The following is a 115,343-nucleotide window of genomic DNA, read 5'->3' on the forward strand; positions in this document are numbered from 1 at the left end:
GCCCGGGATGGCGTCCAGGACGGACCGGCGGAAGACGTAGCACCCGGCGTTGATCTGGTCGGTGACGCACTCCTCCTGGGTCTTGGGCTTCTCCAGGAAGGAGAGCACCCGGCCCGCCGCGTCGGTGGGGACCAGGCCGAAGGCGCGCGGGTCGGCGACCCGGGTGAGGTGCAGTGTCACGTCCGCGTCCCAGGCCTCGTGCCGCGCCGGCAGGGCGCCGAGGTCGACACCGGAGAGGATGTCGCCGTTGAGGACGAGCACCGGGGCGTCCGGCGCGGCGCCGCGCAGCAGGCGGCCGGCGTTGCGGATCGCCCCGCCCGTACCGAGGGGGGCCTCCTCCACCGCGTACGAGATCGCCAGGTCCTGGGAGAAGTCCTTGAACTCCTCCTCGAAGAGGCTCGCGAGGTACGAGGTCGCGAAGACGACGTGCTCGACGCCGGCGGCCGTCAGCTTGGCGATCTGGTGCCGGATGAAGGAGGCACCCGCGACCTGGAGCAGCGGCTTGGGGGTGTGGTTGGTCAGCGGTCGCAGGCGGGTTCCCTTGCCGCCCACGAGGATGATGGCTTCCTGCATGATTCCTCGCTCGGTCAGCTCGTGGTGCCGGTGCCGGGGCCCGCGTAGTCGGAGCCGAAACAGCTCTTGATGGCCTTCTCGCTGAGGGGACGGCCGGCGAAGTCGAGCCGGGAGGCCGTCTTGTCGTCGGGCGGCGTGTTCGGGTCGTCCTCGAAGTGGATCGACCACCAGTAGATGCCCTGCATGTGCCGCTCCTGGACGACCTGGCAGACGGCCGTGTACCAGTTGGCCTGCACCTTCGTGTTGACCTTGCGGTGGCTGTAGAAGTCGCCCGGGGCGTGGTAGGCCCCGTTCATGGCACCGATGCCGGACTCGGAGACGAGGATGTTCGGCAGCGCGCCGGTCGCCTTCCTGTCCAGCCACTTGTCCCAGCCGTCGACCAGGTCCTTGACGGGTGCGGTGTCCGGCACCTTGACGGGGAAGTAGGCGTCGACGCCGAGGTGGTTGACCGGCATGTCGATACGGCCCGTGACGTAGTTGTCCCAGTTGGAGTCGTAGGCGATCTCACCGGAGAAGGTCTTCTCGGCGGAGTCGACGAGGGCGTTCCAGCCCGGGTCGCCCTCCAGGGAGTTGAGCTCGGTGCCGATCACGAAGGTGTTCGTCCTCACCTTGCCGGCGGCTTCGAGGTACGGGCTGAGGAGCTTCTGGTACGAGGCGAACCAGGCGGACCGCGAGGCGGGCTCCACGTCGCCGCGCCAGCCGTCCTCGGGCTTCAGGGACGACTCGTCCATGATCGGGCGCAGCCGGGTGCGGAAACCGGCGTCCTTGAACACCTTCAGCACCCGTTCCAGCCGCTTCGGGGTGGGGGTCTTGGCGCCCGCCCACACCTCGTCGGACGTGCCGTTCTTGGTGTAGAAGGGGAAGGAGACCGACACCGAGTTGGCGCCCAGCCCGACGAGGTACTCGGCGTGCTTGCGGGCCTGCTTCTCGATGAAGTCGTCGGACAGGTTCGTCCTGTCGTCCTCCCAGTAGATCTGCACGCCCCACTGGGGCATGCCCGCCTTCCAGGGCTTGGCGACCTGGAGGGCGTCGGCGGACGCGGCGGGCGAGGCGGATGTCGTACCGGGGCGGGTGCCGTCGTCCGGGGTGGTGGACTCGGCGGGGTCGCCGAGGACGAGCCGGGGCAGGGCCGAGCCCGATTCCCAGCGCACCGGGTGGTCGCCGAGGACGAACGGGGTGCCCAGCACGACGGCGAGGACGGTCACCGGGAAGATGGTGAGCAGGGGCAGTCGCGAACGCATGTCAGTGGTGTCTTCCGAGAGGTCAGGCGGGCTTGGCGATCACGACGAACTTGTTCTCCTCGCGCCGGACGAACTTCACGAAGCCCTTGAAGCCGCCGAGCCCTTCCAGCACGGAGAAGACGGGGATGCAGGCGACCACGACGACCGGCTCCCACCACTTGCGCCGGCCGCTGAGCGACGCGAGCGCGTTGAGCCTCAGACCCTCCCAGTACGTCCAGATGACGTAGGCGAAGTTGAGGGCCCAGAGGAGGACGATGGACTGGGTCACCGGTGAGGTGTTCATGTCGTTGATCAGCCAGCCCGCGAGCAGTACGGCGCCGATGTGCTGGAGCGGGCCGAGGATCCAGGTCGCCACGCAGATCGACAGGAACCAGCGGTAGCGCAGCGGCACGGCCCGGTTGAAGCAGAGCGCCACCAGGCCCCAGGCCCAGCGTTCGCGCTGCTTGACGAAGTCGGCCGCGCTGGCCGGGGAGGCCCCGTAGCAGCGGCCGTTGAACCAGTCGCTGCGGCCCGGGTACTTGCGGCAGAAGGTCAGGGCGAGGCGGGCGTCCTCGACGATCTCCTTGGGACCGAAGTCCCAGCCGATCTCGGCCTCGATCGACGCGCGTAGTACAAGCAGCTCGCCGTGTACACCGGCCGCGGGGGTGCCGAGGCCGGTCAGGGCCCGGAAACGGGCGATGTCGTCGGCGGGGCGCACCGCGTCGGCGAGCCAGGTGAAGAGGTTGACCGCGTTCTCGCGGGGGTAGGTCAGGATGCCCTGGGCCATGTGCTTGGCCTGGTCGGGGTGGGCGCGGCGCTGCCGGTTGATGAACTGGGCGAGCGAGGCCGCGGTGTCCGGGCCTACGCCAGTGTCGTCGTCCATGTGCAGCACCCAGACGTATTCGAGGGCCTCGCCCTCCGCGATGCGCAACTCGTGGGCGTAGTGGTTGGCGCGGGCCTTGAAGCGGGTGCCGTTGGCCGGGACGTAGTCCCTGGGGACGGTGATCACCCGGATCAGCGGGTGGGAGGCGGCGAGCCGGTCGATGTCGGCCGCCGCCTCGCAGCCCTCCTCGGTGAGGATGTCGACCCGCATGTAGGGGAACCACTCCGGCAGGTGCTCGACGTAGGACAGGATCGAGCGCTCCAGGGCCGGGTAGGTGTCGTGACGGCCGATGGTCGGGCAGAGCGCGATCAGGAAGTCCTGCTCGGCCGGGGCAGGCGGGGTCATCCGGTCGCTCTTGCGGACCCGGCGGCGGATCAGCAGGGCGCCCTGGAGCCCGATCAGCACTCCGGCGGCCGGCAGGGACCAGACGACGGACAGGATCCAGCTCATCAGTGAGGAACTGGGCCGGTAGGACCACAGTCCGAGGACGACCAGCAGGACGAACGGCAGCAGGAACGGCAGGATGCCGGGTTTCCATGAAGCGGTGCGCTTTGCCAGCTTCGCGCTGTGTCGCGAATGCGGGTTTCCCCCGTCGACCACTGTCGATGCCATACGGCTACATGCTCTTCCGTGAGATCGGCGGCCGCCGGACGGCATGGCTCGGTGACGGGGTGTGGTTGACACGAGAAACCTCGTCTCATCCGCCCCGCTCCGGGCTGTGATGGTGACCCCCGGCGCCTTCTTCGGCGTTCTGCGGCCGGCTCAGATGCCCCCCCGGGCGTCCTGCGCCCCGGCCGTCACAAGAAAACAAATCTTGCCAGGTAAGAATCAGCTATGAAACTTCTGTGAGCAAGATGTAGCTGGAAAGTAATAAATCTATGGCTTGTGCAACGACCGCCAGTCGAAACCTGTGCGGCTCGCGCCCGGACCGGCGATGACCTGCGGGGACAAATATGTGGCTTTCACATCTTCTGGAGTGTTCTTGCCGGTCGGACTGGAGGCGTTGGCGTATGTCAGGGCCTGTCCCCACACTGTCCAGAGCACCCAAGGGGTGTCCGAAAGTGTTCTGGGTTGGGCGGAGCCGAGCGGAACGTAGAAGGACTCGGCCATGACGCGGGGCCGGTCGTAGCGCTCCAGGCCCCGGTACCAGACCTCGGTCCAGCGTCGGCCCCGGTACGGGCGCCGCGGGGTGTCGCTGTAGTCGTCCACGCCCACGACGTCGACGTACCGCCCGCCCGGGTAGTAGTCGCCCGGCTCCCGCGCGAAGGTGCCCTCCCAGGCGCCGGGCGCCCACACGAAGAGGAGGTTGTGCAGACCGCGGGTGCCCACCAGGTAGTCGTATGTGACATGCCACAGCTTCCGGTAGGCGGCCGGATCCTGCCCCGCCCACCAGAATCCGTGCCCCGGCCGGGCGTTCATCTCGTGGTACGGCCGCAGCAGGACCGGCACCCCGTGCTCGGCGAGGTACTGCAGATGGTCGGCGAGGTAGCCGAGGTCCAGGAGCAGCGACTGGTGCTCGGCGGTGCCCTGGCTGACCACCCGGCCGAACCAGCTGCTGTCCCGGGCCGCGGGGGAGTTCTGGTACCGGGCCTGCTCGAAGCCCTTGACGGTGCTGCCCGGGTAGGGCTGGTGGAAGGAGAACCCGACGATGCCCGCCGGTCCGCCGCCGTTCTGCGGCAGGCTCACCCGGGTCCCGGAGGCACAGTCGACGTGCGTGCCCGAGGGGTGGTACGTCCCGTCCACGGGCCGTGGCAGCCCCGCCCAGACCCCGAGCGCCAGGTCCACCGCGTCCTCGGTGTACCCCCAGTACGTGCGGCAGGCCGGCCACGAGGAGCGGGAGTACGAGCGCGGCTCGCCCACCGCCCAGCCCGGCTGCCCGTACCCCGGCCCCAGGTCCACCTCCACGAACCCCGGGAACCTGCCGGTGATGTCGTGGGCTTTCTTGTAGTAGTAGCCGGGCTGCTTGGTGCCCCGGTAGTCGCCGTACGACGCGTTGTAACGCTCGTTGTGCAGCTCGACGTGCTGGCCGATCACGGTCAGGGACGGCTCGCCGCGCCGCGCAAGGTTCTCCAGGCCGGCGAGCAGGGCGTAGACCCGGCAGGCCGCGGGCGTCGCCCGCGGGTCCCGGGCGCGCAGGTCCGCTGGGACCGGACGCGAGCCGCCGCCGGCGCTGTCGGGGCGGGCGGCCCACCAGGCGAGGGGGGCGAGCAGCCCCGCCGTCACCCCGGCCCCGACGAGCCGGACCCGCCCGCGCATCCGCATATGTCCCCGCCCCTCCCCGCCACCCTGTGCGTCCGATTCTGCCTCGGAGCGGAAGGAGCCTGCCGCCATGGGCCCACGGCGGCGGCCTGGATGCCGTAGGCGCCACGGCCTGCCGACGTGGGCCCGGGACGGAGGGGCGCGGTGGCGCGTGGTGCCTGTCCGGCGGAACCTGCCGACGGCGCGGGCGCGGGGTGTCGGGTGCGGTGTGTTGCGTGCGGGGCGCGTCGTCGGACAAGTGCGCCCCCGCTGCGCGCGCCGACGCCGGTACGCGGCCGCCGGTTTCCTGCGGGCCGATCCGCCGGGCGGCCCTAGTTCTGGGCCGCCGCCGACGCCTGGGCCTCGCCGCGGCGGTGGATCTGGCGGAAGGTGAACTCCGCCAGGTCGTCACCCGTCTGGAAGACCTTGGTGTCCTTGGTGCTGACGTCCTTGCCGTTGAGGAAGCCCGCGGTGGTGAAGTAGGCGTAGCGGCCGTACGAGTTGGTCGTCGTACGGCAGACGCCGGAGTCGCAGAACGTCTTCACGCCGGAGCCGCCCAGGGCGGTGACGAAGCCCTTCTTGTCGGCCTCGGTCTTGGCCTTGCCCGCCTGCGCCTCGGTGTCGAAGACGGCCACGCCGACCGTGACCGCGACGCCGTCCTTGACGTAGGTGACCCGCAGCAGGCGGGTGCAGTCGTTCTTGGTGAGGACGGCCGGGAGGGTGCCCTTGGCGGCCGTGGCGCAGTTCTTGGTGTCGGCGGTGGCGCCCTTCTTGTAGACCGTCTCGCCCATGGTCAGCTGGGTGCCCGGGAAGAGGGTCTCGGCGCTCAGCGGTGCCGTGTCCTTCTTCACGCTGCCTATGAAGTCCTCCGGGTCCAGCGGCGGCGGCGCGCTGGTCGGCGCGAAGGACGGCGCCGAGTCGGCCGAGTCACTGGGCAGTGAGGCGCTCGCGGGCAGGTTGGTGGGCGTGCCGGAGGCGTTGTCGTCGCCGCCCGCGGACACCACGGCCATGGCGACGGCCGTGCCGATCGCCAGTGTGGCGACCACCCCGCCGCCGATGAACAGCACCCGGCGACGCTTGTTCCGCGTTTCCGAGGCCTCGGCGAGCGATGCCCAGTCCGGCGTCTGCCCGGTGCTGGTGCTCCAGGGCTGCTGAGACTGCGGTTTCCACGGATCCCACTGGGACTGAGGTCCCCCCTGCCCATAACTCATGGGGCGCATCTTAGACGGGGGCAGGGGGTGCCGATGCGACTGTACGAACGGCGGCAGGGACCTTTGGGGGCAGGACGGCGCATCCTGGCACGGCGGCGCGCCGAGGGTTTTCGCCAATGTCGGGTCGGACTCGCCGGGAGGCCGGCGGGACCTCGTTTTGACCCGTACGGGGCCACCCTTGTAAGCTTCGTCTTCGTTGTGTATTGGCCTGCTCATTCTCACGGGAGTGGCCTCTACCTAGGTTCCCTGGAGCAGTTACCAGTGGGCGGCATACGGGCAGTGTCCCGGCATTGTCGTCCCCAGCTGCACGATCGCTTCAGTGATGCCATGTGTCAGCACCCATCCACTGAAGAAGAAGGCTGCGAAGTGCGTACGTACAGCCCCAAGCCCGGCGATGTGACTCGCCAGTGGCACGTCATTGACGCTCAGGACGTCGTCCTGGGCCGTCTCGCCACCACCGCCGCGTCCCTTCTCCGCGGCAAGCACAAGCCGATCTACGCGCCCCACGTCGACACCGGTGACTTCGTCATCATCATCAACGCCGACAAGGTGCACCTCTCCGGCAACAAGCGGACCCAGAAGATGGCGTACCGCCACTCCGGCTACCCGGGTGGTCTGCGCTCCGTCCGCTACGACGAGCTGCTGGACAAGAACCCCGAGAAGGCCATCGAGAAGGCCGTCAAGGGCATGCTCCCCAAGAACACCCTGGGCCGTCAGATGCTCTCCAAGCTGAAGGTCTACCGAGGCGAGAACCACCCGCACGCTGCGCAGCAGCCGGTTCCGTTCGAGATCACCCAGGTCGCGCAGTAAGTCCGGCCACCCCCTAAGACTGAAGAGAATCTGAGGAGCATCGTGGCCGAGACCACTGCCGAGCAGCCGCTCGAAGAGCTTGACATCGACAGCTACACCACGGAGTCGGACGTCCCCGTCGAGGGCGAGTACACCTCCGAGTCCCTCGCGTCCCGTTTCGGTGAGCCGCAGCCGGCCGCCGGCCTGGGCCGCCGCAAGAACGCCATCGCCCGCGTCCGGATCGTCCCGGGCACCGGCAAGTGGAAGATCAACGGTCGTACCCTTGAGGACTACTTCCCCAACAAGGTGCACCAGCAGGAAGTCAACGAGCCCTTCAAGGTGCTGGAGCTCGAAGGCCGTTACGACGTCGTCGCCCGCATCGCGGGTGGCGGTGTCTCCGGTCAGGCCGGTGCGCTCCGTCTGGGTGTCGCCCGCGCGCTGAACGAGGCCGACGTCGACAACAACCGCGGCCCGCTCAAGAAGGCCGGCTTCCTCCGCCGCGACGACCGCGCGGTCGAGCGCAAGAAGGCCGGTCTGAAGAAGGCCCGCAAGGCCCCGCAGTACAGCAAGCGCTAATCACCAGCTGCCTGCACGTACTCCGAACGCCCCGGCGGCACGCCACCTGTGCCGTCGGGGCGTTCGTTTATCCCGGCCAAGGGCGTATAACGACACAAGACGCTCAAAGGCTGGTGTGATCGCATGACTAAGCGCCTGCCATCATGTCCGGGCAGCAAGGACGCTTCTTCAGGAGGACAAGTGGGACGACTCTTCGGCACGGACGGCGTGCGCGGTGTCGCCAACGCGGGCCTGACCGCCGAGATGGCGCTCGGGCTGTCCGTGGCGGCAGCGCACGTGCTGGCCGAGGCGGGCACGTTCGAGGGTCACCGGCCGACGGCGGTCGTCGGACGCGATCCACGTGCGTCCGGGGAGTTCCTGGAGGCGGCCGTGGTCGCCGGCCTGGCCAGCGCCGGTGTCGACGTCCTGACCGTGGGGGTCCTCCCGACGCCGGCCGTCGCGTTCCTGACCGGCGCGCTCGGCGCCGACCTCGGCGTCATGCTCTCCGCCAGCCACAACGCCATGCCCGACAACGGCATCAAGTTCCTCGCCCGCGGCGGTCACAAGCTCGACGACGAGCTGGAGGACCGGATCGAGGCGGTGTACGACTCCCACCGGCACGGCGAGCCCTGGGAGCGGCCCACCGGCGCGGGCGTCGGCCGGGTCCGGCCGTATGACGAGGGCTTCGAGCAGTACGTCACCCATCTCCTCGGCGTGCTCCCGAACCGGCTCGACGGACTGAGGATCGTCCTGGACGAGGCGCACGGTGCGGCCGCGGGGGTCTCGCCGGAGGCGTTCCGCCGGGCCGGGGCCGAGATCGTCACCATCGGCGCGGAGCCGGACGGGCTCAACATCAACGAGGGCTGCGGGTCGACCCACCTCGGCAAGCTGAAGGCCGCGGTCGTCGAGCACGGGGCCGACTTCGGCATCGCGCACGACGGGGACGCGGACCGGTGCCTGGCCGTCGACCACACCGGTGAGGAGATCGACGGCGACCAGATCATGGCCGTACTCGCCCTCGCCATGCGGGAGCGGGGCACGCTGCGCGCCGACACCGTCGTCGCCACCGTCATGTCCAACCTCGGCTTCAAGCTGGCGCTGGAGCGGGAGGGGCTGCGCCTCGTGCAGACCGCGGTCGGCGACCGGTACGTGCTGGAGGAGATGAAGGAGCACGGGTACGCCCTCGGCGGCGAGCAGTCCGGCCACGTCATCATCCTCGACCACGCGACGACCGGCGACGGCACCCTGACCGGGCTGCTGCTGGCGGCGCGGGTCGCCGAGACCGGGCGGTCGCTGCGGGAGCTGGCGGGCGTGATGGAGCGGCTGCCGCAGGTGCTGATCAACGTCCCCGACGTGGACCGGACCCGGGTGCAGACGTCGGGCGACCTGGCGGCGGCGGTCGCGGAGGCGGAGCGGGAGCTGGGGGAGACGGGGCGGGTGCTGCTCCGTCCCTCGGGTACCGAGCCGTTGGTACGGGTGATGGTCGAGGCCGCCGACATCGAGCAGGCGCGGTCGGTGGCGGGGCGGCTGGCGGACGCGGTGAAGTCGGCGCTGGGCTGACGCGTACCACGAGAACACAGCACCGAGGCTCTGCCGGACGACGTCCGGCAGAGCCTCGGGCGTGGGAGCCGTACGCACACCCACCCCTTGCCGGAGTCCACCGTCGAGATCGCTCGGTGATCGTCTCGAACGTCGCGGGGGCAATTACGCGCACCGCATTCGGCGATCAGTTGCCGCCCGTCACCCGATGTCCCTCCCGGAGACCGGCACCCCGGTCGCGTACGCCGTCGTCCGTGACGGCGCCCTGCCGCGGCCGGCGGGCCCGGCCTACGCGGCGGGTGCCGGGCGCCGGTTCGCCTTCCGCCACACCCATTTCTGAACCAGCAGGGTGCAGATGCCGGCCAGGACGATGCCGAAGAGGTTCAGCAGGAGCTGTTCCGACGAGCGCCCGGCCTGGTTGGTGTCGCTGTAGACCAGGGCCACGGCCGCGTTGGCGGCGGCGGGCACCGTGGTGACCGAGATCGCCACGCCGACCAGGGCACCGGACTTGGCGGAGGTCAGGGAGAGCGTGCCGGCGGCGCCGGCCAGGAGGGCCACGACGAACGAGAACCAGTCCGGCGCGTAGATGAAGCCGGTGTTGGGGCGGTCGGCCTCCAGCTGGGCCCTGGTGAACAGACCGACCGCGTCCATGAACAGACTGAACCCCGCCGTCACCGCCATCGCCGCCGCGAACCCCACCAGCAGCGCCGTCAGGGAGCGCAGGGCCAGCCGCGGGGCGCGCTGCACGACGGCCGTACAGATGCCCGCGAGCGGCCCGAACTCCGGCCCCACCGCCATCGCGCCCACGATCAGGATCGCGTTGTCCAGCACCACACCGCAGGCCGCGATCATCGTGGCCAGCGTTATGAAGGTGATGTAGGTGAACGAGAGCGTCGACTCCTCGTGCGTCGCGTCGGTGAGGTGCTCCCACAGAACGGCGTCAGCGCCCTCGCCGGGCGCCTCCGCCTCGGCCTTGTCGGCGCGTTCGGACAGGCTCAGGTCGATGTTCTCGACGGCGATGGAGCCGGTGCGGTCGAGGCCCAGCTCCTGCAGCCCGGTGAGCAGTTCGTCACCCGCCTCACGGGCCACGTCGCACATCACCACGTCCCCCACGGGGTTGCGGGCGGCGCCCGGCACCACGACCAGATGCGTGGTGCCGATCGTCTTCTCGATCAGACGGACCACGTCGTCGGTCGTGTCGGACGGCGTGATCAGGCGCAGGTGCAGCATGGGGGCAGGGTAGCGGTCAGAGTTTGCGCAGCCGCAGCCGCTGCACCTTGTGGTCCGGGCCCTTGCGGACGACCAGGGTGGCCCGGCCGCGGGTCGGGGCGATGTTCTCCACCAGGTTGGGCTTGTTGATGGTGCGCCACTGCGTACGGGCGTAGTCCAGGGCCTCTTCCTCGGAGACCTGGGTGTACGTGCGGAAGTACGAGTTCGGGTCCTGGAAGGCGGTCTGGCGCAGCTTCTTGAAGCGGTTGAGGTACCAGCTCTCCACGTCGTCGGCGTTCGCGTCGACGTACACGCTGAAGTCGAAGTAGTCGGCGAGGCCGACCCGGGTGCGGCCGTCCTTGCCGGGCAGGGCCGGCTGCAGGACGTTCAGGCCCTCGACGATCAGGATGTCGGGCCGCCGGACCACGAGCTTCTCGTCGGGGACGATGTCGTAGATCAGGTGGGAGTAGACGGGCGCCGTGACCTCCTCCTTGCCCGCCTTGACGTCGGCGACGAACCGGGTCAGCGCCCGGCGGTCGTACGACTCGGGGAAGCCCTTCCGTGACATCAGCCCGCGGGCCCGCAGCTCCCTCGTCGGCAACAGGAAGCCGTCGGTGGTCACCCGTTCCACGCGCGGATGTTCGGGCCAGCGCGAGAGGAGGGCCTGCAGCAGTCGCGCCACGGTCGACTTGCCGCAGGCCACCGAGCCGGCGATGCCTATCACGAACGGGGTGCCGGACTGGGAGCCCTGTTCGCCGAGGAAGGTGTTCAGGGCGCCCCTGAGGCCGTCGGTCGCGCCGACGTACAGGTTGAGGAGCCGCGACAGCGGGAGGTAGATGTCCCGCACCTCGTCGAGGTCGATCACGTCGCCGAGACCACGCAGCTTCTCGACCTCCCGCGCGGTCAGCGGCAGTGGTGTCTTGTCGCGCAGCGCGCTCCACTCGGAGCGGGTGAGATCGACGTAGGGAGTCGCCTCCGGCCTGTGCCGGTGGGCGCTCCGGGGCATCGGGGAGACCGGAGAGATCACATTCCATTGTTAACGGAGTTTGAACGGCGCGGGGGGTGGGGTCGGTCACGTGGCCGCGGAGCCCGCGAGCGACTCGGGGCGCGCCACCCGTATCGGCCCCCTGGCGGACGGTGAAGCCCGGTTTGATTTCCGATCTCGGGCACGCTGAGCCGTGTTCGGGTGGGGTTCGGGTCTTAGGCTGCCGCTCATGTGTGGAATCGTGGGATACGTGGGGGCGCAGTCGGCGCTCGATGTGGTGGTCGCCGGCCTCAAGCGGCTGGAGTACCGGGGGTACGACTCGGCGGGCGTCGCGGTGCTCGCGGACGGTGGGCTGGCCTCGGCCAAGAAGGCCGGGAAGCTGGTCAACCTGGAGAAGGAACTGACGGAACGGCCGCTGCCGACCGGTGCCACCGGTATCGGGCACACCCGCTGGGCCACGCACGGCGGGCCGACGGACGCCAACGCGCATCCGCATCTCGACAACGCCGGCCGGGTCGCCGTCGTCCACAACGGGATCATCGAGAACTTCGCCGCGCTGCGGGGGGAGTTGGCCGAGCGCGGGCACGACCTCGCCTCCGAGACGGACACCGAGGTGGTCGCGCACCTGCTCGCCGAGGAGTTCTCCGGCACCGCCGATCTCGCCGAGGCGATGCGGCTGGTGTGCCGGCGTCTGCAGGGCGCGTTCACGCTGGTCGCGGTGCACGCCGACGATCCGGACGTGGTCGTGGGCGCGCGCCGGAACTCCCCGCTGGTGGTGGGCGTTGGACAGGGCGAGGCCTTTCTCGCCTCGGACGTCGCCGCGTTCATCGCCCACACGCGGTCGGCGATCGAGCTGGGCCAGGACCAGGTGGTGGAGCTGCGCCGGGACGGCGTGACGGTGACGGGCTTCGACGGCGCCCCGGCGGACGTCCGCTCGTACCACGTCGACTGGGACGCGTCGGCGGCGGAAAAGGGGGGTTATGACTACTTCATGCTCAAGGAGATCGCCGAGCAGCCCAAGGCGGTCGCCGATACGCTCCTGGGCCGCATCGACGCGGGCGGCTCGCTGACGCTGGACGAGGTCCGGATCGGCGCGGCCGAGCTCCGGGAGATCGACAAGGTCGTCATCGTCGCGTGCGGTACGGCCTTCCATGCCGGCCTGATCGCCAAGTACGCCATCGAGCACTGGACGCGCATCCCGTGCGAGGTGGAGCTGGCGAGCGAGTTCCGGTACCGGGACCCGATCCTGGACTCGCGCTCGCTGGTCATCGCCATCTCCCAGTCCGGCGAGACCATGGACACGCTGATGGCCCTCAGACACGCCCGTGAGCAGGGCTCGAAGGTCCTGGCGATCTGCAACACGAACGGCTCCACGATCCCGCGCGAGTCGGACGCCGTGCTGTACACCCACGCCGGGCCGGAGGTCGCGGTCGCCTCGACGAAGGCGTTCCTGACCCAGCTGGTGGCGTGCTACCTGGTGGCGCTGTACCTCGGCCAGGTGCGGGGCACCAAGTGGGGCGACGAGATCAGCGCGGTGATCCGGGACCTGTCCCACATCTCCGGCGAGGTCGAGCGGGTCCTGGAGACCATGGAACCGGTACGGGCGCTGGCCCGGTCGCTGGCGGACAAGAACACCGTGCTCTTCCTCGGCCGGCACGTCGGCTACCCGGTCGCCCTCGAAGGCGCCCTGAAGCTCAAGGAGCTGGCGTACATGCACGCCGAGGGCTTCGCTGCGGGCGAGCTGAAGCACGGGCCGATCGCGCTGATCGAGGAGGACCTGCCGGTCGTGGTGGTGGTCCCGTCCCCGCGCGGGCGCTCCGTCCTGCACGACAAGATCGTCTCCAACATCCAGGAGATCCGGGCCCGGGGTGCCCGCACGATCGTGATCGCGGAGGAGGGTGACGAGGCGGTCGTACCGTACGCCGACCACCTGATCCGGATCCCGGCCACCCCGACCCTGCTCCAGCCGCTGGTCGCCACGGTCCCGCTCCAGGTCTTCGCCTGCGAACTGGCCACCGCCCGGGGCAACGAGGTGGACCAGCCGCGCAACCTCGCCAAGTCGGTCACCGTGGAGTGACCTTAGGGTGCTGACCATGAGCATCATCGGGGTTGGCATCGACGTCGCCGAGATCGACCGGTTCCGGGAGTCGCTGGAGCGGACTCCCGGGCTGGCCGGGCGGCTGTTCGTCGAGCGCGAGTTGTACCTGGCGAGCGGCGAGCGGCGCGGTGTCGCCTCGCTGGCGGTGCGGTTCGCGGCCAAGGAGGCGTTGGCCAAGGCGCTCGGCGCCCCGCCGGGGCTGCTCTGGACGGACGCGGAGGTGTACGTCGAGGACAACGGGCGGCCGCGGCTGCGGGTGCAGGGCAGCGTGGCCGCCTGCGCGGCGGAACTCGGCGTGCGGTCGTGGCATGTGTCGCTCAGTCACGACGCCGGCGTGGCGTCGGCGGTGGTGATCGCGGAGGGGTGAGCCGGGCGGTACGGCCGGCACGGCCGGGGCGGGGCGGATGCGCGCCTCGCCGGTTCCGGGGGAGACTCGGGGCATGCGGACTGCTTACAGCGTGGAGACGGTACGTGCGGCCGAGCGGGAGTTGATGGCTCGGCTGCCGGAAGGGGCGCTGATGCAGCGGGCCGCCGCCGGGCTGGCCGCCGCCTGCGCCGACCTGCTCGGCCGGGTGTACGGCAGCCGGGTGGTGCTGCTGGTCGGCAGCGGGGACAACGGCGGGGACGCGCTGTACGCCGGGGCGCGGCTCGCGCGCAGAGGGGCGGGGGTCGCGGCGGTGCTGCTCTCGCCGGAGCGCGTGCACGGGGGTGGACTGGCGGCGCTGCGCCGAGCGGGCGGGACCGTCGTACGGGACGGTGGCGCCGAGGAGCCGCTGCTGCGGGCCGACCTCGTCGTCGACGGGATCGTGGGGATCGGCGGGAAGGGCGGGCTGCGGCCCGAGGCGGCTGAGCTGGTGGCGGTCGTGGAGCGGTCGCGGGCCGCCGTCGTCGCGGTGGACCTGCCGAGCGGGGTGGAGGCGGACACCGGTGAGGTGCGGGGGGCGGCCGTACGGGCGGACCTGACCGTGACCTTCGGGACGCACAAGCCGGGGCTGCTGATCGATCCGGCGCGGGAGTACGCCGGTTCGGTACGGCTGGTCGACATCGGGCTCGAGCTGCCCGAGGAGGCCGAGCTGGAGGCGTTGCAGGACGTGGACGTGGCGCGGCTGCTGCCGGTGCCGTCGGCGGAGAGCGACAAGTACCGGCGGGGGGTGGTGGGCATTGCGGCCGGGTCGGCGCGCTATCCGGGGGCCGCGGTGCTCGCCGTCGCCGGGGCGTTGCGGGGCGGGGCCGGGGCCGTACGGTACGTCGGGCCGGCCAAGGACGAGGTGCTGGCCCGCTTTCCCGAGACGCTGGTGTCGGACGGGGGCCCGCGGAAGGCCGGGCGGGTCCAGGCGTGGGTGGCCGGGCCGGGAGTCGGGGACGACGCCGATGCCGTCGCCGAGGTGCTGGCGGAGGACGTGCCGGTGCTGGTCGACGCCGACGGGCTGCGGCTGGCCGACCGGGAAGCGGTACGCGGCCGTACGGCGCCGACCCTGATGACGCCGCATGCCGGGGAGGCGGCGGCCCTGTTGGGGGTACGCCGGGAGGAGGTCGAGGGCGGCCGGCTCGCGGCGGTGCGGGAGCTGGCGGCGGCCTATCGGGCGACGGTGCTGCTGAAGGGGTCGACGACGCTGGTGGCTCAGGCCGGGGGAGGGTCCGCCGTCCGGGTGAACGCGACGGGGACGCCCTGGCTTGCCACCGCTGGGAGCGGGGATGTCCTGTCGGGCCTGGCGGGGTCGTTGCTGGCGGCGGGGCTGGACGGGCGGGACGCGGGGAGCGTGGCGGCGTATCTGCACGGGCTCGCGGGGCGGTTCGCGGCGGAGGGGGCGCCGACGGTCGCCCACGCGGTGGCTGCGCGGTTGCCGTCGGCCTGGCGGGGCGTCTACCCACCCGCCCACCCGCCTCGGTAGGCCAGGACCACACCGTCACGGGGCTCCGCCCCGGACCCCGTCGGTCTCTCGTCCGTCTGGCTCGGTAGGCCGTTACCGCACTGTCACGGGGCTCCGCCCCGGACCCCGTCGACCTGAACGGACTCGTCCTCGGACACGGGACGGGGCGGCGGGGCGGGGGGGCGGGCGGCTCGGGCGTAGGGCGGGTGCGGGTGCGTAGGGGTGGGCGCGCAGTTCCCCGCGCCCCTCGGGGCGTGGCCCCGGGCGTTGCCGGAGGTCCGTGCATCCTTCGGGGCGTGGCCCCCGGGCGCTGCGGGAGGTCCGTGCATCCTTCGGGGCGTGGCCCCCGGGCGCTGCGGGAGGCCCGTGCATCCCCCGGGTGACCTCGCCGCGCGGCTTCCCGGAATTCCGGAACCTGCGGGGTTGTCTGATCGCATGATTAGTGGACGAATCATGCGTCATCGGCGTGGTCGGGTGCGGGGGATCGCGGAGGGCCTCGTCATTGCCATGACTGTGCTCTGCCTCGGAGCGGGGGCCGGGGCCGGGGTCGCGGACTCCGCCGTCCCCAGGCCGCCCGCCGCCGTTCCGGAGTCGGAACTGGTGCCGGGGGTCGCGCCGGGCCCCTCGCGGCCTTGGCAGGTCGACACCCCCGACCAGATGCTGGCGCCCCAGGTGTACACGCCCAGCGCCAGGGAGGACGCCGTCGAGCCGAAGGCGGCGGCGCCGGGGACGTACGACCTCGTCGAATATGTGCCGCTCAGTGACGCCGTCGCCAAGGTGAGCTGCTCCAAACTGACGGGGCCTTACCAGAAGCAGATCGAGCAGTGGCTGAGGCTGAGGGCGGACGGGAAGCAGTCCGTCGCCGACTGCGAGGCCATCCAGAAGTTCCAGAAGAAGCACCGGATCAAGCCGGCGATCGGGTTCGCGGGGCCCGTGACCTGGTACCAGATGATGCTGCTCTCGGCGAAGAAGAACCCGAACGCCAAGAAGAACTGCCCCGTGAAGTCGTACCGGGTCGCCTGTGTCGACCTCAACCGGCAGGTCACCTGGGTGCAGAAGGGCAACAAGGTGGTCTACGGGCCGGTGCAGATGCGCAGCGGGCGGAAGGGGCACGCGACCAGGGCCGGGTGGCACACCGTCTACTGGCGGCACAAGAACCACTGGTCGACCCTGTACAACTCGCCCATGCCGTACGCCCAGTTCTTCGACGGCGGTCAGGCCTTCCACGCCGTCTACGGCTCCATCTACACCACCGTCGGCTCCTGGGGCTGCGTGAACCTCAAGCTGGGTGATGCGAAGAAGCTGTGGAGCGTGCTGAAGAAGGGCGACAAGGTGTACGTGTGGGGGCACCGGACCGGTAGCTGACCCGGTGTGCCGCCCGGCGTGTCACCCCGCGCGCGGCCAGGTACGTGAGTCCGCGACCGGCGGGTACCCGAGCGCGGCCGGCAGCCGTACCGGGGGCTGCGCCGGAGAGCTGTCGGAGCCCTCTGAGACACTGGGGGCGCGATGAGAGAGACAGCGACTGCACCGACCGCGCCCCTGCGCGCCCGCGCCGAGATCGACCTGGCGGCCCTGCGGGCCAACGCGCGGACCCTGCGTGCCCTGGCGCCGGGCGCGGCCCTGATGGCCGTGGTGAAGTCCGACGCGTACGGGCACGGGGCCCTCCGGTGTGCCCGCGCGGCCGTCGAGGCGGGTGCGAGCTGGCTCGGTACGGCCACTCCGGAGGAGGCGCTGGCGCTGCGCGCGGATGCCGGGCTGCCGGCCGACGTGCGGATCATGTGCTGGCTGTGGACCCCGGGCGGGCCCTGGCGCGAGGCGGTCGAGGCGGACCTCGACGTGTCGGTGAGCGGGATGTGGGCCCTGCGGGAGGTGTCCGAGGCGGCCGGGGAAGCCGGCCGCCCCGCTCGCGTGCAGCTCAAGGCAGACACCGGGCTGGGACGCAACGGCTGTCAGCCCGCCGACTGGCCCGAGCTGGTCCGCGAGGCGCTGCGCGCCGAGGCGGCGGGGCTGGTCCGGATCACCGGCCTGTGGTCGCACTTCGCCTGTGCCGACGAGCCCGGCCATCCTTCCATCGCCGCCCAGCTCACCCGCTTCCACGAGATGCTCGGGTACGCCGAGGAGCAGGGCGTGCGCCCCGAGGTGCGGCACATCGCCAACTCGCCGGCCACCCTCACCCTCCCCGAGGCCCACTTCGACCTCGTCCGTACGGGCATCGCGCTCTACGGCCTCTCGCCCAGCCCCGAACTGGGCAGCGCGACCGACTTCGGCCTGCGCCCCGTGATGACGCTGTCCGCCTCCCTCGCCCTGGTGAAGCGCGTACCCGGCGGGCACGGTGTCAGTTACGGGCACCACTACGTCACCCCCGGCGAGACCACCCTCGGACTCGTCCCCGTCGGCTACGCGGACGGCATCCCGCGCCACGCCTCCGGCACCGGGCCCGTACTGGTCGGCGGCAAGTGGCGGACGGCCGCCGGGCGCATCGCCATGGACCAGTTCGTCGTGGACCTCGGCGGCGACGAACCCGAAGTCGGCAGCGAGGCCGTGCTGTTCGGTCCGGGCGACCGGGGCGAGCCCACCGCCGAGGACTGGGCCCAGGCCGCGGGCACGATCGCATACGAAATCGTCACCCGCATCGGAACCAGGGTGCCCCGCGTCCATGTGAACGAGGGGCCGAGTGGGCAGGAACCAGGGGACGGGCCGGGAACCGGCGACTGACCTCCGGGGTTCGGCGGCGGCACGACCCGGTTACATCTGTATCAACGAAAGACAGCAATCTCGTCGGCATCACCCGTGTCACGTAACCGGCGAACTGCAGTACGGCGAAGAGGAGCGGTACGTGAGCGAGAGCAGTGCGGAGGCCGTAGCGGAAGCCGCCGCGGCGGCCGTCGTCGCCTCGGCCACGGAGGCGGCCTCCGGCAGCTGGCGCAAGGTGACCGGCGTCGCCGGAGCCGCCATAGGGGTGCTCGCCGCCGGGGCGGCCGCCGGAGTCGCCCTGGAACGGATGACCGTCGGCCGCGGGATGCGTCGCAAGGCCCGGCTGGCGCTGGACTCGGCGGGCCCCTACGGCACTCTGCGCGGCGCGCCCGGCAAGGCGTACGCCGACGACGGCACCGAGCTGTACTACGAGGTCGACGAGGTGGACCCCGACCTCGGCGCGGCCGTCTCGCCGCGCCGCCGCCGGCTCTTCGGCCGCAAGGCGCCCGCGCCCGTCACCGTCGTCTTCAGCCACGGCTACTGCCTCAACCAGGACTCCTGGCACTTCCAGCGGGCGGCCCTGCGCGGGGTCGTCCGCACCGTGCACTGGGACCAGCGCAGCCACGGCCGTTCCGGGCGGGGCGTCGCCCAGCACGAGAACGGGGTGGAGCTCACCATCGACCAGCTGGGCCGGGACCTGAAGGCCGTCCTGGACGCGGCCGCGCCGGAGGGGCCGCTGGTGCTGGTCGGGCACTCCATGGGCGGGATGACGGTGATGGCGCTGGCCGCGCAGTATCCCGACCTGATCCGGCAGCGGGTGGTCGCCACCGCCTTCGTGGGTACCTCGTCCGGGCGGCTCGGCGAGGTCAACTTCGGGCTGCCGGTCGCCGGTGTCGCGGCCGTGCGCCGGGTGCTGCCGGGCGTGCTGAAGGCGCTGGGCACGCAGGCCGCGCTGGTGGAGAAGGGACGGCGGGTCACCGCGGATCTCTTCGCCGGGATCATCAAGCGGTACTCGTTCGCGTCCAAGGACGTCGACCCGGCGGTGGAGCGGTTCGCGGAGCGGATGATCGAGTCGACGCCGATCGACGTGGTCGCCGAGTTCTACCCGGCCTTCACCGACCACGACAAGACCGCCGCGCTCGCCTACTTCCAGGATCTGCCGGTGCTGGTGCTGGCCGGGGTGCAGGACCTCGTCACGCCCAGCGAGCACAGCGAGGTCATCGCCGACCTGCTGCCCGACGCCGAACTGGTGCTCGTCGCGGACGCCGGGCACCTGGTCATGCTGGAGCACCCGGAAGTGGTCACCGACCGCCTCGCCGACCTGCTCACCCGCGCGGGTGCGGTGCCGGCAGGGGCTACGGTAAGTGGCTATGGAAGCACCAGCAGCACGGCACAGCCAGGCTGAGATCGAGTTGACCGTCACCTCTCCCGGGCAGATGGGCGAGCTCGGCCGCCGACTGGCGAAGTTGCTGCGCGCCGGTGACCTCGTGATGCTCAGCGGGGAGCTCGGTGCCGGCAAGACGACGCTGACGCGCGGGCTGGGGGAGGGGCTCGGCGTGCGCGGCGCCGTCACCTCGCCGACCTTCGTGATCGCACGCGTCCATCCGTCCCTGGGGGGCGGGCCGCCGCTCGTCCACGTCGACGCGTATCGCCTGGGCGGCGGGCTCGACGAGATGGAGGACCTGGACCTCGACGTCTCGCTGCCCGAGTCCGTGATCGTCGTCGAGTGGGGCGAGGGCAAGGTCGAGGAGCTGACCGACGACCGGCTCATGGTCCGGATCCACCGGGCGGTCGGGGACACCACCGACGAGGTGCGGCACGTGACACTGGCGGGGCTGGGGGAGCGGTGGGACAGCGTTGATCTCGGGGTGCTGTCGGCCTGAGGAGCGGGTGAACGTTTCCGACAAGGCGTCGGCAAGATGTTGCGCCGGACGTATCGGGCGTGGTCACATGGTATCCAGTCCGTGGTTAGGTCTGCCTAACCGCGCCCGCCCCCGCACCTCAGGAGGCGCCAGTGTCCGTGTCCCAGTCCGAGGAGCGGCGACCGCCGGTCGCCACCGCCGGGGTGCCCGGGGTCTCCATGCGGGAGCTACTGGCGTGCTGTGCGGCTGCTGACGCGGTGTCTCGGCCGCCGAGAGCGCCGGAGCCGGGTCTGAGGCCGGCCCAGCAGGACCGTAGGGCCGCCTAGGCGGTTCGGCCAGTGGGTCTGTGCGGGTGGCGTTGTGGCTGGTCGTGCCCGCGCGGCGGCAGCCGCGCATCGAACACGGCCCCGCGCCCCTGACGGGGTGCTTCCCCAGGGGCGCTTTCAGGATCCGCGTCAGCGGATCACGACCACCTTCACACCGATCGTCGCGAAGTTCCACATCGCGTCGCCGTCCCGGCGGGTCTCCCGGATGCCGCCCGTCCGCACCGTCGGGTCGGGGGGTTCGGTGGCGCGTCGGGCGGTGACGGCGCTGAAGCCGATGGCTGAGCCGTCCTTCGTGGTGGTGAAGCGGACCACGTGTTCGATGGGGAGGCCGTCGGTGCCCGTGACGGCCTTCGAGCGGGACGTCACCCAGTAGGTGCCCACGGGCGGGTCGACGGTGCCGGGGTTCACCTTGAAGGTGCGCTCGACCCGGCCCCGCTCGCTGACGAGCCAGACCCGGTCGTCGTCCACCGAGTACACCACCCGTTCACCCGTCCCGGAACTGTTCGGCAGGGCGGTGGGGTGGCGGCGGTCCCGCGGTGCCTTGGCGGCCGGCGCGCCGGGTGCGGCGCTCGCCGACGCCCGGCCGCCGAGGCCGGGCGGTACGGTGGCCGAGGCCTGGTAGGCGAGGACTCCGACCACCCCGACGGCCGCCGCGGTGAGGGCGGCCACCACTCCCGAGCTGGTCCCTGCCACGTGCGCCACCTCTGCCTCGCCGTATATGTCGTACTTCGTACCGACCGTAGCAGTCAGTGACCGCTTGACCCGGCCGGGCGTGCTCGCGGCGCCGGAGCCGTAGGCTGTTCGCGTGCTCTTGCTCGCTCTGGATACCGCCACCCCCGCCGTCACCGTCGCCCTGCACGACGGTACGGCCGTCATCGCCTCGTCGAGCCAGGTGGACGCGCGCCGGCACGGCGAGCTGCTGCTGCCGGCCGTCGACCGCGTCCTCACCGAGGCGGGGCTCAAGCTGGACGCCGTCACCGGGATCGTCACAGGCATCGGTCCCGGCCCCTACACCGGCCTGCGGGTCGGTCTGATGACCGCGGACACCTTCGGGCTCGCGCTCGGCGTGCCCGTCCACGGCCTGTGCACGCTCGACGGGCTCGCCTACGCGGCCGACATCGAGAAGGGCCCGTTCGTCGTCGCGACCGACGCCCGCCGCAAAGAGGTCTACTGGGCGGTGTACGACGACTCGCGCACTCGGCTCACGGAGCCCGCGGTAGACCGGCCCGCCGACATCGCCGAGAAGGTGGCCGGGCTGCCCGCCGTGGGCGCCGGGGCGCTGCTCTACCCCGCCACCTTCCCCGTCGTGCACGAGCCGGAGAACGTCTCCGCCGCGGCCCTGGCGTCGCTGGCCGCCGAGAAGCTGGCCGCGGGGGAGGAACTGCCCGCGCCCCGGCCGATGTACCTGCGCCGGCCGGACGCCCAGGTGCCCAAGAACTACAAGGTGGTCACCCCGAAGTGACCGCACAGTTGCGCGAGATGCGCTGGTGGGACATCGACCCGGTCCTGGAGCTCGAGAAGGACCTGTTCCCCGAGGACGCCTGGTCACGGGGGATGTTCTGGTCCGAACTGGCGCACGCGAGGGGGCCCGCGGCGACCCGGCGGTACGTGGTGGCCATGGAGGGCGACCGGATCGTCGGCTACGGGGGGCTCGCCGCCCAGGGCGGCGAGCCCGACAGCGGCGCCACCGCCATAGGCGACGTCCAGACCATCGCCGTGCGCCGTGACCAGTGGGGCACCGGGCTCGGCGGAGAGCTGCTCACCGAGCTGCTGCGGGCCGCGACCGCCTTCGAGTGCGCCGAGGTCATGCTCGAATGCCGGGTCGACAACATCCGCGCCCAGAAGCTCTACGAGCGGTTCGGCTTCGAGCCCATCGGGTTCAGACGCGGCTACTACCAGCCGGGGAACGTGGACGCCCTGGTGATGCGCCTGACGACCGGGCAGCCCGGCAGTGGCTCCGCCACCGGGCCCACCTCCGAACAAGGAACCGAGATCAATGGCTGACGAACCCCTCGTTCTGGGGATCGAGACCTCCTGCGACGAGACCGGTGTCGGCATCGTCCGGGGCACCACCCTGCTGGCCGACGCCGTCGCCTCCTCCGTCGACGAGCACGCCCGCTTCGGCGGGGTCGTGCCCGAGGTGGCGTCGAGGGCGCACCTGGAGGCGATGGTCCCGACCATCGACCGCGCGCTGAAGGAAGCGGGCGTGAGCGCGAGGGACCTCGACGGTGTCGCGGTCACGGCCGGGCCCGGCCTGGCCGGCGCGCTGCTGGTCGGCGTCTCGGCGGCGAAGGCGTACGCGTACGCGCTCGGCAAGCCGCTCTACGGCGTCAACCACCTCGCCTCCCACATCTGCGTGGACCAGCTGGAACACGGCCCGCTCCCGGAGCCGACGATGGCCCTGCTGGTCTCCGGCGGCCACTCCTCCCTCCTGCTCTCCTCGGACATCACCTCCGACGTGCGGCCGCTCGGCGCGACCATCGACGACGCGGCCGGCGAGGCCTTCGACAAGATCGCCCGGGTGCTGAACCTGGGCTTCCCGGGCGGGCCGGTCATCGACCGGTACGCGAAGGAGGGCGACCCGGAGGCGATCGCCTTCCCGCGCGGCCTCACCGGCCCCCGCGACCCCGCCTACGACTTCTCCTTCTCCGGTCTCAAGACGGCGGTGGCCCGCTGGATCGAGGCCAAGCGGGCGGCCGGCGAGGAGGTCCCGGTCCGTGACGTGTCCGCCTCCTTCCAGGAAGCGGTCGTGGACGTCCTGACCCGCAAGGCCGTCCGCGCCTGCCGGGACGAGGGCGTCGACCACCTGATGATCGGCGGCGGCGTGGCCGCCAACTCCCGCCTGCGCGCCCTGGCCCAGGAGCGCTGCGAGGCGGCCGGCATCCAACTCCGGGTGCCGCGTATGAAGTTGTGCACGGACAACGGCGCGATGGTGGCCGCCCTCGGCGCGGAGATGGTCGCGCGCAACCGGACCCCCTCCGGCTGGGACCTCTCGGCGGACAGCTCCCTGCCGGTGACGGACCCGCACGTCCCCGGCAACCACGACCACGTGCACGAGGTCAGCAAGGAGAACCTCTACTCGTGACGGTCGCGTTGATGTGGGAGGCGCGGGCGGTACCGGGCCGGGGCGCCGAGTTGCTGGCCTGGGCGCGGCGACAGGCCCTCTCCGGGGCCCCGTCGCGCCGGGAGACCCTCCGGGCACCGCAGGACCGGGTCCTGGTGATCACGTGGTGGGAGGCGTCGTACGACGACCCGGACCTGCCCGAACTCCCGGACCCGCCCGGTGACCTGGTGGGCCGCCCGGTGCACCGCTGGCGCTTCGAGTCGGTCGACGAGGGTTAGTGGGACGCGCCGGGGACCTCAGCTGTAAACCCGTACCCTGCCGCGCCGCGGCCGGGACGAACACTCAGGGCGCCGCCGGTGTCGGGATCGCACCGTCCTCGATCCCGCCCGGCCAGGTCGAGGACGTGGTCCTCGCGACCCTGGACCCCGTAACCGCGTTCCCGGGCGGCGCATGCGCGAGCGTCGCACCGGGCGTGCTCCGGGGCGGCGGCCCGAGCGGCGGTCTCGCGGCCGTACCGCGTCACATCGCGTCGCTCGTGGCCGTTGCCTGCCATGCGCCCGGACGCATGCCCGTCGCTTTCCGGAAGAAGACCGAGAAGTTGGACGCGTCGGGGAAGCCGAGTGCGTCGGCGCAGCGGGCCGCGGTGAGACGGTCGTGCGCGAGGAGCCGTTTGGCTTCCAGGACGAGCCGCTCGACGATGTACGCCTTCGCGGTGCGGCCGGTGGCCTGCTGCACCGCTCGCGAGAGGGTGCGGGGCGCGTATCCCAGGGTCCGGGCGTAGTAGCCGGCGTCGTGATGGTCGCGGAAGTGCGCTTCGACGCTGGAGCGGAACAGGTGGAACACCGGATGCGTCGACTGTGCGGCGGCGTGCGGTGGCCGGAGCCGGGTGACGAGCGCGGAGAGCAGGATCTCGGGCAGTTCCGTCGGGATGTCCTCGGGCGGGGCGGACGCTTCGAGGAGCAGATGGTTGCGCGCGGTGTCGACGAACGGCCAGTCGGCGTCGGGAATGCGCCAGTGCGCGACCAGGTCCGGGGCGGCGACGAGTTCTCGGGTGGCGTGGGTGACCGGCGCGTTCGGGACGAACAGCACGAGGTGTCCCGCCACGCCGGCGATGTCGCCCCACCGGTGCACCGCGCCGGGGGCGATCCACACCGCGGACCGCTCCTGGAGCGGGTGGTCGAGGAAGTCCACGGTGACCGATCCGCGTCCGGCGTCGACGACGGCGAGGACGTGGAAGTCGGCACGCTGTGTCCCGCCGTCGTTCAGTGCGCGCAGGCGGTCGAACGTCATCGTCTCGACGGCGGCCGCACGGCGCCCCACGGGCTGGTAGGTCATCTGCCGGATCGCCGTCATGTGTCCATTTTCCACCATCGGGTGACCAGTCACGCCGATGTCCCGGCACGGCTGGGGAGATTCAATGAACACAAGGAAAAACCGCCCCTGGAACACTGACCGGGAGAGTCACGATGAACATGACGCGGCAGCCGATACTGCCCACTTACGACCACCAGCCGGGGACCGGACCGACCCTGGTGTTCCTGCACTACTGGGGTGGTTCCGCCCGCACCTGGGACCTCGTCGTCGGCCGTCTCGCCGGTCGCGACGTGCTCACCGCCGACTTCCGTGGGTGGAGCCGTTCGCGCGGCCTGCCCGGCCCCTACACGCTGCGCCGGCTCGCGGACGACACGCTCGCCGTGATCGCCGACGCGGGCGTCACCGACTACGTCCTGGTCGGGCATTCGATGGGCGGCAAGGTCGCGCAGCTGGTCGCGGCGGCCCGGCCCGCCGGTCTGCGCGGGCTCGTCCTCGTGGGGTCCGGTCCGGCCAGGCCCGCCGCCCGGATCACCCCCGAGTACCAGGAGGTCCTTTCGCACGCCTACGACTCCGACGAGTCCGTAGCCGGGGCACGGGACCACATCCTCACCGCGACCGAGCTGCCCGCGTCGGTCAAGGCGCGGATCGCGGCCGACTCCCGGGCCGGCGCCGACGCCGCCCGCACCGAGTGGCCGCTGCGCGGCATCGCGGAGGACATCACCGAGCACACCCGCATGATCAGCGTTCCCGCCCTGGTCGTCGCCGGAGAGAACGACCACGTCGAGCCCGTCGACGTGCTCCGCGACAACCTGGTGCCCTACCTCTCCCAAGCCGACTTCGTGGTGATCCCGAACACCGGTCACCTGATCCCGCTGGAAGCCCCGGCCGACCTCGCCGCCGCCATCACGGCCTTCGCGCCGGCAGCCTGACCGCCCGCGCGGTGCCACCGGACCTGCTTGAACGCCGGCCACCCGACGGCTGGGCCCGCGTCGTGGACGCCCCGTTCCTCAGCCGCCGCCGGGGCCCCGGGCAGAAGCGGGCCGGCCGAAGCCCCCTCTCACCGCCCGACGGCCCCGGCCTGCGTCGCGCACGCGGCGGACGTGGCCCGACGGTCAGTCCACCTCCGTCTCGCAGCTCAGCACCCGGTCCGGGCCCAATCGCCGTACCGGACCCGTCAGTTGGAGGCGGGTCACGGCTCGTACCTCCGCGCTCGACGCCGCCACCCGCAGCTCCAGGGCGCCCGGCTCCACCACCCGCGCACCCTCCCGGTCCGTGAACGCCGACAGGTCCGCGTGGAAGTGGAAGGTCAGGCTTCGGGACTCGCCGGGAGCGAGGTCCACGCGCCGGTAGCCGATGAGGCGGACGTCCGGGCGGGTCACCGAGGCCACCGGGTCGTGCAGGTAGAGCTGGACGACCTCGGTGCCGGGGCGGTCGCCGGTGTTGCGGACGGTGAGGGTCACGTCGTGGGAGCCGTCGGTGGGGAGCTCGGCCGACGGAGGTGACGTCGGCTCCCAGGCGAAGCTCGTGTATGAGCGTCCGTGGCCGAAGGCGTACAGCGGGGTCGGGTCCAGGTTGCTGACCTCGCCCGCGAGGCCCAGCGGGGGCTGGAGGTAGGTCCAGGGCTGGCCCCCCGGCACCCGGGGCACGCTCACCGGCAGGCGGCCCGACGGGTTCACGCGGCCCGACAGCACTCCCGCCACCGCCGGGCCGCCCTCCTCCCCGGGGAAGAACGCCTGCACCACCGCGCCGAGCCGGCCGTGCCAGCGGCCCAGCGCGTACGGGCGCCCGGTGAGGAGGACGAGGACCACCGGGACGCCCGTGGAGACCAGGGCGTCCAGCAGGCCGGCCTGCACGCCGGGCAGGTCCAGGTCCGTCACGTCGCAGCCCTCGCCCGAGGTGCCCCGGCCGAACAGGCCCGCCCGGTCGCCGAGGACCGCCACGCACACGTCCGCCTCCGCGGCGCGCGCCACGGCCTCCTCGAAGCCGGCGGTGCCGGGGTCCGAGACGTCACAGCCCTCGGCGAACGTCACCTTCGCGTCCGGGAGTTCGGCGCGCAGGGAGTCGAGGACGGTGGGGATGTCGATGCCCAGGTCGACCTCGGGGTGGTGGGTCAGGACGTGGGAGGGGAAGGAGTAGCAGCCGAGCATGGCGAGGGCGTCGGCGGCGCGGGGGCCCACCACGGCTATGCGGGTGCCGGGGGCGAGGGGGAGGGTGCCGTCGGGGTTGTCCAGCAGGACCACGGATTCCTCGGCCAGGCGGCGGGCCAGGGCGCGGTTCGCCGTCGAGTCGAGGTCGATCGGTCCTTCCTGGGCGGGCTCCGGGGTCCAGTCCTCGTCCAGCAGCCCCAGCTCGCACTTCTGGAGCAGGACCCGGCGGGCCGCCCGGTCCACCAGGGCCTCGGGGATCACGCCGTCCCGCACCGCCGCCAGCAGCGGACGCCCGTAGCACCTCAGCGTCGGGAGTTCCACGTCGATGCCCGCCGCGAGCGCCAGGTGGGCCGCCTCCGCCTCCGTACCCGCCACCCTGTGCAGGGTCTGCAGGAAGCCGATGCCGAAGTAGTCGGCGACCACGGTGCCCTCGAAGTCCCACTCCTCGCGCAGGAGCCCGGTCAGGAGACGGGGGTCGGCGGAGGCGGGGACGCCGTCCGTGTCGTTGTACGCCGCCATCACCGAACGCGCCCCGCCCTCGCGCAGCGCCATCTCGAACGGGGGGAGGGTGACGTCCGCGAACTCCCGTACCCCGGCGCGGACCGGGGCGAGGTTGCGGGCACCGGTGGAGGATGCGTAGCCGGCGAAGTGCTTGAGGGTGGCGATCACCCCGGCCGACTCCAGGCCCCGGACGTAGGCGGAGCCGACCGTGCCGACCAGGTACGGGTCCTCGCCGATCGTCTCCTCGACCCGTCCCCAGCGCGGGTCGCGGACCACGTCCAGGACGGGGGCCAGGCCCTGGTGGACGCCGACCGAGCGGAGGTCGTCCCCGATGCGCCGGCCCAGTTCCTCGGCCAGCGGCGGGTCGAAGGCGGCGCCCCAGGCGAGCGGGACCGGATAGGCCGTGGCCTGCCAGGCCGTGAAGCCGGCCAGGCACTCCTCGTGAGCGATCGCCGGGATGCCGAAGCGGCCGGCCGAGACGATCCGGCGCTGGGCGCGGGCCAGTGCACGCGCGCCCAGCGCCGGGTCCACGGGGGCGGTGCCGAAGGAGCGGGTCAGCTGGCCGAGGCCGAGGGTGATCAGCTCGGACCATTCATAGTCGAATGAGCCCGCGGTCATCTCGCGCTGCAGCGGGGCGACCCCGTCGCCGTCCGTGGCGGCGCCCACCCACACGCCGTACAGCTGGGCGGTCTTCTCCTCCAGCGTCATCCGGGCGAGCAGGTCGTCGACGCGGGTGGCGGCGGGCAGTGCGGCGTCGCGCCAAGGAGCGGTGGTCATGAAACTCCCGTCTCTGCTCTCTGCTGCGCGGCTCCGCTGTGAAGCCCGCTGCGAGGTGCTCTGCTACGAACGCTGCTACGAATGTTTCGTACTACGCACCGAATGTTCCGGGAACCTATGGCGTGCGAAGGTCTTCGTCAAGGGGGAGCCCGGGGATACGATCGCGGTCATGACGCCTCCGAAGCCCGCAGAAACGCAGACGGCGACCCTCGCTGAAATCGCCCGTGAGGCCGGCGTGTCCGCTCCGACTGTTTCGAAGGTCCTGAACGGGCGTGCCGATGTCGCCCCGGCGACCCGCACCCGGGTCGAGGAGCTGCTGCGCTCCTACGGCTACCGGCGGCGGCGCGCCGAGGCCTCCCGCTCCCCGCTGATCGACCTGGTCTTCCACGAGCTGGAGAGCGCCTGGGCGATGGAGGTCATCCGGGGGGTGGAGAACGCGGCCCGGGACGCCGGCCTGAGTGTCGTGCTCAGTGAGAGCGCGGGGCGGCACACCCCCGGGCGGACCTGGGCCGACCAGGTGGCGGCGCGCCGGCCGCACGGGGTGGTGCTGGTGCTGTCGGGGCTCGACGAGTCGCAGCGGGCGCTGCTGATGAGCCGGTCGATCCCGTTCGTGGTGATGGACCCGGCGGGGGACCCGGGGCCCGACGTGCCGTCCATCGGGGCCACCAACTGGCAGGGCGGGCTCGCCGCCACCCGGCACCTGGTCGAGCTGGGGCACCGGCGCATCGGGGCGATCAGCGGGCCGTCCCGGATGATGTGCAGCAGGGCCCGGGTGGACGGGTACCGGGCCGCGCTGGAGACCGCCGGGCTCCCCGTCGACCCGGCCCTGATCAAGGTCGGCGACTTCCATCACGAGGCCGGCTACCGGCTCGGCCTGGAGCTGCTGCGCATGCCGGACCGGCCGACCGCGATCTTCACCGGCAACGACCTCCAGGCGCTCGGGCTCTACGAGGCCGCGCGTGAGCTGGGGCTGCGCATCCCGGAGGACGTGAGCGTCGTCGGGTTCGACGATCTGCCGCTGGCCCGCTGGGTGGGGCCGCCGCTGACGACCGTACGGCAGCCGCTGACCGAGATGGCCGAGGCGGCGGCGCGGCTGGTGCTGGAGATGGGGCGGGCGGAGGAGGCGACGACCGCCACGCGCGTCGAGCTGGCGACGAGCCTGGTGGTGCGGTCGAGCACGGCGGCGCCCGCGACCGCTTGAGGCGGACTTGGCCGGAAGCTGACGTATTGACGGGTGGTGCGGGCGCCTCCACACTCCTCCGAAGTCAATCGGTTGCACAACCGAAACTTTCGGAGGCCACCCGCATGAGAACCTCCAGAACCTCCAGAACCTTCGGCAACCTGTTACGGGCCGGGCTGGCCGGCCTGGTCGTCGGCGTGGGTCTGTTCGCCGCCGGCGCCGCTCCGGCGCACGCCGCCGACACCCCGCTGCGCGACCTGGCCGCCGCGCAGGGCAAGGTCATCGGCACCGCGGTCACCGGCTCCAAGCTCACCGGCACCTACGGGGACCTGGCCGGCAGCCAGTTCAGCTCGCTGACCCCGGGCAACGCCATGAAGTGGGGGACGGTCGAGCCCACCCGGGGCAGCTTCAACTGGACCGAGGCGGACCAGATCGTCGCCTTCGCCCAGGCCCACGGCCAGCAGGTGCGCGGTCACACCCTGGTCTGGCACAACCAGAACCCCAGCTGGCTGACGAACGGCACCTGGACCCCGGCCCAGCTCAGCAGCCTGCTGCAGAACCACATCAGCACCGAGGTCGGCCGCTACAAGGGCGAGATCGCCGCCTGGGACGTGGTCAACGAGCCCTTCAACGAGGACGGCACCTACCGGTCGACGATCTGGTACGACGGCCTCGGTTCCGACTACATCGCCAACGCCCTGACCTGGGCGCACGCGGCCGACCCGAACGCCAAGCTGTACATCAACGACTACAACGTCGAGGGCGTCAACGCGAAGAGCACCGCCCTGTACAACCTGGTCAAGGACCTGAAGAGCCGGGGTGTCCCGATCGACGGGGTCGGCCTGCAGGCCCATCTGATCCTCGGCCAGGTGCCGTCCAGCCTCCAGCAGAACATCCAGCGTTTCGCCGACCTGGGCGTCGACGTGGCGATCACCGAGCTGGACATCCGGATGGCACTGCCCTCCGACAGCACCAAACTCGCCCAGCAGAAAGCCGACTTCAAGTCGGTGGTGGCCGCGTGCGTGGCGGTGAGCCGCTGCGTCAACGTCACGGTGTGGGGCTTCACCGACTCCGACTCCTGGGTGGACAGCACGTTCCCGGGGTACGGGGCGGCGACGCCGTACGACGCGAACTACGCGCCGAAACCGGCGTACTACGGCATCGCCGAGGCGCTCGGCTCCACCACGACCCCGCCGCCGACCGGTGCCTGCACCGCCGCCTACAGCGTCGGCAGCCAGTGGAACACCGGGTTCACGGGCCAGGTGACCATCTCCTGCTCGGGTGCCTCGCTCTCGTCCTGGCATGTGAGCTGGACGTACGGCGCGGGACAGCAGATCACGCAGGCCTGGAACGCCACCTGCAGCCAGTCGGGCACGGCCGTGTCCTGCGCCAACGCCTCCTACAACGGGACGGTGGCGGACGGGAGTTCGGTGACCTTCGGGTTCAACGCGTCCTGGAGCGGAAGCAATCCGGTGCCAGCCGTCACCCTGAGCTGAACCCGGAGTGAGAAGGGTGAGATTTTCCGAAGAAAACCTCTTCGCGATGCTCGCGCTAACAGTCCCCTAATAATTCGGACTTACGTTCCTGCCTTGTGACGGGACACGAGGAGCAAGGCGGCGCGGGCAGACGGGTGGGCCGGCGGTCGAGAGCGCTGAAGATCGCCGGTCTCGCCCTGGCGGGGGTCATGACGCTCGGCGTCGCCGGCGCGGGGTGGGTCTACTGGCATCTCAACGACAACATCAAGAGCGTCGACATCAACAGCGCGCTCGGGGACGACCGCCCGGCGAAGGCGGTGACGACGCCGACGGCCACCGCGTCCGCCTCCCCCGTCCCGCTGCCCACCGGCTCGGTGAACATCCTGGTGCTGGGCTCGGACTCGCGCAGCGGCAAGGAGAACAAGAAGCTCGGCGGCGGCAGCAGTTCGGGCGCCCGCTCCGACACCGCGATGGTCGTCCACATCGACGCCGGCCGGACGGCGGCCACCGTCGTCAGCATCCCGCGCGACACCCTGGTCACCCGGCCCTCCTGCCCGCTGTCCTCCGGCGGCTCGACGTCCGTCGCCTACCACGCGATGTTCAACAGCGCCTACTCGGTGGGCGGGGCGGTGTGCGCGGTCAAGACGGTCGAGTCGATCACCGGCGTCCGCATGGACCACTACCTGGAGATCGACTTCTCGGGCTTCGCGAAGCTGGTCGACGCGCTCGGCGGGGTGACCGTGACCACCGGCCAGGACATCGACGACGCCGACAGCCACCTGCACCTGAAGAAGGGCACCCACCACCTGAACGGCACCCAGGCCCTCGCGCTCGCCCGCACCCGGCACGGCATAGGCGACGGCAGCGACCTGGGCCGGATAGGCCTCCAGCAGAAACTGGTCAAGGCCCTCCTCGACCGGATGGCCGCCGGCAGCCTGCTGACCGACCCGGCCAAGCTCTACACGGTCGCCGACGCGGTCACCTCCAGCCTCACCACCGACACCGGCCTGGACTCGCTCAGCGAGCTGATGCGGCTGGGCCAGAGCCTGAAGGGCCTGACCTCGGACCACCTCAAGACGGTGATGATGCCCGTGGTGACCGCCCCCTCCGACCCCAACCGGGTGATCGCGAAGGAGCCGGCGGCGAGCGACCTGTGGAAGTCCCTGCGGTAGGCCCCCGCCACCACCCGCCGAGCCGCCCGGGCCGGGCCGCCGGGCCGGCCCTGGCCACGGACGCGGCACCGGTCTTCGGGCCGCGCGCGGTGGGGGCGCCGTACGCGAAGGCGGGGTTCGGGGAGGCGCTGCGCTGACGCCCGCAGGGGACGGTGGAAAAAATCTCCGGGGAATTCCGGTGAGCGTGTCGATCCGGTCGAGGATTGTTCGACGCAAGGGTGAGATGCGGGGAGAGACCCCGCCGGAAACCGAGGAGTCACCATGCCCCGTTACCTGTCGCTCGTGCGGATCGACGAGACCACCGTTCCCGCCGAGGGGCCCAGCCAGGAGCTGATGCAGCGGATGGGCGAGCTGATCGAGGAGATCACCAAGGCCGGCGTGATGCTGGACACCGCGGGGCTCACGCCCACCTCCGAGGGCACTCGGGTGCACTGGGAGGGCGGCAGGATCTCCGTCAGCGACGGGCCGTTCACCGAGGCCAAGGAGGTCATCGGCGGTTACGCGCTCATGCAGTGCAAGGACAAGGCCGAGGCCCTGGAGTGGACCAAGCGGTTCCTCCAGGTGCACGAGGAGTTCTGGACGGTGACCTGCGAGGTCCGGGAGATCGCGGAGGGCTGACCCTCCTGGCGTACGTCCGGCGGTGGGTGTTGCATGGGGGGCTGTGAGCACGCAGCCCCCCGCCGAGGCCGACCCCCGCCACGCCATCGAGACCGTCTTCCGGCTCGAAGCGCCCCGCGTGATCGCCGGCGTCGCCCGGATCGTCCGGGACATCGGCATCGCGGAGGAACTGGCGCAGGACGCGCTCGTCGCCGCCCTGGAGCAGTGGCCCCGGGACGGCGTGCCCGGCAACCCGGGCGCCTGGCTCACGGCCACCGCCCGCCACCGCGCCGTCGACCTCGTCCGGCGCCGGGAGAACTACGCCCGCAAGCTCGCGGAGATCGGCCGCAGCATGACGACGGCGGCCCCGCCCGAGGAGCCCGCCGACCCGGACGACATCGACGACGACCTGCTCCGCCTGGTCTTCACCGCCTGTCATCCGGTGCTGTCGCCCGAGGCCCGCACGGCGCTCACCCTGCGTCTCCTGGGCGGCCTGACCACGGCCGAGATCGCCCGCGCCTTCCTGGTCCCCGAGCCGACGATCGCCCAGCGCATCGTCCGCGCCAAGCGCACCCTCGCGACGAGGGACATCGCCTTCGAGGTGCCGTACGGGCCCGACCGCGAGGCCCGGCTCGGCTCGGTCCTGGACGTCATCTACCTGATCTACAACGAGGGGTACGCGGCCACGGCGGGCGACGACTGGCTGCGCCCGGCGCTGTGCGAGGACGCGCTGCGGCTGGCCCGCGTCCTGGCGGGGCTGATGCCGAAGGAGCCGGAGGTGCACGCACTCACCGCCCTCCTGGAGTTCCAGTCCTCGCGCACGGCCGCCCGCACCGGCCCCGACGGTGAGCCGGTCCTCCTGCGGGACCAGAACCGCCGCCGCTGGAACCGCATGCTCATCGCCCGCGGCATCAGGGCCCTGGCCCGCGCGGACGCCGTGGCGACCGGGGCCCCGGGGCCGTACGCCCTCCAGGCGGCCATCGCGGCCTGCCACGCGCACGCGTACACGTACGAGGAGACCGACTGGACGGCCATCGCCACCCTGTACGGCCTGCTGGCCGCCCGGTCGCCGTCCCCGGTCGTCGAGCTGAACCGCGCGGTGGCCGTGTCGATGACCGAGGGTCCCGCGGCGGCCCTGGCGATCGTGGACCCGCTGACCGCCGCACCCGCCCTGAGGGACTACCACCTGCTGCCGAGCGTGCGCGGCGACATCCTCGCCCGCCTGGGGCGTACGGCGGAGGCCCGGGCCGAGTTCGAACGCGCGGCGGCACTGGCCCGCAACGAACGGGAACGCGAGCTGCTGCTGCGGCGGGCGCGGGAGCTCTGAGCAGGCCGGAGACGGCCCCACGCCCCGGAGGGGCGTGGGGCCGTCTCCGATGTGCGGCTGCCGCCGCGTGGGCGCGACCGGCCACGACGGTGCGGCGGACGCTCGACGGCACGTCGCGGCACGTCCGGCGGAGCGCTCAGGGACGTGCCGGGCGGCCCAGCAGCATGGTCGGGGCCCCGGCCACCCGGGTCAGGAAGACGGTCGCCGAGTTGCGTCCCTGCGGCTTCGGCAGGGCCTTCCTGCGCAGTTCCTCCGGCTCCACGGCCGAGCCGCGCTTCTTCACGGTCAGGTTGCCGACCTCGCGCTCCCGCAGCAGCGCCTTCAGCTTCTTGACGTTGAAGGGGAGTTCGTCGGTGATCTCGTACGGCGTCGCGTAGGCGGTGGTGCGCAGGGTGTCGGCCGTGACGTAGGCGATCGTCGGGTCGATCAGGCCGCCGGTGAGCTCCTCGGCCACCTCGGCGACCAGGTGGGCGCGGATGACGGCGCCGTCCGGCTCGTAGAGGTAGCGGCCGACCGGGCGGACGGCGGGGTCGGGAAGGCCGCGGCCGAGCAGGGTGCGGGGGCCGGGCAGGAGGGTGGCGCGGACGGCCCCCGGGGCGCCGGTGCCGAACCACAGGACGGCTTCCTTCACGTCTCCCGCGTCCGAGATCCACTCCGCCTCGGCGTCCGCCGGGACCGCTTCGTGCGGGATGCCCGGGGCGATCTTCAGCGCGGCGGTCCGTGCCGCCCGGGCCGCCTCGACCGCCCAGGACAGGGGCGGTGAGTAGGCCTCCGGGTCGAAGACACGGCCCCGGCCGCCGCGCCGGGCCGGGTCGACGAAGACGGCGTCGTGGCCGGCCGTGTCCACCTCCTGGACGTCCGCCTCCCGGACCTCGATCAGGCCGGCGAGCCCGAGCGCGTCGGCGTTCGCCCGCGCGGTGGCCGCCGTCACCGGATCCCGGTCCACGGCGAGGACGCGGATGCCGGCCCGCGCGAGCGCGATCGCGTCGCCCCCGATCCCGCAGCACAGGTCGGCCACCGAGGTCACCCCGAGCGCCTTCAGCCGCTGGGCCCGGTAGGTGGCGACACTCGCCCGCGTCGACTGCTCGACCCCGTTCGGCGTGAAGAACATGCGGTCCGCGTCCGCCGCCCCGAACTTCGCCGCCGCCCGCTGCCGCAGCCGGGCCTGGCCCAGCGCGGCCGACACCAGCTCGGCGGGGTGTTCGCGGCGCAGCCGGGTGGCGACCGCGAGCTCGTCGGCGGGCGCGGTGCCGCGCACCTCGTCGAGGAGGGCGCGGCCCTCGGGGGTGAGGAGGGGGGAGAGGTGGTCGTTCACCGGGTCATTGTCGGCCAGTCGGTGGATGGTTCGCCGCCGGCCCGCGGTGTCTGCCGGGGTTCCGGGGAGGTGGCTGGAAAGATCCGGCACCATGCGAGCAGTCGTACAAAATGACAAAAATAGGGTGCCTTTGGCCGGCGCCGCCCTGGCCGCGGTAGCCGCCGTCGCCGTCGTCTCCGGCTGCGCCGGACCGGCGGGCGAGTCCGAGGTCCGTCCCGCCGCGGGCCAGCAGGCCCACCGGGCCGCCGCCCCGGACTCCCACGCCGCCCCGGACGACCATGCCGCCCTGGCCGCCGCCGCCCGGCGCTGGGGGCTGGACGCGGTCCCGCTGCGCCCCCCGGCCCCGCCCAAGCACAAGCCGAGGATCACCGCTCGCGACGGCTTCGAGGTGGACGGCCAGGTGGAGGACGACCTGCCCCCGGTCTTCACCACCGTCCCCACCAAGGAGAAGGTCGTCTTCCTGACCATCGACGACGGCGCCGAGAAGGACCCGGCCTTCCTGCGGATGATGAGCGAGCTGCGGATCCCCTACACCGCGTTCCTCAGCAACTACCTGGTCAAGGACGACTACGGCTACTTCCGCCGGATGCAGGCCGAGGGCCACACCCTCAACAACCACACCCTCACCCACCCCTACCTGCCCGGTCTGACCTACGACGAGCAGAAGCACGAGATCTGCGGCATGCAGGACATCATGAAGAGGCAGTTCGGCAAGGCGCCGACGGTCTTCCGCCCGCCCTACGGCAACTACAACGGCGACACCCTGCGCGCCGCCAAGACCTGCGGCATCAAGTACGCGCCGATCTGGGACGAGGAGGTGTACGTCGACCACTGGGAGTACCGCGAGTGGGACCGCGGACTGCACCCCGGCGACATCGTCCTCACCCACTTCCGGGGCCGTGACGACTGGGACGGCACCATGGTCGACGACATGCGCCGCTTTCTGAACAAGGTCACCCGCGACGGTTACGCGGTGGCGCGCCTGGAGGACTACCTGTGAGCCGACCGAGGGCGGCGGCCGCGCTCCTGGCCGCCGCCCTCCTGCTGTCGGCCTGCGCGCCGTCCGTCGACCCCATCGAACGGCTCGGCAGGAAGGCGGCCGACCGGGTGCGCCCGCACGGCCCGGCGGGCGAGCCGGCGTACCGCAGGTGGGGGCTGGCCGCCCCGCTCTCCCCGGCCCCGCGCCCGCCGCTGCACCCGCTGTCCTTCCACACCGTCCGCCCGCCGGTCGTCGACCACGTCCCCACGTCCGACCGGGTGGTCTTCCTGACGTACGACGACGGCGCCGAGAAGGACCCCCGCTTCGTGGACATGGTCCGCGAACTGCGCCTGCCGGTGAGCATGTTCCTCACGGACAGCGTGGTCGGCCCCGGCTACGGCCACTTCGCCCGCCTCCAGTCGGTCGGCGCGAGCGTCCAGAACCACACCCTCGACCACCCGGCCATGCCCGGCCTGCCGTACGCCGGCCAGCGCGCCGAGATCTGCGGCCAGCAGGAGAAGCTGAAGTCCCGCTTCGGCATCCGCCCGCGCCTCTTCCGCCCGCCCTACGGCATCTACGACGCCACCACCCTGCGCGCGGCGGCCGACTGCGGGGTCACGGCGGTGGTCCTGTGGCGGGCGGCGATGACCCCTGACGGCATCACCTACCGGCACGGCGACAAGCAGCTCCGCCCCGGCGACATCATCCTGGTGGGCCCCGACGAGGCCCTCGGCCCGCCCCTCAGGGAGCGCACCGCCCGGCTGCTGCGCCGGGTGCAGGCGAGCGGTCTGACGGTGGGCCGGCTGGAGGACTACCTCTGAACCAGCCCGTCCGGCGTTTGAGGACGAGGCCGAAGGCCGAAGGGGGGTCTGGGGGCATAGCCCCCAGGGACGGCCACCGCAACTCCGGTCACCGTGGTTTTTTCGGCGCCGCGCCGCAGGCAATTGGCACTCCGCTTGACCGAGTGCTAATCGCGGTCATAGTCTCGGCTCTGGCACTCGGCAGATGAGAGTGCCAACAACGCGACGGGCAGATCCGGCACCCGCGACGACGGATCGACCTGGTCGCCACCTCAGACAGTTAACCCCGTGAGATCTCCGAAGGGGGAGGTCGGATCGTGACGACCGCCAGCTCCAAGGTTGCCATCAAGCCGCTTGAGGACCGCATCGTGGTCCAGCCGCTCGACGCAGAGCAGACCACGGCCTCCGGCCTGGTCATCCCGGACACCGCGAAGGAGAAGCCCCAGGAGGGCGCCGTCCTCGCCGTGGGTCCGGGCCGTTTCGAGAACGGCGAGCGCCTGCCGCTCGACGTCAAGGTCGGCGATGTCGTGCTGTACAGCAAGTACGGCGGCACCGAGGTGAAGTACAACGGCGACGAGTACCTCGTCCTCTCGGCCCGCGACGTGCTCGCGATCATCGAGAAGTAATTCACCTCAAGCACACTCTGCTTTGAGCTGCGCCCCTGGCCCCCGCGACCTTATGAAGCCGGGCGTCGGGGGCGCGGTTCGTTTCACCCACGCTTTCCGAGAGGGCTGAACCGCTCCCATGGCGAAGATCCTGAAGTTCGACGAGGACGCCCGTCGCGCCCTTGAGCGCGGCGTCAACAAGCTTGCCGACACGGTGAAGGTGACGATCGGCCCCAAGGGCCGCAACGTCGTCATCGACAAGAAGTTCGGCGCCCCCACCATCACCAACGACGGTGTCACCATCGCCCGCGAGGTCGAGCTCGACGACCCGTACGAGAACCTCGGCGCCCAGCTGGTGAAGGAGGTGGCGACCAAGACCAACGACATCGCGGGTGACGGTACGACCACCGCCACCGTGCTGGCCCAGGCGCTCGTCCGCGAGGGCCTGAAGAACGTCGCCGCCGGTGCCTCCCCGGCCTCCCTGAAGAAGGGCATCGACGCCGCCGTGGCCGCCGTCTCCGACGAGCTGCTCGCTTCGGCCCGCCCGATCGAGGAGAAGTCCGACATCGCCGCCGTCGCCGCGCTGTCCGCCCAGGACGCGCAGGTCGGCGAGCTCATCGCCGAGGCGATGGACAAGGTCGGCAAGGACGGTGTCATCACCGTCGAGGAGTCCAACACCTTCGGCCTGGAGCTGGACTTCACCGAGGGCATGGCCTTCGACAAGGGCTACCTGTCGCCGTACTTCGTGACGGACCAGGAGCGCATGGAGGCCGTCCTGGAGGACCCCTACATCCTCATCAACCAGGGCAAGATCTCCTCCATCGCGGACCTGCTCCCGCTGCTGGAGAAGGTCATCCAGGCGGGTGCCTCCAAGCCGCTGCTGATCATCGCCGAGGACGTCGAGGGTGAGGCCCTCTCCACCCTGGTCGTCAACAAGATCCGCGGCACCTTCAACGCGGTCGCGGTCAAGGCCCCCGGCTTCGGCGACCGCCGCAAGGCGATGCTGGAGGACCTGGCGATCCTCACCGGCGGCACGGTCATCTCCGAGGAGGTCGGCCTCAAGCTCGACCAGGTCGGCCTGGACGTGCTGGGCTCCGCCCGCCGGGTCACGGTCACCAAGGACGACACCACGGTCGTCGACGGTGCGGGCGACTCCTCGGCCGTCACCGGCCGCGTCGCCCAGATCAAGGCCGAGATCGAGAACACCGACTCCGACTGGGACCGCGAGAAGCTCCAGGAGCGCCTCGCCAAGCTGGCCGGCGGCGTGTGCGTGATCAAGGTCGGCGCCGCCACCGAGGTGGAGCTGAAGGAGAAGAAGCACCGTCTGGAGGACGCCATCTCCGCGACCCGCGCCGCGGTCGAGGAGGGCATCGTCTCCGGTGGTGGCTCCGCGCTGGTCCACGCCGTGAAGGTCCTGGAGGGCAACCTCGGCAAGACCGGCGACGAGGCCACCGGTGTCTCCGTGGTCCGCAAGGCCGCCGTCGAGCCGCTGCGCTGGATCGCCGAGAACGCCGGCCTGGAGGGCTACGTCATCGTCTCCAAGGTCGCCGACCTGGAGAAGGGCAACGGCTACAACGCCGCCACCGGCGAGTACGGCGACCTGGTCAAGGCCGGCGTCATCGACCCGGTCAAGGTCACCCGCTCCGCCCTGGAGAACGCCGCCTCCATCGCCTCCCTGCTGCTGACGACCGAGACCCTGGTCGTCGAGAAGAAGGAAGAGGAAGAGGCCGCCGCCGCGGGCCACTCCCACGGCCACTCCCACTGAGGCAGCAGTCTCTGAGGAAGCCCCCGTCCCCGGTCGTCCGCCGGGAACGGGGGCTTCGCCCCTCGCGGGCTTTCACTGTGGTCTTACTTCTCCAGCTCGTCCAGTGCTCCGAGCTGACTCATCAGCCCCAGCCGGTCGTACTGCCACCAGCCCTCGGCGATCTTCCCGCCGGTGTCGAAGCGGTGGACGGTGGTGCCGGTCATGCTGACCTGCCGTCCGGTGTTCGGCAGCCCCAGGAACTCATCCATCTGCACGCCCGTCCAGAGCCACCGGGTGCACACCCGGTCCTCCTGGGCGATCTGGTCCTCGACGAGGAACGTGAAGTCGAAGGCGGCCCGCCACATCTCCGCCTCGCGCCGTATCGCGTCCATGCCGATGGTGTCCCGCTCGTTGGCCGGATCGTGGTTGTGGCAGTCCTCCGCGAGCAGACCGTCCAGCGGAGCGAGCGGCCCGGCCGCGGCGAGCGTCTCGAAGAGCCGCCGCGCGGTGCCGGCGAACAGCCGCTCGTCGCGCACCACGTCCAGATCGGTGAACGTCGGCGCCCCCTCGCAGAGCGCCAGCAGCTCATGGAACACCTTGCCGGTCTCCGGGAGACGCGAGGTGCGCATCGCCTCCTCGTACGACGGGAACTCCACGATCTCCACGACGTGCTCCGCGTCGGAGCGGTCCTTGCCGAGCAGCGCGTGCGTCGCCGTCCGCTTCCCCTTGGTCTGCTCGACCCACCTGTCCATCAGCCGGTCCATCTCGTCGAACCGCCTGGTCCTGCACTCGATGAGCTGCACGAACGTCATGAAACCGCCTCCGGCCCCCCTGCGGGCGCGACCGAACGACACCATCGTCTCACCGGCCCGGTCCGCCCCGCGCGCGGTGCCGCCGGGGCTTACGCGCGGTGCGCCGGGGGCTTACTGCGGCCCGTACTTGCGCCCCGTCTTCGAGCTGATCCCGCCCACCAGGCCGCGCGGGGCCAACTTCGCGAGGCCCGTGAGCACCTTGTAGCGGGGATCCGGGATCGACAGGGTCTTGCCGCGCGCGAGGTCCGCCAGCGCCGCCGCGACCAGCTTGTCGGCGTCCAGCCACATCCAGCCCGGGATGTTGTCCGTGCCCATTCCAGCCCGCTGGTGGAACTCCGTACGCACGAAACCCGGCGCCAGTGCCATCAGCCGGACCCCGCTGCCCGCGAGATCGCGCGCCGCGCCCTGGGTGAACTGCACGACCCACGCCTTGGAGGCGCCGTACGTCCCGCGCGGCAGGAAGGCCGCCACCGACGCCACGTTGACCACCCCGCCGCGGCCGCGCTCCCGCATCGCCTCGGCCGCCGCCGAGGTCAGCCGCAGCACCGCCTCGCAGTGCACCTTGAGCATGCGCAGCTCGTCGGCCATCGAGACGTCCAGGTAGCGGCCCTTGTTGCCGAAGCCGGCGTTGTTGACCAGCAGGTCGACGGGGTTCTTGCGGTCGCCGAGCCGGGCGGCCACCGACTCGATGCCGGCCTCCTCGGCCAGGTCGGCGGTGAGCACCTCCGCCTCGATGCCGTGCCGGTCGTGCAGCTCGGTCGCCTGCTCGCGCAGCCGTTTGGTGTCCCGGGCCACCAGGACGAGGTTGTGCCCGTCAGCCGCCAGGCGCCGCGCGAACGCGGCACCGATCCCCGCGGTCGATCCCGTAATCAGAGCCGTTGTCATGGGCCAAGGGTAGTTACCCGGACTGACGGCGTCCGCTGTGCGCACCGGCTCTCCCGAAGGATGAAGCACCGGTGAACGCCGTGCGCGTGACGGCCGTTCAGCCGCTCTGCGCCGCGACGTACTTCCGCGCCTGCGCCAGCGCCTCCGGGTGCAGTGCCGCGCCCGCCGCGAGCAACCGGGGCAGCAGCTCACGCTCGGTGGTGGTGGCACGGAACTCCATCGCCGCCGTCACGCCGTGCTCCGGCTGGTGGATGATCTCGATCGGGTCACCGGCCCGGATCTCACCCGGTTCGATCACCCGGAGGTAGGCACCGGTCGCACCCTTCCGGGTGAACCTCCTCACCCATCCCCGCTCGCCCAGATGGCCCTGAAAAGTGCGGCACGGGATGCGCCCGGAGGTGACCTCGAGTACGAGCCCGGAGCCGATCCGCCAGCGCTCGCCGATCAGCGCGTCCGACACGTTCAGCCCGTTTGTCGTGAGGTTCTCACCGAAACAGCCGTTCGGCAGCCGGCGGCCGAGTTCCTCCTCCCAGACGTCGAGGTCCTCGCGCGCGTAGGCGTACACGGCCTGGTCGTCGCCGCCGTGATGACGCAGGTCGCACACCGCGTCCCCGGCCAGACCGCTGCCCGCGACGCCCTTGGGGCCCGGAGCCGCCACCCGCACCGGCCCGGCCACCGGCCGTTTGTCGACTCCGGTCACGCCGTCCAGCTGATCCGTGTACGGCACGGCACGCGCGTGCCCCAGGTTCACCGAGAGAAGCTCCACGCTCCGACGGTAGGGGACACACCCCAAAGCGTCGACCCGTTATCGAGTGCCGCACCCAAGGCCGCCTTATGCTCGAAGGGTGATCGAGGCACGTCATCTCCGCGTCCTGCGCGCCGTCGCCACCACCGGGTCCTTCTCGGCGGCGGGGCGCGAACTGGGCTGCACCCAGCCCGCCGTCTCCCAGCAGATGAAGGCCCTGGAGACCTCCGTCGGGACTCCGCTGCTGGTCCGCACCGGCCGCGAGATGCGCCTGACCCAGGCCGGCGAGGCCCTGGTCCGGCACGCCTCCGGGATTCTCGCCGGGCTCACCGCCGCCGAGGAGGAGGTCGCCGCGATCGCCGGGCTGCGCGCGGGCCGGGTGCGCCTGGTCTCGTTCCCGAGCGGCAGCTCCACCCTGGTCCCGACGGCCCTCGCCGCACTGCGCGCCGCCCACCCCGGCACCCGCGTCTCCCTGGAGGAGGCCGAGCCGCCCAGGTCCGTGGAGCTGCTGCGCGACGGCGACTACGACATCGCGCTGGCCTTCCGCTACGAGGGGGCGGCGGACGCGGGGGAGTGGGACGACCTGGTGGTACGGCCGCTGCTCACCGACCGGCTCGTCGGCCTGGTGCCCGAACGGCACCGGCTCGCCCGCGCGGACTCCGTCGCCCTCGGTGAACTCGCCGACGAATCCTGGATCGCGGGCTGCCCGCGCTGCCGGGGGCAGCTCGTCCAGGCCTGCGAGAGCGCGGGCTTCACGCCCCGCATCGACTTCGCCACCGACGACTACCCGGCCGTGGTCGGCCTGGTCGGCGCGGGTCTGGGCGTCGCGGTCCTGCCCCAGCTGGCGATCGAGTCGGTACGGCCCAGAGGCGCGCGCACGGTGGCGCTGGAGCCCGCGGTACGGCGGGAGATCGTCGCCCTCACCCTGCCCGACCTGGCACAGGTGCCGGCCGTGGCGGCGACGCTGGAGCAGCTGGGCCGGGCGGCCCGGCGGACATGACAAAGCGCGGGCACGCGTGCGTGCCCGAGCGTCGGGCCACGCGTGCGTGCCCGGTCGTCAGCAGACTGTCAACGGAGTGCCGACGGAGGTTCGAGGGACTTGTCAACGGGTTTGTCAACGATGTGAAGAAACGTTCCTTCAGGTGTCGGAGGCGGAGCCGTCGCTGGTGGTCGACGCCGACACCAGCCTGTTGCGCGCCCGCCCCATGAGCTCTTCGCGCTCGTCCTCGGTCAGGCCGCCCCACACGCCGTACGGTTCGCGTACCGCCAGCGCGTGCGCTGCGCACTCCGCGCGGACCGGGCATCTCATGCAGACCTCCTTGGCCGAGTTCTCACGGGCACTCCGAGCCGCCCCGCGCTCGCCCTCGGGATGGAAGAACAGCGAGCTGTCGACCCCGCGGCAGGCGGCCAGGAGCTGCCAGTCCCACAGGTCCGCGTTCGGTCCGGGAAGGCGGGAGAAATCTGCCATTACGTGACCCCTTGTAGCCGTTCTGGGCGGATACGGTGCCAACGACCGTACATCTCCGGTCTAGAGAGATGAAAATATGACTCATTGGCAATCTAGCCCCAGACACCGTGAAACGGGAAGAAAAAGGTCTAAATGGGGCATTGGTTTCGAAGAAAAGTGAGGGTCTGGCGTCCATGTCTGCACCGTGTCCGCACCCTCACGTAGAGTGCCGAATACGGCATGCAGCCCCGTAACTCTTTCGAGTGACCGTCGTTGAGAGTGCGGTGGCGGTTGAAGCAACAAGCGCTCGGGCAGGCGTCCGAGACGTTCGACCGCACAGGTGACGATTCCGTACCAGCCTGGAGGCTCAAGGTGACGCGCATCAGCTGCGGAGGGCGGTCATGACATCCGTCCTCGTCTGCGACGACTCCCCGCTTGCCCGAGAGGCGCTGCGCCGCGCGGTGGCGACCGTGCCCGGTGTCGAGCGCGTGACCACGGCGGCCAACGGCGAGGAAGTCCTCCGCCGCTGGGGCGCCGACCGATCCGACCTGATCCTGATGGACGTGCGCATGCCCGGCCTGGGTGGCGTCGAGACCGTGCGCCGGCTGCTGTCCGCCGACCCCGGCGCGCGCATCATCATGCTCACGGTCGCCGAGGACCTGGACGGCGTGGCTCTCGCCGTGGCCGCCGGCGCCCGCGGCTACCTGCACAAGGACGCCTCACGCGCCGAACTGCGGGCCACTGTGACCCAGGCGCTCGCCGACCCGACCTGGCGGCTGGCCCCGCGCCGCCTCCGCTCGGCCGAGATGGGCGCCGCGCCCACCCTCACCGCACGCGAGATCCAGGTCCTGGAGGGCATGAGCCACGGCCGCTCCAACGCCGAGATCGGCCGCGAGCTGTTCCTCTCCGAGGACACCGTGAAGACCCACGCCCGGCGTCTGTTCAAGAAGCTCGGAGCCTCCGACCGCGCCCACGCGGTGGCCCTCGGCTTCCGCTGGGGACTGGTCCGTTAGCGGGGCGGTGAGCTGCGCCGCAGCGCGGAAGCGGACCGACCGGACGCCCCCGTCCGCCCCACGGTGGGCGGGGTCCGCGAGGCGGCCCGCCCGGGCGGGCCCAAGGGCCTGCTGCCCGTTTCGGCGCGGATGCCGCATCCTTGAGGTGTGGAGTCTCTCGGGGACGAGTCGGTCGAGCGGAAGGGGAGGGCGCAGGAGATGAGTTCCGGCGCACCTGCTCATAACGCTTCGGTGCACAACGACGGACGCGATGCCACGCCGCCGACGGCAGCAGGGCACCATGGACCGATGCGCGACGACGAGGCGGTCACTGCCGTAGGGACGATCGGCGCTCTCGTACATCGCGCCGTAGACGGGGACGAGCAGGCCACGCACGACCTGCTCGCCCATGTCCACCCCCTCGCGCTGCGCTACTGCCGTACCCGCCTGTCCCGCCTCCCGGGCGATGCCCGGCACTTCGTCGAGGACCTCGCACAGGAGGTCTGCGTGGCGGTCCTGCTGGCCCTGCCCCGCTACCGCGACACCGGCCGCCCCTTCGAGGCCTTCGTCTTCGCCATCGCCTCCCACAAGGTCGCCGACCTGCAGCGCGCCGCGATGCGTCACCCCGGCTCCACGGCCGTCCCCTCGGACGAGATGCCGGAACGCCCCGACGACTCCCTCGGCCCCGAGGAGCGCGCGCTGCTCAGCAGCGACGCCGAATGGGCCAAGAAACTCCTGGCCAACCTCCCGGAGAACCAGCGCGAGCTGCTGCTGCTCCGCATCGCGGTGGGCCTCACGGCCGAGGAGACCGGCCAGATGTTGGGAATGTCACCGGGCGCGGTGCGCGTCGCACAGCACCGGGCCCTGAGCCGGCTGCGGGCGCTGGCGGAACAGTAGGGCGGCAGTAGCCGAACGGGTTGAGCCACCCCCGATGAACAGGTGCGCCCCTGTTTCCGTACGAACATACGAAGCCCCGAGCTGAGTCGTACCGTGGAATTCGGGGCGCGTGCTTCCCGTTAGCATGGGCATCCGCACCGTTCAAGGCCATTTGGGGAAGGTGTCATGACTGCCAACGTCGACGGAGTGCCCGGAAAATTCGCGACACTCGGGCTCACCTACGACGACGTGCTGCTGCTGCCGGGCGCATCCGAGGTGCTCCCCAACGCGGTCGACACCTCGTCCCGTATCTCCCGCAACGTCCGGGTCAACATCCCGCTGCTGTCCGCCGCGATGGACAAGGTGACCGAGTCCCGCATGGCCATCGCGATGGCCCGCCTCGGCGGTGTCGGTGTGCTGCACCGCAACCTCTCCGTCGAGGACCAGGTCAACCAGGTCGACCTGGTCAAGCGGTCCGAGTCCGGCATGGTCACCGACCCCATCACGGTGCACCCGGAGGCGACCCTCGCCGAGGCCGACGCGCTGTGCGGCAAGTTCCGCATCAGCGGCGTGCCCGTCACCGACCCGGCCGGCAGGCTGCTCGGTATCGTCACCAACCGCGACATGGCCTTCGAGTCCGACCGCAGCCGCCAGGTGCGCGAGGTCATGACCCCGATGCCGCTGATCACCGGCAAGGTCGGCACCTCCGGTGTCGAGGCCATGGAACTGCTGCGCAAGCACAAGATCGAGAAGCTGCCGCTCGTCGACGACGAGGGCATCCTCCGGGGCCTGATCACGGTCAAGGACTTCGTCAAGGCCGAGAAGTACCCGAACGCCGCCAAGGACACCGAGGGCCGCCTCCTCGTCGGTGCCGCCGTGGGCGCCAGCCCCGAGGCCCTGGAGCGGGCCCAGGCGCTCGCCGAGGCCGGTGTGGACTTCCTGGTCGTCGACACCTCGCACGGCCACAGCAGCAACGCCCTCAGCTGGATGGCGAAGATCAAGTCGAGCGTGGACGTCGACGTGATCGGCGGCAACGTCGCCACCCGCGACGGCGCGCAGGCGCTGATCGACGCCGGCGTCGACGGCATCAAGGTCGGCGTGGGCCCCGGCTCGATCTGTACCACCCGGGTGGTCGCCGGCATCGGCGTCCCGCAGGTCACCGCCATCTACGAGGCCTCCCTCGCGGCCCGTCCCGCCGGCATCCCGCTCATCGGCGACGGCGGTCTGCAGTACTCCGGCGACATCGGCAAGGCCCTCGCGGCCGGCGCCGACACCGTGATGCTCGGCAGCCTGCTCGCCGGCTGCGAGGAGTCCCCCGGCGAGCTGCTCTTCATCAACGGCAAGCAGTTCAAGTCGTACCGCGGCATGGGCTCGCTCGGCGCCATGCAGTCGCGCGGCCAGGGCCGGTCGTACTCGAAGGACCGCTACTTCCAGGCCGACGTCGCCTCCGACGACAAGCTCGTGCCCGAGGGCGTCGAGGGCCAGGTGCCCTACCGCGGCCCGCTGGCCAACGTGCTGCACCAGCTCGTCGGCGGTCTGCGTCAGACCATGGGCTACGTGGGCGCGGCCACGGTCGACGAGATGGAGTCCAAGGGCCGCTTCGTCCGCATCACCTCCGCGGGCCTCAAGGAGAGCCACCCGCACGACATCCAGATGACGGTCGAGGCGCCGAACTACAGCAACAGGTGACGCGTACGCGCGAGCCGTGAGCGACACGCACGCGCGCGTGAGGCTCTTCCAGGGCGGTCCCGGGAGCACCGGGGCCGCCCTTGCCGTACCCGTCGGCGATACTGGAAGACGCTGAAACGCAGAGGGAAAGGCCACAGACGTGACTGAGATCGAGATCGGGCGCGGCAAGCGCGGCCGCCGGGCGTACGCCTTCGACGACATCGCCGTCGTCCCCAGCCGCCGTACGCGGGACCCGAAGGAGGTCTCGATCGCCTGGCAGATCGACGCCTACCGCTTCGAGCTGCCGTTCCTGGCCGCCCCCATGGACTCGGTCGTCTCCCCGGCCACCGCGATCCGCATCGGCGAGCTCGGCGGCCTGGGCGTGCTCAACCTGGAAGGCCTCTGGACCCGGCACGAGGACCCGCAGCCGCTCCTTGACGAGATCATCGGGCTGGACGCCGACACCGCCACCCGTCGCCTCCAGGAGATCTACGCGGCCCCCATCAAGGAGGAACTGATCGGCGCGCGCATCAAGCAGGTGCGCGACTCCGGCGTGGTCACGGCGGCCGCGCTCTCCCCGCAGCGCACCGCGCAGTTCTCCAAGGCGGTCGTGGACGCGGGCGTGGACATCTTCGTCATCCGCGGTACGACGGTCTCCGCGGAGCACGTGTCGTCCTCGCACGAGCCGCTGAACCTGAAGCAGTTCATCTACGAGCTCGACGTCCCGGTGATCGTCGGCGGCTGCGCCACCTACACCGCGGCCCTGCACCTGATGCGCACGGGCGCGGCGGGCGTGCTCGTCGGCTTCGGCGGCGGCGCCGCCCACACCACGCGCAACGTGCTCGGCATCCAGGTCCCCATGGCCACCGCGGTCGCGGACGTCGCAGCCGCCCGCCGCGACTACATGGACGAGTCCGGCGGCCGCTACGTCCACGTGATCGCCGACGGCGGTGTCGGCTGGTCCGGCGACCTTCCCAAGGCGATCGCCTGCGGCGCCGACTCCGTGATGATGGGTTCCCCGCTGGCCCGTGCGACCGACGCGCCGGGCAAGGGCCACCACTGGGGCATGGAGGCCGTCAACGAGGAGCTCCCGCGCGGCAAGAAGGTCGACCTCGGCACGGTCGGCACCATCGAGGAGATCCTCACCGGCCCGTCCCACACCCCCGACGGCTCGATGAACCTCTTCGGCGCCCTGCGCCGCGCCATGGCCACGACCGGCTACAGCGAACTGAAGGAGTTCCAGCGCGTCGAGGTGACGGTGGCGGACTCGCAGCACAAGCGGTAGCCGCCGTACGCGGACGGACGGAGGGCCGGTCACCCCGGGTGGGTGACCGGCCCTTTCGCATGCCCAAGTGCCCTGGTGGGGGCGTGTTTGGCGGGGGAAGGGGCGCGCGGTTGCGTTTGGGGCGAATGTGGGCCGAACGGGTTAAGCGGGGCGGTAGTGTCCTTGCTCGGCGCCCCAGCTTTCTGGGAGCCCCCTTCCAAGGACTTTGTTCCGGACCCCGGCCCTCGGGGCCCGGCCCGATGTCCGACGGACCGTCCACCGGGCCAATGGGCGGCATCGTGGAAGGGGGCGTCCATGGGACGTCACCGCAAGCCCACCCGCTGGGACCGGATCCGTCTGTGGATGGTGAAGTGCCGGAGGAGGTGGATCTTGCGGATTTACGGGCGATGAGCGGCCACCCCCAGGAAAGCTAGGGGTGGACACTCCGTGATTCGCCTTGGAGCCTGCCGCAGTGGCCTCTGCGGTGGGCTCCACCTTTTTTGTACGGTACCGGATCCGCCGTCCGGCGGCCCAGCACTGGAGAGCGGCCGCACCCAAGGAACCCAGGGGCGGACACCCGTTCACTTCCGTAAGTTAGCCCGCGCCCCACCCCGCCCGCCACCAGCTCACGAGCTACAGCCACCCACGCGCCTCCCCGCACCCCCGCGCGCCGGTCAGCGAGCCGCCTTCCGCGGCCCCGAGAACTCCGCCCAGCCTGCGGGCGTCGAGCCCGGCCCGTTCAGCCCGTTCAGAGCCGGTGTGCGGCGCCCGTCGGGGTCGCCCCGCGCGTGTCCAGCAGCAACTGGGCCTTCACCGACAGGCCCTGGAGGTCGTACGTGCGGTGCTGCTGGACCAGGATCGTCAGATCGGCGTCGGCGGCCGCCTCGTAGAGGGAGTCCGCGCGTGGCACCGGACGGTCCAGGACGCTCCAGGACGCGACGTGCGGGTCGTGGTAGCTGACCGAGGCGCCGAGCTCCATGAGACGGATCGCGATCTCCTGGGCGGGGCTGTTCTGCTGGTCGGCGAGGTCCGCCTTGTAGGTGACCCCGAGCAGCAGCACGCGCGCGCCGCGCGCCGACTTGCCGTGCTCGTTGAGGAGGGCGGCGGCGCGCTGGACGACGTACCCCGGCATCCGGCTGTTGACCTGCTGGGCCAGTTCCACCATGCGCAGGCCGCGGCTCGCGCGGCCGGACAGGTCCTGGGCGACGCCGTGGCCGCCGACGCCGGGGCCGGGGCGGAAGGCCTGGAAGCCGAACGGCTTGGTCTCCGCGCAGCGGATCACGTCCCACAGGTCGACCCCCAGGTCATGGCAGAGGACGGCCATCTCGTTGACGAGAGCGATGTTGACGTGCCGGAAGTTGGTCTCCAGGAGCTGCACGGTCTCTGCCTCGCGGGGGCCACGCGCGCGTACCACCTTGTCGGTGAGCCGCCCGTAGAACGTGGCGGCCGACTCCGTGCACGCGGGTGTGAGGCCGCCGATGACCTTCGGGGTGTTGGCCGGCGTGAAGTCGCGGTTGCCGGGATCCACCCGGCTGGGCGAACAGGCGAGGTGGAAGTCGCGGCCCGCGCGCAGGCCGGAGCCCTTCTCCAGCAGGGGCCGCAGGAAGTCCTCCGTCGTCCCTGGATGGACCGGGGACTCCAGGATCACCGTCGTGTGCGGACGCAGCCGCTCGGCCAGGGTGCGCGCGGCGGCCTCCACCTGGCTCAGGTCGAGCCCGCCGTCGGCGCCGCGCGGGGTCGGCGCGCAGATCACGGCGGTACGCACCCGCCCCAGCTGGGACGGGTCCTCCACCACCCGGAAGCCCTTCGCGAGCATCCGGCGCAACTCGGCGGGGCTCAGTGAGCCCGCCTCGGGGCCGGTGGCGTAGCCGATCGTGGAAACGCCGGCGGCCACGGCGGCCTGGGCGAGGGGCAGGCCGTAGGGACCGAGTCCGATGACGGCGAGGTCTGCGGGCATGGCGTGGGCCGTCCTTCCCAGTAACCGAAGCGGGACAGGTGCGCAAGCCCTGTGGACAGGATGAGCGAGGCGCACTGTCAGACTAGGAGTAAATATGACCGTTATGCGGGATTGTGTTCGTGTGTCTTCCTGTCTTCGTGGGTTTGGCGACCGTTGTCCACAGGCTGGGGGTGAGTGGTGGCTGAAGTCGGGCAAGGCGGTCAGAATTTGGGCAGGGGCCACGCCTGCCGGGGGCGCGGCCGACGCGACCGATGGCCGACGAGGCGGTCGGCGGCCGACGACGCGATGGGTGACGCGATGGATGACGCGATCGGCGGCCGGCGGCGACCAGTGACCGACATCGACATCGACCCATGACCGGACGGGTACCAGTGACCGACGGCGATCGACTGCTGAGGCGTCCGATGACTCCCGGCGGCCGATGGCCGATGGCCGATGGCGGACGACGACCTACGGCGAGCGATGACCGATGGCGGCAGAGCGGGAGGCAGCGGTGAGGACAGCGACACTGGGGCCGGAGCAGCGCGCGGAGTCCCTGGCGGCCATGGCCGAGCGCGAGTTGGACGTGCTGGTGGTGGGTGGCGGAGTGGTCGGCACGGGCACCGCGCTGGACGCGGTCACCCGGGGACTGGACACCGGCATCGTGGAGGCCCGCGACTGGGCCTCCGGCACCTCCAGCAGGTCCAGCAAGCTGGTCCACGGCGGCCTGCGCTATCTGGAGATGCTCGACTTCGCCCTGGTCCGCGAGGCCCTCAAGGAGCGCGGCCTGCTCCTGGAGCGCCTCGCCCCGCACCTGGTCAAGCCGGTGCCCTTCCTCTACCCGCTCCAGCACCAGGGCTGGGAGCGCCTGTACGCCGGTTCGGGCGTCGCGCTCTACGACGCGATGTCGATGGCCCGCGGCCACGGCCGGGGCCTGCCCGCCCACCGTCACCTGAGCCGCCGTCACGCCCTGCGGGTCGCGCCCGCGCTGCGCAAGGACGCCCTGGTCGGCGCCATCCAGTACTACGACGCACAGATGGACGACGCCCGTTATGTGACGACCCTGGTGCGCACGGCGGTGTCGTACGGCGCGAAGGCGGCCAACCGCGCGCGGGTGACCGGGTTCCTGCGCGAGGGCGAGCGGGTCGTCGGGGTCCGGGTGCAGGACGTGGAGGGCGGCGGGGAGTACGAGATCCGCGCCCGGCAGGTCGTCAACGCGACCGGGGTGTGGACCGACGACACGCAGGCGCTGGTCGGCGAGCGCGGCCAGTTCCACGTCCGCGCGTCCAAGGGCATCCACCTGGTCGTCCCCAGGGACCGCATCCACTCCACGACCGGTCTGATCCTGCGCACCGAGAAGTCGGTCCTGTTCGTCATTCCCTGGGGCCGGCACTGGATCGTCGGCACCACCGACACCGGCTGGGACCTGGACAAGGCCCACCCGGCCGCCTCCAGCGCCGACATCGACTACCTCCTCAACCACGTGAACTCGGTGCTCGCGGTGCCGCTGTCGCGCGACGACGTGCAGGGCGTCTACGCCGGTCTGCGTCCGCTGCTGGCCGGCGAGTCCGACGCCACCAGCAAGCTGTCGCGCGAGCACACGGTCGCGCATCCGGTGCCGGGGCTCGTGGTCGTCGCCGGCGGCAAGTACACGACCTACCGGGTGATGGCCAAGGACGCCGTCGACGAGGCGGTGCACGGGCTCGACATGAGGGTCGCGGAGTGCGTCACCGAGGACATCCCGCTGCTCGGCGCGGAGGGCTACCGGGCGATGTGGAACGCGCGGGCCCGGATCGCCGCCCGCACCGGCCTGCACGTGGTGCGCGTCGAGCACCTCCTGAACCGGTACGGCTCGATGGCGGAGGAGGTCCTCGACCTCATCGCCGTCGACCCCGGTCTGGCCGAACCGCTCTCCGCCGCCGACGACTATCTGCGCGCCGAGGTCGTCTACGCCGCCTCCCACGAGGGCGCCCGCCACCTCGACGACGTCCTGACCCGCCGCACCCGCATCTCCATCGAGACCTTCGACCGCGGCACCCGCAGCGCCCGCGAGGCCGCCGCTCTGATGGCCCCGGTGCTCGGCTGGGACAAGGACCAGACCGAACGGGAGGTCGAGCACTACGAGAAGCGCGTCGAGGCGGAGCGCGAATCCCAGCTCCAGCCCGACGACCAGACAGCGGACGCGGCGAGGCTGGGAGCCCCGGACATCGTCCCGCGGTAGATCCCGGGCGGACGGGGCCGTGACACGGGGCCCTGCCGGTACGGCCTCCCGTTTGCCGGGTCCAGCCTCCTGGGTCCAGCCTCCTGGGTGCTGGGTGCTGGGTGCTGGGTGCTGGGTGCTGGGTGCTGGGTGGGGGCGTGGGGTGTGGGTTGCTGTGGAGTATCGGGTGTGGGTTGTGGTGTGGGGCGTCGGGTGCGGGGTGTGGGTGGTCTGGGGCGTCGGGTGCCGGGGGTGGGGCGGTGTGGGGCGTGGGTTGTGGAGTGGTGCGGGGGGCGGGTGCGGGGGTGCTGACGTCTTGGGATGTCGGGGTGTTGGGGTGCCGTTGCCGCGCTGCGCTTCAGCCCCGGGCCCCGGGCCTACTCGCCCGTCGGCCGCCGGGAAACCTTCTCCGCCGTAGTGGCGCTGAGCCAGGACGGCGGTTTCCGGCGGTGCCGGACGACCCCGCCGCCGATCCTCGGTCATCACCCGATCGAGCGACCCGGTGTCAGGATCTCCCTCCGCCCCCCGGCCGTTCTACTTAGCGCGAGGGCAGAACTCGGCCGCGAGCAGTGCGGGTTCGAGGGCCGGGTCTGCGATCGCCGTCGTGTTCACACGGAACGTGAGGACATGCCGGCCGCCGATCGAGACAGCGCTCCGCACATAGCTGCCCGCGATCCGGCCGTTGTGCCCCCACACCGTGATCCCGCACGGCAGTTTCACAGGAAAGATCCCCAGGCCGTACGCGCCATGTGCGGCACGGGTGTCGAGCATCTCGCGCAGCCAACGCGGGGGCAGCAGCTCGCCGTCCAGCAACGCCGCGTAGAAGCGGTCCAGGTCGTCGAGCGTGGTCACCAGCTCACCCGCCGCGCCGGCCACGCGCGGGTCGAGTTCGGTGACGTCGGAGCCGTCGGCCGCGTAGGCGCGACCGTGCGGCGAGGGCAGCGTGGTGCGGACACCAGGGAGGGACGTGCCCGTCAGACGGAGGGGAGTGATGATGCGGCGCCGGACCTCGGTGGCGTACGAGTGGCCGGTGACCTGACGGATGACCATGCCGAGCACGACGTAGTCGGTGCTGGAGTACGCGTAGTGCCCCAGCCGGTTCGAGGGGAGGGAGAGCGAGATGCGTACGGCCTGAAGCGGAGTCAGGGGTACTGCACCCCGGGTGGCCGTGGTGAAGTCGGCGAGCCCGCCGGTGTGGCTGAGCAGGGCCCGCAGGGTGATCCTCCGCCCGTCGACGCCGCGTCCGCGCAGCAGTCCCGGCAGATGCCGCTCCACGGTGTCGGAGAGGGAGAGCCGGTGTTCCGCGGCCAGTTGCAGGACGACGGCGGCGATGAAGGTCTTCGTGATGCTGCCGGCGCGGAAGCGGTCGGCACGGGCGATACCCTGGCCGGCTGCCGCGTAGCGGACGTTGTCGTCCTCGCCATCGCGGTCGAGGAGAGCGGCGGCGGGTGCTCTGCCTTTGGTGACGAACTGTGACAGGAGCGGATCCCTCGCCTCCGCCGAGGACGCGGAACCGGCCATCAGCGGGGCGAACAACAGGGCAAGAGAGACCGGTATGGCCACCAGTGTCCGAAGCGATGGCATCCGGGACCCCTCCTTCTCGCCGTCCATCATCCCGGCCCGTGCAGCGCCCCCGTCCCCGGGGGTTCTCATCGCCGGGCCCCGATGCGCGGTCAGGGGGCCCCTGGGCGTCGGGTACTTGTCGGGTGAGGGACAATGAAGGCTCTGTCAGGGCGGGTTGCATGAGGGGACGCATGTCGGAGGCGGAGCGGGCGAGCACTTCTCGTCAGGAGACTCGTCAGGACAACAGCGAGCGTCTTCTCGCCGGGCGGTACCGGCTGGGAGGAGTGCTCGGCCGCGGCGGCATGGGCACGGTGTGGCGCGCCGAGGACGAGACCCTCGGCCGGACGGTGGCCGTCAAGGAACTGCGGTTCCCGTCGAACATCGACGAGGAGGAGAAGCGGCGCCTGATCACGCGCACCCTGCGCGAGGCCAAGGCGATCGCCCGGATCCGCAACAACAGCGCGGTGACGGTCTTCGACGTGGTCGACGAGGACGACCGGCCCTGGATCGTGATGGAGCTGGTCGAGGGCAAGTCGCTGGCCGAGGTCATCCGGGAGGACGGCCTGCTGACACCGAAGCGGGCGGCCGAGGTCGGACTGGCGGTTCTGGACGTGCTGCGGTCGGCGCACCGAGAGGGCATCCTGCACCGGGACGTGAAGCCGTCCAACGTGCTGATCTCCGAGAGTGACGGCCGGGTCGTACTCACCGACTTCGGTATCGCCCAGGTGGAGGGCGACCCGTCCATCACCTCCACCGGCATGCTCGTCGGCGCCCCCTCCTACATCTCCCCCGAGCGGGCCCGTGGTCACAAGCCCGGCCCGGCGGCGGACCTGTGGTCGCTCGGCGGACTGCTGTACGCGGCGGTCGAGGGCGCACCGCCGTACGACAAGGGGTCGGCGATCGCCACGCTGACGGCGGTGATGACCGAGCAACTGGGGGAGCCCAAGAACGCGGGGCCGCTGAAGGACGTCATCTACGGGCTGCTCACCAAGGACCCGGCCAAGCGGCTGGACGACGCGGGTGCGCGGGCGATGCTCAACGCGGTCATCAACGCACCGGAGGAGGCGCCCGCGGACGCCACCACGGTCGTGCCGCTGCCTCCGCAGCCCGACGCGCCGGTGGAGGGGAAGGGTGCCGGGGCCAAGCGGGGCGAGGAGTCCGGGGAGAAACTGCGCGGGGCGCTGCGGTCGGTGCGGAAGGCCGCCGGTGCGGCGAGTGCCGTGGCCGCGAGCCGGACGAAGAGTACCGGTGCGGGCACGAGCGCGGGCGCAGAGGCGGCCACGGCCGTGGCCCCGGCTGCTTCCGCCTCGGCCTCGGTGCCGGTCGGAGGCGCGCGTCCGGCGAGCGCCGGCACTGGTGCCGGCAGCGCGTCGGCGGGGGCCAAGCCCGTGGCGGGCATGGCCAGTTCGGGGTGGCCCGTGATGCCGCCGCCGGATCTGGACCTGGCGCCCCGGTCCGTGCCCAAGGCGCCGCTCACCGACGTGGTGCCCAAGCGCACCCTGCTGGTCATCGCCGTGGTGGTGGTGCTCGCGGTGCTGGGCACCGTGCTCGCCCTCACGCTGAACGGCGACGACGGGGACAGCAAGGGGAGTGGAAAGAGCGGCGGTTCCAAGGCGGTGGCGACCTCGGGGGCGAGCGCGAGCACCGGTTCCGGCTCGAAGTCCGGTTCCGGGGCCACCACCAAGGAGGACAGCAGTGGTGGCACGCGGGCGGACGGGGACACGTCGTCGGCCGGCGCCTCCGGAAGCGGCGGCTCGGACGCGTCCGGCGACGACACGGCCTCGGCATCGAACTCCAGTGGCAGTGGGAGCAGCAGCGGCAGCGCGCCGGTGGTGTCGACGCACAAGGGCGGACAGGGGTACTCGATCGGGCTGCCCAAGGGCTGGAAGTTCCAGACCGGCAGTTCCGCGGGGGACCGGTTCACCGGGCCCGGCGGGCAGAAGCTGCTGGTCGCCTGGACGAGCACGCCGAAGGACGACCCGGTGGCGGACTGGAAGAACCAGGAGCGTTACATGGTCCGCTCCCAGTACCAGAAGATCCGCATAGCCGAGGTGAGCTACCGCACCTGGAACACGGCCGACTGGGAGTTCACGTACGTGGAGAGCGGTACCGAGTACCGGACCATCGACCGGGGGTTCGTCGTCGACTCCAAGCAGGGGTACGCGCTGATGTACACGGCGAAGGCCGCCGACTGGAGCAGTGAGCTGCGCAAGGACACCTGGAAGACGCTGACCGCGTCCTTCGAGCCGAAGTGACAAATTCGCATCCCCACAATGCGAATTGCCTCCGGCACGTATCGTGAGTGGTTGCGGACCGTACGCATCCAGGTATGCATACAGAACGGGCCGCGAAACGAACGGATTTGACCAACCGGACGGCCGGGGGAGGCAACGTGGACGACTACGCGGGTCGGGTGCTCGCCGACCGCTACCGCCTGCCGCTTCCCCCTTCCGACGAGTACGAACACACCGAGACGCGGGCCTTCGACACCTACAGCGGGCAGGAAGTGTTCGTCCGCCAGGTGCCCCTGCCGGAGGTCGTCGAGGCGGAGGTGCTGGACGCCGAGGGATTGCCGGAGGGTTTCACGGCGCGTGACCGTGGCGCGCGTCGGCCGCCGACGGCGCGGACCGCGACACGCCGGCCCAGCGACCCGGTGGTGCGGCGTGCGGTGGAGGCCGCGCAGGCCGCCGCCCGGATCCCCGACCACCCCCGGCTCGACCAGGTCTTCGACGTGTTCGCCGAGGGCGGTTCGCTGTGGATCGTCAGCGAGTCGGTCGCCGCGCGGTCGCTGGCTGCGGTGCTCGCCGAGCAACCGCTGAGCCCGTACCGGGCGGCGGAGGTCGCCTCCGACGTGCTGATGGCGCTCCGCGTGCTGCACGCCCACGGCTGGGTGCACCGCAACATCACCGCCCGCACGGTCCTCGTCTGCGACGACGGCCGGGTGATGCTGACCGGCCTCGCGGTCGGCGCCGCGGAGGAGGCGCTGTGCGGGTACGACCCGGTGCCGGCGCAGGAGGATGAGCCCGGCGGGGGCGGCGACGCCGTCGCGGGCGGCGGGCGGATCGGCGAGGCGGAAGGTTCCGCCACCCCCGCTGACCCGCCGGGTAACGCACCTGGCAACTCGCCTGGTTTGCCCGTTTCGAGCGGTTCCGTCGGGTCGGGTGTCGTCGCCGTCGGGGGCATCGGGAGCATCGGTGGTGTGCCCGGTGGTACAGCGGGCGCGCAGGGGGCGCCCGGCGCCCCGGAGGCCGATCCCGAAGCCGCCCGGCGTGCCGCGATCCAGGCCCGGGTCGCCGGCGGGCTGCCGGGCGCCGGTCCGGAGGAAAGCCCCGGCTGCGCCGGTTCGGGTGCCGTGGAGCGGCGGGCGCTGGAGACCGGCACGGACATCCGGGCCGCCCGGGCCGGCGCGATCGCCGCGTACCGGGCGGGAGCCAGGGCGGCCGCCCGGGTCCAGGAGGCCCAGCAGAGTGGGCGGCCCGCGCTGCCCGGCGCCCGGCCGCCCGCCGAGGACGGCACCGCCGCGCCCGCACCACAGCCGCCGTACGGTCCGGGACACCCGGGCGGGGCGGTCCAGCAGCCGCATGCCAACGGCGTGGCGCAGGCGCCGTACGCGAACGGGCAGGCGTCGGCGCCGGGCGGGGAGCAGCGGGCCGCCGGTGCTGTGCCGCCCGGCCAGATAGCCGACCCGTACGGGGTGCGCGGCGCGCCGTCGCCCTGGCACGGCGCCGCCCCCCGCCCTCGCCCCGGCACGCCCCCCGCGGTGGCCCCCGGCCAGGAAGGCGCCGCGCTCCAGCCCGCCGGACCCGGCGCGGTCGTGCCGCCGGCCGGTACCGGCGCGGCCGGTCCGTGGACCGGCGCCGGACTTCAGGGCGGTCAGGGGCAGCCGCACGCCGTCGTGCCCGCTCAGGGCGGCGGGCCCGCCGCCCGCTGGGGCGAGCCCGTCGCCGTACCCGGGCGGCGTGGGCCCGCCACCGCGCTGGCCGCCGAGCGGGCGCGGCAGGTGCGGATGACCGTCGTGGGGCCGGTGACCGAGCGCTGGGCGCCGGAGCAGGCCGTTCCCGTGCACGAGAACTGGCAGCTGGCGGCGCCCATCGGCCCGGCCACCGACCTGTGGGCGCTCGGCGCGCTGCTGTTCCGGTCGGTGCAGGGGCACGCGCCGTATCCGGAGGAGTCGACGGCCGAGCTGGTGCAGCTGGTGTGCTCGGAGCCGCCCGCCTTCGCGGAGGAGTGCGGGTCGCTCAGACCGGTCGTGGAGTCGTTGCTGCGTCAGGACCCCACCGAGCGGCTGGACTTCGAGGAGCTGCGCGGCTGGCTGCGCTCGCTGGTGCGGTCGGCGCCCGAGCCGGACGCCGGTACGCATGTCGTCGCCGCCCCGCCCACCGATCCCCGGCGGCTGCCGATCATCCGGCGCCGCGGTGAGCTGGTGCGCAGGCGCCGGGCCGGGCTGCCGGCGCCGCACGGCCGGCACAAGCGGGCCCGGCAGGAGGCCGGGTCCCCGCGCCGACTGGGCCGCACCCTGCTTCTGCTGGTCCTGCTCCTGCTGGCCGCGGCGGTCGCGTACGCCATGCTGTTCCTGCCGAAGAAGGGCAGCGCGGACGACGGCGGCGCGGCGACCGGCGACCGGACGGGCGCGGTCGGCGATGCGAGCTCCGCCCCGAGCCAGAGTCCGACGCCGACACCGACGCCCACCGCCACCTCGACTCCGTCCACCGAGACGCAGACCACCGGTGGTTCCACCGGCGGCTCCACCGTCGCCGACGGGTTCACCCTGCGCAACGACCCGAACGGCTTCCAGGTCGCGGTGGCCAAGGGCTGGACCCGTACCCCCAAGAACGGCAGCGGCCAGGTGATCTACTCGCACGGGAAGTTCGAGCTGATCGTCGTGGCCGGACGGGACAGCGCGGCGGCCTTCGGCAGCGACCCGATGGCCTACCAGCGGGACAAGGAACCGGAGCTGCAGCCCTACCGGGACTCCAGCTGGGCCACCGCGGGCGGGCTGCGGACCATCACGGTCGGTCAGCAGGTATCGGCCGAGGGGCAGTTCACCTGGACGGACAGCCGGCAGGGCGACCTGTTCGTGCGCAACATGGTCTTCCTGGTCAACGGGAGGTACCACATCGTCCAGGTGCGCGGCCCGGAGTCGGAACGGGACGAGGTCACCACGCTGTACGAGCAGGCGTCGTCGACGTACAAGTACACGGGCTGAGAGGCACGCGCAGCCGGGCCGGGACGGACGGAGGCAAGTCGACGCGTCCGCGGGATGGTTGGTTCCCGTTTCGGTGCGGGGATTTGGTTCGCATCCGGTGACGAAAGCGAGAACCGTCACAGTGCTGTCTCCGTGGGACCCCGCTTGTTCCCTGACCACGGGGCGGTCCTTAGTCTGAGCCTGACAAGAGCATTGCGGGGCAACGTGAATCAGATGCAGGGCCTGCTCGTCGCGGGCCGCTACCGGCTGGCCGACATCATCGGCAGCGGCGGCATGGGCCGGGTGTGGCGCGCTCATGACGAAGTGCTGCACCGCGCGGTCGCCATCAAGGAGTTGACGGCCGCGCTCTACGTTTCCGAGAGCGACCAGACGATCCTGCTCGCCCGCACCCGGGCGGAGGCCCGGGCCGCGGCGCGTATCAACCACTCCGCCGTCGTCACCGTCCATGACGTACTCGAACACGACGGCCGCCCGTGGATCGTCATGGAACTGGTCGAGGGCCGTTCGCTGGCCGACGAGGTCAAGGAGCGCGGACGCGTCGAGCCGCGCGAGGCCGCCCGGATCGGGCTGTGGGTGCTGCGCGCGCTGCGCGCCGCGCACAGCGCCGGGGTGCTGCACCGGGACGTCAAGCCGGGCAACGTGCTGCTCGGCCAGGACGGCCGGGTCCTGCTCACCGACTTCGGCATCGCGCAGATCGAGGGCGACACGACGATCACCCGTACCGGGGAAGTCGTCGGATCCGTCGACTACCTCGCGCCGGAGCGCGTGCGCGGGCACGATCCGGGTCCGTCCTCCGACCTGTGGGCGCTGGGCGCGACGCTCTACACGGCGGTGGAGGGGCGCTCGCCGTTCCGCCGGACCTCGCCGCTGACCACCATGCAGGCGGTCGTCGAGGACGAGGCCGGCGAGCCGCTCAGCGCGGGCCCGCTGGAGCCGGTCATCACGGCCCTGCTGCGCAAGGAACCGGCGCAGCGGCCGAGCCCCGAAGAGGCCGAGCAGATGCTCGCCGAGGCGGCGGAGGGACGACGGCCGAGCACGGCACAGGCGTACATACCCACGCGGTCGCAGATCGCCGGTGGCGGTGGCAGCGGCGGGACGACGCGGCCGGTCTCCGACGGTTCGTACCGGACCTATGGGGAGGCGGCGGGGTACGGGGGTGCGCGCCGCGGCGACGCGTACGGCGCTGACCCCTACGGCGCCAACTCCTACGGCGGCACCGCCCGCGGGGGTTCCCACGGCGATTCGCACAGCGGTTCCCCCGGCGGTTCCATGAACTCGCCGACCGCCGTCGCTTCCGCCTCCGCGGCCGTCCCCGCGCAGCCCAGGCGGCGCCGGCTGCGGACGCTCGTACTCGTCGTGGCCCTGGCCGCGCTGCTCGGCGGTGGCGGGGCCGTGGCCCTGCAGAAGTGGAACTCCAGGCAGCAGGACGACAGCGGCAGCGTGGCCTCGCCCGCCACCTCCGGTCCGTCCTCCCCGGCCAGCGCGTCCACGGCCTCGGGCGGCACGATTCCGGCGGGCTGGAAGCAGTACGACGACCCCGCGGGCTTCGCGCTGTACCTGCCCGCGGGCTGGGAGCGCTCGGTGTCCATCAAGAAGACGGACGGCCTGGAGCAGATCGACTATTCGCCGGACAAGGGCAAGCACCTCGTGCGGGTCGCCGTCGACACCGCGCCGGACTTCCGTACCTCGTATGAGCACATGATCTACTTGGACCAGCGGGTCTCACTGCGGCTGCAGGACTACACGCGACTGAGTCTCAAGGAGGAGCTCTTCCGCGACCTGCCGGGCGTCCGCTGGGAGTACACATGGAACGCGCTGGCCAAGGACGGGCCGCACTACTTCCCGGGGCCTTACCACGCGATGGACGTCGCGTACATGAACAGTGAGGGCACTGAGTACGCCATCTACGCGGCCTCGCCGGCCGGCGACTGGGCCACCACCAGAAAGCAGTTCGACTGGATTCTGCGGGGCTTCCAGGAGCGTTGATCCGGAGTGGAACAGAGGACGGATTCAATCGGTCGTCGGTCGGCCGGCAGCAGACACCACTCGATCTGCGACGGCAACGGCAACTGGTGGTCGCAGCGGGTTGTGGCGCGGGACTCAGGCATAGTCCGTGCAAGAACGGACTATCGTGCTCCCTTCAATGACCGCCACCTGCGCGCCGATGTAGTCGAGAGCGTCTCCGGAGGGTGACGCGTAAGTGCTGAAGGATGTGGTGGCTCCGTTTCCGTCGTATTCGGAATGCCAGGCCCACTCCGTTACCCATCCAGTGCTGTCATCTATGGATACGAGCCGAATGGCCACATGGTGACCATCGGCGGCAGTGTCCTTGACCCAGCCGCTGATGTCCACATGGTGGGCTGTCCAATTGGTGAACGTGAGACTCCCCGTGGCGCCGGTCACCGAGCACGCGGCTCCGCCACTCGCCGCGCTGGCATCGGTCACTGTGGCCGTAGCAAATATCGCCGCCGCCGCGACGCTCGTGACGCAAAGGCGCTTCAAGGTGTGTGCCATAAGGAAAAGGTAAGACTTCCTTGATTCACGTGACAGCATGATTCCAGCCACCCGTTTTGTGCTGCATGACGCATATTTCTCGGTGGTTTGCCATGCCTTGCATCCATTTTGGAACAGGTTATGACCGAAAACGATCGGCTTCGGATCTTCGTAGGCAGGGTCCTGGGGCGGCGGCACATTCGGCCGGTCACCGGTCCGGAGGGGGCCGGGCCCGGCGCGGCATGATGGGGCCCATGGCGACCGATGGGGATCAGAGGGACGGCCTCCGTGTCATTGCCGGGCGTTACCGGCTCGAGAAACGGCTCGGGCGGGGCGGAATGGGGGTCGTATGGCGCGCGGCCGACCAGTTACTGGGGCGGCAGGTCGCCGTCAAGGAGCTCACCGTCGACGACGCCCTCTCGGACGACGACGCCCGGCTGCGCCGCGAACGCACCCTGCGCGAGGCACAGGCCGTCGCCCAGCTGCACCACCCGCACATCATCGTCGTGCACGACGTGGTCGAGGACGGCGGACGGCCGTACATCGTCATGGAGTTGATCGACGGCGGTTCGCTCGCCGACCGGATCTCGCGGCGCGGGCCGGTGGACGTCGGCGAGGCCGCGCGGATCGGGATCGCTCTGCTGAGCGCGCTGCGGACGGCCCACGAGGCCGGGGTGCTGCACCGGGACATCAAACCGGCGAACGTGCTCGTCGAGGCCGGCACCGGGCGGGTCGTCCTCACCGACTTCGGCATCGCCCAGGTCGCGGGTGCCACCACGCTCACCGAGACCGGTTCCTTCGTCGGCTCGCCCGAGTACACCGCGCCCGAGCGGATGTCCGGGGCCCGGTCCGGCCCGCCGTCCGACCTGTGGTCGCTGGGGGCGCTGCTGTGCGCGGCGCTCAGCGGCGAGTCGCCGTTCCGGCGCGACTCGTTCGGCGGGATCCTGCACGCCGTGGTCTCCGACGAGATCCGGCCACCGGCCCAGGCCGAGCCGCTGCTGCCGGTCGTACGGGGGCTGCTGGAACGGGATCCCGAGCGGCGGCTGGGCGCGGCGGAGGCCGAACTGATGCTGCGCGGGTTCCTGGAGACGGGGGCCGTGACGGACGCCGGCGGCGCGGCGCGGAGCGCGGGCGTCGCCTCGTACACGCCGACCCAGCGGGACGTTCCGTGGCCGCCGCCTCCGGAACCCGCCGTGCCGCCCCGGCCCTCCACCCGCGGGGTGCTGGTCGCCGCGCTGCTGGTCGCCGCGATGGCGGGGGCGGGCGTGTCGGCGGCCATGCTGCTGTTCCACGGCGACGGCGGCGGCACCGCCCCGGGCCCCGGGGGGACGACGGCCGCCTCCGCCTCCCACCGGGCACCCCCCTCGCCGACGGCCGGCACGCCGTCCCCGGCCACGACCGCCCCGCCGCCCACCGCCCCGTCCCGGACCGCGCCCTCCGGCTACCGCCTCGCACGGGACCCGGCAGGCTTCACCCTCGCCGTCCCCGAGGGCTTCACCCGTGACCCGCAGGGCGAGCGTGTCTTCTACATGTCGCCGGGGCAGACCTTCCGGCTCGGCATCAGGCTCTCCGAGACGCAGACCGGCGGACCGGGCGGGGTGCTGCGGCGCGCGGCGGCCGAGGGACCGAGCACGAACCCCGGCTACCACGACGGCCGGGTCACCGACACCACCCACTCCGGACACCCCGCCGTCTTCTGGGAGTTCACCTGGAAGGGCTTCAGCGCGGCGGAGGGCCCCCGGCACACCTACGACCTCTGCTGGGAGGAGGACGGCCGGCTCTACGACGTGTGGGTGTCGGCGCCGGTCGGGAAGGTGCGGGAGGCGCGGGAGTACTTCGACGTCGCCGTCGACACGTTCACGGCCACCTGAGAGAGGGCCGCTACCGGGTGCGCCGGACCAGGTCCACGAGACGGCGGGCGGTGCCGGGGCGGTAGGCCGGGCCCTCCAGCCGCAGCAGGGCACCGTTGCGGACGACCGCGTACGCGACCGGCGCCGGCGCCTTGGGGAGGGTGACCGGATGCCGTCCGGACGGCAGTTGCAGGCGGGCCGGGAGGCGCAGGTGCGCCACACCGGCCTCGGCGACCAACTCGGCGTCCACCGCCAGCGTGGACACCGTGACCTTGACGGCGGCCAGGGCGGTGGACGCGGCCGCCGCCACGTACGGCAACGGGAGCGAGTGCCTGCCACGGGCGGAGTTCGCGGCGGCGGCGCCCGCGGTGTCGGGGCCGAGCTTGCGCAGGCGGGGACCCACATCGAGGGTGAGCTGCGCCCGGCCGGCCGTCCAGTACGGGAGCGCGAGCCGACCGCCGGTGAGTGCGGGGGTGGCGGCCGGGGTGTTCGGAGTGGCGTCGCCGGTCATGCGGATCAACCGGTCGACGCCCAGGAACTGGACGAACGCCCACACCTCGTGCGGCCCGCGTTCCAGCGGCCGCCCGCCCGCCAGCCGCTCCGGATCCAGGGTCAGCCGCCCGGACGCGACGAGCCGGCACCGGCCTTCGCCGAGCGGTTCCAGCCGTACGTCCAGGTCGCCTTCCGGGTACCACCAGTCCTCCCGGTCGCGGTCCTTGACGACCAGTTCGGCGTAGGCGAGCCGGAACGGGTCACGGACCTCCCAGCCGTCCTCGGTTCCCGGCACCCCGCCCAGCAACTCCGGGTCGAGCCAGTGCTTCCCGTCCCGCTGGACGAGTGCCAAGGGCTCGCCGTCCCCTCGTACCAGGCTCAGCCTGACGTCGGCGACCAGGCGGCCGTCCTCCCAGCGGGGCTGGCCGAGCTCGCCGCGGGCCTGCACCTCGCGGACGTGCTCCGCGAACGCGACCGCGCCGTCGAAGTCGCCGCTTTCGAGGAGTTCGGCCCGCAGCCGTGACACCGCGGGCAACCCCTCCCGTACGGCCGGCGGGAACTCCTCCAGGGCCAGCTGACGGGCTGTCTCGAAACGCGGGCGCTGGTCGGCCGGCTCCTCGCGCAGGACTTCGGGTTCCCGGGCGCGGGCCAGGATCTCCACCTGGTAGAGGCGGTGCAGCAGCCGGTTCTGCAGGCTGTCGAGGTCGTCGGAGGGTGTAGTGCCGTCCTTGAGCTGGCGGGCGATGGTGCGGAGATTGGGCCAGAACCCGTACCGGGGGTTGAACCGGTGCTGGGTGTTGTTGCCTCCGTCGTCCCGCTTCATCCAGTAATAGCAGGGGTAGTCGGCGAGGATCGCTATGCGCTGTGCCTTCAGGTAGGCGGCGGTGACGAAGAGCATGTCCTCGAGGAACCAGGGTCCCTCCGGGAAGCGCAGGCCGTGCTGCTCGACGAAGGCCCGGCGGAACATCTTGTGCGGCGTCAGCGTCTGCATCAGCTCGTCGTTGTCGATCGTGCAGGTACCCACCGTGTGCCGGAACACCCGGCGGGGCCGCACCATGGTGCTGGACATCTTGCCGAGTACGACGTCGGCGTCGTTCCGCTTCGCGTGCTCGTACAGCCGCTCCAGGGCCTCGGGCCCGAGTATGTCGTCGTGGTCGACGAACTGCACGTACTCGCCCCTGGCGTGCTGTATGCCGAGGTTGCGCGGTGCACCCGGCCAGCCCGAGTTGGGGCGGGTGCGGACCCGGACGTTCGGATGCGCGGACGCGATCTTCTCCAGCCGGGCCAGCGTGTCGTCCGTCGACCCGTCGTCGACGTAGATCACCTCGTACTCCTCCGTCGGCAGGCTCTGCCCCAGCAACGACGGTGCGCACTCGTCGACATAGGCCCCGGTGTTGTAGACGGGGACGATGACGCTGACCTTGATACTCGACATTCGCGAGATTTTACCTGCCTGGTCAGGCATTGGCGAATCTTTTACAGAAGGGAAGGCGGAGGGGAAGGAGGTGATGCAGGTGCGGAATTGGATAACCGAAAAGGGAGGCCGACCGTTCTGCCGAATTATCGCGCAAGTCGACAGGCGCAATTGCCTCGGCGGATCGCAGCCCGGATACCGGTAAAAGGGGGCGTGGCGGTCTCTGGACATGAAGCCTCTTCCAGTCATGAACGTATCACGACCATTCCGGAGCCGTCATGTGAATATTTCGTGAAGTGCCGTCAGGTTTCCGCAGGTGGGCCTGTGAGCGGCGCATCCTTTGCCCCTTTTTGTTGTCCGGAGTCCCCTTCTCGTTCGTTGCAGTACATAAGGCAAAGATGATGCCGCTCTGTGTGGTTGCTGTGTACAGCTGGTTTCTTGAGCGGTCTTGACGGCCTTTATTTGTCTCGTATTTAGTCTGCTCTTATGTCATTCATAGGGTGGTCTTACCTGGGCTCGCCCGACGGGACAACGAGGGGTGGAGTGTGCGTACGCGTACACATCTGGCGGGGAAAATGGTCGCTTTGGCCGGCCTTCTCCTGGCCGCGACGGGAGGCGTGACCTTGACCTCCCCGGAGGCGGCCGCCGCCACATGCACGGCGGGGACGGCGAGCGACTTCAACGGCGACGGGCTGCAGGACACGGTGATCGCGGACCCGGGCGCCACGGTGAACGGGGCCAAGCGCGCCGGACTGGTACGGGTGGTCCTGGGCGGGGGCAAGGGCGTCTCGGAGATCTCCCAGGCGACCAGCGGCATGGACGCGACGCCCGAGACCGGCGACGGCTTCGGCGCGTCCTACGCCGGCTACGACGCCGACGGCGACGGCTGCAGCGACCTGGTGGTCGGCGCGCCGTACGAGGACGTCGTGAAGGACGGCAAGAACCTCGTCGACGCCGGGGCGATCTACATCATCCACGGCACGCCCACCGGCATCGGGACGGGCTCCGCGATCCAGGGCTACAGCCAGGCGGGGTTCGACTCCGCCACGGCGACCGAGGCGTACGACTGGTTCGGTTACGCGCTGAAGGCGGGCACGACCGCGAGCGGAGCGCCGTACCTGGTCATCGGGGTCCCCGGTGAAGGGGTCACGGTCGGCGGCACGACGTACACCGACGCCGGGTGCATCGAGTACGTCCAGGGCACCACCAAGGTCTCCCTGACCCAGAACTCTCCCGGGGGGAACGGCGACGCAGAGGAGAACGACCGCTTCGGCTACTCACTCGCCGGAACCAACCGCTACTTCGCCGTCGGCGTTCCGGGTGAGGGAGCCGGTGACCTGGCGTTCGCGGGCGCCGTGGACGTCTTCAGCCACACCCTCTCCGGCGGCATGCCCACGCCGCTGGTGGGGATCGGCCAGGACAGCACCGGGATCGGCGGTGCGGCGGAGGCCGGGGACCGCTTCGGCTCCTCGGTCTCCATGACCGGGTACCGGCCCAGCGACCAGACGTACAACTCCGACGTCCTGCTGGCCGTGGGCATCCCGGGCGAGGACATCGGCACCACGCCGGACGCGGGCGGGGTGGCGGTCATCCGCATCCAGCCGTCCGGCGCATACACGCAGATCGCGGCGTTCGACAACAGCGTGGCGGACGTCGAGGGCGACGCGGTCGCCGGTGACTTCATGGGCCAGCGCGTGGCGATCGCCAACACCGACACCACCGTCGTGACCACCACGGCCAATGTCCGCCTCGCCGTCGGCGAGCCCGGCAAGGACACCCCGACGGTCAAGGACGCAGGCGCCGTGCATACCTTCCGGCCGCTCGACGCCGCCCTCGGCGCCAACGACAAGGAGCTCTTCCGCGGTTCGGGGCTGCCCGGCACCGCGACCGCCCGTGACTACACGGGTGTCGCTCTCGCAGGCGGCAGCACCAACCTCTACGTGGGCGTGCCCTACAGCAAGGAACCGGCCACCTCGAAGGGTGTCGTGTACGTCATGCCGTGGTCCGACATCGACGGCACCACCAGCACGGGGACCACCGTCCACGTGCCCGGATCGGGCGGCCTGCCCGACGCGGGCTCGACGTTCGGGGTGATCGGGTGAACGGCCGGCACGGGAGCAGAGAGCACCGCACCATGAAGATCCGCAGAACACCCGGCCGCCGCCCGCTCGTCGCGGCCGCCGCCGTGGCGGCCCTGCTGATGACCGGTCTGAGCGTCGTCTCCGCGCCGGCCGCCGAGCAGACGTCGGCCGCCGCCAAGGACACCGCCGCCGACAGCGGCACGTTGCTCTCCCCGGCCGCCGCCCGGACCAGGGCGAAGAAGTCCGGCAAGGCCGTCGAGATCCAGAGCCTGCGCGACGAACGCAGCACCACCGTCGCCAACCCGGACGGCACGTTCACCGTCAGCGAGTACGTCCAACCCGTCCGTACTCGCGTCGACGGCAAGTGGACGGACATCGACACCACGCTGGTCAGACGGAAGAACGGCACCCTCGCCCCGAAGGCGGCGCTGACCGCCATGTCCTTCTCCGGCGGTGGTGACACGACCTTCGCCGAGATCGAGAAGGACGGCCGCTCCGTCTCCCTGGACTGGCCGGACAAGCTGCCGAAGCCGCGGATCGACGGTTCAACCGCCACGTACCGCAACGTCCTGGACGGCGTCGACCTCAAGGTCACCGCCAGCGCCGAGGGCTTCTCGCACGTGCTGGTCGTCAAGAACGCGAAGGCGGCGGCCGACCCGGAGCTGGCGAAGCTGCGCCTGCCGCTCGACACCTCCTCGGTGAACCTGACGGAGACCGGCGACGGTGGGCTGACCGCCACCGACACCGGCTCGGGCGGCGCGGTCTTCGAGGCGCCGCAGCCGGTGATGTGGGACTCCAGCCACGCGGCGAAGGACGACGCGCCCGCCGCCGACGAGAACACCCAGACGCCCCCCGAGGGCGCCCGGGTCGCCGACGTCGGCGTCGACGTCTCCGCGGACACGATGACGCTCACCCCCGACACGGACCTGCTCACCGCCCCCGACACCGTCTACCCGGTCTACATCGACCCGGTCGTCAAGACCGCCACCCGCACCGGCTGGACGATGGTCTCCTCGCACTACTCGGGCACCTCGTTCTGGAAGTTCGACGACGACGAAGGCGTCGGCCTGTGCCCCTCCGACGTGTCGGTGCGGTGCAGCAGCTCGGCGGACGTGAAGCGGCAGTTCTTCGCGATCCCGACCGGCACCTTCGCGGGCAAGGACATCGTCAGCGCCGAGTTCGCGGTGACGCAGGTGTTCACCTACAGCTCCAGCGCCCGTGAGGTGCAGCTGGCCCGGGTCAACAGCACCGGTGCGAGCGCGATCAGCTCGAAGACCGACTGGGCGAACCAGCCGTCGTCCAAGGCGACGATCGGCTCCAAGTCGCCGACCGACAACGCCGGTTCGTGCACCTCGACCAACCAGAACGTCCGCTTCGACGTGCAGAGCACCATCCAGACCGCGGCCGACAACGCCTGGGCCACCACCACGTTCCGTCTGAAGGCGGGCAGCGAGTCCGACACCTCGTACTGGAAGCGCTTCTGCGGCAACGCGCACCTCGAAGTCACCTACAACCGGCCTCCGTTGGAGCCCGTCCAGAGCGACCTGCAGATGAAGCCGGGCGGCACCTGCGAGTACGGCGCCGCCACCGAGCACTACGTGACCGAGGCCCCGCGGGTCTCCGCCGTGATCCGGGACTACGACCACGGCGACAACGGCTCGAACTCCGAGACGCTCCAGGCCCAGTTCAAGGTCTGGTGGACCAACTCCAGCGGTGACACGGTCACGCACTACGCCACGACGGCCAAGAAGACCACCGTCGACTCCAGCTGGAGCGACCAGACCGGTGTGGCCACGTTCTTCTACACCATCGGCAGCGACGTCTCGGGCGACGGGGAGGCCGGGTTCACCGTCCCGGCGAACACCACGGTCGCCTGGGCGGTCCGAGGCTACGACCAGCAGTCGTACGGCGCCTGGTCGACCGACGGCGACCAGACCCGCTGCGAGTTCATCTACGACACCAGCAAGCCCAAGTCGGCCGCGATCACCTCGGCCCAGTACCCGGACGACGAGGCCTGGCACACGGGCGTCGGCGACTACGGCGACTTCACCATGGACTCGCCGTCCACCGACGTCACCAAGTACACCTACTACGTCACCGGCCCGCAGGCCGACAGCACGAAGCGGACGGTGGCCGCCGACTCCACCGGCGGACCGGCGACCATCCGCTGGATGCCGCCCAGCGAGGGCACCTACGTCCTGCACGTGACCGCGGTCGACGGCGCCGGCAACGCGCAGAAGACGCCGACGGTGCACGTCTTCCTGGTCAGCGACGGCCGCGCGCCGGTCGCCGCCTGGACCCTCGGTGACGCCAAGGGCTCCACGAAGGCGGCCGGGAGCAGCACCACCCCCGCCGCGACCCCCGGTTCCGGAGTGGCCTTCGGCGCGGCCGGCCCGCTCGGCTCCACCGACACCGCCGCCTCCTTCGACGGCACCGAGAACGCCTACCTCGACTCGGGCACCGCCTCCGTCGACACCGGCAAGTCCTTCTCCGTGAGCGCCTGGGTGATGCTGCCTACGCTGCCCACCCAGAACATGACCGTCGTCAGCCAGGACGGCACCGCCCAGGCCGGCTTCGAGCTGGGCTACGACAAGGACACCGCCTCCTGGACCTTCCGCATCCCGGTCAGCGACATGGAGACGCTGGGCACCTGGAAGGTCTCCGGCGCCACGGCGGTCGTGGGCAGCTGGACGCACCTGATCGGCGTGTACGACGCCGAGCTCGGCAAGCTGATGCTGTACGTGAACGGCGTGCTTGTCGCCGACGACGTGCAGGCCCGGCACACCGTGTGGACCGCGACCGGCGCCGTGCAGATCGGCCGCCAGCTCGACCTGGACGGATACACCAACAACCTCAAGGGCAGCGTCGCGGACGTCAAGCTGCACGACCGGGTCATCCCGCCCACCGAGGGCCAGGAACTCGGCGGCATCCAGCCGCACCAGCTGGCCTACTGGCAGCTGGACGAGGCCGCGAACGGCGTCTCCCCGGAGAACGGCGGCGGCACCGGGCTGACCCTCGGTGGCGGCGCGTCCATCTACACCCCGGACGAGTCCTGCGACCCCGAGGCCGACCCGGACTGCGTCCCGCCGGCCCCGCCGCTGTGGGGCGACGGGCACCTGGCGCTCGACGGCGTCAGCGGCTACGCCACCCGGGCCGCCGCCGGACCGCTCACCGACCAGGACAGCTTCACCCTGACCGCCCGCGCCCGGCTCGCCTCGGCGAACCCGGCGACCGACGAGACGGTGCTGTCCCTGTCCGGTGCGAACGGCACCGCGATCAAGGTCAGGTACTCGGCGGCCGACGCCCGCTGGCAGTTGGCGGTGACCGACGCGGACACCTCCTCGCCGGTCACCGTCACCGAACTGGACAAGGGCGACGCCCCGAGCTCCGCGGGCGACGGCGATCACCTCGCCCTCGTCTACAACGCGGTCTTCGGCGACGTGCTCCTGTACGTCAACGGCGTCGCCGTCGTCGACGCCTCCTGGGACAACACCTGGGACTTCAGCACGACCAGCCTCCAGGTCGGCCGCGCGCTGACCGGGACGAAGGCCGGGGAGTACTTCTCCGGCGCCGTGGACGAGGTGCGCATGTACCAGGGTCCGCTGGACGCCTCGCTGGTGGCGCTGGTCGCCGGCCTGCCGGGCGGCTCCAGCATCGACGAGACCTCGGCGTAACCGTCCCCGTGCGTGGGCGGGCGGCTCGACTGTGAGCCGCCCGCCCATCTCCGCATGTCTATCTCTACCGGTTGTCTACCGATTCTCTACTGATTAGGAGAGTTGATGTCCTCGCCTGCCTGGTTCCGGTCGGTACGACCGGCCTGGCGAAGCGGTCGCAGACGGGCTGCGGTGGTCCTCGGACTGGCGCTGTCCATAGGGCTGCTCCCGCAGTACGCCCCCGCGGCCACGGCCTCCGACACCGGAGTGACCCGGCCCAAGACGCAGACCGACCTCGACAAGCCGGTGCGCGGCAAGAAGGCCACCGCCAAGACCCTCAAGAAGACCGACCAGGCCGCGAAGGCCGCGGTCAGGAAGACCTCCAAAGCCCACTGGCCCAAGGCGGGCAGCGCCGAGGTCGACCTCGGCGGCAAGGCGGTCAAGGCCGCCGGCCTGCCCCTGACCGCCAGGGCGGCCGGCGGGGCCAAGGGCGCCGACTCCGTCCGCGTCCAGGTCCTCGGCCGCAAGGCCACCGAGGCGGCCGGCGTGGACGGCGTGCTGTTCACCGTCGCCCGCACCGACGGCGCCACCACCGCTGGCCCCGCCCAGGTCACCCTGGACTACGCGGACTTCGGCGGCGCCTTCGGCGGCGCCTACGGCTCCCGGCTGCGGCTCGCCACGTACCCCGCGTGCGTGCTGACGACGCCGGAGAAGAGGTCCTGCTCGACGCCGACCTATCTGAAGACGGCGAACGACCAGGCCGAGCAGACCCTGACCGCGACCGTGCAGGCGGCCGCCGACACCTCCGGCCCCTCCGCCCAGCTCCTCGAAGCGGACTCCGCCACCTCCTCGGTCACCGTCGTGGCGGCCACCGCGAGCAGCGGCGGCGACGGCGGCGACTACAAGGCGACCAGCCTCGCGCAGTCCTCGCAGTGGGGCGTCGACACCAGCTCCGGCGCGTTCACCTGGTCGTACCCGATGAGCGTCCCGCCGGTCCCCGGCGGCATGCAGCCGACCGTCGGCCTCAGCTACAACTCCCAGTCGATCGACGGCCAGACGGCCACCACCAACAACCAGGGTTCGTGGATCGGCCAGGGCTTCTCCTACGACCCCGGTTACATCGAGCGCAGCTACAACGCCTGTGCCGACGACGGCCACGACGACACCAACGGCGACGAGTGCTGGGCGTTCGACAACGCCACCCTGTCGCTGACGGGCGGCAGTTCGGGCCGGCTGGTCAAGGCCGACAAGACCGGCGAGTGGCGGATCAGCTCCGACGACAACTCCAAGGTCGAGCACCTGACCGGCGCCGTCAACGGCGACGACAACGGCGAGTACTGGAAGATCACCACCGGCGACGGCACCCAGTACTACTTCGGCCTCAACCATCTCACCGGCTACGCGAGCGGCAACGAGGAGACCAACTCCACCTGGACCGTCCCGGTCTACGGCGACGACTCCGGCGAGCCCTGCTACAACGCCACCTTCGCGGACGCCTACTGCACCCAGGCCTGGCGCTGGAACCTCGACTACGTCGTCGACCCGCACGGCAACGCCATGTCGTACTTCTACGGCACGGAGACCAACTACTACACGCAGGGCCTGAAGACCACCGAGAACGGCAAGGCCTACATCCGCGGCGGCTACCTCAAGCGCATCGACTACGGCCAGCGCGACGGCACGGTCTACTCCACCAAGCCGGCCGCCCAGGTCGTCTTCACCACCGCCGAACGCTGCGTGGGCTCGCTCACGGACTGCTCCGCCGGCGCCCTCACGGACTCCACGGCCGCCGACTGGCCGGACGTGCCCTGGGACCAGAACTGCAAGGCGGACAGCAAGTGCCCCGGCCAGAACTCGCCCACCTTCTGGACCCGCAAGAAGCTCACGAAGGTCACCACCCAGATCCGCACCGGTGACTCCGCCTACACCCCGGTGGACGTGTGGAGCCTCACCCAGGACTTCACCGACAACGGCGACGGCTCCAAGTCCCTGTGGCTCAGCAAGATCGACCACACCGGCAAGGTCGGCACCGACGCCTCCGTCCCGTCCGTCCAGCTGTACGGCACCCAGTTGCCCAACCGCGTCGACGAGACCGGCAACAACATCCAGCCCTTCTACCGTTTCCGCCTCTCCGGGGTACAGAACGAGTCGGGCGGCGTGCTCAGCGTCAACTACGCCGACAACCAGTGCACGACGAGCAACGTCCCGGCGGAGGACTCCTCCACCAAGCGCTGCTTCCCGGTGAAGTGGAACCCGCCCGGCGCCACCGACCCGATCACGGACTGGTTCCACAAGTACGTGGTCGCCTCCGTCGTACAGACCGACCTCACCGGCGGCAACGCCGACCAGGTCACCTCGTACACCTACCTCGGTGACGCGGGCTGGCGGAAGACCCCGGCCGACGGCATCACCAAGACCGAGGACCGCACCTGGAGCGACTGGCGCGGTTACGGCAGGGTCCGGGTCGTCACCTCCGACGGCACCAACTCCGCCGCCAACACCCGCACCGAGCACGTCTTCTTCCGCGGTCTCGACGGCGACGTCGACAAGAACGGCACCACCCGCTCCGCGACCGTCACCGACTCCAACGGCGTCTCCTACGACGACTCCGACTGGAAGGCCGGCCAGGAGCTGGAGACGCTCACCTACAACGGCGACGACATCACCGAGAAGTCGGTGACGGTGCCGTGGACCGCGGTGACCGCTACGGAGACCCGGGACTGGGCCACCTACAAGGCCCGTTACGTGGCGACCGGTTCGACCGACACCTACACCGCGCTCGCGGTGGGCGGCTGGCGGCACACCAAGTCCACCACGACCTACGACGACGCGACCGGCCGCGAGAAGACGGTCGACGACGACGGCGAGGTCGGCGTCGCCGACAACCAGTGCACCCGCACCGAGTACGCGGACAGCGCGAGCGCGCACATCTACACGATGGTCTCGCGGGTCGAGAAGGTCGGCGTCGACTGCGCCTCCACCCCCGACCGCTCCAAGGACGTCATCTCCGACGACCTCACCTACTACGACGGTTCGACGACCCTGGGCGCCGCCCCGACCAAGGGCGATCCCACGACGACCAAGCGCCTCACGGCCCACGACGGCACGACGGCCACGTACCAGACGACCGCCGTGACGACGTACGACGCCTACGGCCGCCCGCTGGTGGTGAAGGACGCCGAGACGGCTTCGTCCTCCACCCAGTACACGTCCTCCACGGTCTACACGGACACCTACGGCCTGGCGACCAAGTCGACGGTCACCAACATCGACGGCTGGACGACGACCACCGAGTACGCCCCCGCCTGGGGCCAGCCGACCGCCAAGACCGACCAGAACGGCCTGCGCTCCGACCTCGCCTACGACGGCCTCGGCCGCCTGGTCTCGGTCTGGCTGCAGGACCGCCCCAAGGCGAAGAACTTCACCCCGTCCATCAAGTACGAGTACCTGATCCGGGGTGCCGCCGACCCGGCCGCCGTCCACACCCAGAAGATCGAGAACGACGGCACGTCGTACGGCAGCGAGTGGTCGCTGTACGACGGCTGGCTCCGGCCCCGCCAGGACCAGACCGAGGGCGAGGGCGGCCGCATGGTCGCCGACACGCTCTACGACGGTTCGGGCCGCGTGGCAAAGGTCAACGACACCTACTTCACCACCGGCGCCCCGTCCTCAGCCCTCTTCGACCCGGTCGACGCCGACCTGGACGCGACGACCGTCACGCAGTACGACGGCGCCGGCCGCACCACGGCCTCGATCTTCAAGGTCAACGGCACCGAGGACTACCGCACCACGTACGCCTACGGCGGCGACCGCGTCACGACCACCCCACCGCAGGGCGGCGTGAAGACGACGGTGGTGAAGGACGGCCGGGACAACACCACGACCCGGATCCAGTACCCGGTGGACGGCGACGCGGTCACCACGTCCTACGGCTACGACGACGCCGGCCGGCTGACGAGCGTCACGGACGACAAGGGCAACGACTGGACCTACACCTACGACCAGCTGGGCCGCAAGAAGACGGCGGTCGACCCCGACACCGGTTCGTCCTCGTACACGTACGACGCACTGGACCGCCAGACGTCGGTCACGGTGAACGGCGACAAGACGTCCACGGTCTACGACGAGCTCGGCCGGGCGGTCTCCACCTGGCAGGGCGAGGCGACGACGGGCACCAAGCTCTCCGTCTCCAAGTACGACACGGTCTACAAGGGCGAGCTGTACGGCGTCTACACCTACAAGGACGGCGCGGTCTACTCGTCGGTCACCTACCCGACCCTGGACCCCGACAACGACTACGCCCCCGTCTCCACCAAGTACTACCTCTCCAAGACGGCCGAGCCGCAGCTGGGCGGGACGTACGAGTTCACGGCCCAGTACAACGACGACGGCACGCTGCAGAGCCAGGGCCTGCCGGCGACCGGTGACCTGTCCGCCGAGGCGGTCGGCTACGTCTACGACGGCCTCCAGCGCCCGACCGGCCTCAACTCTTCGCTCGGCGGCCTGAGTTACGTCTCGGACGCGTCCTACTCCCCGACCTCGAACCTGGAACAGCTGGAGCTGTACACGGGTGAGTCCACGGCGAAGAAGACGTGGATCACCAACAACTACGAGGCCGGCACCGACCGTCTGACCAACTCGCGGGTGGACGTCCAGGGCGCGTCGAGCGTCGCCTACGACGCCGACTACACCTACGACAAGGCCGGTGACATCCTCTCCATCGCCGACACGCCGACCGGCGGCACGAGCGACGTCCAGTGCTTCACGTACGACGGCATGGGCCGCCTCTCCTCCGCGTGGACGTCGTCGGTGGCGTCGAACGACGCGAAGGGCACAGGCCCGACGGACGCGTCCTGCGCGTCCGGGGCGTCGGCGTCCACGGTGGGCGGGGTATCCCCCTACTGGACCGACTACGGCTACGACACCATCGGCAACCGCACTAGCGAGGTGCGCCACGGCCTGAACGGCGCGGCGACGTCGAGCCGCACCTACAAGTACGGCGAGACGGGCTCCGGCCCCAACGGCTCGGTCTCCGGCGCCCACACGGTGTCGTCGGTGACGGAGAAGACGGACGCGACCAGCACCACGCCCGCGGTCACCTCCCAGAACTCCTACACCTACGACGCGTCGGGCAACACGAAGACCCGTGTCCTGGACGGCGACACCCAGTCGCTGGCCTGGGACAAGCAGGGCGAGCTGACGACGGTCACGAACGCCGACAACTCGGTGACGACGTACAAGTACGACGCGTCGGGCTCCCGCATCCTCCGGGACACGCCGACGGAGAAGACGTTCTACCTCCCCGGCACGGAGCTGCACTACGACAAGTCGACGGCCAAGGTCACGGCGACCCGTTACTACAGCTTCGCCGGCACCACGGTCGCCATGCGCGAGGCGGACGGCGTCCACTTCCTCGCCTCGGACAACCAGGGCACGGCACAGCTGGCGGTCGACGCGAAGACGGGTTCGACGACCCGCCGCCGCATGGACACGTTCGGCAACCTCCGCGACGACTCCACGTCCTCGTCCACGGGCTGGGTGAACGACAAGGGCTTCGTCGGCGGCACCGTCCAGGCCTCCACGGGCCTGACGACCCTCGGCGCCCGCGAGTACGACTCCGACACCGGCCGCTTCATCTCGGCCGACCCGGTGATCGACTACACGGACCCACAGCAGATCAACGGGTACGCGTACGCGAACAACAGCCCGGTCTCCAACAGCGACGCGTCGGGCATGCGCCTCGCCGACTGCGTCGGCGGCTGGAACGAGTGCGGTCCCGGCCCCTCCACCCACCGCGGCGCGGTCGACACCCGCGACAGCGGCGGCTCGGGCGGCACCGGCAGCGGGACGACCTACACCCCGGCGCAGGCGCAGGCGGACACCGCCCGGGCGAAGGAGGACTCGGCCAAACAGCGCGCGATCGCGATCGCCAAGGAACTCGGCAAGATCGCGATGGACGAACTCGGCATCACCGACGCCCTGGACTGCTTCACCACCGGCAACCTGGGCGCCTGCGGCAACACGGCCCTGAACGTGGTCGGTTCGTTCCTTGGCGGCGGCCCCCTGGCCAAGCTCGCCAAGAAGTACCTGTTCCGCTGGGACAAGGCCGCGGCCCTCGGCAAACGCATCTACGGCCTGGGCAAGGACCTGCTGAAGACCTTCAAGGACTGGCGCAAGAGCAGGAAGGAAGCGGACCGGTTCGCTGAGGCGGCCTCCTGCGCCGTGAAGAAGCCGAACAGCTTCACTCCTCACACCAAGGTGCTGATGGCCGACGGCACCACCAAGGCCATCAAGGACGTGAAGATCGGCGACGAGGTACTGGCCACCGATCCGGAGACCGGCACGACCAAACCCGAGAAGGTCACCGCCGAGATCAAGGGCGTCGGCCTCAAGCACCTGGTCAAGGTGACGGTCGATGTTGACGGCAAGAAGGGGGCCAAGACCGCTTCGGTCACCGCGACCGACGCTCACCCCTTCTGGGTGCCGGAACTCGGCGAGTGGATCGACGCCACCGACCTGCACTCCGGCGAGTGGCTGACCACCGCCTCGGGAACCCGCGTCCAGATCACCGCGGTGAAGCGCTGGACGGCCCTGACGGCAACGGTCCACAACCTCACCGTCAGAGGACTGCACACCTACTACGTGATGGCGGGATCCGCTCAGATCCTGGTGCACAACTGCAGTGGACTGATGCCCGGTCACGCAGCGGAATGCACCTGCAACGGCGACTGGAACGCCGATATCACGTACAAGGAGACCCCCAAAGAAGCGGAGGCCGCGCCCAGCGGGTCGGCCGGAGAGGGGAACAATAGTACGATCCATGCGACCGTGCGTGAAGGGCAGCGGGGAATCAATGCGGACGAAGTGATATCGAACGCGGAAAGAATGATGTACGACGAGAACGGCAACCAGATATACGTCTGGAGCCAAGGCGGAGGCCGCAGCCATGTGACGATCCGCAACCCGGGCAACGGCAACATTATTACGAACCAAGTGTCGGAGGACGGCTGGATTGAGCGGCAGATCGAAAAGGGACGATGGTCTGGACTGGGCTGACGGGGAGGGAACGCCGTCATGAGCGTGACCGTGTATTCCTGTGCTCTGTGCTTCGATGATGTCGGAGAAACGGACCCCGAGTTGCTTCGGCTGACCGTCTCCAGGCGCCTCTCGGAGGCTCAGCAGGAGCTGTTCGTCCACAGAACCTGTCTGGTGGCCCGGCTGGATCCACGGGTTCCGCTGGGCCAGGTCTTCGACGTCGACTAGGCGAGCCGAGCCAATGATCCAGGACGCCCGGCCGGAGTCTTCCGGCCGGGCGTCCTCGCGCGTAAGCCTCGTGGGCAGGCGGTGTGCGGCGGCCTACCTGCTGACACCCATCCGAACGTAGCCGTGACGATCCCGCGATGTCGTTTGTGCGGCGCCGACTGGGCCACAGTCGCACAGTCGCACAGGCGGTCTGGCGGCTCAGTGGTCGCCCGTGTGCGGGCGCACGGGACGTGGGAGTGGCTGACGCCAGTCGCCCAGCCTGGTGAGGAGAAACCGGCGGGCGAGAGAACGTATGTCGTCCCACGCTGAATCGGTGGCCAGTGCGTTGTCCCAGAGGCCGACGAGGCAGGTGGCATCGATGTCGCTGAGGCGACGGCCGATGGCCCGAAGCTCGTACAGGTCCTCGGGCTCGAAGGCTCCGCGCTCCGCGAGTCCTTCAGAGACGCGGCAGAGGAGCTCCACCTCTTCAACGATGTCCTTGGTCTCCAGCTCGCGCTCGTCCAGCCAGGCAAGTTGATCCTGGGTGTTGGCTGCTAGGAGGGCCATGAAGTGCAGCGTCCAGGTTTGCAGGTGTGCGTCGCCGAGATGGTTCACGCATGGAGGATCGCACCTAGCTCCCGCAACCGTGCTCGATGGTACGGAGGGCGGCACCGGCCGGCGTGGCGGCTGCGGAGGTCGACACGCGATTGCTGATGCCGCAATCGAACAGAGCCAGACCGTAGTGCCTTCCGAAGTCGTGGACATCCGCGGTCCGGTCTCATGAACAAAGCCAGTGGGACCATCTCCACGTTCTTCCGGCCCGTGTACGGTCTCTCCTACTTCCGTCGGAGCGCCATGGCGTACCAGTAGCGGTCCGGGAGAGCAACGGGAAAGAGGTGTGCAGTGCTGTCCTCGACAGGTTCAGGAAACTGGCCGGGGACCTCGGCCGGTCTTCCTCGCTGACTTCCGATCACGCCATTGAGAAATGGACGGAGTTCGTCGACGACTGTGCCGAGGGCGACGGATGAACTCTTTTCGAGTACCGGGACGAGATCACGATCCGGTTCTTCCTTCAGAGGGTTGTCGATGATCCGGCCACAAAGGAGGTTCTTGAGGTCACCTGGTTCTCGGCCGAAATACGGCGCGCGGACGGCAAGTTCGCCGAGTTGCTGGACCAGGGGTTCGAAGGTACCGGGCGGCGGCGGTCGGCGGGAGCGGAAGATCCCACGCGTCGCGGGTCCGGTGATGGCCGAGGACGTCAGGGAGGGGCTCCACCGCCGGAGGCAGCCCCGCCCGTCAGAATGGTGGCGGGCCCCCGCCAAGGCCGGCTGACCGCGCCGCTTCGACAAGGGCATGGTGCGCAGGGTACTGATGTGACATGAGCGAAGACGGCGAACGGCCGGTCGAGGGACGTCTGATCGGTGGGCGCTATCGACTGGCCGAGCGCATCGGCTCCGGGCCGGCCGGCACGGTGTGGCGCGCTCGCGACGAGCACGACGAGCGGGACGGACGGGACCCGGCGGAGAACCGGGCGCCGTCGGACCGCGGGGACGCTCGCATCGCGCGGTACGTCGCCCTCAAGGAACTGCGCCTGACCGGTGAGCCGGCGGACGAGGAACGACAGCGTGCCGCGCACCGGCTGCTGCACGAGGCCCGGGCCGCCGCCCGCGTCGACCACCCGGCCGCCGTCGCCATCCACGACGTCCTCCTCGACGGCGAACTCCCCTGGATCGTCATGGAGTTGGTGACGGGGGAGTCCCTGCACGCCGCGCTCGCCGCGCGCGGGCCGCTGCCGCCCGCCGAGGCCGCCCGGGTCGGGCTCGCTGTCCTCGGCGCGCTGCACGCCGCCCACAGCGTCGGCATCGTCCACCGTGACCTCAAGCCCTCCAACGTCCTGCTCGAAGCCGGCGGCGAGCGCGTCGTCGTCACCGACTTCGGCATCGGCGCGGCCCAGCCGGAGCCGTGCGGCGGTGACTTCGTGGCCCCGGAGTGCGGGGAGGGGCGCGGCGCCGGGCCCGCCTCCGACCTGTGGTCCCTGGGCGCCCTGCTCCGTACGGCCATGGCGAGCGCGGAGGGCCCCCTCGCGCCGTTGCTCGCACAGCTGTGCGCCACCGAACCGGAGGCCCGGCCGGCCGCCGCCGACGTCGCCGAGGCACTCGCCGAGGCCGCCGGCGCGAGCCTTCCGGAATGGGTGACCGCACCCCCGGCCCCCACCCCGCCCGCCCCCACCCCTGCTCCCGCCTCGGTTCCACCCTCCGGGACGGCCCCCGAACCCCGCCGTCTCACCCCGCTCGCCGCCCTCGGCCTGCTCCTCGCCAAAAAACCGGAACGCGACTGACCAGCGCTGATCGTCCCCGTCAAGCCCCTGATCAGCGCATTCCCTGCCAGTGATCACTGGCGGTATGTGTGCGGTCGGTGAATCCGAGTTACCGACGGGTACCCAAAGGCTGCGCTCCCGAATACCCTGCGCCTCATGACGGACTCGCAGGCCCCCGCCCACGCATCGGCCACCACCGGCACCAACCCGCTCGCTCCTGCCCCCGCGGGGGCCCGAACCGCCGCCGACGTGGTCACGCCCGAGCTGGTCGCCCAGCTCACCAAGGGTGTCGTCGGCTCCGGACGCACGGCCAACCACACGCCCTTCACCGGCGAGAAGCTGGCCGACCTGCCCGAGTCCACCCCCGAGGACGTGGCCAAGGCCTTCGACGCGGCCCGCGCCGCGCAGGCCGTGTGGGCGAAGGTGCCGGTACGGCAGCGCGCCGCCGTCCTGCTCCGCTTCCACGATCTGATCCTGGCCCGCCAGGCCGAGGTCCTCGACCTCATCCAGCTGGAGACAGGCAAGGCCCGCCTGCATGCCCACGAAGAGGTGCAGGCCGTCGCGGTCGCCTCCCGGCACTACGGCCGCAAGGCCCCCGCCTATCTGCGCCCCAAGCGGCACGCGGGCGCCATGCCCACTCTCACCCGGGTGACCGAACTGCGCCACCCGCGGGGTGTGGTGGGCCAGATCGCCCCCTGGAACTACCCCCTCGAACTCTCCGTCGGTGACGCGCTCCCCGCCTTCGCCGCGGGCAACGCGGTCGTCATGAAGCCGGACACCGAGACCTGTCTGACCGCGCTGTGGGCCCGCGACCTCCTCATCGAGGCGGGGCTGCCCGCCGACGTCTTCCAGGTCGTCCTCGGTGAGGGCCCGGTCGTCGGTCCCGAGGTCGTCCGGCACGCCGACTACGTCTCCTTCACCGGCTCCACCCGCACCGGGCGCGAGGTGGCGCAGGGTGCGGCGGCCCGCCTGGTCGGCGTGTCCCTCGAACTCGGCGGCAAGAACGCCATGCTGGTCCTCGACGACGCCGACATCGAGAAGGCCGCCGCGGGCGCGGTCCGCGCCTGCTTCTCCTCGGCCGGCCAGCTCTGCATCTCCATCGAGCGGCTGTACGTCCACGAGTCGATCGCCGACGCCTTCGTCGAGCGCTTCGCCGCCCGCACCAAGGCCATGCGCCTCGGCACGTCCCTCGCCTACGGCGCCGACATGGGGTCCCTGGTCGGGGAACGGCAGCTGGAGACCGTCAAGCGGCATGTCGAGGAGGCCGTCGAGAAGGGTGCGACCGTCGTCGCCGGCGGCACCGCCCGCCCGGACATCGGCCCCTACTTCTACGAGCCCACCATCCTCGACGGCGTCGAGGACGCGATGGCCGTCTGCACGGAGGAGACCTTCGGCCCGGTCGTCTCCCTCTACCGTTTCAAGACGGAGGAGGAGGCCATCGCACACGCCAACGGCACCCCGTACGGCCTCAACTCCTCCGTCTGGACGAAGAACGGCAGCCGGGGCCGCGAGGTCGCCGCCCGCCTGCGCGCCGGCACGGTCAACGTCAACGAGGGCTACGCCGCCGCCTACGGCAGCGTGCAGTCCCCGATGGGCGGCATGAAGGACTCGGGCCTGGGCCGCCGGCACGGCTCGGAGGGCATCCTCAAGTACACGGAGGCGCAGACGGTCGCCCAGCAGCGGCTCCTTCCCATGGCGCCCTCGCTGGGCATGGACGACGAGAAGTACGCCCAGTTCATGAGCACCAGTCTCCGGGTGATGAAGGCACTGAGGCTGCGATAAGCGCCCCGTCAGGGGCGCGGGCCATAGCGATATGCGGCTCCGCCGGGTGGGCGCGAGCAACCACGGAACACCCGCAGGCGAAACTCAACGAGGAGCACCCGTGCCCCAGGACACCCACGACTACGACTACGACGTCATCGTCGTCGGCTCAGGCTTCGGCGGCTCGGTGACCGCCCTGCGTCTCACCGAGAAGGGCTACCGCGTAGGCGTCCTGGAGGCCGGCCGCCGCTTCACCCGCGAAACCCTCCCCAAGAACTCCTGGGACATCAAGAACTACCTCTGGGCCCCCAAGCTCGGCTGCTACGGCATCCAGCGCATCCACCTCCTCGGCAACGTCATGGTGCTGGCCGGAGCAGGCGTCGGCGGCGGCTCGCTCAACTACGCCAACACCCTGTACATCCCGCCGAAGCCCTTCTTCGACGACCCCCAGTGGCGTGACATCACCGACTGGCAGGAGGAGCTGAAGCCGTACTACGACCAGGCGCAGCGCATGCTCGGCGTACGGCTCAACCCGACGATGACCCCGTCCGACGTCCACCTGAAGGCGGCGGCGGAGAAGCTGGGCGTCGGCGACACCTTCCACCTCGCCCCGGTCGGCGTCTTCTTCGGCGACGGCAAGGACGCCGACGGCGAGGCGAAGGCGGCACCCGGCGGCCAGGTCGCCGACCCCTACTTCGGCGGTGCGGGCCCCGCCCGCAACGCCTGCACCGAGTGCGGCGAGTGCATGACCGGCTGCCGGCACGGCGCGAAGAACACCCTCAACGAGAACTACCTCCACCTCGCCGAGCAGGCCGGCGCGGTGGTCCACCCGATGACGACGGTGGTCTCCGTCACCGACGACTCCCAGGGCGGCTACGCGGTCGCGACCCTGCCCACCGACGACCGTCGCAGGGCCAGGGGCCGGATCTTCACGGCCCGCCGGGTCGTCATCGCCGCCGGCACCTACGGCACCCAGACCCTCCTGCACCGTATGAAGGCCGGCGGTCAGCTGCCGTATCTCTCCGACCGCCTGGGCGACCTGACCCGCACCAACTCCGAGGCCCTGGTCGGCGCGCAGACCGACAACCGCCGTTACCGCAAGGCGCACGGCACCCCCAGGGCCGACTTCACCCGGGGTGTGGCGATCACGTCCTCCGTCCACCCGGACGAGAACACGCACATCGAGCCGGTCCGCTACGGCAAGGGCTCGAACGCGATGGGCGGGCTGTCGATCCTCCAGGTGCCGTACGCGGAGGGCTCCTCCCGGGTCCTCGGCTGGCTGGCGAACGCGGCCCGCCACCCCCTCCTGGTGCTGCGCTCGCTCTCCAACCGGCGCTGGTCGGAGCGGACCATCATCGGCCTGGTGATGCAGTCGCTGGACAACTCCCTGACGACGTTCCTGAAACCGGACGGCGTCGGCAAGGGCCTGCTCACCGCCCGGCAGGGCCACGGCGCTCCCAACCCCAAGCAGATCAGGGCCGCGTCGGAGGCGGCCACCGCGCTCGCCGCCGAGATCAACGGCTTCCCCGGCAGCAACGTCGGCGAGCTGATGGGCACCCCGCTCACCGCGCACTTCCTCGGCGGCTGCCCCATCGGCGACTCCCGCGAGACGGGGGTCATCGACCCGTACCACCGGCTGTACGGCCACCCCGGCATCTCGGTCGTGGACGGCGCCGCCGTCTCCGCGAACCTGGGCGTGAACCCGTCCCTCACCATCACGGCGCAGGCCGAGCGCGCGATGTCGTACTGGCCCAACGAGGGCGAGGCGGACCCGCGTCCGCGGCAGGGCGAGCCCTACCGGCGTCTCCAGCCGGTCGAGCCGCGCCGTCCGGCGGTCCCGGCCGAGGCCTTCGGAGCGCTGCGGCTGCCGTTCCTCGGGATTCCCGCCGTACCGCCGAAGAAGTAGGCCGAAGAAGCGGGCCGAAGGAGCGGCCGGACACCGAAGAGGGACCTGTGCCCCCCTCCGAGCCCAGGTCCCTCTTCGATCGGTCGCGCGGACCGCTGTACGACGGTCCGCGCGACCTTGCCTATGAGTCCGCGCCGGCCTTCCGCCGCCGTACCAGGACCACCGCACCCGCGCCGACCACGACGGCGACGCCGCCGACCAGGCCGATGACCGGGAGCGCCGAGCTGGAGCCGGTGTCGGCGAGGTTGCCGGTCGGCAGGTCGGAGATGTCGCCCTGCGGCTTCTTCACGGAATCCTTGCCGCCGTCGTCGCTCGGGGTGGCCGTACCCGGGTCCGGGTTGGACGAGCCGGCCTTGAGGACCGTGAAGTCGTACTGGGCCCAGCCCTCGGCGATGCAGTCCTGGCCGTCGACCTTGTCGAGGTAGGCGCCGGAGCCGAAGGAGTAGGCGTCACCGGCCGGCGCCTTGGCGTCGATGGAGACGCGCAGGTCGATCGACCTGCTCGCCCCGGACTTGAGCTTGGCCACGTAGAAGAAGTAGTCGCCGGCCCAGTCGTCGCTGCCGATCCGGTCCCAGGAGCCGTTCTCGGGGTTCTTGAACTCCAGGTCGACGTACGGGCTGAGGTACTTCGACTCGTCGAGCTCGTAGTTCTCGATCTCGGCGTAGAAGGCGACGCCCTCGACATCCGTCTTGGAGTCGTTCGTCACGACCAGCCGGAAACCGTGGAAGCCGTCACCCGCGACGATCTTGCCGGGCAGACCCTTGATGTCGGCGGACACCTTGGCGTCGCCGAAGTTCTCGTCGAGGTCCTCGCAGTACGGCACGTCCGGGTCGGAGGGGTCCTCGCTGGGCTCGGCCGACTCGGACGGCTCCGCGGAGGCGGACGCACTGGCGCTCGCGCTCGCGCCGTCGCTGGGCGAGGAGGAGGCCGACGCGGACTCGGACGCCGACGCGCTGTCGCTCGGGGAGACGGAGTCGGAGGGCGAGGCGGACGCCGTGTCGCCGGGGATCTCGCTCGGCGCGCTCTCGGACGCCGACGCGGACGGCGTGTCCTCCGCGAACGCGGCGACCGGCGCGGACAGCAGGGCGACCGGCGCGATGACGGCCGTGACGGCCGTCGCGGTGACGACCCGGCGAAGTTTCATGAGGACCCCCGTCAATCAGCAATCAGACGCGGTGGATGGATGTCACCGCTGGTTCCGCTGGTGTGACCGGTGAATCCTGTGAATGGTTGCCTCCGCATTCACAGGATTCTTATGTGACGTGGGTCACTCGCGCTGGGGGTTGTTGGGTGGCATGGACACAGCCGATTCCAAGGCTATTCTCGCCCCGTCGATCGGCCGAGCGAGAGAGTGTCATGTCTGACAGACGGTCCGAAGAATCGTCGGGGGACGAGCCGTCGTCCTCCTCCATATCCGACGAGGTGTGGGAGCAGTTCCTCCGCGACACCGAACGGGACATCCGCACGTCCGCCCCCAAGGAGCCCTCAGCCCGGGCCCGGGAGGTGACCGCGCGGCTCGAACGGCGGAAGGGGGAGCCCGAGGGGTGGCGGACCGGGCCCGCCTGGCAGGAGATGAACGGGCGGGCCGCCCGCCGCCGCAGGATCTGGGCGGTCATCGGCGTTCCGCTGGCGATCGCCGTGGCCGTCGTGGCGATGCGGCCCTCCCTGATCCCGGGCGATCCCTTCGGCTCGTCCGCCGGCCCGGACACCGCCACCACGCCCCTGCCCGACGAGACCGTCACCCCGACCGCCCCGCCCTCAGCGGTCGCCCCCGACACCCCCACGCTCGCCCACCCGTTCGCCGGCTCCCCGGCGCTGCGCTGGGCCGACGGCGCGGCCGGCATCGTGCTGCCGAAGGCCACCGCGCTCGGCGCGATCCCGAAGGACCGTGTCGAACTGGCCCTCCAGCAGACCAGGAGGCTGCTGGTCGACGCCAACCTGAACCCCGACGTGGTGGCCGGCGGCCGTCCCGGGGCCGCCCTCTCGGTGCTCGACCCCAAGCAGCCGGACGTGCTCGACAACCTCAACACCTCGCTGCGCAGTCCCAGCAGGACCCGCGACCCGCTGTTCCTGTTCAGCCGCTTCGACCCGAAGGACGTGAAGCAGGCCGGGAAGATCGTCAAGGTGCGCGGCCGGATCACCTTCGCGAAGGGCAAGTTCAAGGGCGTGGCCGTGCACGCCGACTACACCTTCGTCTACCCGGTGGTCCGTGCCGACGGCTCCACCGAGGTCACCCGCACGATCGTGCGCCGCGTCATCGACGCCGAGCTCCCCGACCCGGCGCGGTACCGGGTCACCCCCGGCCGCCTGACCCTCCTGCGCTACGACGAGGACGCCGGCAACTCCGCCTGCGACATCCACGACGGCTATCTGCACCCGCAGTTCCCGTCCCAGGCTCCGACCGCCGGGGCCGCCCCCAGCGGTCCGTCCGTCGACCCGTACGACCGCAGCCGCGCCATCGGCACCGAGCAGGCCTGCGGCACGGCGAGCCGTACATAGGCGAAGGGCCCCGCGGGACGGAGCCGCGGGGCCCTTCTTCCGTCAGCACCGACGTCAGGGCAGCGTCGGTGCCTGGAAGCGGCGCCGGGGGGTTGCGCCGCTGGTCTCTGTGCCCTGTGCCACCGTCCGTACCCCGGGTCGGCGCCCCGGCGCGCTCGGGGCGTACGGCAGGTCCCGACCTTTGGCGGACGGTCGGCACACGGCAATACCGTTGCCTGAACTGGGACTTGGGAGCTCCGAAGGCCTTGCGGACCTTCTGCGCATCGTGCTGGACGTACGCGGCCTCCGCAACCGTTTGACCCAGCCCTTGTGCATTTTTGCAATTTTCCGCCGGTCGGCCCCGGGCGTCCCCGGAGCCGGCCGTCTCTTGGGTGACCGGGCTGCTGTCCCCTGCCGTCCGGTCACTTGACTGGAGCGAGGTCCCACGACGCACGGCACGTTCCGTACGTCTCATCGCCCCAGTGAGCCACGCGTGGTTCTTCGGGCCCGCCCCTGGCTGGCACGGACACCCCACCCAACGAGACGGTCCACGGGCCGGTCACGCGCCGTACGGGTGAGAAAGGCCCCGAACTCAGGTCCGCCCGACTCAGATGCGACCCCGGGACAGCTCCAGGAGCGTCATGGCGAGCGCGGTGCCGGGCTTGCCGAGCGCCGTGCTGTAGTGGCCGAGGATCTCCATCTCCCGGGAGAGGTTCACCCGGCGGCCGCCGGAGGTGATCCGGGCCTCCTGGACGACGGCGGACACGGCCATCCGCTCCTGGATCAGACCGATGATCCGGTCGTCGAGCGCGTCGATGCGCTCCCGCGCACCGGCGATCACCTCGGCGGCCTCGGGAGTACGGGCACCGGTCACATCGAGCGTGGTCATGTCGGGGCTCCTCGTCTGAAGGGCTGCGGTGCCCCGGAGCGACAGGATCCGGAGAAACACCAGGCGCCCCGGACCTTGTCGGCCCGGGGCGCCTGGGGAAGTCGCTTGTCAGTGTCTCAAGCAGCACGACCATGGCAGCCGGTGGGCCGGTTGCCATAGGTAAAGAGGAAGGTCGTGTGGGTGAGCATGGGGCCGAGTATGCCACAGACCCTCGTCCCCGGACGGGGGCGGGCCGGCTGGCGGGTGGGCCCGGGTTTCCATGGGCACGGGTGTGCGTGGGTACGGGTTTCCGGGGGGCTGGGGGCGGAGCCCGCGGGGTCGGGAGCCGCCCCGGCGCACCCCGTTAGAATCGGTAGTCACAGACCCCGCCCACACCGCCGGAAGGCACCTCGTGTCATCAGCCACTCCCGACACCGTCCTGGTCGTCGACTTCGGCGCGCAGTACGCCCAGCTCATCGCCCGCCGCGTCCGTGAGGCCCGGGTCTACAGCGAGATCGTGCCCAGCACCACGCCGGTCGCCGAGATGCTCGCCAAGAACCCGGCGGCGATCATCCTCTCCGGCGGCCCCTCGTCCGTGTACGAGGAGGGCGCCCCCCGTCTGGACCGCGAGCTCTTCGAGGCCGGCGTCCCGGTCTTCGGCATGTGCTACGGCTTCCAGCTGATGGCCCAGGCCCTCGGCGGCACGGTCGACAACACCGGCGCCCGCGAGTACGGCCGTACCGACCTGCACGTCTCCAAGGCGGCCTCCACCCTCTTCGAGGGCACCCCCGCCGAGCAGCACGTGTGGATGTCGCACGGCGACGCCTGCTCCGCCGCCCCCGCGGGCTTCACCGTGACCGCGTCCACGGACGTCGTCCCGGTCGCCGCCTTCGAGAACGACGAGAAGAAGCTCTACGGCGTCCAGTACCACCCCGAGGTCATGCACTCCACGCACGGCCAGCAGGTCCTGGAGCACTTCCTGTACCGGGGCGCCGGCCTCGAGCCGACCTGGACCACCGGCAACGTCATCGACGAGCAGGTCGCCGCGATCCGTGAACTGGTCGGCGACCGGCGTGCCATCTGCGGTCTGTCCGGCGGCGTCGACTCCGCGGTGGCCGCCGCCCTCGTGCAGAAGGCCATCGGCTCCCAGCTGACCTGCGTGTACGTCGACCACGGCCTGATGCGCAAGGGCGAGACCGAGCAGGTCGAGAAGGACTTCGTGGCCGCGACCGGCGTCCAGCTGAAGGTCGTCGACGCCGAGGCCCGTTTCCTGGACGCCCTCGCCGGGGTCTCCGACCCGGAGCAGAAGCGGAAGATCATCGGCCGCGAGTTCATCCGGGTCTTCGAGCAGGCCCAGGCGGAGATCATCGCCGACGCGGGCCCGGCCGTGGAGTTCCTGGTCCAGGGCACCCTCTACCCCGACGTGGTGGAGTCCGGCGGCGGCACCGGCACCGCGAACATCAAGTCGCACCACAACGTCGGCGGTCTGCCGGAAGACCTCGAGTTCAAGCTGGTCGAACCGCTGCGCAAGCTCTTCAAGGACGAGGTCCGGATGGTCGGCCAGGAGCTCGGCCTGCCGGAGGAGATCGTCCAGCGCCAGCCGTTCCCCGGTCCAGGTCTCGGCATCCGGATCGTCGGCGAGGTCACCAAGGAGCGCCTGGACCTGCTCCGCGAGGCCGACGCGATCGCCCGCGAGGAGCTGACCGCGGCCGGCCTGGACCGTGACATCTGGCAGTGCCCCGTGGTCCTGCTCGCGGACGTCCGCAGCGTCGGCGTCCAGGGCGACGGCCGTACCTACGGCCACCCGATCGTGCTGCGCCCGGTCTCCTCCGAGGACGCCATGACGGCCGACTGGTCCCGCCTGCCGTACGACGTCCTCGCGAAGATCTCCACCCGGATCACCAACGAGGTCCGTGACGTCAACCGGGTCGTCCTCGACGTCACCTCGAAGCCGCCGGGCACCATCGAGTGGGAGTAGTACCGGGCGTGTCCGAACGCGCCCGGTACGGACGAAGCGGAAGAAGGCGCTGAAGACGAGGTGGCCCGGCTCCGGCCGGCGCCACCTCCTCGGCGTGCGCCGTACGAGCCACTTCGCTGTCGATTCCCGACATCTTCTGTCGCGATCTGCTCGCGTGCGTCATCTTTACAGAACAGCTCTGTTTTCCTGTGCTGACCGGCGGTAACTTCCGGCCGTAACAAAAACCCAGTGCTGGAGGACCTATGCACGGGCCGACCCCGCCCCTGCCGCTGCCCACCGATCAGCTCCAGTTCGCGATGCCGCCGATGTACGACTCGCTCGACGACGAGCGCCGGCATCGCAAGGAGCGGCTCGCAGGCGCGCTGCGGATCTTCGGCCGGTCCGGACTGGAGGACGGGGTGTCCGGGCACATCACCGCCCGCGACCCCGAATACTCGAACTGTTTCTGGGTCAACCCGTTCGGCATGCCGTTCAAGCACGTCACCGTGAGCGACCTCGTCCTCGCCAACCAGGACGGCCAGGTGATCGAGGGCGGCTACCACGTCAACCAGGCCGCCTTCACCGTCCACGCGCAGGTGCACGCGGCCCGCCCGGACGTCGTCGCCGTCGCCCACTGCCACTCCGTGCACGGCCGCGCCCTGTCCGCCCTCGGCGACCTGCTCGACCCGATCAGCCAGGAGAGCTGTGCCTTCTACGAGGACCACGCCCTCTACGACGCCTACACCGGCGTCGCCGTCGACGCCGAGGAGGGCCGCCGGATCGCCGCTGCCCTCGGCTCCCGCAAGGCGCTGGTGCTGCGCAACCACGGACTGCTGACCGTCGGCGACTCGGTGGACGCGGCGGCCTGGTGGTTCCTGTCGATGGAGAAGTCCGCGCAGGTCCAGCTGACCGCCAAGGCGGCCGGCCGGCCGCTGCTCATCGACCACAAACTCGCCGTCGCCACCCGCGAGCAGCTCGGCGGCGACCTGGTCGCCTGGATCAACTACCAGCCCCTGTGGCAGGACATCAGCCGCAGCGAACCGGACCTGCTGAGCTAGCCCCCGGTTCAGAAACTTCGCAACACGGCCGCCTTCGTCAGCGCGAACTCCTCGTCCGTGAGCACTCCGTCCCGGTGCAGCTCGCCCAGCTCCCGCAGTCTGCGCAGCAGGACGTCGTGATGGTCGGCCGACTGGCGCGGCACGGTCACCGGGGCGCGGTCCCGGCCGGTGTACTCCGCGCCCGGCCGGGTCGAGGGATGCGGCAGCCGGGCCGTGACCGCCGCCGCGACCAGCGCCGTCAGCAGGTCGCGGCGGACACTGCCCCACAGGTCGAGGGCGTACGGGTCGCGCTCGGCCGGCAGCTTCGAGAACGCTGTCTCCCGGGTCACGAACCGCAGGAAGCCCTCCCCGTGGCCGGAGTTGGGCAGCCACTCCACCTGCACCAGATCGCCGACGCCGATGATCCGGGGCCCGGTGGCCCGCTTGACCCGGTCGGAGGTGTCGGCCCAGTCGATGCGCACCTGCGTACCGTCGAACGACACCGTGCCGTCCGAGGACCGCACCGACACCGGAACCGGCGGCCCCGGCAGCAGATACGTCTTCGTCGGCTCCTTCGGGACCTGGTCCAGCAGCAGCGACTGCCGGATCTCCGCCACGACGTACTCGGCCACCCCGGACCGGTCCCCGTCCACCGTCAGCCGGTACGGATCCGCCGCCTCCGGCAACCGCCCGCCCGTCGCCTGCAACAACGGGTCCGCACCCTCGCGAAGCCGCATCCGCAGGCGCCCCCGCCTGCGCTCCGGCTCGTACGCCACCCCCGCCACCGCCTCCAGGGGCACGGCGATCTCCCCGTAGGTCTGCCGGAACAGCGGTACGCAACGGTGGCGTCCCGGTGTGATCCGGACGGTGCTGCCGTCGAAGGCCCAGGTCCCGTCCCGCTGGATGATCTCGGCCATGGGGAAATTCTCGCAGCCAGGTCAACATGTCCGCCGCACCTTCACTCGTCGTGACCGACCCACTGCACGCGAACGGCCTGGCGTAGGGCACAATTCGCTCTCGACACAAGGGAGTTGCACGACGCCGTCCGGCCCCGGGGAGGGCCCTGCGGGTCGTGCCCCGGGCGTGGGGAAGGCGGGCGTCGGGCGTGGCGGTGCGGGAGGCGGGGCGGGGCGCCGGTTCGGGTGTCCACGGGGGCGGCTGCGCGTGCGGGGACTGCCCGCACGGGGCCCGCGCGGGGCACCGGCGGGCGGTGGCCGAATTCCTTCTCAAACGCGATGAGTTCGCGGCCGGACAGGGGCTGCCCGCGGCGGTGGCCCACTCGGTCTCCGCCTCCCGCCAGTGGGTCTCCGAGGAACTCACCCAGTCCGCCGACGTGGTCGCCGAACGCGGCCGCGCCGAGGGCCGGGCCTGGCTCGCCCGTCTCTGGCTGCGCACCGCGTGCACCGTCTGGGCAGCCGTCGTGATCATGCTCCTCACCCAGTCCCTCACCGCCGTCGGTGCGGGCTGGACCAGCGCCCGCACCGCTGGCCTGCTCGCCGCCCTGATCACGGCCCTCGCCCTCACCGCCGCCTCCTGGTTCCACCGCTCGCGCGGCGGGGTGCTCGCCCCCGTCATCGGCGAGGACAACCGCATGTCCACCTCCCGCACCGTCGCCGCCTCCTGGGTCCTCTTCGTCGCCTATTCCGTCCTCGTCCTGGCCGGCCGCCTGGCCGCCGCCTCCTCCTCCGCCGAACGCGACGCCCTCATCTCCGGTCTCGACCTCGCGCGCGGCGCCGGTGTGGTGACCGTGCTCGCCGTGGTCTGCGGCATCGCCGTCCTGGTGCGCCGGGTGGTCGGCCTGCGCATCGCCGGCCAGCGCCTGCAGAAGGTGCGCGCCCCCCGCCCCCGCGCCGCCGACCTGCTCACCGACGACGCCGGCCGCGGCACCTTCGCCGACATCCAGTACGTCGCCATCAGCGCCGTCGCCCTGCTCTTCGCCGCCGTACGGCTCGCCCGCCGCCCCGATCAGCTCCCCGACCTGCCCTGGGGCCTCGCGACGGTGGTCCTGATCTCCGCCGCGACCTACCTGGCCGGCAAGTACGCCGAGGGCGGCCGCCCGGTGATCCTCTCCGTCGTGCGCGCCCGCGAGGCCGGTGACCTGGACGCCCCGATCCGCACGGGCGACGACATCGAGATCCGCGGCACCGGCTTCGTGCCGCCCGGCGCCCAGAGCGCCGACCGGCTCTCCCGCATGGTCGTCCGCATCGGGGCCGTCAACGTCCACGTTCCCCTGGTCCCCGTCACCGGCGGCTTCAGCAACCCCACGGACCAGGTCCTCACCGTCCCCGTCCCGGCCGACGTGGAGCCCGGCTCGGTCGAGGTCCAGGTGGTGACGGCGGCGGGAGTGGCGACCAACCGCTGCGTGGTCGAGGTGACCGACTGAACGGCCCGGCCGGGATCTTTCCGGCGTTCCCTGCCCTCGGTTCTCCTCCTCACGGGTGGCTGAGTCCGGCCGAAATTCGGAAAAACGTTCCGGAGAGGGTTGAGCCGGTCGCCGTTGTCGTACGTATGGTCTGTTGAGGGGCATGGGCACGCGGCGAGAGGCGGCTACTGACGATGACTCACAGCATTCGTTCGGACACGCACACCCCCTATCTCGGCGGCGACCGCGGGCTGCGCGACACCGCCACCCGATACGCCCTCCTTCCTCTGCGGATCTTCCTGGGCGTCACCTTCATCTACGCCGGCCTGGACAAGCTGACCGACAGCGCCTTCCTGAAATCCGGCGGGTCCGGGTCCATCGGCGACACCATGCGAGGGGTCCGTGACTCCGCCGCGATCCCGGCCCTGGTGGACCTGGCCCTGAAGAACCCCGTCGGCTTCGGCACCGCGATCGCCATCGGCGAGCTCGCCGTGGGCCTCGGCACCCTCTTCGGCCTGCTGGCCCGCCTGGCCGCGCTCGGCGGCGCGCTGATCTCGCTCAGCCTCTGGCTGACCGTGAGCTGGGCCAATTCCCCGTACTACTACGGCAACGACCTCGCCTACCTGATGGCCTGGCTTCCCCTGGTCCTCGCCGGCGCCCCCTACCTCTCCCTGGACGCGATGCTCCGAGCCCGACGCCGACACCTCTCAGCACGGGCCTCACTGGGCCTGTAGCGGGCCGGCTCCTGGCCTTCTCGGCCCTCTTCCAGGCCTCCGGTGTGCCGCGGCTAGCCCTCCGGTGTGCCGCGGCGCCGGCGTATCGCCCGGTTCAGGGCCGCGGTCACCCCTGCCAGGAACAGGCCGACCACCAGCACGGGGATGACCGCGAACCACTCGGTGTCCCACCAGCCGCCCGCGTCCCCGGCGTAGGCGACCCCCGCCCCCGTCAGGAAGACGCCGACTACCAGCCGCCCGGGCTGGAACTCATGCCGCAGCACGGGTCACCTCCACCTGTCCCGCGCCGACCTGGAGATCCAGGTCGAGCGTCCCCGCGTTCTTGGCGCCGCTCGTCGGCGGCAGCGTCACGTTCTGGTGCCTGCCCGGCTGCACGTCCACGTCCTTCTTGTCGTCACCGGGCAACTGGATGTCGCCCACCCCCACGTCGATGGTCATTCCCACGGTCACGTCCGCCGGCACGACGATCTTCAGCTGGCCGGCGCCCACCTCGGCCGACGTCGCCACCGTCTGTCCCTGGGCGATGCGTATGTGCGTCAGGTCCAGCGTGGCCACGCCCGTCCCGAGGTCGTACTTCGGCGACACCTCCGCCGTCGTGGCCGGGGTCCAGGACGTCCGCGTCCAGTGGGTGCTGATGTCGGACGGCAGGGCCGTCGCGCCCGCCAGCAGCGCCGCCGTGACCAGCGCCAGGAACAGCGAGCCGGCGCCGGTGCGTCCGAGGAACGAGCTGAGCGCCGTGCCCAGCCCGAACACGGTCAGCGCGCAGGCCAGACCGGCCTGCAGGCTGGTGCCCAGTGGGTGCCCGTCCCAGGTCAGGCTGGTGCCCAGACCGCCCGCCAGCAGTGCGAACAGGAAGATCCAGCCACCGATCCAGCGCGGCCCGCGCGGCTTCGGGGGCGGGCTCTGCCGGGCGCGGACGTCCTGGCCGTGGACCCATGGGGTGCTCAGCCGGATGTCGAGCCCGGGGGCGGCCCGGCCGCGCGCGTCGGCCGGGCCCCAGAGATAGCCGGTGCCGCCGACATGCGTGCCGTCCTTGACGATCGGGTCGCGCCACCACGACGGGTAGGAGATCGGGATCGGCGGCGCCTGGGCCTCCGGCGGGGCGTCGGCGACGGCCTGCGCGGACAGCGGGTCGGGATCGGGGGCGCCGCGGCGCCGCGACCAGTACCCGGCGCCGGCCAGCAGCAGGGAGAGGACGACGGCGAACGCCAGCACCTGGCCGTTCCTGATCATCGTCAGCAGCACCCCGCAGCCGACCAGCGCGAACAGCACGGCCGCCAGGGCCTGCCCGTCGACCCGGCCGGTCAGCAGCTTGCGGACCTCGTTCTCCTCGTCGTCCTCGTACGGCACGAAGAGCCAGGCGAAGCCGTAGAAGAGGAGGCCGATGCCGCCGGTCGCGGCCAGCACGGCCAACGTGATGCGGAAGATCACCGGGTCCAGGTCGGTGTGGCGCCCGAGCCCCGCGCACACGCCCGCGATCACCTTGTGCCTGCGGTCACGCCGGAACCGGACGGGGGCCGCGTCGACGGCTTCCGCGCCGGCGCCGGTGGCGCCGGCCCCCGTCGTGGCCGTCTCCGCCGCGGCGGGCGCGGCATCCGACGGCCCGGAGCCCGCTGCGGGCCGCGGGCCGGGGCCGGGTCCCGGACCCGTCGCGGCGTGCTCGTGATCAGTCATGAGTCAATGGTGACGGCCGTGCCGCCGCAACGGCAGTCGGGATGACCCTGGCCGAACCCTGAAATCGGCCCCGAGGCCGGACCGGGAAGCGTTCGAACGGGGCCGCGGCGCCCCGGAGCCGGGGGAAATCCGAAGATCAGGGGAGTCTCGGGGGTCGACCCTGATGCTCCGCAACTCCGGGCGTGTGAACATCGATGGCATGCCGGAAGCCGCAGCAGTGCCCCTCGACGACCCGCGGCCGCCGCGCAAGCTCTACCGCAGCAGCGACGGCCGCTGGCTCGGCGGAGTGGCGCGGGGCCTCGCCGGGCACCTCGGGCTGCCCGTGGTCTGGGTGCGGCTGGTCTTCGTCGGCCTGTTCATGGCCAACGGGCTCGGCGCGCTGCTGTACGCCGCGTTCTGGTTCTTCGTACCCCTCGGGGTCGGCGGGGTCGGCGGCCAGAAGCCGCCGTCCCTGGTCGCCACCGAGACCCTGGCCGACGGCCGCCGCAGACTCGTCGCCCGCAAACCGGACCGGGGCCAGATCGTCGCCCTGCTCCTCATGGTCGTCGTGGCCATGGTGTTCGTGAGCAGCGTCAACCTGACCAGCGGCGCCAAGGCCTATCTCCTGCCCGCGGTCCTGGTCGCCGCCGGTGTAGCCCTCGTCTGGCGCCAGGCGGACAACGCCCGCCGGGCCCGCTGGGTCGAGGTCGGCAGCCGGCGCCGTACGCTCACCCTGCTGCGCGCGGGCGTCGGCGTGCTGCTCGTCACCGCGGGCGTCTCGGGCGTCTTCGTCATGCAGGGCTCCGCCGCGCACATCGGCGCGGTGCTCCAGGCGGCCCTCGCCGTGCTCGTCGGCATCACGCTGCTCGCCGGTCCGTATCTCGTGCGCATGACCCAGGACCTCTCCGAGGAGCGGCTGATGCGCATCCGCGCCCAGGAGCGTGCCGAGGTCGCCGCCCACGTCCACGACTCCGTGCTGCACACCCTCACCCTGATCCAGCGCAACGCGGAGAACGCGGGCGAGGTGCGCCGCCTCGCCCGCGCCCAGGAGCGCGACCTGCGCACCTGGCTCTACAAGCCGGAGGGCACCGGCAAGGACGAGGCCGACGAACCCGCCACCCTCGCCGACGCGGTCCGGCGCAACGCGGCGGAGGTCGAGGACAAGCACGGCGTTCCCATCGAGGTCGTGGTGGTCGGCGACTGCCCGCTCGACGAGCGGACGGGCGCGCAGATGCAGGCCGCACGTGAGGCGATGGTCAACGCGGCCAAGTACGGTGGCGAGGGCGGCGCCGTCCAGGTCTACGCCGAAGTCGAGGGCAGGACGGTCTTCGTGTCCGTCCGCGACCGCGGTCCCGGCTTCGACCTCGATTCGATACCCGCCGACCGCATGGGTGTCAGAGAATCGGTCATCGGCCGCATGGAGCGCCACGGCGGCACCGCACGGCTGCGGTCCGTGCCGGGCGGCGGTACGGAGGTCGAGCTGGAGATGGAGAGGGCGGAGAAGACGTCATGAGCGACGCGACCGAGGCGAACGGCCCGGCGGAAGGCGCGGAGAAGGCCGGGCGTCGGGTGCGCGTGGTCCTCGTCGACGACCACCGGATGTTCCGGACCGGCGTGCAGGCCGAGATCGGGCAGACCGAGCAGACCGGCGTCGAGGTGATCGGCGAGGCCGCCGACGTCGACCAGGCGGTCTCGGTGATCACCGCGACCCGGCCCGAGGTGGTCCTCCTGGACGTGCACCTGCCGGGCGGCGGCGGGGTCGAAGTGCTGCGCCGTTGCGCGCCGTTGATGGCGGACGCCGAGCAGCCGGTGCGCTTCCTGGCGCTGTCCGTGTCGGACGCGGCCGAGGACGTGATCGGCGTGATCCGCGGCGGCGCCCGCGGCTACGTCACCAAGACCATCACCGGCACCGACCTGGTCGACTCGATCTTCCGGGTCCAGGAGGGCGACGCCGTCTTCTCGCCGCGGCTCGCCGGGTTCGTCCTGGACGCGTTCGCCTCCACCGACGCCCCGCCGGTCGACGAGGACCTCGACCGCCTCACCCAGCGCGAGCGGGAGGTGCTGCGCCTGATCGCCCGTGGCTACGCCTACAAGGAGATCGCCAAGCAGCTGTTCATCTCCGTCAAGACGGTCGAGTCCCATGTCTCGGCGGTGCTGCGGAAGCTGCAGCTGTCGAACCGGCACGAACTGACCCGCTGGGCGACGGCGCGCCGGCTGGTCTGAGGCGGAGCCGCGCGGACTCGGCGCCGCGCGGCCGACCGGGAACCGGCGGCTCACACGACCCGTGTGGCCCCCGCGAACGGCATCTCGTCGATCGGGGCGATCCGTACCGGCGCCGACGGGTTGGGCGCGTGGATCATCTCGCCGCCGCCGATGTAGATGCCGACGTGGCTGACACCGGAGTAGAAGAACACCAGGTCACCAGGCTGGAGTTCGGAGCGGGAGACGCGGCGGCCGGCGTTGATCTGGGCGTACGTGGTGCGGGGGATGGAGACGCCGGCGGAGCGGTAGGCGGCCTGGGCGAGGCCCGAGCAGTCGAAGGCGTCGGGGCCGGTAGCGCCCCAGACGTAGGGGCTGCCGAGCTTCGAGTAGGCATAGGCGAGGGCGGCCGCGGCCCGGGAGTCGGTGGCGCCGACGCTGCCGGCGGTCAGCGGGGCGCGGGCGTCCGTCGCGGAGCGGGAGGCGCGCCCGGTGCCGTCGTCCGCCGTGACCGCCGCACGCTGCCCCGGCGACAGCCGGCCCAGGAGCCGCCGGGCTTCGCCGAGCTTGCCGTCGATGGCGGTCTTCTGCCGTTCCAGCTCGGCCTGCCGGGACCGCAGCGAGGCCAGTTCCACGTGCGCGGCGCCGCGCAGTTGCTCGATCTCCCGCAGCCGGCCGCGCACCCGCGCCACCGCGCCGGCCTGCCGGTCGCCGGCCCGCTCGGCCAACGCCGCGTCGTCCAGGTAGCGGTCGGGGTCGCTGGACAGCGCCAACTGCCAGGACGGATCGATACCGCCGTCGCGGTACTGCGCGGCCGCTATCGAACCGAGTGCGTCCCGGGCGGAGTTGAGTTTCTGCTGCGCGCGGGCGGTCTCGTCCTGCAGCGACGTCAGCCGCCGCTGGGCGGTGTCGGCCTTCTCCTTCGCTCCGTCGTACTTCTGGGTGGCCGCCTCGGCCTCCTGGTACAGCTGGTCCACCTTGGCCTTCACCTGCGCCGGTGTCAGTGGCGGCTCGGCGTTCCCGGTCCCTTCGAAAGCCGTCGCGGTGGCCGCGCCCGCCAGGGCGAGGACGGTGGCCGCACGGGCCGTGTTGCCGCTGAGCGAGTGCTGTCGGGGCTTGCGGTGCGCTGCCACCTGGAGTGTCCCGTCCTTTCGTACGAACGCCGTCTCGTCCGTGCGAACGCCGGGGAGCGTCCGCACGGCCGCGGGGGAGTAGCGGGGTGCGCGTCCGGCGGCGGCCCGCGCAGGGGTGGCGGCCCGCCGCCGGACTTCTCGGCGGTGGTGTCCGACTGCCGCCCCTGGCCCGGGCGGCGGTGGGGAGTCGGTCACCTGGGGGAGGACGCTAGGCCCGAGTGCGTCGGCTTGGTGACGCGATGCACGGAATTGACGTGACCGGATCGTTACCCGACGGTATGTGTACGGCATTCCGGCCCGGAGCCGTCGGCTTCGCGGGGCGGGATGACCGAAGCGGCGGTTCCGGGGCTGGCGGGGGACGCGGAGTGCTATGGGGTGCATATATGCGGGGCGACGGCGCCGAGGGAGGGGCCGGTGCCCGGTGCCCCGTGGTGCCCTGGTTAGGCTCCGGGGCCATGGACGTACTCATCCATCTCTTCGTCGGCCTGCACATCATCGGCATCGCCGCGCTCCTCGGCGGCTTCCTCACCCAGATGAAGGCGATGGGCCAGGGCACGGCCCGGTTCGTGCCCGGAATGCTGCACGGCGCGTTCACCATGCTCGCGACCGGTGTGATCCTGGTCGGCCTCAACGAGGCCGACGGCCACCATGTCAACACGATCAAGATCGGCGTGAAACTCGCCCTGCTGATCGTGATCCTCGGGCTCGTCTACGTGAAACGGGACGACGAGAAGGTGGAGAAGGGTGCCTTCGGCCTGGTGGGCCTGCTGACCATGGCGAACATCTTCATCGCCGTCCTGTGGACGTGAGCCCCACCGCGGACATGGGCCTCATCGCGGACGTGAGCCCCACCGCGGACGTGAGTCCCGCCAGGGCCGCGGGCGCGATCCTCAGCGGGCTTTCCTGAGGCCGGCACCGGCGGCCGCCGCCGCACCGGCCGCCACCGTCAGCCAGGCCGCCACCGCGACCCACACCAGCACCCGCCCCGGCCATTTCAGCCAAGCGCCGCCGACGGCGGCCGCGACCGACAGCGTCGCCGTGGCCGTCATCCCCATCGGGAACACCGTCGCCCAGCGGTGGACGTCGTAGCGCGGCCGGGGCCACGCCACCTCCGCGGCCAGCAGGACGACGTACCAGGCCAGGGCCAGGACCAGCAGCGCCACCGTCACCGTGCGCAGGACACCGCGGTCGTCGTCGTTCCACAGGTACAGCCGCGCACTGTCGGCGGCCAGCAGGCTGGCCCCGGCCAGCGTGGAGATCGCGAGCGCGCCGCCCGCCACCCACTGGTCACCGGGCCCCTCGGCGATCTGCCGCCACCCGAACCGGGCCACGGCGAGCCCGTACATCGCCAGCCCGAGCCAGAAAAGGACCAGCGAGAGGTGCGCGAGCCACGCCGTCGCAACGGCCGCCGCCAGCGTCGCTCCCAGCACGGCCGGTCCCTGGGTGGCCACGCAGACCAGGAAGACGGCGCCGGGCATGCGCGGCTTCCAGTGCTTCACGACCAGGATCAGCAGTGGCAGCCACAGCACCACCGACAGCGCGAGCAGGGCCTCGGCGAGGGTCTGCCACCCGAGCGCCGAGAACCGCGTCCCCAGCACCGTCGTCGCGGCCACCGCGCTGAGCGTGCCCGGCGTCCGAGCCTGGGCCACCCGCCGCCGACGGTCGAGGACCAGCCGTACGGCGACGTCCGCGGCCAGCGCCACCCACATCACGCAGGCCGCCACCAGCGCCACCCGGGACAGGGCCTCCGCGCCCGCCAGGTGCAGCCCCGTCGACATGATGCCGGTGGCCATCACGGCGGCCCCGGTCGCCGGTGGACGCTGCGCCCACCAGGTGCGCAGGGGTGAGATGCCGGACATGTCCCTGATGCTAGGGAGAGCCGGCCGCGACACGAACGGGCCACGCGCGCGTGCGGCCCGAAAACCGCGCGGTCGCGGGAAAGGGCGCGAGCGCGCGGTGCCCCCGGGATCGGTGGGGTCGGGCGGGTACGGGGAAGCGGCTGGGGGCGCGTGTCGGCTGAAGGGCGCCCCCGTCAGTGCCGACCTGCCGGTCAGGCCGGGCGGACCACGCTGTGGATGATCGACTCGCCCCCGTAGTAGATCGACTCCTCCCGGACGTACGCGCCGGGCTTCGGGGCGTGGATCATCATGCCGTTGCCGATGTAGATGCCGACGTGGCTGACGTCGTCGTAGAAGAAGACCAGGTCACCGGGTTGGGCGTCGGCGAGGGGGACGGTGGTGCCGGCGTTCACCTGGTCGTAGGTGGTGCGTGGCAGGGAGACGCCGGCGGCCTTCCAGGCGGCCTGGGAGAGCCCGGAGCAGTCGTAGGAGCCGGGACCGGTGGCGCCCCAGACGTACGGCTTGCCGATCTGCGCGCGGGCGAAGGCGATCGCCTTGGCGGCCTTCGTGGCGTAGGCGGAGCCGGAGGCGGAAGAGGAACCGCTCGGCGTCGAGGTCGCGGACGTCGCCTGGCCGGCGGCCGCGGCCTGCTGCCTCGCCAGTTCTGCCGCCTTGCGGGCCGCCTCCTCCTGCTGCCGCTTCTCGATCGCCGCCAGCCGTGCCTTCTCCGCGGCCGTCAGCCGCGACAGCAGCTCCCGCGCGGAGGCCAGCTTCGCCTGGACGGTGGTCTTGGCGGTCTTGAGGTCGTCCTGCGTCTCGGTGAGCGTTTCGAGACTCCGGGCGGCCTCCTGCCGCTTCTCCATGGTCGCGGACTGCTCTGTGACGTAGTCGTCGACCGCGCCCTTCTGGCGCGAGGTCAGCCGGCTCATCAGCTGCGTCTGGTCGAAGTAGTCCTGCGGACTGTCCGCGAGCAGGAAGGTCGCCGTGTCGGGGGCGGCGGCCCCGGTCCGGTACTGGGCCGCGGCGAACGAACCCAGTTCCTCGCGCGCCGTGTTCAGCCGGTCCGTGCGCCGGGCGACGTCGTCGAGCAGGGTGTCGACCTGCTTGCGCTGCCTGTCGGTCCGCTCCTTGGCGGCGTTGTACTTCTCGGTCGCCGACTCCGCCTGGCGGTAGAGGGCGTCGACCTTCTTCTCGACCTCCTCCAGGCTCGGCTTCCCGTCCGTGGAGGGTGTGGCCTCGGCCGTCTGGGAGAGCAGGGCCACTGAGGTGAGGGCGGCGGTGGCCAGGGCGGGCGTGCGTATGCCTGCCGCGCGCGTTCCTGACGGCCGGGACTTGCGATGCGACGCCAACGGGGGCGACTCCTTCCAGAACTCCGCCTACCGAGTTAGCTGTCGGGTTCGGGCGGGTGGTTCGGAAGGGTTGCCCTACGGTCCGCTCCCCGGAGGGGAGTCGGGACCGATTCACCCCGGGATCGGTGTGGGTCCCCGGCTCCGGATGCGCGGCGGCGCCCCGGACTCGGCGGAGGCCGTGCGGCCCGGCGACGTTCGCCGGTGGGTGTCGTACGGCCTGCCCGGCACGCTAACCAACTCGTGTGGTCTCTGTGAAGGTTGATGTGCGATATGCCCGATACATTTTCGTGACCTGGGTGTTGGGGTTTGTTCAGGTGGGATGATCGGTGGGGTTATGGGTGGCTTGTCCGGACGGAGGGGGTGGCTCGCGGTGAGTGTTCCCGGCTCCGGAACCCGCGCCGGCCAGCCGTGACGGAGTGGATCCGCTCGGTCACCTGGGCGAGTTTTCGGGGCGGCGACCGGTTGTCGGTGGGGCGCCCTAGACTCGGAGAGCGATGAGCAGCCTCTTTGACGACAGCTTCCTGGCGAGCCTCCAGGCCCCTCGCGGCCATGACGAGGAACCCCCGCCGCCGCCCGAGGACGAGCACGCTCCGGAGTCGATTCCGGACGATCTGTTCGGCGGGAAGTTCGACGTGCCCCCGGACCGGGACGCCTACTACCGCGACGGCGCCGCCCGCCCGGCCTTGGACCCGGCCGCGCTCCTGGAGGGGCTGAACGAGAACCAGCGGGCGGCGGTCGTGCACGCCGGCTCCCCGCTGCTCATCGTGGCCGGCGCCGGTTCCGGCAAGACGCGCGTGCTCACCCACCGCATCGCCCACCTGCTCGGCGCACGCCAGGTGCACCCGGGCCAGATCCTCGCGATCACCTTCACCAACAAGGCCGCGGGCGAGATGAAGGAGCGCGTCGAGCACCTCGTGGGCCCGCGCGCGAACGCGATGTGGGTGATGACCTTCCACAGCGCCTGCGTCCGGATCCTGCGCAGGGAGAGCAAGAAGCTCGGCTTCACCTCCTCCTTCTCGATCTACGACGCGGCCGACTCCAAGCGCCTGATGGCCCTGGTCTGCCGCGACCTGGACCTCGACCCCAAGCGCTACCCGCCCAAGTCGTTCAGCGCCAAGATCAGCAACCTCAAGAACGAGCTGATCGACGAGGAGGACTTCGCCGCACAGGCGAGCGACGGCTTCGAGAAGACCCTCGCCCAGGCCTACGCGCTCTACCAGTCGCGGCTGCGCGAGGCGAACGCCCTCGACTTCGACGACCTGATCATGACGACGGTCAACCTGCTGCGCGCCTTCCCGGACGTCGCCGAGCACTACCGCCGCCACTTCCGGCACGTCCTGGTCGACGAGTACCAGGACACCAACCACGCCCAGTACGCCCTCGTGCGCGAGCTGGTCGGCACCGGCACGCGCGCCGACGGCACCGACGTACCGCCCGGCGAGCAGGAGCTGGCGCCCGCCGAGCTGTGCGTCGTGGGCGACGCCGACCAGTCGATCTACGCCTTCCGGGGCGCGACGATCCGCAACATCCTCCAGTTCGAGGAGGACTACCCGAACGCGACGACGATCCTCCTCGAACAGAACTACCGCTCCACGCAGACGATTCTGAGCGCCGCCAACGCGGTCATCGAGCGCAACGAGTCCCGCCGCCCGAAGAACCTGTGGACCAACGCGGGCGCGGGTGCGCAGATCACCGGCTACGTCGCCGACACCGAGCACGACGAGGCGCAGTTCGTCGCCGACGAGATAGACCGTCTGACGGACGCGGGCGAGGCGAAGGCGGGCGATGTCGCCGTCTTCTACCGCACCAACGCGCAGTCCCGTGTCTTCGAGGAGATCTTCATCCGCGTCGGCCTGCCCTACAAGGTCGTCGGCGGCGTCCGCTTCTACGAGCGCAAGGAGGTCCGGGACGTCCTGGCCTACCTGCGGGTGCTGGCCAACCCGGAGGACTCCGTCCCGCTCCGGCGCATCCTCAACGTCCCCAAGCGCGGTATCGGCGACCGCGCGGAGGCGATGATCGACGCCCTCGCGCAGCGCGAGAAGATCAGCTTCGCGCAGGCGCTCAAGCGGGTCGACGAGGCGTACGGCATGGCCGCACGGTCGGCGAACGCGGTCAAGCGGTTCAACACGCTGATGGAGGACCTCCGTACGGTCGTGGAATCCGGCGCCGGACCCGCCACGGTCCTGGAGGCGATCTACGAACGCACCGGATACCTGGCCGAGTTGCAGAACTCGACGGATCCCCAGGACGAGACCCGCATCGAGAACCTCCAGGAACTCGCCTCGGTGGCACTGGAGTTCGAGCAGGAGTCCGGTGAGGGGGAGCAGCCGGGCGGGCTCGCCGACTTCCTGGAGCGGGTGGCCCTGGTCGCCGACTCCGACCAGATCCCCGACGAGGACGAGAACGGCGACGGCGTCATCACCCTGATGACCCTGCACACCGCCAAGGGCCTCGAATTCCCGGTGGTGTTCCTGACCGGCATGGAGGACGGCGTCTTCCCGCACATGCGCGCCCTCGGCCAGACCAAGGAGCTGGAGGAGGAGCGGCGCCTCGCCTACGTCGGCATCACGCGCGCGCGGGAGCGGCTGTATCTCACCCGGTCGTCGATGCGCAGCGCCTGGGGCCAGCCGTCGTACAACCCGCCCTCGCGCTTCCTGGAGGAGATCCCGGGCGCGTATCTGGAGTGGAAGCGGACCGGGGCGATGGCGCCGGTCTCCGCAGGGCCCGCGGCGGGCGTGGCGGCCTCGCTCTCCTCGACCCGCTCGCGCTCCTCGGCGTCGGGCGCGTCGGGCTTCGCCACCCGGCGGACCTCGGAGAAGCCGGTGGTCTCGCTGGCCGTCGGCGACCGCGTCACCCACGACCAGTTCGGCCTCGGCACGGTCGTCGCGGTCAAGGGCACCGGCGGCAACGCGGAGGCGACGATCGACTTCGGCGACACCAAGCCGAAGCGGCTGCTGCTGCGGTACGCGCCGGTGGAGAAGCTGTAGCGGAGGAAGGCGCGGTACCGGGCCCCGCAGCGGCGGGGCCCACCGGGGTACGGCCAGGTCAGGTCGGGTCGAGTCCGTGGCTGCGCAGCCAGGGCAGCGGGTCTATGGCGGCACCACCGGCCGGCCGCACCTCGAAGTGCAGATGCGGGCCGGTCGAGTTGCCGGAGTTGCCGGAGAACGCGATCGGATCGCCGGCCTTCACCGTCGTACCGGGGGCGACGCGGTACGACGAGAGGTGGCAGTACCACGTCTCCGTGCCGTCCTTCGCCGTCACGATCATCATGTTGCCGTAGGCGCTGTTCCACTTGGTGGAGACGACGCCGTCGGTCGCGGCCATCACCGTCGTGCCGTAGGAGACGGGGAAGTCGATGCCCGTGTGGACGGACATCCAGTTCACGCCGGCCTGACCGAAGTAGGCGCTGAGTCCTCGCTGGGTGACCGGGAGGACGTACTTCGGGCGCAGCCGCTCCTTGCGGGCCGCCTCCGCCGCCGCCTTCTTCTTCTCGGTCTCCTGCTGGGCCTTGAGGTCGATGCGCTCCTGCGTCCGGCTGGCCCGGTCGGCGAAGTCGTCGGCGCCCGCCGAGAGCGTCCTCAGCTGGGCGTCCAGCTTGCTGTTGGCGGCGGACGGTTTCACGGACTGCGCGTCGGAGGCGGAGGCCGTGGTGTCCTTGCCGTCGTCGGTCAGGCTGCCGACGGAGGCGGCCGCGATCCCGGCGACCCCCATCACGCACACGGAGGGCACGGCGACGGTCAGCAGCGCGGACCGCTTGGGAGGCGTACGGCGACGGGAGCGCGCCCCCGCGCGGGAGCCGGCGCGGGTCGCCGCCGCCGACGCGGCCGGGGTGACCTCTTCCTGGCCCTCCAGCAATGGCATTACCGCAGGTAGCTCACCGGTGGCGGCCAACTCCCCGTCGTGCGGGAAGTCCTCAGCGGGCTCCTCGAACTCCGCGTAGGGACGGTCGTGCTCGGGCTCGGCATGCTGCGCCTGCGCCGGGGTGCCGTCGGAGTTCCACTGCGTGGCGTCGTACCCGCCGGTGTCGAAGGCCTGGGTGCCCCACTCCCACTGCTGGGTCGCACCGGCCAGGCCCGACTGGTCGGGCTGGAGCCAGGCGCTCGCGTCCCAGTGGCCGCTGGTGTCGGCGACCGTCTCCTGCGCCGGAACGGTCCACGCGGTGCTGTCATAGGCGCCGGAGTCGTAGGCGGCGTGGTGCTGGGCCGCGTACGGGTCGTAGTTCAGGGTCTGGCCGCCGGCCGTCTGCCACTGCGTGGCGTCGTATCCGCCGGTGGCCTGGCCCTCGCCCGGAAGGCTGCCGAAGAGCGGGTCGCTGTGGAACGAAGCGCCGGCGGCGGTGTGATCGCCGTACGCGGTGAAGTCGCCGTACTGGGCTTCCTGGCTGCCGTACGGCGCGTAGTGCGCCGGATCGGCGTCGGAAGCCGGGGCCGGGGTGGTCATGGTCCCCGACGGGTGACGGTCGTTCACCAACTTCTCTTTCGCCTCGACAACAGGGGCTGCCAGAGCAGTGCGGCGACTGTACCCGGCGGTATGCGGGCGCGACAATCTTCAACAGGTTTCGCTGTTTCGGGAAACGGGCATTCGGCCGTGTTTCGGGGGACGGCGGGCGCGGGTTTGGCCTTGTGTTCGAGGATTGTTCGATGTGGCGACCGTTCTCAGGCCACCGTCAGACCGCCCGCTGCCCGCTCCTGCGGATGTGTTTCGTCGAGGGCCTGCCGTATGCCGGTCGCGACCGCCGGGTGGACGGGCAGGGCGAGGTGGCCGATCCCGGTCACCCGCACGTTCGTCGCCATCAGGTCCGGGTGGTCGATACGGGCCGTCTCCACCGGCTCCATCACGGAGTCGAGGTCGCTCCAGAAGCTCACGAACCGGGTACGGCAGCCGGGCGCGGGCCGGGCCAGCTCCTCGATCACCCGCGAACCGGGGCGCATCTGCCGCACGATCGGGTGCGCGTCGGCGAGCGGCACCGCCCGGGTGCCTGCGTGCGGGGTGCCGAGTGTCACCAGGGTGCGGACACGCAGGTCCCCGCCGAGGCACTGGACGTAGAACCGCGCGATCAGCCCGCCGAGACTGTGTCCGACGATGTCGACCTGGCCGGAGCCGGTGCGCTCGCAGATCTCCTCTATGTGCCGGCCGAGCAGTTCGGCGGCGGTGCGGATGTCGCAGGTCAGCGGTGAGTAGTTGAGCGACTCGACGCGCTGGCCGCCGTGCTGGGCGAGGGCGCGGCGCAGCAGGACGAAGACCGAGCGGTTGTCGATGAAGCCGTGCAGCAGCACGACCGGCGGGGCCGCCCGGACCGGCAGCCGGGCCGTGCCCCCGGGCTCCGCGGACGGTACCGGCGGTACGGGCGGGCGGCGCTCCGGGGTGAGGCCCGTCGGGTAGAGCAGCAGATGCCCGGCCAGGATCGCGGCCTCCAGGGCGGTCGACTTCAGGAGGGCCAGCGACAGGCCGGCGAGCCTGCCGGGCGCGAGGCGGCGGCAGAACGGGAGAAAGGGCTCCAGTGCCCCGGTGACCTTCATCGGCCGACCTCCTGTCGGCACGCCGAGGACGGCTCCGTCCCCCGTGTGCCCTCATGGGGAGGCCGGGCGAAGGCGGCGGGGCGGGGTGCGACGACCTGCCGTGTCGCATGCCCGTGCTGTCCCCGCGGACCACGCTGCGGCTCCCTGACGTGTCCCGCTGTGTGTGATTTCCCCCTCTGTAACCTCCGCGAAACGGCCGGTTGCGGGATGCTGGAGATAACGTTCGTTCACTTGCGACGGGTGGCGGAACGCGCCGAATGTGCGGTACTTCTCGGTACGGATGGATGTTGGCGTGTTCGTTTCATGGTCATGGAGGCAGTGATGGGTGTGGCAGCCGGCCCGATCCGTGTGGTGGTGGCCAAACCGGGGCTCGACGGCCACGACCGCGGGGCCAAGGTCATCGCGCGGGCGCTGCGCGACGCGGGCATGGAGGTCATCTACACCGGGCTCCACCAGACGCCGGAGCAGATCGTCGACACGGCCATCCAGGAGGACGCCGACGCCATCGGCCTCTCCATCCTCTCCGGCGCCCACAACACGCTGTTCGCCGCGGTGATCGACCTCCTCAAGGAGCGCGACGCCGAGGACATCCTCGTCTTCGGCGGCGGCATCATCCCCGAGGACGACATCGCCCCCCTCAAGGAGAAGGGCGTCGCCGCGATCTTCACTCCGGGCGCGACCACGGCGTCGATCGTGGAATGGGTCCGGGAGAACGTGCGGCAGCCGACGGAGGCGTAGGCCGCGTTCGCCGGGGCCGGCTTCGGTGGTGGGGGCGTGGGCGTGGCGTCGGCATCGGCTGCGGCGCCGTCGTGGCTGGTCGCGCCCACGCGGCGGCAGCCGCACACCAAAGACGGCCCCGCCCCCTGCGGGGCGCATTCAACTCCCCGGCGTGTCCAGTTCCGTGAGCATCGCCGCCCGTAGTCGGAGTGTTGTCACCAGGCGCTGGAACGCCTCCGCCCAGTAGCCGCCGGCGCCCGGTGACGCGTCCTCGCGTTCGTCCGGTATCGCGAGGAGCGCGTCCAGGCGGCCGGCTTCCGCGGGATCCAGGCAGCGCTCGGCCAGGCCCATCACCCCGCTGAAGCTCCACGGGTAACTCCCCGCGTCGCGCGCGATGTTGAGGGCGTCCACCACGGACCGGCCGAGCGGCGCGGACCACGGTACGGCGCAGACGCCGAGCAGCTGGAACGCCTCCGACAGACCGTGCGCCGCGATGAAGCCGGCCACCCAGCCGGCCCGCTCCTCGCCGTCCAGCGTGCCCAGCAGCTTGGCACGCTCGGCCAGGGACACCGCGCCCGGACCGCCGGCCTCCGGTGCCGCCGGAACGCCGAGCAGCGCTCTCGCCCACTCGGCGTCCCGCTGCCGCACGGCGGCCCGGCACCAGGCCGCGTGCAGCTCGCCCTGCCAGCCGTCCGCCACCGGCAGAGCCACGATCTCCGCGGGCGTCCGGCCGCCGAGCCGGGCCGGCCAGGTGACGAGCGGGGCCGCCTCCACCAACTGCCCCAGCCACCACGACCGTTCGCCGCGCCCGGCGGGCGGTTTGGCCACGACGCCGTCGCGCTCCATCCCCGGGTCGCACTCCGGCGGTGCCTCCACCGCGATCACCGGCCCGTCCCCGGTGTGGTCGACCGCCACGCAGGCACCGGCCCGCACCGCCATCCGCCCGGCGAGCGCCGAGCCGGGCAGCGCGGACAGCAGCTCCGCCGCCGTCGTCCGCACGTTACGGCTCCGGTCCGACAGCGCCTGCTCCAGGAACGGCTCGTCCCCGGCGGCCAGTCCGGTGCGCAGCGAGTCGAGGAACATCAGCCGGTCCTCGGCCCGCTCCGTCGCCCAGGTCCCGGCCAGCAGCTCGCGCGCCGCCTCGGGCGCCCGGGACCGGAGCGCGGCCAGCAGCGCGACCCGCTCGGCGAACAGCCCCTCCTGCCACAGCTGCCCTGTCGCGTCGGTGTCCTCGGGGTCGGGCAGGGCCGCGCCGCCGCCCGGGGCCGCACGCAGGGCGAACCGCCAGTCCTGGTTGAACCGGGCCAGCCACAGGCCGCGCGGTCCGGCGAAGGCCAGCGCGGCGGGCCGCAGGTCGGTACGGCCCCGGGCCGCGTCCAGCAGCGCGGGCAGCGTCTGCGGGGGCGCGGCGAACCCACGCGCGTTGGCCGCCGCGAGCCACTGCGGCAGCAGCTCCATCAGGTCGGGCGAGGTGCCCCGGCGGCCGCCGGCCGGGGTGCCGGGGCGGTCGGCCAGCAGCATCGCCAGCCTGCGTGCCGCGGCGGGCGGCGGCGCGGGGCGCGGATCCTCCGGGGCCGGCTCGGGGCGGCGGGCTGCCGGTGCCGGACGCAGTCCCGCCCGTCGCCTTACGGTCGCCACGGCCGCCTCGTCCAGCAGGGCCACCGGAGCCTCGCGGCCCGGCGCGCCGGTCGCGGGCGGACGCCGGTCCGTGCCCAGCAGGGCCGTGGTGACGAGATCCTCCCAAGCGGTCACGGGGCTTCCTTTCCGCGAGTTATATGAGTTGTGCCAGTTGCGGGAGTTTTGTGGGTTGCCGGAGTTGCATGCGTTGCACGGGCTGCGAGGGTTTCGCGATTTCCGTGGGTTCCGCGATTTCTGTGACCAGCGCCGCGGGGCGGTTCGGGGGCCGGCCGGGTCAGCACAGCGGCACCGCCTCGCCCGCTTTCTCCGGCCAGGCCGTCAGCGGGGTGAAGCCGCGGTGGCCGCACTCGCCGAAGACCGTGACCGGGGCGCCGCCCGAGAGCGCGACGAGCCGCCACAGGCCCGGCCCGGAGCGGGCGGCGGGAGCAAGGGGCAGCGCCGATTCGCCGTCCGCGTCCGCGAGTTGCCAGGAGTCGCCGTCCGGGACGGGCACGACCCGGTCCAGCGTCACCGGCACCGACTCCAGCCACGGGTCCTCGCGCAGCGACTCCCCGTACCGGGCCGCCGCCCGTGCCGTCGGTACGCCCGGCGGCCGTATCGGCAGGGGCGCGGGGCTGGCGAACCGCTCGCCCAGTGCCGCCCGGTGCCCGCCCGCGCCCGGGTAGGCGGACAGCTCCGCCTCCAGAGCGAGGCCGACCGGCAGTGCCAATTCGGGGGTGCGGCCGGCCGCGCCGTAGGAGAGGAGCAGCGCCGCACGGCCCGAGTCGGCGCCATGCAGCCAGATCCGGCGGGTCGTCAGCTTCGCGTCCGCCGTGTCGTACTGGGCGAGGACCAGCCAGCGGTCGCGCACCGGCGGGCCGTCCGCCGGTGCGGGCAGGCCGACACGGGAGCGGACCGTGGCCGCGAGGCCCGCCGGGAGCCGGTCGCGGCGCAGCCAGCCCTGGTCGAGGAGGTGCAGCAGCGCGTACTCCTCCAGCAGCCGCACCGGCCAGCCCGGACCCGAGCCCGGTATGGCCCCCAACTCCCTCACCCGTGCCGCGAGTCCGGGCGCCTGCGCGTCGACCATGCGGGCCGCCGTCTCCTCCCAGAGTCCGTACCCCGCCTGCTCGGCCGCGGCCAGTCCGCCGCGCAGCAGGTCGGACAGGCGCTGCTCCAGCTCCGTGGCGCCCGCCGTGACCCGCTCGGCCCGCTTGTCCGCCCGGCGCCGGGCCGCCTCGGGGTCACCAGCGGCCGGGGAACTCCCGCCGACCGTCACCCGTTTGTCCTCCGCACGCCGGCGTCTGCCCGCGAGCCACTGCTCGGCCCAGTCCGGCGCCTGTTCCACCGTCGGCACCGTGTCGTCCCCGCCCGCCCAGAGCAGAAGCAGTCCGAGGGCGTGCTTGCAGGGGAACTTCCGGCTCGGACAACTGCACTTGTAGGCGGGACCCGCCGGGTCGGCGATGTCCACGATCGTCTGGTACGGCTTGCTGCCGCTGCCCTTGCACAGTCCCCATACCGTCCCCTCCTCGCAACTCCCGGCCCCGGACCACGGCCCCGCCGCTCCGAGTCTGCTTCCCGCTTTGCGTGACGCGGCGTCAGGCGCCAAGGCCAGCACCTGGTCCGCACTCCAGCGCACCCCCTGCTGAGTCATGTCATCGAAGGTAGATCCCGCCACTGACAATCGCCCCGGCTGGAGTGTTTGTGCAGGTCAGAGCGATTGTCAGTGGGGTGGTGCACGGTGGACACCAGATCCGAACCGGCCGAGCTGGAGGGGGCCTCAGCCATGACTGTGTCCGTGGAACCGACCGACCCGACGACCACCGAGAGCGCGTTGCGACCGCACGCCGAGCACGCCTTCGCCGCCGAACTCGCGGCGCTGGCCGCGCAGGACGACCGGCCGCGTCCGGCCCGCTGGAAGCTGTCGCCGTGGGCGGTGGCCACCTACCTGCTCGGCGGCACGCTGCCGGACGGCACGGTGATCTCACCGAAGTACGTCGGCCCGCGCCGCATCGTCGAGGTCGCCGTCACCACTCTCGCCACCGACCGTGCCCTGCTCCTGCTCGGCGTGCCCGGCACCGCCAAGACCTGGGTGTCCGAGCACCTGGCGGCCGCCGTCAGCGGCGACTCGACCCTGCTGGTGCAGGGCACGGCCGGCACCCCGGAGGAGGCGATCCGCTACGGCTGGAACTACGCGCAGCTGCTGGCCCACGGCCCGAGCCGGGACGCCCTGGTGCCGAGCCCGGTCATGCGGGCCATGGCGGAGGGGATGACGGCACGGGTCGAGGAGCTCACCCGGATCCCCGCCGACGTGCAGGACACGCTGATCACCATCCTGTCCGAGAAGACCCTGCCCATCCCCGAGCTCGGCCAGGAGGTGCAGGCGGTCCGCGGCTTCAACCTGATCGCCACCGCCAACGACCGCGACCGGGGCGTCAACGAGCTCTCCAGCGCCCTGCGCCGCCGTTTCAACACCGTGGTGCTGCCGCTGCCGGAGAGCCCGGACGCCGAGGTCGACATCGTGGCGCGCCGCGTCGACCAGCTCGGCCGCTCCCTGGACCTGCCGGCCGTGCCGGACGGCATCCAGGAGATCCGCCGCGTCGTCACCGTCTTCCGCGAGCTGCGCGACGGCGTCACCGCCGACGGCCGCACCAAGCTCAAGTCGCCGAGCGGCACGCTCTCCACGGCCGAGGCGATCTCCGTCGTCACGGGCGGCCTGGCCCTGGCGGCCCACTTCGGGGACGGCGTGCTGCGGGCCGGCGACGTCGCGGCCGGCATCCTCGGGGCCGTCGTCCGCGACCCGGCCGCCGACCGGGTCATCTGGCAGGAGTACCTGGAGACGGTCGTCCGCGAGCGGGACGGCTGGAAGGACTTCTACCGCGCCTGCCGCGAGGTGAGCGCATGAGCGACGACACACGGTGGCGGCGGTCGCCCGGCCCGGGGCCGCTGCTGCTGGGGATACGGCACCACGGACCCGGCTCCGCACGGGCGGTGCGGGCCGCGCTGGAGGCCGCCCGGCCGCGGGCCGTCCTGATCGAGGGGCCGCCCGAGGCCGACGCGCTGATCCCGCTGGCCGCGGACCCGGAGATGCGGCCACCGGTCGCGCTCCTCGCGCACGCCGTGGACGAGCCCGGCCGCTCGGCGTTCTGGCCGCTCGCCGACTTCAGCCCCGAGTGGGTGGCGGTCCGCTGGGCCCTGGAGCACGAGGTCCCGGCCCGCTTCATCGATCTGCCGGCCGCGCACACGCTGGCGTGGGAGAAAGCGGAGGAGGAAGCGGCCGCGGCCCCCGATACGGCGCCTGATACGGCGGCGCCCGGCACCGAGGCTGACGATCCCGCCGCCGAGCGGCGGATGCGCGTCGACCCCCTCGCCGCCCTTGCCGAGGCCGCAGGCTACGACGATCCCGAGCGCTGGTGGGAGGACGTGGTCGAGCACCGGGGCGGAGCCGGGGAGCGGGACGTGTTCGCGCCGTTCGCCGCGGTGGCGGAGGCGATGGCGGCGCTGCGGGAGGCGTACGGGACCGGGGGCCGCGACCGGGATCCGGCGCGGGAGGCGCACATGCGCCTTGGGCTGCGGGCGGCACAGCGGGAGTTCGGGGAGCAGATCGCGGTGGTGTGCGGGGCGTGGCACGTGCCGGCGCTGCGCGCGAAGACCACCGTCGCCGCCGACCGGGAACTGCTGAAGGGGCTGCCCAAGGCAAGGACCGACATGACCTGGGTGCCGTGGACCAACCGCCGGCTGGCGCGGGCGAGCGGATACGGCGCCGGCATCGACTCGCCGGGCTGGTACGGGCATCTGTTCCGCGCCCCGGACCGCCCGGTGGAGCGCTGGCTCACCAAGGTGGCCGGACTGCTCCGCGAGGAGGACCGGATCGTCTCCTCGGCCCATGTCATCGAGGCGGTACGGCTCGCCGAGACGCTGGCCGTGATGCGCGGCCGCCCGCTGCCCGGCCTCGGTGAGATGACCGACGCGGTGCGGGCGGTGCTGTGCGAGGGCTCGGACGTCCCGCTGGCGCTGGTGCACGACCGGCTGGTGGTCGGAGACGTGCTGGGGGAGGTACCGGAGGCGGCGCCCGCGGTGCCGCTGCAGCGGGACCTGGGCCGGGAGCAGCGCCGGCTCAGGCTCAAGCCGGAGGCGCTGGAGCGGGAGCTGGAGCTCGACCTGCGCAAGGAGACCGACGCCGGGCGCAGCCGGCTGCTGCACCGGCTGCGGCTGCTCGGCGTCGGCTGGGGTGAGCCGGTGCGGTCGCGGGGGAGCACGGGCACGTTCCGGGAGACGTGGCGGCTGCGCTGGGAGCCGGAGCTGTCGGTGCGGGTGGCCGAGGCCGGGGTGTGGGGGACGACCGTCGAAGGCGCGGCGACGGCCAGGGCCGAGGCCGACGCCGCGCACGCGGGCGCCCTCGCCGATGTCACCGGGCTCGCCGAGCACTGCCTGCTCGCCGGGCTGCCGGACGCGCTGCCGGTGGTGATGCGGGCGCTCGCCGACCGGGCGGCGCTGGACACGGACGTCGGCCATCTCGCCCAGGCCCTGCCGGCCCTGGCCCGCGCCCTGCGCTACGGCGATGTCCGCGGCACCGACACCCGGGCGCTCGCGGAGGTCGCCGCGGGCCTCGCCGAGCGGGTCTTCGTCGGCCTCCCGCCGGCCTGCGCCGCCCTCGACGCGGAGGCGGCCGAGGAGATGCGCGGTCATGTGGACGCGGTGCACACGGCGGTGGGACTGCTGGGCGAGCCGGCCACCGAGGGCGAGCCAGGTCACCGTGACCTCCGTCGGCGCTGGCGGGCCGTGCTGCGCGTGCTGGCCGGGCGGGACAGCGTGCCCGGGGTGCTGCGGGGCCGGGCCGTGCGGATCCTGCTGGACGAGGGGGAGCTGGGGGCACCGGAGGCGGCCCGGCTGATGGGGCTGGCGCTCTCACCGGGGACACCGCCGGCGGACGCGGCCGCCTGGATCGAGGGGTTCGTCGGCGGGAGCGGCGGAGGCGGGATGCTGCTGGTGCACGACGAGCGGCTGCTCGGCCTGGTCGACGCCTGGCTGACCGGGGTGCCGGCGGCGGCGTTCACGGACGTGCTGCCGCTGCTGCGGCGGACGTTCTCGGTGTACGAGCCGGGGGTGCGCCGGACGATCGGTGAACTGGTGCGCCGTGGCCCGGGGGAGCGGCTCCAGGGGGCTGGACCGGCCGGGGTGACACCGGGTTTCGACGCCGAGGCGGACACCGGGCGCGCCGACGCGGTACTGCCCGTGCTGCGCCTCCTGCTCGGCCTCGACGAGACGGAACCTGACAACGACCTGGTGGGGGCGGGGAGATGACCACGATGGACACAGGCACAGGCACCGCCACGGATACAGACACCGCCACAGGTACTGGCCCAGGCACAGGCACAGGCACGGACACGACGGCCGCCGGTGCGGGTGCGGGTGCCGGTGTCGGTGTCGGTGATCCCGCGCTGGAGCGGCTGCGGCGGTGGCGGCTGGTGCTGGGGGGCGAGGCCGCCGACGGCACCGGGTGCGCGCTGTCGGGGCGGGACGCGGCGATGGACGGCACGCTGACCGCCCTGTACGGGAAGGGCGACAGACCGCAGACGGGGCGGGAGCGCTCGGCGGGGCTCGGGGCGTCTGCGCCGTCGGTGGCGCGCTGGCTCGGCGACATCCGGACGTACTTCCCGTCCTCCGTCGTCCAGGTCATGCAGCGGGACGCCATCGACCGGCTCGGGCTCGCCTCGCTGCTGCTCGAACCGGAGATGCTGGAGGCGGTCGAGGCGGACGTGCACCTGGTCGGCACCCTGCTCTCCCTCAACAAGGCGATGCCGGAGACCACGAAGGAGACGGCACGGGCGGTCGTCCGCAAGGTCGTCGAGGACCTGGAGAAGCGGCTGGCCACCCGCACCCGGGCCACCCTGACCGGCGCCCTCGACCGCAGCGCCCGCGTCAACCGGCCGCGCCACCACGACATCGACTGGAACCGCACCATCGCGGCCAACCTCAGGCACTACCTGCCCGAGTACCGGACGATCGTGCCCCAGCGGCTCATCGGGTAC

The 115,343-nt window shown here is 71.6% G+C and carries 87 protein-coding genes and 1 riboswitch (2 of these 88 cut by a window edge); of the genes, 54 read left to right on the forward strand and 33 right to left on the reverse strand.

Annotated elements, in window-relative coordinates:
• From LQ326_RS07960 to LQ326_RS07980, 5 genes are all read right to left on the reverse strand, one after another.
• Positions 1 to 573, reverse strand: the 5' portion of a protein-coding gene (locus tag LQ326_RS07960; protein WP_234534087.1) for a nucleotidyltransferase family protein. The gene continues 528 nt to the left of window position 1, outside the view; the window shows 573 of its 1,101 coding nt (coding positions 1-573); its start codon is at positions 571 to 573; the stop codon falls past the left edge of the window.
• Positions 574 to 587: 14 nt separating this feature from the next.
• A complete protein-coding gene (locus LQ326_RS07965; RefSeq protein ID WP_234534089.1) occupies positions 588 to 1,814 on the reverse strand; it encodes a glycoside hydrolase family 113 in 1,227 nt (408 codons plus the stop codon).
• A gap of 22 nt (positions 1,815 to 1,836) precedes the next feature.
• Positions 1,837 to 3,288, reverse strand: a complete 1,452-nt coding sequence (locus LQ326_RS07970) for a glycosyltransferase family 2 protein (protein WP_234534091.1) — start codon at positions 3,286 to 3,288, stop codon at positions 1,837 to 1,839.
• A 264-nt stretch (positions 3,289 to 3,552) separates the two neighbouring features.
• Positions 3,553 to 4,932: a glycoside hydrolase family 26 protein gene (locus LQ326_RS07975; protein ID WP_234534093.1), complete on the reverse strand. Its 1,380-nt coding sequence runs from the start codon at positions 4,930 to 4,932 to the stop codon at positions 3,553 to 3,555.
• Positions 4,933 to 5,246: 314 nt separating this feature from the next.
• Positions 5,247 to 6,125 carry a hypothetical protein gene (locus LQ326_RS07980; protein WP_234534096.1) on the reverse strand — a complete coding sequence of 293 codons (879 nt, stop codon included), beginning with the start codon at positions 6,123 to 6,125 and terminating at the stop codon, positions 5,247 to 5,249.
• Positions 6,126 to 6,491: 366 nt separating this feature from the next.
• Here LQ326_RS07980 and rplM point away from each other — a divergent pair, with 366 nt between their 5' ends.
• The 3 genes from rplM (at position 6,492) to glmM (ending at position 9,029) form a co-directional block, all read left to right on the forward strand.
• A complete protein-coding gene (gene rplM / locus LQ326_RS07985) occupies positions 6,492 to 6,935 on the forward strand; it encodes a 50S ribosomal protein L13 (protein ID WP_181801314.1) in 444 nt (147 codons plus the stop codon).
• Positions 6,936 to 6,977: 42 nt separating this feature from the next.
• Positions 6,978 to 7,490, forward strand: coding sequence for a 30S ribosomal protein S9 (rpsI, locus tag LQ326_RS07990; RefSeq protein WP_181801315.1), 513 nt, complete (start codon positions 6,978 to 6,980; stop codon positions 7,488 to 7,490).
• A 180-nt stretch (positions 7,491 to 7,670) separates the two neighbouring features.
• Positions 7,671 to 9,029, forward strand: a complete 1,359-nt coding sequence (glmM, locus tag LQ326_RS07995; protein ID WP_234534098.1) for a phosphoglucosamine mutase — start codon at positions 7,671 to 7,673, stop codon at positions 9,027 to 9,029.
• 267 nt (positions 9,030 to 9,296) lie between these two features.
• Here the strand turns inward: glmM and LQ326_RS08000 are convergent, their stop codons facing one another.
• The gene (locus LQ326_RS08000) at positions 9,297 to 10,238 is read right to left on the reverse strand and encodes a DUF389 domain-containing protein (RefSeq protein ID WP_234534100.1); all 942 of its coding nucleotides are present in this window, start codon (positions 10,236 to 10,238) and stop codon (positions 9,297 to 9,299) included.
• A gap of 16 nt (positions 10,239 to 10,254) precedes the next feature.
• The gene (gene coaA / locus LQ326_RS08005) at positions 10,255 to 11,223 is read right to left on the reverse strand and encodes a type I pantothenate kinase (protein WP_234534260.1); all 969 of its coding nucleotides are present in this window, start codon (positions 11,221 to 11,223) and stop codon (positions 10,255 to 10,257) included.
• Between the two features lie 208 nt (positions 11,224 to 11,431).
• Between coaA and glmS the strand changes: the two genes are divergently transcribed.
• The 7 genes from glmS (at position 11,432) to tsaE (ending at position 19,748) form a co-directional block, all read left to right on the forward strand.
• Positions 11,432 to 13,279, forward strand: coding sequence for a glutamine--fructose-6-phosphate transaminase (isomerizing) (gene glmS, locus LQ326_RS08010; RefSeq protein ID WP_181801319.1), 1,848 nt, complete (start codon positions 11,432 to 11,434; stop codon positions 13,277 to 13,279).
• A gap of 16 nt (positions 13,280 to 13,295) precedes the next feature.
• On the forward strand, positions 13,296 to 13,667 hold the full coding sequence (locus LQ326_RS08015; RefSeq protein WP_181801320.1) for a holo-ACP synthase: 372 nt from the start codon (positions 13,296 to 13,298) through the stop codon (positions 13,665 to 13,667).
• A 73-nt stretch (positions 13,668 to 13,740) separates the two neighbouring features.
• On the forward strand, positions 13,741 to 15,192 hold the full coding sequence (locus LQ326_RS08020; RefSeq protein WP_234534102.1) for an NAD(P)H-hydrate dehydratase: 1,452 nt from the start codon (positions 13,741 to 13,743) through the stop codon (positions 15,190 to 15,192).
• 486 nt (positions 15,193 to 15,678) lie between these two features.
• Positions 15,679 to 16,536, forward strand: a complete 858-nt coding sequence (locus LQ326_RS08025; protein WP_234534104.1) for a L,D-transpeptidase — start codon at positions 15,679 to 15,681, stop codon at positions 16,534 to 16,536.
• Positions 16,537 to 16,677: 141 nt separating this feature from the next.
• The gene (gene alr / locus LQ326_RS08030) at positions 16,678 to 17,886 is read left to right on the forward strand and encodes an alanine racemase (protein WP_234534106.1); all 1,209 of its coding nucleotides are present in this window, start codon (positions 16,678 to 16,680) and stop codon (positions 17,884 to 17,886) included.
• 121 nt (positions 17,887 to 18,007) lie between these two features.
• Complete coding sequence (locus LQ326_RS08035) at positions 18,008 to 19,270, forward strand: alpha/beta fold hydrolase (protein ID WP_234534108.1); 1,263 nt, start codon at positions 18,008 to 18,010, stop codon at positions 19,268 to 19,270.
• The gene (tsaE, locus tag LQ326_RS08040; protein WP_234534110.1) at positions 19,236 to 19,748 is read left to right on the forward strand and encodes a tRNA (adenosine(37)-N6)-threonylcarbamoyltransferase complex ATPase subunit type 1 TsaE; all 513 of its coding nucleotides are present in this window, start codon (positions 19,236 to 19,238) and stop codon (positions 19,746 to 19,748) included. The genes LQ326_RS08035 and tsaE overlap by 35 nt, the downstream gene beginning before the upstream one ends.
• Positions 19,749 to 20,182: 434 nt before the next feature.
• Here tsaE and LQ326_RS08045 read toward each other — a convergent pair whose 3' ends face one another.
• Positions 20,183 to 20,746 carry a hypothetical protein gene (locus LQ326_RS08045; RefSeq protein WP_234534112.1) on the reverse strand — a complete coding sequence of 188 codons (564 nt, stop codon included), beginning with the start codon at positions 20,744 to 20,746 and terminating at the stop codon, positions 20,183 to 20,185.
• Between the two features lie 112 nt (positions 20,747 to 20,858).
• On the opposite strand from LQ326_RS08045, the gene tsaB reads away from it, so the two are divergent.
• From tsaB to LQ326_RS08065, 4 genes are read left to right on the forward strand one after another with little or no spacing between them, the layout of a single operon-like run.
• Complete coding sequence (gene tsaB / locus LQ326_RS08050; protein WP_234534114.1) at positions 20,859 to 21,515, forward strand: tRNA (adenosine(37)-N6)-threonylcarbamoyltransferase complex dimerization subunit type 1 TsaB; 657 nt, start codon at positions 20,859 to 20,861, stop codon at positions 21,513 to 21,515.
• 17 nt (positions 21,516 to 21,532) lie between these two features.
• Positions 21,533 to 22,057, forward strand: a complete 525-nt coding sequence (gene rimI / locus LQ326_RS08055; RefSeq protein WP_234534262.1) for a ribosomal protein S18-alanine N-acetyltransferase — start codon at positions 21,533 to 21,535, stop codon at positions 22,055 to 22,057.
• Complete coding sequence (gene tsaD / locus LQ326_RS08060) at positions 22,050 to 23,138, forward strand: tRNA (adenosine(37)-N6)-threonylcarbamoyltransferase complex transferase subunit TsaD (protein ID WP_234534116.1); 1,089 nt, start codon at positions 22,050 to 22,052, stop codon at positions 23,136 to 23,138. The genes rimI and tsaD overlap by 8 nt, the downstream gene beginning before the upstream one ends.
• Positions 23,135 to 23,395, forward strand: a complete 261-nt coding sequence (locus LQ326_RS08065; protein ID WP_234534118.1) for a hypothetical protein — start codon at positions 23,135 to 23,137, stop codon at positions 23,393 to 23,395. The genes tsaD and LQ326_RS08065 overlap by 4 nt, the downstream gene beginning before the upstream one ends.
• Before the next feature lie 241 nt (positions 23,396 to 23,636).
• On the opposite strand, the gene LQ326_RS08070 is transcribed toward LQ326_RS08065, so the two are convergent.
• Positions 23,637 to 24,470, reverse strand: coding sequence for a helix-turn-helix domain-containing protein (locus LQ326_RS08070; RefSeq protein ID WP_234534120.1), 834 nt, complete (start codon positions 24,468 to 24,470; stop codon positions 23,637 to 23,639).
• A 113-nt stretch (positions 24,471 to 24,583) separates the two neighbouring features.
• On the opposite strand from LQ326_RS08070, the gene LQ326_RS08075 reads away from it, so the two are divergent.
• Positions 24,584 to 25,360, forward strand: a complete 777-nt coding sequence (locus LQ326_RS08075; RefSeq protein ID WP_234534122.1) for an alpha/beta fold hydrolase — start codon at positions 24,584 to 24,586, stop codon at positions 25,358 to 25,360.
• A 183-nt stretch (positions 25,361 to 25,543) separates the two neighbouring features.
• On the opposite strand, the gene LQ326_RS08080 is transcribed toward LQ326_RS08075, so the two are convergent.
• On the reverse strand, positions 25,544 to 27,856 hold the full coding sequence (locus tag LQ326_RS08080; protein ID WP_234534124.1) for a beta-xylosidase/alpha-l-arabinosidase: 2,313 nt from the start codon (positions 27,854 to 27,856) through the stop codon (positions 25,544 to 25,546).
• A gap of 169 nt (positions 27,857 to 28,025) precedes the next feature.
• Between LQ326_RS08080 and LQ326_RS08085 the strand changes: the two genes are divergently transcribed.
• From LQ326_RS08085 to LQ326_RS08105, 5 genes are all read left to right on the forward strand, one after another.
• Positions 28,026 to 29,057, forward strand: coding sequence for a LacI family DNA-binding transcriptional regulator (locus tag LQ326_RS08085; protein ID WP_234534126.1), 1,032 nt, complete (start codon positions 28,026 to 28,028; stop codon positions 29,055 to 29,057).
• Between the two features lie 104 nt (positions 29,058 to 29,161).
• On the forward strand, positions 29,162 to 30,532 hold the full coding sequence (locus LQ326_RS08090; protein WP_234534128.1) for a glycoside hydrolase family 10 protein: 1,371 nt from the start codon (positions 29,162 to 29,164) through the stop codon (positions 30,530 to 30,532).
• Positions 30,533 to 30,627: 95 nt separating this feature from the next.
• Positions 30,628 to 31,683 (forward strand): LCP family protein, encoded by a 1,056-nt coding sequence (locus tag LQ326_RS08095; protein WP_234534130.1) that lies wholly within the window; start codon positions 30,628 to 30,630, stop codon positions 31,681 to 31,683.
• A 261-nt stretch (positions 31,684 to 31,944) separates the two neighbouring features.
• Complete coding sequence (locus LQ326_RS08100; protein WP_234534133.1) at positions 31,945 to 32,301, forward strand: YciI family protein; 357 nt, start codon at positions 31,945 to 31,947, stop codon at positions 32,299 to 32,301.
• A gap of 43 nt (positions 32,302 to 32,344) precedes the next feature.
• On the forward strand, positions 32,345 to 33,607 hold the full coding sequence (locus LQ326_RS08105) for an RNA polymerase sigma factor (RefSeq protein ID WP_234534134.1): 1,263 nt from the start codon (positions 32,345 to 32,347) through the stop codon (positions 33,605 to 33,607).
• Positions 33,608 to 33,743: 136 nt separating this feature from the next.
• Here LQ326_RS08105 and LQ326_RS08110 read toward each other — a convergent pair whose 3' ends face one another.
• Entirely contained in the window at positions 33,744 to 34,922 is a 1,179-nt protein-coding gene (locus tag LQ326_RS08110; RefSeq protein ID WP_234534135.1) for a class I SAM-dependent methyltransferase, read from the reverse strand.
• Positions 34,923 to 35,013: 91 nt separating this feature from the next.
• Between LQ326_RS08110 and LQ326_RS08115 the strand changes: the two genes are divergently transcribed.
• The 4 genes from LQ326_RS08115 (at position 35,014) to groL (ending at position 39,071) form a co-directional block, all read left to right on the forward strand.
• The gene (locus tag LQ326_RS08115; protein ID WP_234534136.1) at positions 35,014 to 35,922 is read left to right on the forward strand and encodes a polysaccharide deacetylase family protein; all 909 of its coding nucleotides are present in this window, start codon (positions 35,014 to 35,016) and stop codon (positions 35,920 to 35,922) included.
• Complete coding sequence (locus LQ326_RS08120; protein WP_234534139.1) at positions 35,919 to 36,722, forward strand: polysaccharide deacetylase family protein; 804 nt, start codon at positions 35,919 to 35,921, stop codon at positions 36,720 to 36,722. The genes LQ326_RS08115 and LQ326_RS08120 overlap by 4 nt, the downstream gene beginning before the upstream one ends.
• Positions 36,723 to 37,018: 296 nt before the next feature.
• Positions 37,019 to 37,327, forward strand: coding sequence for a co-chaperone GroES (gene groES / locus LQ326_RS08125; RefSeq protein WP_004955293.1), 309 nt, complete (start codon positions 37,019 to 37,021; stop codon positions 37,325 to 37,327).
• 118 nt (positions 37,328 to 37,445) lie between these two features.
• Positions 37,446 to 39,071, forward strand: a complete 1,626-nt coding sequence (groL, locus tag LQ326_RS08130; protein WP_234534141.1) for a chaperonin GroEL — start codon at positions 37,446 to 37,448, stop codon at positions 39,069 to 39,071.
• An 83-nt stretch (positions 39,072 to 39,154) separates the two neighbouring features.
• On the opposite strand, the gene LQ326_RS08135 is transcribed toward groL, so the two are convergent.
• From LQ326_RS08135 to LQ326_RS08145, 3 genes are all read right to left on the reverse strand, one after another.
• A complete protein-coding gene (locus LQ326_RS08135; protein WP_234534143.1) occupies positions 39,155 to 39,862 on the reverse strand; it encodes an ester cyclase in 708 nt (235 codons plus the stop codon).
• A gap of 111 nt (positions 39,863 to 39,973) precedes the next feature.
• The gene (locus LQ326_RS08140) at positions 39,974 to 40,747 is read right to left on the reverse strand and encodes an SDR family NAD(P)-dependent oxidoreductase (RefSeq protein WP_234534144.1); all 774 of its coding nucleotides are present in this window, start codon (positions 40,745 to 40,747) and stop codon (positions 39,974 to 39,976) included.
• A 97-nt stretch (positions 40,748 to 40,844) separates the two neighbouring features.
• The gene (locus tag LQ326_RS08145; RefSeq protein WP_234534146.1) at positions 40,845 to 41,513 is read right to left on the reverse strand and encodes an MOSC domain-containing protein; all 669 of its coding nucleotides are present in this window, start codon (positions 41,511 to 41,513) and stop codon (positions 40,845 to 40,847) included.
• A gap of 79 nt (positions 41,514 to 41,592) precedes the next feature.
• Between LQ326_RS08145 and LQ326_RS08150 the strand changes: the two genes are divergently transcribed.
• Positions 41,593 to 42,492, forward strand: a complete 900-nt coding sequence (locus LQ326_RS08150) for a LysR family transcriptional regulator (protein ID WP_234534147.1) — start codon at positions 41,593 to 41,595, stop codon at positions 42,490 to 42,492.
• Between the two features lie 138 nt (positions 42,493 to 42,630).
• Here LQ326_RS08150 and LQ326_RS08155 read toward each other — a convergent pair whose 3' ends face one another.
• Entirely contained in the window at positions 42,631 to 42,960 is a 330-nt protein-coding gene (locus LQ326_RS08155) for a WhiB family transcriptional regulator (protein WP_234534149.1), read from the reverse strand.
• Positions 42,961 to 43,340: 380 nt separating this feature from the next.
• On the opposite strand from LQ326_RS08155, the gene LQ326_RS08160 reads away from it, so the two are divergent.
• The 4 genes from LQ326_RS08160 to LQ326_RS08175 all read left to right on the forward strand — a co-directional run bounded on the left by LQ326_RS08160 (position 43,341) and on the right by LQ326_RS08175 (position 47,760).
• Complete coding sequence (locus tag LQ326_RS08160) at positions 43,341 to 43,952, forward strand: response regulator transcription factor (protein WP_003948568.1); 612 nt, start codon at positions 43,341 to 43,343, stop codon at positions 43,950 to 43,952.
• A 288-nt stretch (positions 43,953 to 44,240) separates the two neighbouring features.
• Positions 44,241 to 44,828, forward strand: coding sequence for a sigma-70 family RNA polymerase sigma factor (locus LQ326_RS08165; RefSeq protein WP_089099378.1), 588 nt, complete (start codon positions 44,241 to 44,243; stop codon positions 44,826 to 44,828).
• Between the two features lie 165 nt (positions 44,829 to 44,993).
• The gene (guaB, locus tag LQ326_RS08170; RefSeq protein WP_234534151.1) at positions 44,994 to 46,496 is read left to right on the forward strand and encodes an IMP dehydrogenase; all 1,503 of its coding nucleotides are present in this window, start codon (positions 44,994 to 44,996) and stop codon (positions 46,494 to 46,496) included.
• 139 nt (positions 46,497 to 46,635) lie between these two features.
• Positions 46,636 to 47,760 carry a GuaB3 family IMP dehydrogenase-related protein gene (locus LQ326_RS08175; RefSeq protein ID WP_234534153.1) on the forward strand — a complete coding sequence of 375 codons (1,125 nt, stop codon included), beginning with the start codon at positions 46,636 to 46,638 and terminating at the stop codon, positions 47,758 to 47,760.
• A 727-nt stretch (positions 47,761 to 48,487) separates the two neighbouring features.
• Here LQ326_RS08175 and LQ326_RS08180 read toward each other — a convergent pair.
• A complete protein-coding gene (locus LQ326_RS08180; RefSeq protein WP_234534155.1) occupies positions 48,488 to 49,696 on the reverse strand; it encodes a nucleotide sugar dehydrogenase in 1,209 nt (402 codons plus the stop codon).
• 493 nt (positions 49,697 to 50,189) lie between these two features.
• Between LQ326_RS08180 and LQ326_RS08185 the strand changes: the two genes are divergently transcribed.
• Positions 50,190 to 51,896 (forward strand): glycerol-3-phosphate dehydrogenase/oxidase, encoded by a 1,707-nt coding sequence (locus LQ326_RS08185; RefSeq protein ID WP_234534157.1) that lies wholly within the window; start codon positions 50,190 to 50,192, stop codon positions 51,894 to 51,896.
• Between the two features lie 513 nt (positions 51,897 to 52,409).
• Here the strand turns inward: LQ326_RS08185 and LQ326_RS08190 are convergent.
• Positions 52,410 to 53,459 (reverse strand): serine hydrolase domain-containing protein, encoded by a 1,050-nt coding sequence (locus LQ326_RS08190; protein ID WP_234534160.1) that lies wholly within the window; start codon positions 53,457 to 53,459, stop codon positions 52,410 to 52,412.
• Positions 53,460 to 53,629: 170 nt separating this feature from the next.
• On the opposite strand from LQ326_RS08190, the gene LQ326_RS08195 reads away from it, so the two are divergent.
• The 3 genes from LQ326_RS08195 to LQ326_RS08205 all read left to right on the forward strand — a co-directional run bounded on the left by LQ326_RS08195 (position 53,630) and on the right by LQ326_RS08205 (position 60,630).
• Positions 53,630 to 55,693 carry a serine/threonine-protein kinase gene (locus LQ326_RS08195; protein ID WP_234534161.1) on the forward strand — a complete coding sequence of 688 codons (2,064 nt, stop codon included), beginning with the start codon at positions 53,630 to 53,632 and terminating at the stop codon, positions 55,691 to 55,693.
• Positions 55,694 to 55,830: 137 nt separating this feature from the next.
• Positions 55,831 to 58,644 carry a serine/threonine kinase C-terminal domain-containing protein gene (locus LQ326_RS08200; protein ID WP_234534163.1) on the forward strand — a complete coding sequence of 938 codons (2,814 nt, stop codon included), beginning with the start codon at positions 55,831 to 55,833 and terminating at the stop codon, positions 58,642 to 58,644.
• 213 nt (positions 58,645 to 58,857) lie between these two features.
• Positions 58,858 to 60,630: a serine/threonine-protein kinase gene (locus LQ326_RS08205; RefSeq protein ID WP_234534165.1), complete on the forward strand. Its 1,773-nt coding sequence runs from the start codon at positions 58,858 to 58,860 to the stop codon at positions 60,628 to 60,630.
• 114 nt (positions 60,631 to 60,744) lie between these two features.
• Here LQ326_RS08205 and LQ326_RS08210 read toward each other — a convergent pair whose 3' ends face one another.
• Complete coding sequence (locus LQ326_RS08210; RefSeq protein WP_234534167.1) at positions 60,745 to 61,335, reverse strand: hypothetical protein; 591 nt, start codon at positions 61,333 to 61,335, stop codon at positions 60,745 to 60,747.
• A 56-nt stretch (positions 61,336 to 61,391) separates the two neighbouring features.
• Here LQ326_RS08210 and LQ326_RS08215 point away from each other — a divergent pair, with 56 nt between their 5' ends.
• Entirely contained in the window at positions 61,392 to 63,008 is a 1,617-nt protein-coding gene (locus tag LQ326_RS08215) for a serine/threonine-protein kinase (protein ID WP_234534169.1), read from the forward strand.
• Positions 63,009 to 63,018: 10 nt separating this feature from the next.
• Here the strand turns inward: LQ326_RS08215 and LQ326_RS08220 are convergent, their stop codons facing one another.
• Positions 63,019 to 64,914, reverse strand: a complete 1,896-nt coding sequence (locus LQ326_RS08220; RefSeq protein ID WP_234534171.1) for a glycosyltransferase family 2 protein — start codon at positions 64,912 to 64,914, stop codon at positions 63,019 to 63,021.
• 596 nt (positions 64,915 to 65,510) lie between these two features.
• On the opposite strand from LQ326_RS08220, the gene LQ326_RS08225 reads away from it, so the two are divergent.
• The 4 genes from LQ326_RS08225 to LQ326_RS08240 all read left to right on the forward strand — a co-directional run bounded on the left by LQ326_RS08225 (position 65,511) and on the right by LQ326_RS08240 (position 77,890).
• The gene (locus tag LQ326_RS08225) at positions 65,511 to 66,995 is read left to right on the forward strand and encodes an integrin alpha (protein ID WP_234534173.1); all 1,485 of its coding nucleotides are present in this window, start codon (positions 65,511 to 65,513) and stop codon (positions 66,993 to 66,995) included.
• Positions 66,996 to 67,027: 32 nt separating this feature from the next.
• On the forward strand, positions 67,028 to 70,648 hold the full coding sequence (locus LQ326_RS08230) for a LamG-like jellyroll fold domain-containing protein (protein WP_234534175.1): 3,621 nt from the start codon (positions 67,028 to 67,030) through the stop codon (positions 70,646 to 70,648).
• 105 nt (positions 70,649 to 70,753) lie between these two features.
• Positions 70,754 to 77,683, forward strand: a complete 6,930-nt coding sequence (locus tag LQ326_RS08235; protein ID WP_234534177.1) for a polymorphic toxin-type HINT domain-containing protein — start codon at positions 70,754 to 70,756, stop codon at positions 77,681 to 77,683.
• 18 nt (positions 77,684 to 77,701) lie between these two features.
• A complete protein-coding gene (locus LQ326_RS08240; RefSeq protein ID WP_234534178.1) occupies positions 77,702 to 77,890 on the forward strand; it encodes a hypothetical protein in 189 nt (62 codons plus the stop codon).
• A 198-nt stretch (positions 77,891 to 78,088) separates the two neighbouring features.
• On the opposite strand, the gene LQ326_RS08245 is transcribed toward LQ326_RS08240, so the two are convergent.
• Positions 78,089 to 78,484: a hypothetical protein gene (locus LQ326_RS08245; RefSeq protein WP_234534180.1), complete on the reverse strand. Its 396-nt coding sequence runs from the start codon at positions 78,482 to 78,484 to the stop codon at positions 78,089 to 78,091.
• Positions 78,485 to 78,705: 221 nt separating this feature from the next.
• The gene (locus LQ326_RS08250) at positions 78,706 to 79,224 is read right to left on the reverse strand and encodes a hypothetical protein (RefSeq protein ID WP_234534181.1); all 519 of its coding nucleotides are present in this window, start codon (positions 79,222 to 79,224) and stop codon (positions 78,706 to 78,708) included.
• A 23-nt stretch (positions 79,225 to 79,247) separates the two neighbouring features.
• Between LQ326_RS08250 and LQ326_RS08255 the strand changes: the two genes are divergently transcribed.
• The 3 genes from LQ326_RS08255 (at position 79,248) to LQ326_RS08265 (ending at position 83,853) form a co-directional block, all read left to right on the forward strand.
• Positions 79,248 to 80,207 carry a serine/threonine-protein kinase gene (locus LQ326_RS08255; protein WP_234534183.1) on the forward strand — a complete coding sequence of 320 codons (960 nt, stop codon included), beginning with the start codon at positions 79,248 to 79,250 and terminating at the stop codon, positions 80,205 to 80,207.
• Positions 80,208 to 80,342: 135 nt separating this feature from the next.
• Complete coding sequence (locus LQ326_RS08260) at positions 80,343 to 81,968, forward strand: succinic semialdehyde dehydrogenase (protein WP_234534185.1); 1,626 nt, start codon at positions 80,343 to 80,345, stop codon at positions 81,966 to 81,968.
• Positions 81,969 to 82,068: 100 nt separating this feature from the next.
• On the forward strand, positions 82,069 to 83,853 hold the full coding sequence (locus tag LQ326_RS08265) for a GMC family oxidoreductase N-terminal domain-containing protein (protein WP_234534187.1): 1,785 nt from the start codon (positions 82,069 to 82,071) through the stop codon (positions 83,851 to 83,853).
• 121 nt (positions 83,854 to 83,974) lie between these two features.
• Here the strand turns inward: LQ326_RS08265 and LQ326_RS08270 are convergent, their stop codons facing one another.
• Positions 83,975 to 84,997, reverse strand: a complete 1,023-nt coding sequence (locus LQ326_RS08270; protein WP_234534188.1) for an LAETG motif-containing sortase-dependent surface protein — start codon at positions 84,995 to 84,997, stop codon at positions 83,975 to 83,977.
• 212 nt (positions 84,998 to 85,209) lie between these two features.
• Between LQ326_RS08270 and LQ326_RS08275 the strand changes: the two genes are divergently transcribed.
• The gene (locus LQ326_RS08275) at positions 85,210 to 86,352 is read left to right on the forward strand and encodes a hypothetical protein (RefSeq protein WP_234534190.1); all 1,143 of its coding nucleotides are present in this window, start codon (positions 85,210 to 85,212) and stop codon (positions 86,350 to 86,352) included.
• 586 nt (positions 86,353 to 86,938) lie between these two features.
• On the opposite strand, the gene LQ326_RS08280 is transcribed toward LQ326_RS08275, so the two are convergent.
• Complete coding sequence (locus LQ326_RS08280) at positions 86,939 to 87,220, reverse strand: chorismate mutase (RefSeq protein ID WP_234534192.1); 282 nt, start codon at positions 87,218 to 87,220, stop codon at positions 86,939 to 86,941.
• A gap of 391 nt (positions 87,221 to 87,611) precedes the next feature.
• Here LQ326_RS08280 and guaA point away from each other — a divergent pair, with 391 nt between their 5' ends.
• Positions 87,612 to 89,177, forward strand: a complete 1,566-nt coding sequence (gene guaA / locus LQ326_RS08285) for a glutamine-hydrolyzing GMP synthase (RefSeq protein WP_234534194.1) — start codon at positions 87,612 to 87,614, stop codon at positions 89,175 to 89,177.
• A 242-nt stretch (positions 89,178 to 89,419) separates the two neighbouring features.
• Positions 89,420 to 90,214, forward strand: a complete 795-nt coding sequence (locus LQ326_RS08290) for a class II aldolase/adducin family protein (RefSeq protein ID WP_234534197.1) — start codon at positions 89,420 to 89,422, stop codon at positions 90,212 to 90,214.
• 8 nt (positions 90,215 to 90,222) lie between these two features.
• Here LQ326_RS08290 and LQ326_RS08295 read toward each other — a convergent pair whose 3' ends face one another.
• Positions 90,223 to 91,110: a DUF4429 domain-containing protein gene (locus LQ326_RS08295; RefSeq protein ID WP_234534198.1), complete on the reverse strand. Its 888-nt coding sequence runs from the start codon at positions 91,108 to 91,110 to the stop codon at positions 90,223 to 90,225.
• A 188-nt stretch (positions 91,111 to 91,298) separates the two neighbouring features.
• Between LQ326_RS08295 and LQ326_RS08300 the strand changes: the two genes are divergently transcribed.
• Positions 91,299 to 92,576, forward strand: coding sequence for a hypothetical protein (locus LQ326_RS08300; protein WP_234534200.1), 1,278 nt, complete (start codon positions 91,299 to 91,301; stop codon positions 92,574 to 92,576).
• A 173-nt stretch (positions 92,577 to 92,749) separates the two neighbouring features.
• Entirely contained in the window at positions 92,750 to 93,289 is a 540-nt protein-coding gene (locus tag LQ326_RS08305) for a DoxX family protein (protein ID WP_234534202.1), read from the forward strand.
• A 53-nt stretch (positions 93,290 to 93,342) separates the two neighbouring features.
• Here LQ326_RS08305 and LQ326_RS08310 read toward each other — a convergent pair whose 3' ends face one another.
• Positions 93,343 to 93,552 (reverse strand): hypothetical protein, encoded by a 210-nt coding sequence (locus LQ326_RS08310; RefSeq protein ID WP_234534203.1) that lies wholly within the window; start codon positions 93,550 to 93,552, stop codon positions 93,343 to 93,345.
• On the reverse strand, positions 93,539 to 94,963 hold the full coding sequence (locus tag LQ326_RS08315; RefSeq protein ID WP_234534204.1) for a PspC domain-containing protein: 1,425 nt from the start codon (positions 94,961 to 94,963) through the stop codon (positions 93,539 to 93,541). Before LQ326_RS08315 ends, LQ326_RS08310 begins: the two co-directional genes overlap by 14 nt.
• A 199-nt stretch (positions 94,964 to 95,162) precedes the next feature.
• Between LQ326_RS08315 and LQ326_RS08320 the strand changes: the two genes are divergently transcribed.
• Together LQ326_RS08320 and LQ326_RS08325 are read left to right on the forward strand one after the other, a co-directional pair.
• On the forward strand, positions 95,163 to 96,455 hold the full coding sequence (locus LQ326_RS08320; protein ID WP_234534205.1) for an ATP-binding protein: 1,293 nt from the start codon (positions 95,163 to 95,165) through the stop codon (positions 96,453 to 96,455).
• A complete protein-coding gene (locus LQ326_RS08325; RefSeq protein WP_234534206.1) occupies positions 96,452 to 97,165 on the forward strand; it encodes a LuxR C-terminal-related transcriptional regulator in 714 nt (237 codons plus the stop codon). The genes LQ326_RS08320 and LQ326_RS08325 overlap by 4 nt, the downstream gene beginning before the upstream one ends.
• Before the next feature lie 50 nt (positions 97,166 to 97,215).
• Here LQ326_RS08325 and LQ326_RS08330 read toward each other — a convergent pair whose 3' ends face one another.
• Positions 97,216 to 98,274: a C40 family peptidase gene (locus LQ326_RS08330; RefSeq protein ID WP_234534207.1), complete on the reverse strand. Its 1,059-nt coding sequence runs from the start codon at positions 98,272 to 98,274 to the stop codon at positions 97,216 to 97,218.
• A gap of 455 nt (positions 98,275 to 98,729) precedes the next feature.
• On the opposite strand from LQ326_RS08330, the gene LQ326_RS08335 reads away from it, so the two are divergent.
• Entirely contained in the window at positions 98,730 to 99,083 is a 354-nt protein-coding gene (locus LQ326_RS08335; protein ID WP_234534208.1) for a hypothetical protein, read from the forward strand.
• Between the two features lie 81 nt (positions 99,084 to 99,164).
• Here LQ326_RS08335 and LQ326_RS08340 read toward each other — a convergent pair whose 3' ends face one another.
• On the reverse strand, positions 99,165 to 100,133 hold the full coding sequence (locus tag LQ326_RS08340) for a tellurite resistance/C4-dicarboxylate transporter family protein (protein ID WP_234534209.1): 969 nt from the start codon (positions 100,131 to 100,133) through the stop codon (positions 99,165 to 99,167).
• A gap of 191 nt (positions 100,134 to 100,324) precedes the next feature.
• Positions 100,325 to 101,461, reverse strand: coding sequence for a C40 family peptidase (locus LQ326_RS08345; RefSeq protein WP_234534210.1), 1,137 nt, complete (start codon positions 101,459 to 101,461; stop codon positions 100,325 to 100,327).
• Positions 101,462 to 101,468: 7 nt separating this feature from the next.
• Positions 101,469 to 101,643, reverse strand: a riboswitch (cyclic di-AMP (ydaO/yuaA leader).
• Between the two features lie 312 nt (positions 101,644 to 101,955).
• Here LQ326_RS08345 and pcrA point away from each other — a divergent pair.
• Positions 101,956 to 104,448 carry a DNA helicase PcrA gene (gene pcrA, locus LQ326_RS08350; RefSeq protein WP_234534211.1) on the forward strand — a complete coding sequence of 831 codons (2,493 nt, stop codon included), beginning with the start codon at positions 101,956 to 101,958 and terminating at the stop codon, positions 104,446 to 104,448.
• A gap of 58 nt (positions 104,449 to 104,506) precedes the next feature.
• Here the strand turns inward: pcrA and LQ326_RS08355 are convergent, their stop codons facing one another.
• Together LQ326_RS08355 and LQ326_RS08360 are read right to left on the reverse strand one after the other, a co-directional pair.
• A complete protein-coding gene (locus LQ326_RS08355; protein WP_234534212.1) occupies positions 104,507 to 105,928 on the reverse strand; it encodes a M23 family metallopeptidase in 1,422 nt (473 codons plus the stop codon).
• A 188-nt stretch (positions 105,929 to 106,116) separates the two neighbouring features.
• Positions 106,117 to 106,980, reverse strand: a complete 864-nt coding sequence (locus LQ326_RS08360; RefSeq protein ID WP_234534213.1) for an esterase/lipase family protein — start codon at positions 106,978 to 106,980, stop codon at positions 106,117 to 106,119.
• 321 nt (positions 106,981 to 107,301) lie between these two features.
• Here LQ326_RS08360 and icmB point away from each other — a divergent pair, with 321 nt between their 5' ends.
• Positions 107,302 to 107,718: a coenzyme B12-dependent isobutyryl CoA mutase small subunit gene (icmB, locus tag LQ326_RS08365; RefSeq protein ID WP_181806039.1), complete on the forward strand. Its 417-nt coding sequence runs from the start codon at positions 107,302 to 107,304 to the stop codon at positions 107,716 to 107,718.
• A 138-nt stretch (positions 107,719 to 107,856) separates the two neighbouring features.
• Here icmB and LQ326_RS08370 read toward each other — a convergent pair whose 3' ends face one another.
• Both LQ326_RS08370 and LQ326_RS08375 read right to left on the reverse strand, forming a co-directional pair.
• Complete coding sequence (locus LQ326_RS08370) at positions 107,857 to 109,449, reverse strand: DUF5691 domain-containing protein (protein WP_234534214.1); 1,593 nt, start codon at positions 109,447 to 109,449, stop codon at positions 107,857 to 107,859.
• Between the two features lie 160 nt (positions 109,450 to 109,609).
• A complete protein-coding gene (locus tag LQ326_RS08375; RefSeq protein ID WP_234534215.1) occupies positions 109,610 to 110,965 on the reverse strand; it encodes an SWIM zinc finger family protein in 1,356 nt (451 codons plus the stop codon).
• A 132-nt stretch (positions 110,966 to 111,097) separates the two neighbouring features.
• Here LQ326_RS08375 and LQ326_RS08380 point away from each other — a divergent pair, with 132 nt between their 5' ends.
• The 3 genes in view from LQ326_RS08380 to LQ326_RS08390 are tightly spaced (each overlapping or abutting the next) and all read left to right on the forward strand, a layout consistent with a single transcriptional unit that may run on beyond the window.
• Positions 111,098 to 112,216 carry an ATP-binding protein gene (locus tag LQ326_RS08380; protein WP_234534216.1) on the forward strand — a complete coding sequence of 373 codons (1,119 nt, stop codon included), beginning with the start codon at positions 111,098 to 111,100 and terminating at the stop codon, positions 112,214 to 112,216.
• Entirely contained in the window at positions 112,213 to 114,615 is a 2,403-nt protein-coding gene (locus LQ326_RS08385; protein WP_234534217.1) for a DUF5682 family protein, read from the forward strand. Before LQ326_RS08380 ends, LQ326_RS08385 begins: the two co-directional genes overlap by 4 nt.
• Positions 114,612 to 115,343, forward strand: the 5' portion of a protein-coding gene (locus LQ326_RS08390) for a VWA domain-containing protein (RefSeq protein ID WP_372496775.1). It continues 546 nt past the right edge of the window; 732 of the gene's 1,278 nt are visible here — the first part of the coding sequence; the start codon lies at positions 114,612 to 114,614; its stop codon lies beyond the right edge, outside the window. Before LQ326_RS08385 ends, LQ326_RS08390 begins: the two co-directional genes overlap by 4 nt.

The sequence above is a fragment of the Streptomyces shenzhenensis genome, from assembly GCF_021462265.1.
GTDB classification, from domain to species: domain Bacteria; phylum Actinomycetota; class Actinomycetes; order Streptomycetales; family Streptomycetaceae; genus Streptomyces; species Streptomyces shenzhenensis.

What these genes read in the sequence shown, in the direction of transcription:
- LQ326_RS08075 (WP_234534122.1), top strand. Translation starts at nt 24,584, where the DNA reads ATGAACATGACGCGGCAGCCGATACTGCCCACTTACGACCACCAGCCG.
- LQ326_RS08070 (WP_234534120.1), bottom strand. Translation starts at nt 24,470, where the DNA reads ATGACGGCGATCCGGCAGATGACCTACCAGCCCGTGGGGCGCCGTGCG.
- coaA (WP_234534260.1), bottom strand. Translation starts at nt 11,223, where the DNA reads ATGCCCCGGAGCGCCCACCGGCACAGGCCGGAGGCGACTCCCTACGTC.
- LQ326_RS08165 (WP_089099378.1), top strand. Translation starts at nt 44,241, where the DNA reads ATGCGCGACGACGAGGCGGTCACTGCCGTAGGGACGATCGGCGCTCTC.
- LQ326_RS07965 (WP_234534089.1), bottom strand. Translation starts at nt 1,814, where the DNA reads ATGCGTTCGCGACTGCCCCTGCTCACCATCTTCCCGGTGACCGTCCTC.
- LQ326_RS08190 (WP_234534160.1), bottom strand. Translation starts at nt 53,459, where the DNA reads ATGCCATCGCTTCGGACACTGGTGGCCATACCGGTCTCTCTTGCCCTG.
- LQ326_RS08015 (WP_181801320.1), top strand. Translation starts at nt 13,296, where the DNA reads ATGAGCATCATCGGGGTTGGCATCGACGTCGCCGAGATCGACCGGTTC.
- glmS (WP_181801319.1), top strand. Translation starts at nt 11,432, where the DNA reads ATGTGTGGAATCGTGGGATACGTGGGGGCGCAGTCGGCGCTCGATGTG.
- LQ326_RS08230 (WP_234534175.1), top strand. Translation starts at nt 67,028, where the DNA reads ATGAAGATCCGCAGAACACCCGGCCGCCGCCCGCTCGTCGCGGCCGCC.
- LQ326_RS08360 (WP_234534213.1), bottom strand. Translation starts at nt 106,980, where the DNA reads ATGAAGGTCACCGGGGCACTGGAGCCCTTTCTCCCGTTCTGCCGCCGC.
- LQ326_RS08385 (WP_234534217.1), top strand. Translation starts at nt 112,213, where the DNA reads ATGAGCGACGACACACGGTGGCGGCGGTCGCCCGGCCCGGGGCCGCTG.
- LQ326_RS08220 (WP_234534171.1), bottom strand. Translation starts at nt 64,914, where the DNA reads ATGTCGAGTATCAAGGTCAGCGTCATCGTCCCCGTCTACAACACCGGG.
- rimI (WP_234534262.1), top strand. Translation starts at nt 21,533, where the DNA reads ATGCGCTGGTGGGACATCGACCCGGTCCTGGAGCTCGAGAAGGACCTG.
- LQ326_RS07970 (WP_234534091.1), bottom strand. Translation starts at nt 3,288, where the DNA reads ATGGCATCGACAGTGGTCGACGGGGGAAACCCGCATTCGCGACACAGC.
- LQ326_RS08100 (WP_234534133.1), top strand. Translation starts at nt 31,945, where the DNA reads ATGCCCCGTTACCTGTCGCTCGTGCGGATCGACGAGACCACCGTTCCC.
- LQ326_RS08025 (WP_234534104.1), top strand. Translation starts at nt 15,679, where the DNA reads ATGACTGTGCTCTGCCTCGGAGCGGGGGCCGGGGCCGGGGTCGCGGAC.
- LQ326_RS08215 (WP_234534169.1), top strand. Translation starts at nt 61,392, where the DNA reads ATGGCGACCGATGGGGATCAGAGGGACGGCCTCCGTGTCATTGCCGGG.
- LQ326_RS08270 (WP_234534188.1), bottom strand. Translation starts at nt 84,997, where the DNA reads ATGAAACTTCGCCGGGTCGTCACCGCGACGGCCGTCACGGCCGTCATC.
- LQ326_RS08205 (WP_234534165.1), top strand. Translation starts at nt 58,858, where the DNA reads ATGCAGGGCCTGCTCGTCGCGGGCCGCTACCGGCTGGCCGACATCATC.
- LQ326_RS08140 (WP_234534144.1), bottom strand. Translation starts at nt 40,747, where the DNA reads ATGACAACGGCTCTGATTACGGGATCGACCGCGGGGATCGGTGCCGCG.
- LQ326_RS08290 (WP_234534197.1), top strand. Translation starts at nt 89,420, where the DNA reads ATGCACGGGCCGACCCCGCCCCTGCCGCTGCCCACCGATCAGCTCCAG.
- LQ326_RS08250 (WP_234534181.1), bottom strand. Translation starts at nt 79,224, where the DNA reads ATGCCCTTGTCGAAGCGGCGCGGTCAGCCGGCCTTGGCGGGGGCCCGC.
- LQ326_RS08280 (WP_234534192.1), bottom strand. Translation starts at nt 87,220, where the DNA reads ATGACCACGCTCGATGTGACCGGTGCCCGTACTCCCGAGGCCGCCGAG.
- LQ326_RS08155 (WP_234534149.1), bottom strand. Translation starts at nt 42,960, where the DNA reads ATGGCAGATTTCTCCCGCCTTCCCGGACCGAACGCGGACCTGTGGGAC.
- LQ326_RS08180 (WP_234534155.1), bottom strand. Translation starts at nt 49,696, where the DNA reads ATGCCCGCAGACCTCGCCGTCATCGGACTCGGTCCCTACGGCCTGCCC.
- LQ326_RS08135 (WP_234534143.1), bottom strand. Translation starts at nt 39,862, where the DNA reads ATGACGTTCGTGCAGCTCATCGAGTGCAGGACCAGGCGGTTCGACGAG.
- LQ326_RS07980 (WP_234534096.1), bottom strand. Translation starts at nt 6,125, where the DNA reads ATGAGTTATGGGCAGGGGGGACCTCAGTCCCAGTGGGATCCGTGGAAA.
- LQ326_RS08335 (WP_234534208.1), top strand. Translation starts at nt 98,730, where the DNA reads ATGGACGTACTCATCCATCTCTTCGTCGGCCTGCACATCATCGGCATC.
- LQ326_RS08315 (WP_234534204.1), bottom strand. Translation starts at nt 94,963, where the DNA reads ATGACTGATCACGAGCACGCCGCGACGGGTCCGGGACCCGGCCCCGGC.
- tsaE (WP_234534110.1), top strand. Translation starts at nt 19,236, where the DNA reads ATGGAAGCACCAGCAGCACGGCACAGCCAGGCTGAGATCGAGTTGACC.
- LQ326_RS08340 (WP_234534209.1), bottom strand. Translation starts at nt 100,133, where the DNA reads ATGTCCGGCATCTCACCCCTGCGCACCTGGTGGGCGCAGCGTCCACCG.
- LQ326_RS08320 (WP_234534205.1), top strand. Translation starts at nt 95,163, where the DNA reads ATGCCGGAAGCCGCAGCAGTGCCCCTCGACGACCCGCGGCCGCCGCGC.
- pcrA (WP_234534211.1), top strand. Translation starts at nt 101,956, where the DNA reads ATGAGCAGCCTCTTTGACGACAGCTTCCTGGCGAGCCTCCAGGCCCCT.
- LQ326_RS08080 (WP_234534124.1), bottom strand. Translation starts at nt 27,856, where the DNA reads ATGACCACCGCTCCTTGGCGCGACGCCGCACTGCCCGCCGCCACCCGC.
- LQ326_RS08240 (WP_234534178.1), top strand. Translation starts at nt 77,702, where the DNA reads ATGAGCGTGACCGTGTATTCCTGTGCTCTGTGCTTCGATGATGTCGGA.
- LQ326_RS08160 (WP_003948568.1), top strand. Translation starts at nt 43,341, where the DNA reads ATGACATCCGTCCTCGTCTGCGACGACTCCCCGCTTGCCCGAGAGGCG.
- alr (WP_234534106.1), top strand. Translation starts at nt 16,678, where the DNA reads ATGAGAGAGACAGCGACTGCACCGACCGCGCCCCTGCGCGCCCGCGCC.
- LQ326_RS08000 (WP_234534100.1), bottom strand. Translation starts at nt 10,238, where the DNA reads ATGCTGCACCTGCGCCTGATCACGCCGTCCGACACGACCGACGACGTG.
- LQ326_RS08235 (WP_234534177.1), top strand. Translation starts at nt 70,754, where the DNA reads ATGTCCTCGCCTGCCTGGTTCCGGTCGGTACGACCGGCCTGGCGAAGC.
- LQ326_RS08090 (WP_234534128.1), top strand. Translation starts at nt 29,162, where the DNA reads ATGAGAACCTCCAGAACCTCCAGAACCTTCGGCAACCTGTTACGGGCC.
- LQ326_RS08295 (WP_234534198.1), bottom strand. Translation starts at nt 91,110, where the DNA reads ATGGCCGAGATCATCCAGCGGGACGGGACCTGGGCCTTCGACGGCAGC.
- groL (WP_234534141.1), top strand. Translation starts at nt 37,446, where the DNA reads ATGGCGAAGATCCTGAAGTTCGACGAGGACGCCCGTCGCGCCCTTGAG.
- LQ326_RS08380 (WP_234534216.1), top strand. Translation starts at nt 111,098, where the DNA reads ATGACTGTGTCCGTGGAACCGACCGACCCGACGACCACCGAGAGCGCG.
- LQ326_RS08275 (WP_234534190.1), top strand. Translation starts at nt 85,210, where the DNA reads ATGTCTGACAGACGGTCCGAAGAATCGTCGGGGGACGAGCCGTCGTCC.
- icmB (WP_181806039.1), top strand. Translation starts at nt 107,302, where the DNA reads ATGGGTGTGGCAGCCGGCCCGATCCGTGTGGTGGTGGCCAAACCGGGG.
- LQ326_RS07975 (WP_234534093.1), bottom strand. Translation starts at nt 4,932, where the DNA reads ATGCGCGGGCGGGTCCGGCTCGTCGGGGCCGGGGTGACGGCGGGGCTG.
- LQ326_RS08255 (WP_234534183.1), top strand. Translation starts at nt 79,248, where the DNA reads ATGAGCGAAGACGGCGAACGGCCGGTCGAGGGACGTCTGATCGGTGGG.
- LQ326_RS08260 (WP_234534185.1), top strand. Translation starts at nt 80,343, where the DNA reads ATGACGGACTCGCAGGCCCCCGCCCACGCATCGGCCACCACCGGCACC.
- LQ326_RS08195 (WP_234534161.1), top strand. Translation starts at nt 53,630, where the DNA reads ATGTCGGAGGCGGAGCGGGCGAGCACTTCTCGTCAGGAGACTCGTCAG.
- LQ326_RS08085 (WP_234534126.1), top strand. Translation starts at nt 28,026, where the DNA reads ATGACGCCTCCGAAGCCCGCAGAAACGCAGACGGCGACCCTCGCTGAA.
- tsaD (WP_234534116.1), top strand. Translation starts at nt 22,050, where the DNA reads ATGGCTGACGAACCCCTCGTTCTGGGGATCGAGACCTCCTGCGACGAG.
- LQ326_RS08325 (WP_234534206.1), top strand. Translation starts at nt 96,452, where the DNA reads ATGAGCGACGCGACCGAGGCGAACGGCCCGGCGGAAGGCGCGGAGAAG.
- guaB (WP_234534151.1), top strand. Translation starts at nt 44,994, where the DNA reads ATGACTGCCAACGTCGACGGAGTGCCCGGAAAATTCGCGACACTCGGG.
- LQ326_RS08375 (WP_234534215.1), bottom strand. Translation starts at nt 110,965, where the DNA reads ATGACTCAGCAGGGGGTGCGCTGGAGTGCGGACCAGGTGCTGGCCTTG.
- LQ326_RS08115 (WP_234534136.1), top strand. Translation starts at nt 35,014, where the DNA reads ATGCGAGCAGTCGTACAAAATGACAAAAATAGGGTGCCTTTGGCCGGC.
- LQ326_RS08305 (WP_234534202.1), top strand. Translation starts at nt 92,750, where the DNA reads ATGACTCACAGCATTCGTTCGGACACGCACACCCCCTATCTCGGCGGC.
- LQ326_RS08020 (WP_234534102.1), top strand. Translation starts at nt 13,741, where the DNA reads ATGCGGACTGCTTACAGCGTGGAGACGGTACGTGCGGCCGAGCGGGAG.